This window comes from Tropicibacter naphthalenivorans (genome assembly GCF_900176475.1).
Lineage (GTDB): Bacteria > Pseudomonadota > Alphaproteobacteria > Rhodobacterales > Rhodobacteraceae > Tropicibacter > Tropicibacter naphthalenivorans.
On sequence record NZ_FWXX01000001.1, the window covers coordinates 727600 to 838513 of the forward strand.

The 110914-nt window shown below is 64.6% G+C and carries 113 protein-coding genes and 1 tRNA gene (2 of these 114 running past the window's edge); 61 read left to right on the plus strand and 53 right to left on the minus strand.

Translation table 11 applies throughout. The features are described 5' to 3' along the window. The 3 genes in view from B9A11_RS03515 to B9A11_RS03525 are tightly spaced (at most 4 nt apart) and all read right to left on the minus strand, a layout consistent with a single transcriptional unit that may run on beyond the window. Positions 1 to 1125, minus strand: the 5' portion of a protein-coding gene (locus tag B9A11_RS03515; RefSeq protein WP_186009169.1) for a polysaccharide deacetylase family protein. The gene continues 12 nt to the left of window position 1, outside the view; only the first 1125 of its 1137 coding nucleotides appear in the window; its start codon is at positions 1123 to 1125; the stop codon falls past the left edge of the window. 4 nt (positions 1126 to 1129) lie between these two features. Then, positions 1130 to 2779: a GumC family protein gene (locus B9A11_RS03520; protein WP_058245747.1), complete on the minus strand. Its 1650-nt coding sequence runs from the start codon at positions 2777 to 2779 to the stop codon at positions 1130 to 1132. Then, positions 2776 to 4095, minus strand: coding sequence for a hypothetical protein (locus B9A11_RS03525; RefSeq protein WP_058245746.1), 1320 nt, complete (start codon positions 4093 to 4095; stop codon positions 2776 to 2778). Before B9A11_RS03525 ends, B9A11_RS03520 begins: the two co-directional genes overlap by 4 nt. Before the next feature lie 189 nt (positions 4096 to 4284). Between B9A11_RS03525 and B9A11_RS03530 the strand changes: the two genes are divergently transcribed. After that, positions 4285 to 5835, plus strand: coding sequence for a lipid II flippase MurJ (locus B9A11_RS03530; protein WP_058245745.1), 1551 nt, complete (start codon positions 4285 to 4287; stop codon positions 5833 to 5835). Here the strand turns inward: B9A11_RS03530 and B9A11_RS03535 are convergent. The 3 genes from B9A11_RS03535 to oiaX form a co-directional block, all read right to left on the minus strand. Beyond that, positions 5832 to 7202, minus strand: coding sequence for a hypothetical protein (locus B9A11_RS03535; RefSeq protein WP_058245744.1), 1371 nt, complete (start codon positions 7200 to 7202; stop codon positions 5832 to 5834). The two genes, B9A11_RS03530 and B9A11_RS03535, sit on opposite strands and share 4 nt — an antisense overlap. A gap of 117 nt (positions 7203 to 7319) precedes the next feature. Further along, positions 7320 to 8951, minus strand: coding sequence for a tannase/feruloyl esterase family alpha/beta hydrolase (locus B9A11_RS03540; RefSeq protein WP_058245743.1), 1632 nt, complete (start codon positions 8949 to 8951; stop codon positions 7320 to 7322). Between the two features lie 76 nt (positions 8952 to 9027). Beyond that, positions 9028 to 10266 (minus strand): 3-oxo-isoapionate-4-phosphate decarboxylase OiaX, encoded by a 1239-nt coding sequence (oiaX, locus tag B9A11_RS03545; protein WP_058245742.1) that lies wholly within the window; start codon positions 10264 to 10266, stop codon positions 9028 to 9030. Positions 10267 to 10334: 68 nt separating this feature from the next. On the opposite strand from oiaX, the gene B9A11_RS03550 reads away from it, so the two are divergent. Genes B9A11_RS03550 through nanR form a run of 3 tightly spaced genes read left to right on the plus strand, consistent with a single transcriptional unit; the run spans position 10335 to position 13728 of the window. Continuing rightward, positions 10335 to 11342 carry a Gfo/Idh/MocA family protein gene (locus B9A11_RS03550; RefSeq protein ID WP_058245741.1) on the plus strand — a complete coding sequence of 336 codons (1008 nt, stop codon included), beginning with the start codon at positions 10335 to 10337 and terminating at the stop codon, positions 11340 to 11342. Next, on the plus strand, positions 11339 to 12994 hold the full coding sequence (locus tag B9A11_RS03555; RefSeq protein WP_058245740.1) for a hypothetical protein: 1656 nt from the start codon (positions 11339 to 11341) through the stop codon (positions 12992 to 12994). Before B9A11_RS03550 ends, B9A11_RS03555 begins: the two co-directional genes overlap by 4 nt. A 26-nt stretch (positions 12995 to 13020) precedes the next feature. Next, positions 13021 to 13728, plus strand: a complete 708-nt coding sequence (nanR, locus tag B9A11_RS03560; RefSeq protein WP_058245739.1) for a transcriptional regulator NanR — start codon at positions 13021 to 13023, stop codon at positions 13726 to 13728. On the opposite strand, the gene B9A11_RS03565 is transcribed toward nanR, so the two are convergent. Beyond that, positions 13725 to 15056: a four-carbon acid sugar kinase family protein gene (locus tag B9A11_RS03565; RefSeq protein ID WP_058245738.1), complete on the minus strand. Its 1332-nt coding sequence runs from the start codon at positions 15054 to 15056 to the stop codon at positions 13725 to 13727. The genes nanR and B9A11_RS03565 overlap by 4 nt on opposite strands. Positions 15057 to 15141: 85 nt before the next feature. On the opposite strand from B9A11_RS03565, the gene B9A11_RS03570 reads away from it, so the two are divergent. After that, complete coding sequence (locus B9A11_RS03570) at positions 15142 to 15969, plus strand: phosphogluconate dehydrogenase C-terminal domain-containing protein (RefSeq protein WP_058245737.1); 828 nt, start codon at positions 15142 to 15144, stop codon at positions 15967 to 15969. Positions 15970 to 16051: 82 nt separating this feature from the next. Then, entirely contained in the window at positions 16052 to 16696 is a 645-nt protein-coding gene (gene lepB, locus B9A11_RS03575) for a signal peptidase I (RefSeq protein ID WP_083499718.1), read from the plus strand. A gap of 72 nt (positions 16697 to 16768) precedes the next feature. On the opposite strand, the gene B9A11_RS03580 is transcribed toward lepB, so the two are convergent. Further along, positions 16769 to 16844, minus strand: a tRNA-Lys gene (locus B9A11_RS03580). Positions 16845 to 17026: 182 nt separating this feature from the next. On the opposite strand from B9A11_RS03580, the gene dapF reads away from it, so the two are divergent. The 4 genes from dapF to B9A11_RS03600 are packed head-to-tail and all read left to right on the plus strand — an operon-like array spanning position 17027 to position 20485. After that, positions 17027 to 17857: a diaminopimelate epimerase gene (gene dapF, locus B9A11_RS03585; protein ID WP_058246394.1), complete on the plus strand. Its 831-nt coding sequence runs from the start codon at positions 17027 to 17029 to the stop codon at positions 17855 to 17857. A gap of 4 nt (positions 17858 to 17861) precedes the next feature. Further along, positions 17862 to 19115 carry a tRNA (N(6)-L-threonylcarbamoyladenosine(37)-C(2))-methylthiotransferase MtaB gene (gene mtaB, locus B9A11_RS03590; protein WP_058245735.1) on the plus strand — a complete coding sequence of 418 codons (1254 nt, stop codon included), beginning with the start codon at positions 17862 to 17864 and terminating at the stop codon, positions 19113 to 19115. A gap of 22 nt (positions 19116 to 19137) precedes the next feature. Next, positions 19138 to 19743 (plus strand): FMN-binding negative transcriptional regulator, encoded by a 606-nt coding sequence (locus B9A11_RS03595; RefSeq protein ID WP_058245734.1) that lies wholly within the window; start codon positions 19138 to 19140, stop codon positions 19741 to 19743. 46 nt (positions 19744 to 19789) lie between these two features. Continuing rightward, complete coding sequence (locus tag B9A11_RS03600; RefSeq protein WP_058245733.1) at positions 19790 to 20485, plus strand: CDP-alcohol phosphatidyltransferase family protein; 696 nt, start codon at positions 19790 to 19792, stop codon at positions 20483 to 20485. Positions 20486 to 20500: 15 nt separating this feature from the next. Here B9A11_RS03600 and xylB read toward each other — a convergent pair whose 3' ends face one another. The 7 genes from xylB to B9A11_RS03635 all read right to left on the minus strand — a co-directional run bounded on the left by xylB (position 20501) and on the right by B9A11_RS03635 (position 28471). Then, positions 20501 to 21949 carry a xylulokinase gene (gene xylB / locus B9A11_RS03605; protein ID WP_058245732.1) on the minus strand — a complete coding sequence of 483 codons (1449 nt, stop codon included), beginning with the start codon at positions 21947 to 21949 and terminating at the stop codon, positions 20501 to 20503. A 114-nt stretch (positions 21950 to 22063) separates the two neighbouring features. Further along, positions 22064 to 23029 carry an ABC transporter ATP-binding protein gene (locus B9A11_RS03610; RefSeq protein ID WP_058245731.1) on the minus strand — a complete coding sequence of 322 codons (966 nt, stop codon included), beginning with the start codon at positions 23027 to 23029 and terminating at the stop codon, positions 22064 to 22066. After that, entirely contained in the window at positions 23026 to 23991 is a 966-nt protein-coding gene (locus B9A11_RS03615; RefSeq protein WP_058245730.1) for an ABC transporter ATP-binding protein, read from the minus strand. Before B9A11_RS03615 ends, B9A11_RS03610 begins: the two co-directional genes overlap by 4 nt. Next, positions 23988 to 24848, minus strand: a complete 861-nt coding sequence (locus B9A11_RS03620; protein WP_058245729.1) for an ABC transporter permease — start codon at positions 24846 to 24848, stop codon at positions 23988 to 23990. Before B9A11_RS03620 ends, B9A11_RS03615 begins: the two co-directional genes overlap by 4 nt. Continuing rightward, positions 24845 to 25819 (minus strand): ABC transporter permease, encoded by a 975-nt coding sequence (locus tag B9A11_RS03625; protein WP_058245728.1) that lies wholly within the window; start codon positions 25817 to 25819, stop codon positions 24845 to 24847. The genes B9A11_RS03620 and B9A11_RS03625 overlap by 4 nt, the downstream gene beginning before the upstream one ends. Positions 25820 to 25886: 67 nt before the next feature. After that, positions 25887 to 27431: an ABC transporter substrate-binding protein gene (locus B9A11_RS03630; protein ID WP_083499717.1), complete on the minus strand. Its 1545-nt coding sequence runs from the start codon at positions 27429 to 27431 to the stop codon at positions 25887 to 25889. Positions 27432 to 27541: 110 nt separating this feature from the next. Beyond that, positions 27542 to 28471, minus strand: a complete 930-nt coding sequence (locus tag B9A11_RS03635; protein WP_143595783.1) for a LysR substrate-binding domain-containing protein — start codon at positions 28469 to 28471, stop codon at positions 27542 to 27544. Positions 28472 to 28573: 102 nt separating this feature from the next. On the opposite strand from B9A11_RS03635, the gene B9A11_RS03640 reads away from it, so the two are divergent. Then, entirely contained in the window at positions 28574 to 30193 is a 1620-nt protein-coding gene (locus tag B9A11_RS03640; protein ID WP_058245725.1) for an amidohydrolase, read from the plus strand. After that, positions 30190 to 31035 carry a CobW family GTP-binding protein gene (locus B9A11_RS03645; RefSeq protein WP_058245724.1) on the plus strand — a complete coding sequence of 282 codons (846 nt, stop codon included), beginning with the start codon at positions 30190 to 30192 and terminating at the stop codon, positions 31033 to 31035. The genes B9A11_RS03640 and B9A11_RS03645 overlap by 4 nt, the downstream gene beginning before the upstream one ends. A 121-nt stretch (positions 31036 to 31156) precedes the next feature. On the opposite strand, the gene B9A11_RS03650 is transcribed toward B9A11_RS03645, so the two are convergent. Then, the gene (locus tag B9A11_RS03650) at positions 31157 to 31399 is read right to left on the minus strand and encodes an accessory factor UbiK family protein (RefSeq protein ID WP_058245723.1); all 243 of its coding nucleotides are present in this window, start codon (positions 31397 to 31399) and stop codon (positions 31157 to 31159) included. A gap of 109 nt (positions 31400 to 31508) precedes the next feature. On the opposite strand from B9A11_RS03650, the gene lgt reads away from it, so the two are divergent. The 5 genes from lgt to B9A11_RS03670 all read left to right on the plus strand — a co-directional run bounded on the left by lgt (position 31509) and on the right by B9A11_RS03670 (position 35544). Then, complete coding sequence (gene lgt / locus B9A11_RS03655; RefSeq protein ID WP_058245722.1) at positions 31509 to 32387, plus strand: prolipoprotein diacylglyceryl transferase; 879 nt, start codon at positions 31509 to 31511, stop codon at positions 32385 to 32387. After that, positions 32384 to 33442, plus strand: a complete 1059-nt coding sequence (locus B9A11_RS03660) for a class I SAM-dependent methyltransferase (RefSeq protein WP_058245721.1) — start codon at positions 32384 to 32386, stop codon at positions 33440 to 33442. The genes lgt and B9A11_RS03660 overlap by 4 nt, the downstream gene beginning before the upstream one ends. 8 nt (positions 33443 to 33450) lie before the next feature. Next, positions 33451 to 34203 (plus strand): peptidoglycan editing factor PgeF, encoded by a 753-nt coding sequence (gene pgeF / locus B9A11_RS03665; protein ID WP_058246393.1) that lies wholly within the window; start codon positions 33451 to 33453, stop codon positions 34201 to 34203. A 153-nt stretch (positions 34204 to 34356) separates the two neighbouring features. After that, a complete protein-coding gene (locus B9A11_RS21560) occupies positions 34357 to 34494 on the plus strand; it encodes a hypothetical protein (protein WP_186009168.1) in 138 nt (45 codons plus the stop codon). Between the two features lie 261 nt (positions 34495 to 34755). Beyond that, positions 34756 to 35544, plus strand: coding sequence for a Hint domain-containing protein (locus B9A11_RS03670; protein WP_234988718.1), 789 nt, complete (start codon positions 34756 to 34758; stop codon positions 35542 to 35544). Positions 35545 to 35612: 68 nt separating this feature from the next. On the opposite strand, the gene B9A11_RS03675 is transcribed toward B9A11_RS03670, so the two are convergent. Then, positions 35613 to 36113 carry an Lrp/AsnC family transcriptional regulator gene (locus B9A11_RS03675; RefSeq protein ID WP_058245720.1) on the minus strand — a complete coding sequence of 167 codons (501 nt, stop codon included), beginning with the start codon at positions 36111 to 36113 and terminating at the stop codon, positions 35613 to 35615. A gap of 178 nt (positions 36114 to 36291) precedes the next feature. On the opposite strand from B9A11_RS03675, the gene trxB reads away from it, so the two are divergent. The 5 genes from trxB (at position 36292) to B9A11_RS03695 (ending at position 42205) form a co-directional block, all read left to right on the plus strand. After that, positions 36292 to 37281, plus strand: coding sequence for a thioredoxin-disulfide reductase (gene trxB / locus B9A11_RS03680; RefSeq protein ID WP_058245719.1), 990 nt, complete (start codon positions 36292 to 36294; stop codon positions 37279 to 37281). Positions 37282 to 37388: 107 nt separating this feature from the next. After that, on the plus strand, positions 37389 to 38699 hold the full coding sequence (locus B9A11_RS03685; RefSeq protein WP_058245718.1) for a cytochrome P450: 1311 nt from the start codon (positions 37389 to 37391) through the stop codon (positions 38697 to 38699). Positions 38700 to 38816: 117 nt separating this feature from the next. Further along, positions 38817 to 40907, plus strand: a complete 2091-nt coding sequence (locus B9A11_RS03690) for a bifunctional sulfate adenylyltransferase/adenylylsulfate kinase (RefSeq protein WP_058245717.1) — start codon at positions 38817 to 38819, stop codon at positions 40905 to 40907. A 155-nt stretch (positions 40908 to 41062) separates the two neighbouring features. After that, the gene (locus B9A11_RS22400) at positions 41063 to 41191 is read left to right on the plus strand and encodes a hypothetical protein (RefSeq protein WP_268811219.1); all 129 of its coding nucleotides are present in this window, start codon (positions 41063 to 41065) and stop codon (positions 41189 to 41191) included. Positions 41192 to 41194: 3 nt separating this feature from the next. Further along, positions 41195 to 42205, plus strand: a complete 1011-nt coding sequence (locus B9A11_RS03695) for a Hint domain-containing protein (RefSeq protein WP_083499716.1) — start codon at positions 41195 to 41197, stop codon at positions 42203 to 42205. On the opposite strand, the gene B9A11_RS03700 is transcribed toward B9A11_RS03695, so the two are convergent. The 3 genes from B9A11_RS03700 to B9A11_RS03710 all read right to left on the minus strand — a co-directional run bounded on the left by B9A11_RS03700 (position 42111) and on the right by B9A11_RS03710 (position 43401). Beyond that, positions 42111 to 42620 (minus strand): cytochrome b, encoded by a 510-nt coding sequence (locus B9A11_RS03700; protein ID WP_058245715.1) that lies wholly within the window; start codon positions 42618 to 42620, stop codon positions 42111 to 42113. The genes B9A11_RS03695 and B9A11_RS03700 overlap by 95 nt on opposite strands. A gap of 134 nt (positions 42621 to 42754) precedes the next feature. Next, a complete protein-coding gene (locus tag B9A11_RS03705; protein WP_058245714.1) occupies positions 42755 to 42985 on the minus strand; it encodes a DUF1150 family protein in 231 nt (76 codons plus the stop codon). Between the two features lie 5 nt (positions 42986 to 42990). Further along, complete coding sequence (locus tag B9A11_RS03710; RefSeq protein WP_058246391.1) at positions 42991 to 43401, minus strand: Hsp20 family protein; 411 nt, start codon at positions 43399 to 43401, stop codon at positions 42991 to 42993. 159 nt (positions 43402 to 43560) lie between these two features. Here B9A11_RS03710 and B9A11_RS03715 point away from each other — a divergent pair, with 159 nt between their 5' ends. From B9A11_RS03715 to B9A11_RS03730, 4 genes are all read left to right on the plus strand, one after another. Further along, positions 43561 to 43785 (plus strand): YdcH family protein, encoded by a 225-nt coding sequence (locus B9A11_RS03715; RefSeq protein ID WP_058245713.1) that lies wholly within the window; start codon positions 43561 to 43563, stop codon positions 43783 to 43785. A gap of 6 nt (positions 43786 to 43791) precedes the next feature. Next, positions 43792 to 44352, plus strand: coding sequence for a GNAT family N-acetyltransferase (locus B9A11_RS03720; protein WP_058245712.1), 561 nt, complete (start codon positions 43792 to 43794; stop codon positions 44350 to 44352). Positions 44353 to 44448: 96 nt separating this feature from the next. Then, on the plus strand, positions 44449 to 44943 hold the full coding sequence (purE, locus tag B9A11_RS03725; protein ID WP_058245711.1) for a 5-(carboxyamino)imidazole ribonucleotide mutase: 495 nt from the start codon (positions 44449 to 44451) through the stop codon (positions 44941 to 44943). 63 nt (positions 44944 to 45006) lie between these two features. Beyond that, positions 45007 to 46077: a 5-(carboxyamino)imidazole ribonucleotide synthase gene (locus B9A11_RS03730; protein WP_058245710.1), complete on the plus strand. Its 1071-nt coding sequence runs from the start codon at positions 45007 to 45009 to the stop codon at positions 46075 to 46077. Positions 46078 to 46188: 111 nt separating this feature from the next. On the opposite strand, the gene B9A11_RS03735 is transcribed toward B9A11_RS03730, so the two are convergent. Then, positions 46189 to 47328 carry an alpha-D-ribose 1-methylphosphonate 5-triphosphate diphosphatase gene (locus tag B9A11_RS03735; RefSeq protein ID WP_058245709.1) on the minus strand — a complete coding sequence of 380 codons (1140 nt, stop codon included), beginning with the start codon at positions 47326 to 47328 and terminating at the stop codon, positions 46189 to 46191. Then, positions 47325 to 48074 carry an alpha/beta fold hydrolase gene (locus B9A11_RS03740; RefSeq protein ID WP_058245708.1) on the minus strand — a complete coding sequence of 250 codons (750 nt, stop codon included), beginning with the start codon at positions 48072 to 48074 and terminating at the stop codon, positions 47325 to 47327. The genes B9A11_RS03735 and B9A11_RS03740 overlap by 4 nt, the downstream gene beginning before the upstream one ends. 53 nt (positions 48075 to 48127) lie before the next feature. Between B9A11_RS03740 and B9A11_RS03745 the strand changes: the two genes are divergently transcribed. Then, entirely contained in the window at positions 48128 to 48568 is a 441-nt protein-coding gene (locus B9A11_RS03745; RefSeq protein WP_058245707.1) for an NUDIX domain-containing protein, read from the plus strand. On the opposite strand, the gene B9A11_RS03750 is transcribed toward B9A11_RS03745, so the two are convergent. From B9A11_RS03750 to B9A11_RS03760, 3 genes are all read right to left on the minus strand, one after another. Next, positions 48565 to 49407, minus strand: coding sequence for a DMT family transporter (locus B9A11_RS03750; RefSeq protein WP_058246390.1), 843 nt, complete (start codon positions 49405 to 49407; stop codon positions 48565 to 48567). The two genes, B9A11_RS03745 and B9A11_RS03750, sit on opposite strands and share 4 nt — an antisense overlap. Positions 49408 to 49485: 78 nt before the next feature. Continuing rightward, positions 49486 to 52941 carry a chromosome segregation protein SMC gene (smc, locus tag B9A11_RS03755; protein ID WP_058245706.1) on the minus strand — a complete coding sequence of 1152 codons (3456 nt, stop codon included), beginning with the start codon at positions 52939 to 52941 and terminating at the stop codon, positions 49486 to 49488. Positions 52942 to 53082: 141 nt separating this feature from the next. Then, positions 53083 to 53469: a hypothetical protein gene (locus B9A11_RS03760; RefSeq protein WP_058245705.1), complete on the minus strand. Its 387-nt coding sequence runs from the start codon at positions 53467 to 53469 to the stop codon at positions 53083 to 53085. Between the two features lie 146 nt (positions 53470 to 53615). Between B9A11_RS03760 and B9A11_RS03765 the strand changes: the two genes are divergently transcribed. Then, on the plus strand, positions 53616 to 54827 hold the full coding sequence (locus B9A11_RS03765; RefSeq protein WP_058245704.1) for a TsoY family (seleno)protein: 1212 nt from the start codon (positions 53616 to 53618) through the stop codon (positions 54825 to 54827). Between the two features lie 59 nt (positions 54828 to 54886). On the opposite strand, the gene B9A11_RS03770 is transcribed toward B9A11_RS03765, so the two are convergent. The 6 genes from B9A11_RS03770 to B9A11_RS03795 form a co-directional block, all read right to left on the minus strand. Continuing rightward, the gene (locus B9A11_RS03770; RefSeq protein WP_058245703.1) at positions 54887 to 55696 is read right to left on the minus strand and encodes a division plane positioning ATPase MipZ; all 810 of its coding nucleotides are present in this window, start codon (positions 55694 to 55696) and stop codon (positions 54887 to 54889) included. A gap of 203 nt (positions 55697 to 55899) precedes the next feature. Continuing rightward, positions 55900 to 56460 carry a F0F1 ATP synthase subunit B gene (locus B9A11_RS03775; RefSeq protein WP_058245702.1) on the minus strand — a complete coding sequence of 187 codons (561 nt, stop codon included), beginning with the start codon at positions 56458 to 56460 and terminating at the stop codon, positions 55900 to 55902. A gap of 4 nt (positions 56461 to 56464) precedes the next feature. After that, a complete protein-coding gene (locus tag B9A11_RS03780; RefSeq protein ID WP_058245701.1) occupies positions 56465 to 57016 on the minus strand; it encodes a F0F1 ATP synthase subunit B' in 552 nt (183 codons plus the stop codon). Positions 57017 to 57105: 89 nt separating this feature from the next. Next, the gene (locus B9A11_RS03785) at positions 57106 to 57330 is read right to left on the minus strand and encodes a F0F1 ATP synthase subunit C (protein ID WP_058245700.1); all 225 of its coding nucleotides are present in this window, start codon (positions 57328 to 57330) and stop codon (positions 57106 to 57108) included. 82 nt (positions 57331 to 57412) lie between these two features. Then, the gene (locus tag B9A11_RS03790) at positions 57413 to 58183 is read right to left on the minus strand and encodes a F0F1 ATP synthase subunit A (protein ID WP_058245699.1); all 771 of its coding nucleotides are present in this window, start codon (positions 58181 to 58183) and stop codon (positions 57413 to 57415) included. After that, entirely contained in the window at positions 58173 to 58517 is a 345-nt protein-coding gene (locus B9A11_RS03795; RefSeq protein ID WP_058245698.1) for an AtpZ/AtpI family protein, read from the minus strand. The genes B9A11_RS03790 and B9A11_RS03795 overlap by 11 nt, the downstream gene beginning before the upstream one ends. A gap of 450 nt (positions 58518 to 58967) precedes the next feature. Here B9A11_RS03795 and B9A11_RS03800 point away from each other — a divergent pair, with 450 nt between their 5' ends. Both B9A11_RS03800 and B9A11_RS03805 read left to right on the plus strand, forming a co-directional pair. Continuing rightward, a complete protein-coding gene (locus B9A11_RS03800; protein ID WP_058245697.1) occupies positions 58968 to 59714 on the plus strand; it encodes a hypothetical protein in 747 nt (248 codons plus the stop codon). Positions 59715 to 59744: 30 nt separating this feature from the next. Then, the gene (locus B9A11_RS03805) at positions 59745 to 60071 is read left to right on the plus strand and encodes an ArsR/SmtB family transcription factor (RefSeq protein ID WP_058245696.1); all 327 of its coding nucleotides are present in this window, start codon (positions 59745 to 59747) and stop codon (positions 60069 to 60071) included. Here the strand turns inward: B9A11_RS03805 and B9A11_RS03810 are convergent. Beyond that, positions 60068 to 60964, minus strand: a complete 897-nt coding sequence (locus B9A11_RS03810) for a DMT family transporter (RefSeq protein WP_058245695.1) — start codon at positions 60962 to 60964, stop codon at positions 60068 to 60070. The genes B9A11_RS03805 and B9A11_RS03810 overlap by 4 nt on opposite strands. Continuing rightward, positions 60961 to 61842 carry a LysR family transcriptional regulator gene (locus tag B9A11_RS03815; RefSeq protein WP_058245694.1) on the minus strand — a complete coding sequence of 294 codons (882 nt, stop codon included), beginning with the start codon at positions 61840 to 61842 and terminating at the stop codon, positions 60961 to 60963. The genes B9A11_RS03810 and B9A11_RS03815 overlap by 4 nt, the downstream gene beginning before the upstream one ends. Before the next feature lie 132 nt (positions 61843 to 61974). Here B9A11_RS03815 and B9A11_RS03820 point away from each other — a divergent pair, with 132 nt between their 5' ends. The 13 genes from B9A11_RS03820 (at position 61975) to trmD (ending at position 71791) form a co-directional block, all read left to right on the plus strand. Continuing rightward, the gene (locus tag B9A11_RS03820) at positions 61975 to 62556 is read left to right on the plus strand and encodes an FMN-dependent NADH-azoreductase (RefSeq protein ID WP_058245693.1); all 582 of its coding nucleotides are present in this window, start codon (positions 61975 to 61977) and stop codon (positions 62554 to 62556) included. Between the two features lie 69 nt (positions 62557 to 62625). Further along, positions 62626 to 63567, plus strand: a complete 942-nt coding sequence (locus tag B9A11_RS03825) for a glycerophosphodiester phosphodiesterase family protein (protein WP_058245692.1) — start codon at positions 62626 to 62628, stop codon at positions 63565 to 63567. Between the two features lie 214 nt (positions 63568 to 63781). Beyond that, on the plus strand, positions 63782 to 65296 hold the full coding sequence (gene ffh / locus B9A11_RS03830; RefSeq protein WP_058245691.1) for a signal recognition particle protein: 1515 nt from the start codon (positions 63782 to 63784) through the stop codon (positions 65294 to 65296). An 80-nt stretch (positions 65297 to 65376) separates the two neighbouring features. Further along, positions 65377 to 65910, plus strand: a complete 534-nt coding sequence (locus B9A11_RS03835) for a GNAT family N-acetyltransferase (RefSeq protein ID WP_058245690.1) — start codon at positions 65377 to 65379, stop codon at positions 65908 to 65910. Then, the gene (locus tag B9A11_RS03840) at positions 65907 to 66434 is read left to right on the plus strand and encodes a GNAT family N-acetyltransferase (RefSeq protein WP_058245689.1); all 528 of its coding nucleotides are present in this window, start codon (positions 65907 to 65909) and stop codon (positions 66432 to 66434) included. The genes B9A11_RS03835 and B9A11_RS03840 overlap by 4 nt, the downstream gene beginning before the upstream one ends. After that, a complete protein-coding gene (locus B9A11_RS03845) occupies positions 66434 to 66937 on the plus strand; it encodes a GNAT family N-acetyltransferase (protein ID WP_058245688.1) in 504 nt (167 codons plus the stop codon). The genes B9A11_RS03840 and B9A11_RS03845 overlap by 1 nt, the downstream gene beginning before the upstream one ends. Next, positions 66934 to 67536: a GNAT family N-acetyltransferase gene (locus B9A11_RS03850; RefSeq protein WP_058245687.1), complete on the plus strand. Its 603-nt coding sequence runs from the start codon at positions 66934 to 66936 to the stop codon at positions 67534 to 67536. Before B9A11_RS03845 ends, B9A11_RS03850 begins: the two co-directional genes overlap by 4 nt. Positions 67537 to 67570: 34 nt before the next feature. Continuing rightward, entirely contained in the window at positions 67571 to 68176 is a 606-nt protein-coding gene (locus B9A11_RS03855; protein ID WP_058245686.1) for a GNAT family N-acetyltransferase, read from the plus strand. After that, positions 68169 to 68471, plus strand: a complete 303-nt coding sequence (locus B9A11_RS03860; RefSeq protein WP_058245685.1) for a chorismate mutase — start codon at positions 68169 to 68171, stop codon at positions 68469 to 68471. The genes B9A11_RS03855 and B9A11_RS03860 overlap by 8 nt, the downstream gene beginning before the upstream one ends. 40 nt (positions 68472 to 68511) lie before the next feature. Continuing rightward, a complete protein-coding gene (gene rpsP / locus B9A11_RS03865) occupies positions 68512 to 68880 on the plus strand; it encodes a 30S ribosomal protein S16 (RefSeq protein WP_058245684.1) in 369 nt (122 codons plus the stop codon). Positions 68881 to 69093: 213 nt separating this feature from the next. Further along, entirely contained in the window at positions 69094 to 69600 is a 507-nt protein-coding gene (gene rimM, locus B9A11_RS03870) for a ribosome maturation factor RimM (protein ID WP_058245683.1), read from the plus strand. Between the two features lie 246 nt (positions 69601 to 69846). Continuing rightward, on the plus strand, positions 69847 to 70929 hold the full coding sequence (locus B9A11_RS03875) for a hypothetical protein (protein ID WP_143595784.1): 1083 nt from the start codon (positions 69847 to 69849) through the stop codon (positions 70927 to 70929). Between the two features lie 61 nt (positions 70930 to 70990). After that, positions 70991 to 71791, plus strand: coding sequence for a tRNA (guanosine(37)-N1)-methyltransferase TrmD (gene trmD / locus B9A11_RS03880; RefSeq protein ID WP_058245681.1), 801 nt, complete (start codon positions 70991 to 70993; stop codon positions 71789 to 71791). Here trmD and B9A11_RS03885 read toward each other — a convergent pair. Beyond that, positions 71788 to 72924 carry an MFS transporter gene (locus B9A11_RS03885; RefSeq protein ID WP_200807275.1) on the minus strand — a complete coding sequence of 379 codons (1137 nt, stop codon included), beginning with the start codon at positions 72922 to 72924 and terminating at the stop codon, positions 71788 to 71790. The two genes, trmD and B9A11_RS03885, sit on opposite strands and share 4 nt — an antisense overlap. Before the next feature lie 270 nt (positions 72925 to 73194). On the opposite strand from B9A11_RS03885, the gene rplS reads away from it, so the two are divergent. Both rplS and rpmE read left to right on the plus strand, forming a co-directional pair. Further along, on the plus strand, positions 73195 to 73575 hold the full coding sequence (gene rplS / locus B9A11_RS03890) for a 50S ribosomal protein L19 (RefSeq protein WP_058245679.1): 381 nt from the start codon (positions 73195 to 73197) through the stop codon (positions 73573 to 73575). A gap of 12 nt (positions 73576 to 73587) precedes the next feature. Next, a complete protein-coding gene (gene rpmE / locus B9A11_RS03895; RefSeq protein WP_058245678.1) occupies positions 73588 to 73809 on the plus strand; it encodes a 50S ribosomal protein L31 in 222 nt (73 codons plus the stop codon). Positions 73810 to 73910: 101 nt separating this feature from the next. Here rpmE and B9A11_RS03900 read toward each other — a convergent pair whose 3' ends face one another. Next, the gene (locus B9A11_RS03900) at positions 73911 to 75200 is read right to left on the minus strand and encodes a sensor histidine kinase (RefSeq protein WP_058245677.1); all 1290 of its coding nucleotides are present in this window, start codon (positions 75198 to 75200) and stop codon (positions 73911 to 73913) included. A gap of 581 nt (positions 75201 to 75781) precedes the next feature. On the opposite strand from B9A11_RS03900, the gene B9A11_RS03905 reads away from it, so the two are divergent. From B9A11_RS03905 to B9A11_RS03915, 3 genes are all read left to right on the plus strand, one after another. Further along, the gene (locus B9A11_RS03905; protein WP_058245676.1) at positions 75782 to 77131 is read left to right on the plus strand and encodes an aminotransferase class III-fold pyridoxal phosphate-dependent enzyme; all 1350 of its coding nucleotides are present in this window, start codon (positions 75782 to 75784) and stop codon (positions 77129 to 77131) included. A gap of 194 nt (positions 77132 to 77325) precedes the next feature. Continuing rightward, positions 77326 to 78999, plus strand: a complete 1674-nt coding sequence (locus B9A11_RS03910; protein WP_058245675.1) for a bifunctional protein tyrosine phosphatase family protein/NAD(P)/FAD-dependent oxidoreductase — start codon at positions 77326 to 77328, stop codon at positions 78997 to 78999. 159 nt (positions 79000 to 79158) lie between these two features. Next, a complete protein-coding gene (locus B9A11_RS03915) occupies positions 79159 to 80910 on the plus strand; it encodes a SulP family inorganic anion transporter (protein ID WP_058245674.1) in 1752 nt (583 codons plus the stop codon). Here the strand turns inward: B9A11_RS03915 and B9A11_RS03920 are convergent. The 6 genes from B9A11_RS03920 to paaI all read right to left on the minus strand — a co-directional run bounded on the left by B9A11_RS03920 (position 80905) and on the right by paaI (position 87253). Beyond that, positions 80905 to 81675, minus strand: a complete 771-nt coding sequence (locus tag B9A11_RS03920) for a metallophosphoesterase family protein (protein ID WP_058245673.1) — start codon at positions 81673 to 81675, stop codon at positions 80905 to 80907. The two genes, B9A11_RS03915 and B9A11_RS03920, sit on opposite strands and share 6 nt — an antisense overlap. 124 nt (positions 81676 to 81799) lie before the next feature. Then, the gene (serA, locus tag B9A11_RS03925; RefSeq protein WP_058245672.1) at positions 81800 to 83395 is read right to left on the minus strand and encodes a phosphoglycerate dehydrogenase; all 1596 of its coding nucleotides are present in this window, start codon (positions 83393 to 83395) and stop codon (positions 81800 to 81802) included. 104 nt (positions 83396 to 83499) lie between these two features. Continuing rightward, a complete protein-coding gene (locus B9A11_RS03930; protein WP_058245671.1) occupies positions 83500 to 84645 on the minus strand; it encodes a phosphoserine transaminase in 1146 nt (381 codons plus the stop codon). 169 nt (positions 84646 to 84814) lie between these two features. Continuing rightward, positions 84815 to 85387 (minus strand): TetR/AcrR family transcriptional regulator, encoded by a 573-nt coding sequence (locus B9A11_RS03935; RefSeq protein ID WP_058245670.1) that lies wholly within the window; start codon positions 85385 to 85387, stop codon positions 84815 to 84817. 103 nt (positions 85388 to 85490) lie between these two features. Further along, positions 85491 to 86795, minus strand: coding sequence for a phenylacetate--CoA ligase PaaK (gene paaK, locus B9A11_RS03940; RefSeq protein ID WP_058245669.1), 1305 nt, complete (start codon positions 86793 to 86795; stop codon positions 85491 to 85493). Between the two features lie 26 nt (positions 86796 to 86821). Then, complete coding sequence (paaI, locus tag B9A11_RS03945) at positions 86822 to 87253, minus strand: hydroxyphenylacetyl-CoA thioesterase PaaI (RefSeq protein WP_058245668.1); 432 nt, start codon at positions 87251 to 87253, stop codon at positions 86822 to 86824. 110 nt (positions 87254 to 87363) lie between these two features. Here paaI and paaZ point away from each other — a divergent pair, with 110 nt between their 5' ends. Together paaZ and B9A11_RS03955 are read left to right on the plus strand one after the other, a co-directional pair. Beyond that, entirely contained in the window at positions 87364 to 89376 is a 2013-nt protein-coding gene (gene paaZ / locus B9A11_RS03950) for a phenylacetic acid degradation bifunctional protein PaaZ (RefSeq protein ID WP_058245667.1), read from the plus strand. Positions 89377 to 89477: 101 nt separating this feature from the next. Then, positions 89478 to 89819, plus strand: a complete 342-nt coding sequence (locus B9A11_RS03955) for a DUF2794 domain-containing protein (RefSeq protein WP_058246389.1) — start codon at positions 89478 to 89480, stop codon at positions 89817 to 89819. Here B9A11_RS03955 and B9A11_RS03960 read toward each other — a convergent pair whose 3' ends face one another. The 5 genes from B9A11_RS03960 to B9A11_RS03980 are packed head-to-tail and all read right to left on the minus strand — an operon-like array spanning position 89820 to position 94364. Further along, on the minus strand, positions 89820 to 90698 hold the full coding sequence (locus B9A11_RS03960) for a hypothetical protein (RefSeq protein WP_058245666.1): 879 nt from the start codon (positions 90696 to 90698) through the stop codon (positions 89820 to 89822). Next, positions 90695 to 91645 (minus strand): agmatinase, encoded by a 951-nt coding sequence (gene speB, locus B9A11_RS03965; RefSeq protein ID WP_058245665.1) that lies wholly within the window; start codon positions 91643 to 91645, stop codon positions 90695 to 90697. Before speB ends, B9A11_RS03960 begins: the two co-directional genes overlap by 4 nt. Positions 91646 to 91697: 52 nt before the next feature. After that, a complete protein-coding gene (locus B9A11_RS03970; RefSeq protein ID WP_058245664.1) occupies positions 91698 to 92546 on the minus strand; it encodes a C40 family peptidase in 849 nt (282 codons plus the stop codon). Further along, on the minus strand, positions 92543 to 93925 hold the full coding sequence (locus tag B9A11_RS03975) for a leucyl aminopeptidase family protein (RefSeq protein WP_058245663.1): 1383 nt from the start codon (positions 93923 to 93925) through the stop codon (positions 92543 to 92545). The genes B9A11_RS03970 and B9A11_RS03975 overlap by 4 nt, the downstream gene beginning before the upstream one ends. Positions 93926 to 93983: 58 nt before the next feature. Beyond that, positions 93984 to 94364 (minus strand): hypothetical protein, encoded by a 381-nt coding sequence (locus B9A11_RS03980; RefSeq protein WP_058245662.1) that lies wholly within the window; start codon positions 94362 to 94364, stop codon positions 93984 to 93986. Positions 94365 to 94509: 145 nt separating this feature from the next. Between B9A11_RS03980 and B9A11_RS03985 the strand changes: the two genes are divergently transcribed. Beyond that, positions 94510 to 95151 carry a carbonic anhydrase gene (locus tag B9A11_RS03985; protein WP_058245661.1) on the plus strand — a complete coding sequence of 214 codons (642 nt, stop codon included), beginning with the start codon at positions 94510 to 94512 and terminating at the stop codon, positions 95149 to 95151. Between the two features lie 10 nt (positions 95152 to 95161). Here B9A11_RS03985 and B9A11_RS03990 read toward each other — a convergent pair whose 3' ends face one another. Next, positions 95162 to 95479 carry a hypothetical protein gene (locus B9A11_RS03990; RefSeq protein ID WP_058245660.1) on the minus strand — a complete coding sequence of 106 codons (318 nt, stop codon included), beginning with the start codon at positions 95477 to 95479 and terminating at the stop codon, positions 95162 to 95164. 124 nt (positions 95480 to 95603) lie between these two features. Here B9A11_RS03990 and B9A11_RS03995 point away from each other — a divergent pair, with 124 nt between their 5' ends. Beyond that, positions 95604 to 96065, plus strand: a complete 462-nt coding sequence (locus B9A11_RS03995; protein ID WP_058245659.1) for a hypothetical protein — start codon at positions 95604 to 95606, stop codon at positions 96063 to 96065. Between the two features lie 307 nt (positions 96066 to 96372). Here the strand turns inward: B9A11_RS03995 and B9A11_RS04000 are convergent, their stop codons facing one another. Next, positions 96373 to 97395 carry an aspartate-semialdehyde dehydrogenase gene (locus B9A11_RS04000; RefSeq protein WP_058245658.1) on the minus strand — a complete coding sequence of 341 codons (1023 nt, stop codon included), beginning with the start codon at positions 97393 to 97395 and terminating at the stop codon, positions 96373 to 96375. A 362-nt stretch (positions 97396 to 97757) separates the two neighbouring features. Here B9A11_RS04000 and B9A11_RS04005 point away from each other — a divergent pair, with 362 nt between their 5' ends. Next, positions 97758 to 99626: a polysaccharide biosynthesis protein gene (locus tag B9A11_RS04005; RefSeq protein WP_058245657.1), complete on the plus strand. Its 1869-nt coding sequence runs from the start codon at positions 97758 to 97760 to the stop codon at positions 99624 to 99626. A gap of 3 nt (positions 99627 to 99629) precedes the next feature. Here the strand turns inward: B9A11_RS04005 and B9A11_RS04010 are convergent, their stop codons facing one another. Next, complete coding sequence (locus B9A11_RS04010) at positions 99630 to 100472, minus strand: LOG family protein (RefSeq protein ID WP_058246388.1); 843 nt, start codon at positions 100470 to 100472, stop codon at positions 99630 to 99632. A gap of 72 nt (positions 100473 to 100544) precedes the next feature. Here B9A11_RS04010 and B9A11_RS04015 point away from each other — a divergent pair, with 72 nt between their 5' ends. The 3 genes from B9A11_RS04015 to B9A11_RS04025 all read left to right on the plus strand — a co-directional run bounded on the left by B9A11_RS04015 (position 100545) and on the right by B9A11_RS04025 (position 102773). Beyond that, positions 100545 to 101477, plus strand: coding sequence for a threonine/serine dehydratase (locus B9A11_RS04015; protein WP_058245656.1), 933 nt, complete (start codon positions 100545 to 100547; stop codon positions 101475 to 101477). An 80-nt stretch (positions 101478 to 101557) separates the two neighbouring features. Beyond that, a complete protein-coding gene (gene dapD, locus B9A11_RS04020) occupies positions 101558 to 102385 on the plus strand; it encodes a 2,3,4,5-tetrahydropyridine-2,6-dicarboxylate N-succinyltransferase (protein ID WP_058245655.1) in 828 nt (275 codons plus the stop codon). Positions 102386 to 102527: 142 nt separating this feature from the next. Then, complete coding sequence (locus B9A11_RS04025) at positions 102528 to 102773, plus strand: GlsB/YeaQ/YmgE family stress response membrane protein (protein ID WP_058245654.1); 246 nt, start codon at positions 102528 to 102530, stop codon at positions 102771 to 102773. Positions 102774 to 102775: 2 nt separating this feature from the next. Here the strand turns inward: B9A11_RS04025 and B9A11_RS04030 are convergent, their stop codons facing one another. Continuing rightward, complete coding sequence (locus B9A11_RS04030) at positions 102776 to 103816, minus strand: Hint domain-containing protein (protein WP_058245653.1); 1041 nt, start codon at positions 103814 to 103816, stop codon at positions 102776 to 102778. A gap of 162 nt (positions 103817 to 103978) precedes the next feature. Between B9A11_RS04030 and B9A11_RS04035 the strand changes: the two genes are divergently transcribed. Next, positions 103979 to 104302 (plus strand): hypothetical protein, encoded by a 324-nt coding sequence (locus B9A11_RS04035; protein WP_058246387.1) that lies wholly within the window; start codon positions 103979 to 103981, stop codon positions 104300 to 104302. A gap of 117 nt (positions 104303 to 104419) precedes the next feature. Here the strand turns inward: B9A11_RS04035 and B9A11_RS04040 are convergent, their stop codons facing one another. From B9A11_RS04040 to B9A11_RS04050, 3 genes are all read right to left on the minus strand, one after another. Beyond that, on the minus strand, positions 104420 to 105466 hold the full coding sequence (locus tag B9A11_RS04040) for a transporter substrate-binding domain-containing protein (protein WP_058245652.1): 1047 nt from the start codon (positions 105464 to 105466) through the stop codon (positions 104420 to 104422). Positions 105467 to 105622: 156 nt separating this feature from the next. Continuing rightward, complete coding sequence (locus B9A11_RS04045; RefSeq protein WP_058245651.1) at positions 105623 to 106696, minus strand: Hint domain-containing protein; 1074 nt, start codon at positions 106694 to 106696, stop codon at positions 105623 to 105625. Further along, positions 106693 to 108273, minus strand: a complete 1581-nt coding sequence (locus B9A11_RS04050; protein WP_306345498.1) for a Hint domain-containing protein — start codon at positions 108271 to 108273, stop codon at positions 106693 to 106695. The genes B9A11_RS04045 and B9A11_RS04050 overlap by 4 nt, the downstream gene beginning before the upstream one ends. Before the next feature lie 343 nt (positions 108274 to 108616). Between B9A11_RS04050 and dapE the strand changes: the two genes are divergently transcribed. The 4 genes from dapE to rnr all read left to right on the plus strand — a co-directional run. Further along, positions 108617 to 109756 (plus strand): succinyl-diaminopimelate desuccinylase, encoded by a 1140-nt coding sequence (gene dapE / locus B9A11_RS04055; RefSeq protein WP_058245649.1) that lies wholly within the window; start codon positions 108617 to 108619, stop codon positions 109754 to 109756. After that, on the plus strand, positions 109753 to 110166 hold the full coding sequence (locus tag B9A11_RS04060) for a GNAT family N-acetyltransferase (protein WP_058245648.1): 414 nt from the start codon (positions 109753 to 109755) through the stop codon (positions 110164 to 110166). Before dapE ends, B9A11_RS04060 begins: the two co-directional genes overlap by 4 nt. After that, positions 110163 to 110738 carry a TIGR04282 family arsenosugar biosynthesis glycosyltransferase gene (locus B9A11_RS04065; RefSeq protein ID WP_058245647.1) on the plus strand — a complete coding sequence of 192 codons (576 nt, stop codon included), beginning with the start codon at positions 110163 to 110165 and terminating at the stop codon, positions 110736 to 110738. The genes B9A11_RS04060 and B9A11_RS04065 overlap by 4 nt, the downstream gene beginning before the upstream one ends. Before the next feature lie 66 nt (positions 110739 to 110804). Continuing rightward, positions 110805 to 110914: the 5' portion of a ribonuclease R gene (rnr, locus tag B9A11_RS04070; RefSeq protein ID WP_058245646.1), read on the plus strand. The gene runs 2206 nt beyond the window's last position; 110 of the gene's 2316 nt are visible here — the first part of the coding sequence; the start codon lies at positions 110805 to 110807; its stop codon lies beyond the right edge, outside the window.

Sequence of the window (110914 nt, forward strand, 5' to 3'; positions counted from 1 at the left end):
GAATTTCAGATACTTGCCCGAAGAGCGGCGGCGCAGGGTGGCCATCCAGCTGACCGGGCACCACAGCAGGTTCCCGGCGGCGATTTCGACGCGGGCGCGGAACACCAGCGCTTCGATCCAGTCGGGGGTGTCGCCGGCGGCATGGTCGTGCATGTGGGTGCGCGACACCGAAACGATTGGCCGATTGCCGGGGTTGTCCGCCCGCCCGCCGGTAAAGCGGGCAAAACCCGCCGCCTGCGCATCCGCCAGCGCGGTCGGCGTCACCCGGTCAAAGGGCCAGCACAACCCGCGCACCTCACGCCCGAGCAGCTCTGACAGGGTCGCGCGCGCCTCCCCCAGATCGCGCCGTACGCGGGACGACCTCTGGGTTTCGGTTTCTTGACCGTCCTCGGTCAGCAGTCGCGCGGTCAGCACCGAATCCGAGGCCGGGATCTGCGGGAGGTCAGGCGGGTCTTGTTCGAACCAGCGGGCCTTGTTGCCGGGCATGTAGAACCACAGGTTCGCCGTCTCCAGCCCCCAGGTATGCGGGTTTCGCGGGGTCGCAGGGCCGGGCACGGGGCCAAGCGCGTGATCCTTGCCGTGGCAGCTGACCTTGAACAGCGGGTCGGCGTCGATGGCGCGCAGCTCTGCCGCGGTCATGTAGCCGACCGGGCGCGCGGGATCGCGCGGCGCCTCTGCGGGGTCGATGAAATCGGTCGACGCAAGGACGGTCGCCGGAAAGCCCAACTGCCGCAAAAGCGGCAGCGCATGAAGGGTCACATCATGGTAGGCGTCGTCGAAATGCAGCACCACTTGCCGTCGTCGCGGGTCCAGCTTGCCCGCGTACAAATCGTCGTCGCGGACCACCCGGTAACCGCACCGGCTGAGCACCTGCATGTGCCGTCGGAACACCTCTGGCCGGACAGAGATATTCGCCGACCACGGCAACCACGACGCATCCGGACTGACGGAATGGTAAACGATCACGGGAACGCTGCGCCGCCGGGACAGCAGCAAAAGCGTTCCTACGGTCAGGGCCAAAGCCGCCCACCCCAGACCGATCACTGCCAGCCACAGCGCGACGCACAGGGCAAGCCCCCCCGCCGCGAGGCGCATGTAACGGATATGTCTGCGGTCGACGCCCAACTGGTTAATCCCACAACATGAACAAAGGCTTGCGCGGAATATCATGACCCACGGTCAACAGCGTTGCAACATCCACGTCGTCCTGTTCGTTGGGGCGCATGACCACGACGACGGCACCTTGGGGCAGCGCGTCCCAATCCTTGACCGCGTAAATCGGCCCGGCGGCGGTGATCCGCAACGGCTGGTCGTTGTAGCCCCAGGCGACCGAGCGCTTAACCACTTCGCCAAGAAAGTTGCGCACTTTGACCAGCTCTTCTTGATCGACGTAGCCGGTCACAAGGATCTGCCCGCTGGCCCAGGCCTGCTCGACGCTCATACGCTGGCCAAAGACTTCGGTGAAACGCTTCATCCGGCGGGCGCGGCCAAAGCGGCGCAGGCCAAAGGCGCCCCGCCCGGTCCCCGCAAGGATCGCATCGGCGTGGGGCAGCGCGCGGTTGCCCGCCACGTTGATCAGATCGTTGGTGGTGCGGATGCGCGCGCCGAAAATGTCCTGCAAAACGGCAATCAGGAACACGAACAGCCCGCCCGCGATCAGCGCCATGACGGTGTTTACGAAAACCTTGGGCGAGGACGGGTAAACCGGCACGGCGGCGGGGGCCACGATCTGCACTTGGTTGGCGCGCACCTGCTCGCCCAGTTCAAAGGTCAGCAGCTGCTCGCGCAGCGACGTCAGATCGGCCTGCACCGCCTCGAGGTCGCTGGCGAGGTTGTCAAAGGCCGCCTCGCGCGAGGACAGCGCGGACAGCCGTTCCGACAGTTCGACAATCTGCTCTGTGCGGAAGGTGATCTGTTGGTTGAGGCTGTCCAGCTCCTCTTGGATGGTGCGGGCGGGGCCGCGGTCGCGGTTGCCGGTGGTGCCGACGATCTCGTCCAAGCGGGCCTCTTGGATGCGCTTTTGCAGCTTGTTGTCGTTCAGTTGCAGTTCGGTTTCGCGCAGGGTCAGCATCAGCAGTTCCGACTGCCGCCGCAGGTCGGAAATGTCGTACTGGCTGCGCAGATCGTCGCGCTGGGTGAACAGCGCCTGCAACTCGGCCTCACGCTCCGCGATGCGCTCGCGCACAAGGGCGGCGGCGCGCGACGTCTCGTTCTGGAATTCCGAGCTGGCGATTTCGATATAGCTTTCGGCGTGCACGTTGGCGATGCGCGCGGCCAAATCGGGGTCTTCTTGGGTGACGGTCAGGCGCAGGATGTAAGACCCTTCGACCACATCGACCTCAAGCGATTCTGTCAGTGCATTCAAGGCGGTACGCTCGGCCGACAGGGGGCGGTATTCGCCATAGTTCAGGCGGGTCCAGGTCTTCCACAGCCAGAGCTTGAAGTTGCTGACCGCGCCGGGATCGGCCTGCGCCGGGGCACCCATATCGGCGTCCAGCTTGGCCAAGGTCGCCTCTGCGATGGGGCGGCTGAGCAGGCGTTCCACGTGGGTTTGCGCGATGATCGTCGCCGGGTTGAACTGGCTGCGGCCAAGGAATTCCCGGTTAAAGGACAGCGCCTCTTCGGACGGCTGCATGTTCATCACCACGGTCGCCTTGTAGGCCGGGCTCTTTTGCAAGATCAGCAGCGACAGCGCAAAGGCCGCAATCCCCGCGGTCAACATCCCCAGCAGAATGCGCCACCGATACAAAAGCAAGAGTTCGCGGTAATGGCCAATCATTGCTGGCGGTTCCTTTTCAGTATGGGCGACAGGCCGGGTCCGGTCAGCGAAATTGCGTCCCCCCCACAGGCGTGGGGAAGCGTCGCCACAGGCACAAGCTGCGCGGTTCGGGTCTGGGCGTCAAGCACGCAGACCGCGTTTTGTGATTCATAACAGTCGGTTAGGGGGATCGCCTGGGCGTCTTGCCCAAAGGCGATGCAGATCGGGCCTTGGGTGGTTTGGATTGTGTACTGGCGGGGGCCAATCGTCTCGACCGCGCCGCCGTCCGACAAAAAGCTGGCGAGCAAGCGATAGGCGTCTACGCCAGGTTTCGGGGTCATATCGGCGGTGTACAGCGGGGTTTGGCGGTTCGAAAAGCTGGTTTTCAACCGCTCGTTCAGGCCAAACCACAGGCAAACGCGCCCCCCGGCGGCCAGAACGGCAAGGTTGCGTTCCAGCACGGCGGCAAAGTGGCGGTGACCGGTGTAGGCCTCGCCATAGTCCGTGGTCGGCCCGCCGCATTCGGACGACAGCGCGGGGCGGTTTGTACGGTCCGTCAGATAACCAAGGCGCGCGGCGTCGCGCTCTACAGGGCCATAAAGATGGGCATCCACCAGATCGAAACGCGCCTTCGTCAGGACGGTATCGAGGCGCTGAAGCGTGGCCTTTTGCCCCGGCACATCCTCTGACGTCATGGTAAACGTCCGGTCCGGGTACTCTTGGCGAATGGTAAACGTGCCCCCCTCGGCCAGCAGCGCAAGGTCGATGTTCACCGCCGCCAACCCGCCAAGGACAAAGGGCACCTCGGGGGCAGCGATCTTGGCCGCGTCATGCGTCGCGTTGAGGTAAGCGACCAAGCCCTCGTCCGTGCCAGCCCAGCCGCCCGAACGGTTGTCGGCCCGCAAAAACTCATTGCCCGCTTGCACATAGGCCACGGGGGCTTGCAGGCCCGGCATGTCGTCGAACCCGTCGCCATCGTAGCGTTCCACCACCGCGCGCACAAAGCCCGCCCACAGCGCCATGTCGCGCGGCGTGCCGTTTTTCACCTGCCCCGTGTGGTCCGCCAAGGTCCGGTGATTGGATTCAAACGTGATGAACGGCGCGATCCCCAGAGCGCCAAGCGCCCCGATCCGGTAGTCCAGCCCACTAAAATCATAAGGCGCGCGCCCGATTCGCCCCCAAGAGGCCGCAACCCGCACCACACCGATGCCCATCGCGGCAATGGCGGGATAATCCTCGGTGCGGTCATTGGGAAAGGCCAGCCCAAGGCGCGAGGACACGGGGGCGCTTTGGTGCCAAATATCCTGCGCCTCGCGCGCTTGCACGGGCGAGAACATGGTTAACCCCAAAAGCAAACCGAAAAGAAGCCCGCCAAGCGGACAGATCAAACGCACGTGAACGGCCCCCCAGACCCAATGATTGCACGCTACCCTCTGGCGTTATACGGTGCCTTCGCTTCAATCCGAAGCACATTCAAGTCATTGTCACTGTTGAAGAAACAGAAGACAGCCAACTTGGGCGATTGTATGGCAAAGCGTGACCGAAACTCCCTGATCGACGTGCTGCGGGTGCTCGCTTTGCGGGGAATCGGCATGATTTTGGGAATCGCCTCGGCGTTTATCCTTGCGGCGTTTCTGGGGGCGTCGGCACTGGTCGATGCCTATTTCTTTGCGCGGCGCACCATTGGGTCGTTCCAATCCATCGCCGAAGTGCTCATCGAAACCCTCATGGTGCCCAGCCTCGTCGCCAAGGCGCAGCGCGACGGCGGGCAAAGCCTGCGCGGCCTGTCCCGCCGGTTCGAACTCTGGAGCTTTGCGATCTGCACGGCGCTCTGCATCGCGCTGATTTTGGGCGGCGGCCACGTCGTCGATGCGCTGGCCCCCGGCCTCGCGGCGGAATCGCGCGGGCCCGCGATTGCCTATTTCGCCATCCTGTTAATCACCATTCCGATCACGGTGTTAACCTCGATCAAAAGCGCCACCCTGCTGGCGCTGCGCCATTTCTCGCGGCCTGCGCTGGCGCGCCTGTTGCCTCGGGCGATGCTGGTGGTGGCGCTTTTGCTTTTGCCCTTTGGCGTGGATCTGACCTGGGCGGTGATCGCCTTTGTGGTTGGCAACGTCCTGATGATGTTGATGTTTTTACGCCTGACCGATCGCGCCCTAACACAGGCCAGCAGCGCCCCCACGGCCAGCACCCCACAGCGCAGCCTGTCCGCGGGGCATGGCGCGGCGATCATCATCTTTGCCCTGTGCACCCTGATCGAAGTCCTCATGGACACCTATTTCGCCTCGCTCGCCGGGGTGGGCGCGCTGGCGATCTTAACCATTGGCCAGCGGATTTCGAACGTCGGCGCGTCCGAGCTGAACCGCTCGCTCTTGTCGGTCTATTATACCAACTTTGCAGAGCACGCCGCCGCCGGGGACAAAGACGCCTTTGCCCGCGAAATCACCACGGCGATCCGGTCGGGGTTGTTCTTTCTCGCACCGCTGGGCTTTTTCTTGTTCACCTTGGCAGAGCCACTGGTGGCGGTCTTGCTGGATTTCGACGCCTTCTCGCCGCAGGCCCGCGCCCTGACCGCGCAAGTCATCGCATGGGTCGCCATCGCCACGGTTTTGCGCAGCCCGGTCGCGGTCATGGAAAACGCCGTCTTGGCGGACTTCGACGCGCCCCATGCGCGCTACGCGGTGCTCTCGACGGTGCTTAGCCTCGCCGTGCGGCTGGCGCTGGTGCTGGCACTTTTGCCCACGATTGGCTTGCTCGCCGTGGTCTATTCGGCCATCGCAGGGACGCTGGTCAAGCTGGTCTTTGGCGTCGTCTGGCTGCGCACGCAAGGCGGATTTCACTTTGCGCGCAAGGACTTGGGGCAGATCACCTTGGTCACCGCCCTGGGCATCATAGCCGCGATGGGCGCGGCGGCCGGAATGCGCCTGTTCCCCGAACAGGGCTGGGGCGCGGCGGCGGGGCTGGTGATTTGCACGGTTGCGGCGCTTGGCCCCTATGGCGTGTTGGCCGCGCGGCTTGGCCTGCCCGAAGCCAGCTGGGTCGTGGGCGCAATCCGCCGCAAATTGCGCCGCTAAAGGCCCCCGGTCAGCAGGTAGAACACCGGGAACAGGACCACCGCGCACAGCAGGGTAAACACCAGATTCCACCCAAAGGTCAGGCGCGTGCCGGGAATGCCAGAGGCCCGATCCACCACCAGAACCACCGTGGCAAAGGGCGAAAAGGTCATCGACAAGGCCCAGCCGCAAGAGATGGCATAGGCGATCAAGGTCGGGTCCGCCGGCATCTGCGGCAGCGCCGCGAACAGTGAGCCAAAGAACACCGCCATCATGGTCGGCGACAGCGCCAGCAGGCTAAAGATCGCCAAGGCGGGCGGCAGCACGGACAGCAGCAGCCAGTCGGGCATCGCGGCCAGGTTCAAGGCCTCGGCCAAGGCCGGGGCAGGCACCTGCCCCGCCGCCGCGCGCCCGATAAACCCCGAACACGCAAGGGTAATCGCCACGTTGGACGACTTGGGCAGATCGTTCAGCACGGTTTGACGCAGGCGCGCGCCGGTGCCGGTCCCGCTTTGTGCCCACATCCACGCGACCACCATGATCGGACAGGACAGCAACAGCCCCAGAACGACGCTTTCGCCCGTCGCCCAGACGATCCCGCCGACGAGCGCGAAAAAGCTAAAGCACGTGGCGGCAAAATTGCGGGCGGCGGAACGCGGAAAGGCCATCACCGGGCGCTGGCCGCTAGGCCGATAGGCGCGCCAACGCAGGCGATCTTCGGCGGCGCCAAGGATCAGGATCGGCACCATGACCATCAGGCCGTAAACGATCCACATCGTGCGGTCGATCCCCGGCATCACGGCGGCCACCGCAAGGGGCGCAATGGCGGTGGGCGACCACGTGACGCTCCACGCAAAGCCGCGTAGCATGGCCGAGATCTGCCGCCGCTCGCGGATCGGGTTGAGCGGGTCGTCCCCCGCGCGGGCGATGCCTTTTTGGATGAGGGGGACCAGCAGGCTGACGATGCCGATATTGAACAACGGCCCCAGCGCGCCGGTCCCGATATTCAGCACATAGTAACGACGACCGGGGGGCTGTTTCGTCAGGTATTCGCCAAGGACCGCCATCGACGGAGAGGTCGAGGCCGCCGCGTTCAGCGCCCCCAGCAACAGGATAAAAGCCATCAAAAAGCTGGCGGAATCAAGCGCCCCGGCAAGGTCGGCCCGCGGCGTATCACTGCGCCAAAAGGTCATGATCGTCAGGATGATACTTAGCGCAATTAGGTAATGTTCCCGGAGGGTTAGCCGCGTCCAAGAGGACAGGATCACCCCGATCACACCCAGCCAAGCGGCGTGCTGCACCACCCTTATCCCCGATGCGCGCGCCGCGATTTCCAGCAGCGCGACTGCGAGGAGGCAGATCGCCAGAACGGGCAGGCGCTGAGGCATTGTCGACTTTCTATATGCTTAAAGTATGCAGTTAGTGCACGTATTCCATGCGTACTTTTTGAGTGTACTTAGTGTGTGCAAAGGCCTACATCGGGCGCAGGCCTTTGCGATGCGCCCTTATTCGCAGGCGAAACTGTCGGCGCTCGCTTCGTCCCCGCCCTTGTAGCGGGCAACGGTTGGGTAGGGGCAAAGCGGGCGCGAGATGTCGCCCAAGGCCGCCTGCCCTTCGGCGTTGCCTGCGGTCACATGGGCCGGGATTGCGCCAGGCGCCTGGCCGTTTTCGACCCAGTTCACCAAAGGCGTCAGCACGTCAAACCCGTCGGTCGACGGCCCGCCCGCGCCATGCGGCATTCCGGGCACCGGGTAGAACATGGCAAAGCCTTCGGCATCGTCACCATTGTTCTGATCAAGCTTGTCATACCATGCAGCGGTGTCCAGAACGGAAAAGACAGGGTCGGCATTTCCGTGCAAGATCAGCATCTTACCGCCCGCAGCTTGGAACTCGGCCAGCTTGGGGTTGTCCACGTTCGGCGGGGTCATAAAGGCCATCGCGCTTTCGTCGAACCCCTCGGAGGTGGCGAAAATCTGGCGCGACTCTTTGGCGATGTCAAAGTCCAGCAGGAACTGTTCCAGCTCATCGGGGCTACCGCCCACTTGGGTCGGCGGCGTGGTAAAGATTTGCGCGAGCGAGGCCGCCCCCATCACCGCGATAATCGGCTTGTTACCCCACGGCGGGATCGGGCTTTCAAGCTTCCAAAACCGCCAGTTCCCAGAGGCAATGCCCGGATCCCACGCCCAATCGCTGTAGAGCGGCGCGCCGCTATCATCCATCGGACCGGCAAAAATCCGATCCAAAGCAGTGACTTGCGCCTCGGACAGACAGCCGCTGCTTTGCTCGGCGCACATTGCACCATGGGAATCGAAGGTCGCAAGGCAGGCGGTCATGTCGCCGACCAAACCATCGCTGAGCCCGTCCAGCCCGTCACAGGCGGCCAGGATCTTATCCGCGAAAAGGGTTAAATCCTCACGCGAAAACGCGGTTTTCAGATCGCCGGAGACACTGTGAAACGCCTGCACGTCCAGCGCGTGTTGCAAGGCCGCGCGCGGCAGATTGAAGCCGGGATAGCCAACCAGCAGGCCATCAAAGGCGCCGGGCATCCGCGCGGCGGCGACCATGGCGTGACGCCCCCCGTTCGAGCCGCCAATGCCGTAGGAATAGGCGATTTCGCGGCCATAAAACTCTTCGGTCAGGGCGCTGGCGACGGGGTTCAGATCGCGCACGGCGGTATAGCCGTAGGCCGCCCGCGCCGCCGGGTCAAAGCCGAAGCGCGCCCCGCCCGACAGGCCGAAGTCCTTGAAAAGGCTACCATCATGCCCAGCGTTGGAGCTGACCACCGCATAGCCACGCGCCAGCGCCGTGTCCTCTTTGTTGCCCGAAAGCAAAGGCCCAAAGGCCGGTTTGACCTCGCCGTCGTTGCCGCCGTTGAATTGATGCACAAAGCGCCCGTTCCACTCGTCCGGCAAGCGCAGCTCGAACCCCAGCGCGTAGGCCATGCCGTCCACGCCTTCGCGGGCGTTCATCTGGCCCGTGATGCGGCAATGGGCCAGCGGGCTGTCCTCGCCCTGCGGCAGCGCCTCGGCGGCGGTCAGGGTGACCCCCTCGGGGACCGGCAGATCGGTGGTACATTCGGCCCAGACGGGCGCGGCCAGCAGCGCAAGCGCCGAGCTGCACAGGAAAGTTCGTGACATAAGATCGCTCCTCCTACTCTCTTACCTTTTGTTAGCTTTCCTTTATTCGGCGCGCTTCACAAGGACGCAGACGGCCCTAGCCCCATTTTGCCAAAGCGGCGGCCAGTTCGGGGTGGTCCTTGGCGTAAACCTCCAGCGGGATCTCTTGCGCGGCGGCCTCCCACGCCTGACGGTTGGCGCGCACGCCTGCGGCCATTCCAGCGGGGTGACCATGCACGCCGCCCCCCGCCAGATACATCAGGTCGGTACTGCGAACGGCTTGGTACGTGTCATAGGCCTGCCCGCCCCATTGCCCCGAACAGACCACCGGCAAGGGGCAATCCGAGCGGTCAAAGATCGGCTGCGCAACGTCGTGGAAGGACCGCACAAAGCTGGCGTCGCTTTCCCAATACTTGGCGCGTATCCCGTTGATTTGAAACTGATCCACCCCCAGAAGGCGCCAGATTTTCTGGTAGGCGCGGAACTCCATCCCAAGGCCCGGATGGCGGGTCAGGATGTCCCAGCCGTTGCGGTGCGCGTGCAGGCACAGGCGCGACCGTTTGCGCAGGAAACTCATCCCGCCGTAGCCGATCGAGTTGATGTTGACGACCGCCGCGGTGCCGCCCGCCTCGGCCACGAGATCGTGGTTGCGCATCATCTGGTCGGGGTCGGCGGAGGAGATGCCAAAGGCGTACATCACCCGCTTGCCGGTCCTCTGCTGGTGGGCGTCGATCACCGGCATGATGGCCTTTACGCGCGCCTCCAGCGGGGAATAGCCGGGCGACATGAGCTTTTCATCATCCTTAATGAAATCGACCCCGGCCGCGCACAATTGCCGGACAACCTCGGCGGTTTCATCGGGCAAAAGGCCCAGAGACGGCTTGATGATCGAGGCAATCATGACGCCGCTGCCCACCCCCATCAAATCGCGCGAGCCCTGGACGCCGAACTGCGGTCCGGGATGGCAAGCCCACTCGGGCGGCAGGTCGATGTCCATCACCCGCACGCCGGACAGCCCGCGCACCGCGTAGACCCCGCCGATACAGATGGTTTGCAGCGCCGCGATGTCGGTGCCGACCGCCTCGAGCGGGTAGGAAATAACCACATCGGCGCGGCTGACGGGGCCGTTTGTGCCGGGGATCGACGGCACCTCGGCGGGTTCGAGCATCGTGATATTGTCAACCACGGCGGCGCAGCGGGCGCGGACTTCTTCGGTCTCGTTCGGCAGCTCGGTGAAGGTGCCGGTGGACTGATCCGAAGCGATCTTGGCCGCCAAAGCCGGGATATCGCCATGGGTTTCAAGACGATAGGTGACGCGGATTTTGCTGCTGGACATGGGGCCTCCGAAGGATCACTGTGGACTGTAATACTCATTATACCACTTGGCAACGCAGAGGAGCCCTCATGAAAATCGCCCTGATCGGCTGCGGCTTTTTCGCCCGGAACCAGATGCACGCCTGGGCGCAGATCGACGGGGTCGAGTTGGTCGCTTTGTGCGACATGGACAGCGCCCGCCTGACCGACGCCGCGCGCGATTTCGGCGTGACGCGGACCTACACCGACGCGGCAGCGATGTTCGCCGAGGGCGGCTTTGACGTGGTCGACATCGCCACCACCGTCCACAGCCACCGCCCGCTGGTCGAGATGGCGGCGCGCGCCGGGGTGCATGTGATCTGCCAAAAGCCCTTTGCCCTGAACATGGCCGACGCCCGCGCCATGGTGCAAGCGGTCGAGGCCACGGGCAAGACCCTGATGATCCATGAGAATTTCCGTTGGCAAAGCGCCATTCGCGCGGCCATCGACGCGCTGCGCTCGGGGGCAATTGGCACGCCGTTCTTTGGCCGGGTGTCCTTTCGGTCGGGCTATGACGTGTTCGCGGGCCAGCCCTATCTGGCCGAGGGCAAGCGCTTTATCATCGAGGATCTCGGCATCCATGTGCTTGATATTGCGCGCGCTTTGTTCGGGGATGTCGATCGCATCACCGCCACCACCCGCCGCATCAATCCAAGCATCAACGGCGAGGACGTGGCGACCATGCTGCTGGCACATCAGGGCGGTGTGACGTCGGTGGTCGACTGTTCCTATGCCACGCAGCGCAGCCCCGAGACCTTTCCCGAAAGCCTGCTGGAAATCGACGGGACCGAGGGGACGTTGCGGCTGGACGCGGGGTATCGCCTGACGGTGAACGGCACCGCGCGCGACGTCAGCCCGCCGGTTCTGGACTGGGCCGAGCGGCCTTGGCACAACATTCAGGAAAGCGTTTTGCTGATCCAGCAGCACTTTGTCGATTGCCTGCGTGCGGGGCGCGAGCCGGAAACCTCGGGGCGCGATAACTTGCAGACCTTTGGTCTGGTCGAGGCGGCGTATCTGTCGGCGACCGAGGCGCGCACCGTCGCGATGGCCGAGATATGACAGAGCACCTGACCTGCGGCCCGCTGTCCTTTACGGTCGACGCCGGGGCGTTGCGGCACATCCGTTTCGGCGAGGTTGAACTGATCCGCGCGGTCAGCTTTCTGTCGCGCGACCGCGATTGGGGCACGCTGGTGCCACAGCTGCGCGAGGTTCATCGCAACGTCGGTGACACGATAGAATTGGGCTATGCGTTAAGCTTTGTGAACGGCGACGCCCGGCTAGAGGTGGACCTGCGGATCAAAGCCGATCCAAGCGGGCTGACCCTGACCGCGCACGGCCAGCCGCACGGCGCGTTCGAAACCAACCGGACAGGCTTTACCGTCTTGCACCCGGCCCACGCGGCGGGCTGCGCGGCGCGGGTGGTGCACTCGGATGACAGCGCCAAAGAGACCACCTTTCCCACGTTGATCGACCCGTGGCAGCCGATGATGGACATCACCGAATTGCGCCACGAGGATGGGCGCATCGCAGCCACCTGCACCTTTTCCGGCGATACGTTCGAGATGGAGGATCAGCGGCAATGGGGCGATGCGTCCTTTAAGACGTACAACCGCCCGCTGGCTTTGCCGTGGCCCTATGTCTTGCGCGACGCGCCGCTGCAACAGGCGGTGCGCCTGCGGTTTGAACCGCTGGCGCAGGCCGCGCCTAGGGCCGCCGTGCCTGCCGTCCCGGCCTGCGTTTTCCCGGACACGGCGCTGGTTGTGACCGCCGCCGAGGCAGAGGGTCTGACCGCCCTGCCTGCGCCGGTGCAGCGCCTTTTGTGCCACGTGGATACCGGCGGCGACACGGCCACGCAGATCGCCCATTTTGCCGCGCTTCAGCGCGCGGTGCCGGACGTCGTTTACGATCTTGAGCTGGTCTGCGCCTTTGACGCCCCGCCCGAGGCAGAGCTGCAAGAGGTTGCAAACCTTATGACGGCCCAAGGCTTTACCCCCGCAAGCACGCTTGTCTGCCCCTCGGTGGACAGGCAGTCGACGCCGCCGGGATCAGACTGGCCCGACTGCCCGCCGTTAACCGATATTCACGCAGTTGCGGCGCGGCTGTTTGCGCAGAACGGCGGCGGCATGGTCAGCTTTTTCCCCGAGCTCAACCGCAAGCGACCGCCGGTCGATATGCTGCATTTCGTCAGCCACGGGCTGTGCCCCATCTTCCATGCGGCGGACGATCTGCACGTCATGGAAACGCTGGAAACCATCCCGCATATCACCCGCTCTGCGCGGGCGATCATCGGGGACAAGGGCTATCGGATCGGGCCGTGCACCATTGCCATGCGGCAGAACCCGTATGGCCAGCGGACGATCCCCAACCCCGACGGGCAGCGCATCACCATGGCCGAGGACGACCCGCGCCACCGCCACGCCTTTGGCGCGGCCTATGCCATCGGGCTGGCCACGGCGCTGGCCCCTGCGGGCATCGAGGTGTGGACCCCTGCCGCGGTGTCTGGCCCGCGCGGGCTGCACGCCGACTGGCCGATCACCGCCGCGATTGCCACGCTTGCGGGGCTGGCGGGGCAGCCGGTACACCGGGCCGAAATCTCTGGCGGGTTTGCCCATTTGCACGTGGGCCAAACCCAGATCACCGCCAATCTGACGGGCCAGCCGCAGGGCGATTTGCCCGCCTATGGCTGGACGCAACCCCCCACAAGGCGATAAGTTGCGCGCAAAGCCGGAGCCTGCCGTTGACCAAGACTGACGAAAAGATAACCCGCCGCAAGCTGTCGGACCAAGTGCTGGACCGCCTGCGCGAGATGCTGGCCTCTGGTGAGTTGCAGCCGGGCGATGCGATGCCGTCCGAGCGGGTCTTGATGGAACGCTTTGGCGTCGGGCGACCTGCGGTGCGCGAGGCGTTGCAAGCGCTGCACAACAACGGCTTGATCACCATCAACCACGGTGAACGCAGCCGTGTGAACGCCATCGACGCGGCCACCGTCCTGACCCAGTCGGACGAGCTGGCCCGTCTGGTGCTGACCGCCGCCCCTGCGAACCTCGGCCATCTCAAGGACGCGCGGCGGATGTTCGAGCTGGGCATGGTGCGGCAGGCGGCAGAACGCGCCACGCCCGATGACGTGGACGCCTTGCGCGCGATCTTGGCCGAGCAGCGTGAGATGCTGGGCGACGCCGATGCCTTTGTCGAGGCGGACATGCGCTTTCACACGCGGATCGCGCAGATCAGCGCCAATCCGATCATCGCGTCGGTGTCGCAAGCGATGCTGGGTTGGCTGTTCGAATATCACACCACGCTGCTGCATTGGTCGGGCAATGAGGACACAACGCTGGCCGAGCACGCGCGCATCATCGAGTTGATCGCGGCCCATGACTCGGACGGCGCGGTGGCGGCCATGGCGGGGCATCTGGACCGCTCTGCCGAGGCGTTCGAGCCGCGTTAGCGCGCGCCGCCGCCGTCCCTGATCCAGCCAAAAAAGTCCTCTGACCCCATCTGCCCGCCTTTCAAAGCGATCTCCAGACTGTCGTGCGCCCCGTCCCCATAGGCGCGGTTCAGCCCCGCGCCGGGGATCGTGGGGGCGATGGCTTGCAAAGCGCTGAGCCCCAGCGCGCGCATCCCATGCCCCGAGGTATCACCGCCAGAGATCACCGCGCGGCGTATGCCCGTCGCGGTCAGGATACCGTCGAGGATCTCACCCAAGGCCTGCCCGATCATCTCGTTCGCGGCGCTCATGTCGGTGGCCACGGCGCGCACGGCGGCGACGGCGGGATCATCCGGCCCGGTGGCCGAGCAGATCAGCGGGCTGGCCCCTTGGCTGGCGGCCTCTACACCGGCTTTAACCGCGCGGGCGATTTCTTCAGCGGCGCGCTCACCTTGCAAAGCGCGGGCGGCGTCAAAGCGGATGGCCTTGAAGCCGTGCGCTTCGGCCCATGCGATCTGCTGCGCGGTGGAAGGGGACACCGACCCGGATACGGCGGCGATCTGAGCCACGCGTCCAGCGCTGCCCGGCATCGGCGCGGGGGCGATCACACCGGCCTCCAGCCAGTGGCGCACCAGCGCGTATTCCACCCCCTGCGAGCCAACGGAAAAGCCCAGCCGGTCGCGGTTGTCCCACAGCAGACGGCCTGCGGCGGCCTCGCTCACCGGCTCCATGCTGTCGATGGACAGGACGCGTGCGCCGCCCGCCAAAGCGGCATCCAAAGCCCCCTGCGGCCCGCTCCACAGCGCTTCGAGGTCGATCAACGCCGAGGGCAGATCGGTCTGATGCGCGAGGTGGCGCAGCAGGTCGGCCTCGTCCATGGGGGTCACCGGATGGCGCGCCATGATTGAGCGGTCCAGCCGAAAGACCCCGTCGAAATTGCCCGCGAAGAGATGGCCAAAGGCTTGGTAGCGGCGCATCTGCGGCGCGGCGACCACCATGGGCGCGGCCTGTGCGTCGGTGACCTTCAGGCCGACTTCGATGGCGGTGCCGATGCTGCCCGAGGTGGGCGAGGAATCAAAGGTCGAGCAGACTTTGTAATGCAGGATCGGCGCGCCGAGGCCGTGCAGAAACCCCAAGGGCGCGGGCAAATGCGCGCGCATCCAATCGGGGCCGTGGGTCCGCGCGGTGGACGCGATCCCCACCGCCTGCGCGCCCGAAAACCGCGCCATCAACGCCTCGGACGGCACGTCGGAAAACAGCACCGTTTCGATGCCCGCAAAGGCCAGCACCTCCATCGCGGCGGCGGACCCGGTGAAATCGTCTCCGAACCAAGTGATCAGGGGCGCCATGGGTGACCTCGCATTGACTCTCTGGGTTATTTATTATCTCATCATACCAGTTACACAAGCCCAAGCGGGCATCAAGGAGAAGACTATGACCAATGTGGCCCTGCTGGGCGCTGGCGGCAAAATGGGCGTGCGCCTGTCGACGAACCTCGCCAAGACCGACTATTCCGTGCGCCATGTCGAAGTGTCCGAGGCCGGGCGCGCCCGTCTGAAAGAGGCTGTGGGCGTCGATTGCGTCGATCTGGACGTGGCGCTGGACGGGGCCGAAGTGGTCGTGCTGGCAGTGCCGGACACGCTGATCGGCAAGGTCGCCAGCGGCATCATCGACAAGCTCGCCCCCGGCACCATGGTGGTGATCCTCGACGCCGCCGCGCCGCACGCGGGGCACCTGCCGGAACGCGAAGACATCACCTATTTCGTCACGCACCCCTGCCACCCGATGATCTTCCACAACGAAGAAACCGAGGCCGCGCGGCTTGATCGGTTCGGCGGCGTGGCCCATCCGCAAGGTGTGGTGAACGCGCTGATGCAAGGCCCCGAAGAGCATTACGCGCTGGGCGACGCCATCGCCAAGGCGATCTACGCCCCCGTCCGCCAGACCTATCGCGTGACCGTCACGCAGATGGCATATCTGGAGCCGGGCCTGTCGGAAACCGTCTGCGCCTCGCTCTTGGTGGTGATGAAGCAGGCCATGGACGAGGTGGTGAAAACCGGCGTCTCCGAGGAATGCGCCCGCGATTTCCTGCTGGGGCACATGAACATCCTCGGCGCGGTGATCTTTGGCGTCCAAGAGGGACAGTTCTCGGACGCCTGCAACAAGGCGATCGAATTCGGCGTGCCCGCGCTGATGAAGGACAACTGGAAGGACGTCTTTCAAGAGGACGAGATCATGGCCTCGATCAAGCGCATCACCTAAGCGCATGTTGTTCGTAACCAGTGCCGCCCCGCCCCACCTCGGCGGGGCTTTTCTTTTGCGGGCGTGGTGATAGCCTGCGGGCATGATCCGCGCTTTATTCGCCTTATTGGTGTTCACCCTGCCCTCTGCCGTCCGCGCGCAGGATTGCCTGTGCCTGACCTGCGCCTTTACGCAGTACGAAGCTTTTGTCGTCCCCGGCACCAGCATGGCGCCCCTGCTGCCCGCCGACAGCTGCATGATCGGGGATATGGACGTGGACGCGCGCAGCTTGCGCCCCGGCGATGTGATCCTGTTCCGCCATCCGCAAACCAAAGAGACCCATATCAAGCGCCTGATCGCCACGGCGGGCCAGACGGTGCAGATGGTGGACGGCGCGCTGGTGATCGACGGCACGCCGGTGCCCAGCACCCCCAGCGGCGCATATGCGCAGCTTATGCAGCCCAGCGCGGCCGGCATCATCCCACGTTGCCCCGGCCCGACACCCATGGGGCGTAGCTGCGACATCTCCAAGTTCACCGAAACGCTGGCAGGCACGCGCTATGACGTGCTGGACCTGATGCGCGGGGCGATGGACAACACCCCGCTTTACACGGTGCCAGAGGGCCATGTTTTTGTGCTGGGGGACAACCGCGACCATTCCATGGACAGCCGGACGTCCGAGGCCGCCGGGGGCATCGGATTCGTCCCCCTGTCCGAGATCACCGGTGTCCTGCACGAGATTCGCTAAGGCCCTGCGCTGAAATGAAAAAGGGGCCAGAAACGCAAAAGGCCTGCCCGAGGGCAGGCCTTTTTGAGAAAGTGGTGAGCCGTGTAGGATTCGAACCTACGACCCACTGATTAAAAGTCAGTTGCTCTACCAACTGAGCTAACGGCCCACTTTTCTGTTCCGTCCGAGGCGTCCGTTGTGTCCGTCTCGGCTGGCGTGAGCGGGTCTCTAAAGGTCGTGGCCGAAACGGTCAACCCGAAAACCCAAAAAAGTTCGATCTTTTTTTCTGCGCCGCCGCGAGGCGCGTAAACGGACCTTTCATGACGGGGCGTGCAGGCTTATATCCGCGGCATGGAACATACGCGCGAATCCGGTTTGCCCTTTATGAAGATGCACGGGCTGGGGAACGACTTTGTCGTGATCGACACCCGTGTGCATGACGTCGACGTGACCCCTGCCCTGGCGATGGCCTTGGCGGATCGGCACATGGGCGTCGGCTTTGACCAGCTTACCCTGATCGGCAAGGGGGACGGCGACGCGCATCTGACGTTTTTGAATTCGGATGGGTCCGGGTCGGCGGCGTGCGGCAACGCCACGCGCTGTATTGCGCGGCACATCATGGATGAGACCGGCAAGACAGAGCTGACCCTGACCACGGATCGCGGGGTGTTGCGGGCTGTTGACATGGGGAACCGCCTTACTTCGGTGAATATGGGCCCGCCGCAACTGCGCTGGGATGAAATCCCGCTGGCCGAGGACATGGACACGCTGGAATTGCCCATCGAAGGCGGCCCGACCGCCACCGGCATGGGCAACCCGCATTGCACGTTCTTCGTGGACAACGCCGAGGCGATCCCGCTGGAGCAATTCGGTCCCCGGTACGAGCATCACCCGCTGTACCCGCAGCGCACCAATGTGCAGGTCGCGAGCCTCATTGGGCCCGATCACCTGCGGATGCGGGTGTGGGAACGCGGCGCGGGGCTGACGCTCGCCTCTGGGTCGTCTTCTTGCGCCACTGCTGTCGCCGCCGCGCGCCGGGGCCTGACAGGGCGCAAGGTGCGGATTGATCTGGATGGCGGCACGCTGCACGTGGACTGGCGCGAGGATGGCGTCTGGATGACCGGCCCCACCGCGCATGTCTTTACCGGCGTGCTGACGCCCGACTGGCTCTCGCAGGTCTAAGCCCATGAAACCGCCCAAGTTCACCACCCTCGGCTGCCGTCTCAACGCGTATGAGACCGAAGCGATGAAGGCGCTCGCCGAAGCAGCCGGCGTCGACAATGCGGTTGTGGTGAACACCTGCGCCGTCACGAATGAGGCCGTGTCCAAGGCCCGCAAGGAAATCCGCCGCCTGCGCCGGGAAAACCCCGACGCCAAGGTGATCGTCACCGGCTGCGCGGCGCAGATCGACCCCGACAGTTTCGCGGCGATGGCAGAGGTCGACCACGTCATCGGCAACACCGAAAAGATGTCGCCGGACACGTGGGCGCAGCTTGGCCCGAACTTTATCGGCGACACAGAGGCCGTGCAGGTCAACGACATCATGTCCGTGACCGAAACGGCGGGGCACCTGATCGACGGCTTTGGCACGCGGAGCCGCGCCTATGTGCAGGTCCAGAACGGCTGCGATCACCGCTGTACGTTCTGCATCATCCCCTATGGCCGGGGGAATTCGCGGTCGGTCCCTGCGGGCGTTGTGGTCGATCAGATCAAGCGCCTCGTGCAGCAGGGCTATAACGAAGTGGTCCTGACCGGCGTTGACTTGACCTCTTGGGGGGCCGACCTGCCCGGCGCGCCGCGCCTTGGCGATCTGGTGATGCGCACCCTGCGGCTGACCGACGTGCCGCGCCTGCGGATTTCGTCGATCGACTCGATTGAGGCCGACGAGAACCTCATGCAGGCCATCGCCACCGAGCCGCGCCTGATGCCGCATCTGCACCTGTCCTTGCAGCACGGCGACGACCTGATCCTCAAACGGATGAAGCGCCGCCACCTGCGCGACGACGCGATCCGGTTCTGCGAAGAGGCGCTGCGGCTGCGCCCAGAGATGACCTTTGGTGCCGACATCATCGCGGGCTTCCCCACGGAAACCGATGCGCATTTCGAGAATTCCTTGCGCTTGGTGCAGGACTGTCAACTGACGTGGCTGCATGTGTTCCCCTATTCGGCGCGCCCCGGCACCCCGGCGGCCAAGATCCCCTCCAAGGTCGATGGCAACGTCATCAAGGACCGCGCGGCCCAGCTGCGCGCCGCAGGGGATGCCGCCGTTCAGCGCCACTTGGCCGCGCAGGCGGGGCGCACCCACGCCGTCCTGATGGAAGCGCCCGACATGGGCCGGACCGAGCAATTCGCCGAGGTCAGCTTTGCCACGCCGCAACCCGTGGGGCAGATCATTCAGACGGTGATTACCGGGCAAAAAGGCACGCAACTGACCGCCTGAGGCCCCTATCGGAGCGCGCAAAATGTATCCCACGCCGATCTTCCGCCAGACCGACACGCAAGACGCATTGGCCTTTGCCCGTGCGCGCGCCTTTGGTGTCTTGGCCGCCTCGACCGAGGGCGCGCCGATCCTGTCGCATGTGCCGTTCCTACTGGCCGAGGATGGTGCCAGCGCCGATATGCACCTGCTGCGCTCCAACCCGATCTGTACGGCCACCGGCCCCGTGACGCTGATGGTCTACGGCCCGGACGGCTACCTGTCACCCGACTGGTACGAAGTCGACGCGCAGGTGCCCACGTGGAACTATAGCGCCGTGCACCTGACCGGGCGGCTCGAACGCTTGCCCGACGACGTCCTGCCCGAGATGCTGGATCGCCAGTCGGCGTTCTTTGAGGAGCGTCTGCGCCCCAAAGCCCCGTGGACCATGGACAAGATGCCCAGCGATGCGGCGGCGCGGATGATGCGCATGATCCTGCCCTTCCGCCTGCATGTGGGCGACGTCCAGAGCGTTTTCAAGCTGAGCCAGAACAAGCCCGACGACGTGCGCCTGCGCGCTGCGGACCGCGTGGGCGAAGGCTTTGGTCTGGGTCTGGACGCCCTCGCCCCGATGATGCGCGACGCCAAGTAGGCCCCAAACATTTGCACCCCGCGTCAAAATCGGCCAAGACAGGCGGATGAAGATCCAGACCCAAGCGCTTTTCGTCCATCTGTTCACCGCCACCGGCGCGGTGTTCGCCATGCTTGCCATGCTCGAGGCCGCCAACGGCGACTGGCCGATGATGTTCCTGTGGCTGGTGATCGCCTTTGTGGTGGACGGGATCGACGGCCCCTTGGCGCGCAAATATGACGTCAAAACCAACGCGCCCCGGTTCGACGGGGTGCTGCTGGACCTGATCATCGACTACCTCACTTATGTGTTCATCCCGACCTTTGCGCTGTTCCAGAGCGGGCTGTTGCCGGGCTGGACGGGCTGGGTCGCGATCATCGTGATCACCTTTGCCAGCGCGCTGTATTTCGCCGATAACCGCATGAAAACCGCAGACAATTCGTTCAACGGCTTTCCGGGATGCTGGAACATGCTGGTGCTGGTCCTGTTCGCGATCCGCCCCGATTTCTGGGTGATCCTCGCGCTGGTGGCGCTGCTGTCGGTGGCGATGTTCCTGCCGCTCAAGTTCATTCACCCGGTGCGCACGGAACGCTGGCGCGCGGTGTCGCTGCCCATCGCCCTGGCGTGGACGTTCTTTGCCGGCTGGGCGGCGTGGGTCGAGTTCCACCCCGAAAGCTGGGCGCATTGGGGGCTGATCGCGACCTCGGTCTACTTGATCTTTGCCGGGATCGCGCAGCAGGTCATTCCCGCGCGATCCCGCTAAACTTAAAGCCCCGCGTTACAGCCCGCGCACCGCAGGATAGCTCTCGCGGTAGGCGGCGTAGGCGTCGTCATAGGCACCGCGCAGGGCCGCCACCGGTTCGATCGTTTCCGCCACAGCCGGGCGCGCCATGATGTCCTCGACACTGCCCGCACCGCTGCCGACCATCGCCAGACGGGCCGCGCCAAGCGCCGCGCCAAAGTCGCCCGCCTGAGGCAGCTCCAGCGGCAGGTCCAGCAGCGTCGCAATCGTCTGCACCCAGAACCGCGAGGCCGCGCCGCCACCAATCGCCAACAGGTTGTCGAGCTGCGCGCCAGACGCCTTCAAAGCCTCGGCACTGTCGCGCAGGGCAAAAGCGACGCCTTCCATCACCGCTTGGGTCATCGCCTTGCGGTCATGCGCCACGTCGATGTTCAGGAACGCGCCCCGGATGCGGCTATCGTTGTGCGGCGTGCGCTCGCCCGACAGATAGGGCAGGAACCGCAGGCGTTCCGGCCCGGTGATCGTGTCGCCAAGCTCGCGCGACAGATCGGCGGGCGCGGCCCCCGTCACCCGCGACAGCCAGTTCAGCGAATCCGTCGCCGCCAGGATCACCCCCATCTGGTACCACTGCCCCGGCACCGCGTGGCAGAAGGTGTGCACGGCGCTTTCCGGCAGCGGCGCATAGCCGTCCCGCCCGGTCAGCAGCACGCCCGAGGTGCCAAGGCTGACAAAGCCCGCCCCCTCGCGCATCGCCCCCACACCGCAGGCCGCCGCCGCGTTGTCGCCCGCGCCGCCCACGACGACGACGCTATCGGACATGCCCCAACGCTTGGCCAGCTCGCCGCGCAGGGTGCCGCCAACCTCAGAGCCTTCGACGAGGGTCGGCATCTGGCTCGCCTGCATCTCGCCCGCCGCCAGCAGCGTGTCGGACCACGCACGCTGCCCCACGTCCAGCCAGGACGTCCCGGCGCTGTCCGACATATCGGCAAAGAACCCGGCGGTGAGGAAAAAGTTCATGTAGGCAGCAGGCAGCAAGACCTTGGCGATCTTGGCGAAAACCTCGGGTTCGTTGCGCTTGACCCACATCAGCTTGGGCGCGGTAAAGCCGGGGAAAACGATGTTCCCCGACAGTTGGCGCACCCCGTCGATCCCGTCGAGCAAGGCCGCCTCTTCGTGGCTGCGGGTGTCGTTCCACAGGATGCAGGGGCGCAGGACCTCGCCCTTGTCGTCCAGCAGGGTCGCGCCGTGCATATGGCCCGACACACCGATGCCGCGCACCTGCGCCATGGCATCCGCGTGCTCGGCGGCGAGCTTGGTCATGACCGTGTCGACGGCGGCGACCCAATGCGCCGGGTCCTGCTCGGACCAACCGGGGTGCGGGTGGCTGACGCCATAGGCGTGCGCCTCCGAGGCGACCGGCAGGCCGGCCATATCCACCAAAAGGGCGCGCAGCCCCGACGTGCCCAGATCAAGTCCCAGAAACATAGCTAATCTCCCGCTGTTAGCGCGATCATTAATCAGCGCTAAGGCCGAGTGTCAAACTCCAAGGCGGGACGGTGGGCGGGGCGATGTTCCGCAGGGACGAGCGCCGGACAGCGTCTAGCCCGGGAAATGGCAGGCCACTTGGTGACCCGCTCCGTCCAAAGCGGGCGGCACGTCCCGGCAGACCGCTGCCGCCTTGGGGCACCGCGCGGCAAAGGCGCAGCCCGGTGGCGGCGCGCTGGGACTGGCTGGATCGCCGCGCAGGCTAAGGGGGCGCTTGAACCCACGCGACCGCCGCCGCCCAAGGCTCGGGGCCGCCGCCAACAGCGCCTGCGTATAGGGGTGCTGCGCCCGTGCGAACAGATCGCCCACCGGCGCGCGTTCGACGATCTGCCCCAGGTACATCACCGCCACCTCGTCGCAGACATGGCGCACCACGCCCAAGTCATGACTGATGAACAGATAGGCCAAGCCCAACTCGGCCTTGAGCCGCGCCAGCAGGTTCAAAATCTGCGCCTGAATCGCCACGTCCAGCGCGCTGACCGGCTCATCACACACCAGCAGCTTTGGCCCCGGAGCCAGCGCCCGTGCGATGGAAATCCGCTGCCGTTGCCCGCCAGAGAATTGATGCGGGAACAAGGCCATTTGGTCTTCGCGCAGGCCCACCTTGGCAAAGAGGTCACGCACCCGCGCGCCCCGCTCGGACACCGAGCCAACGCCCAGCAGGTCCAACGGCTCTCGCACGATGTCCCCCACCCGCGCGCGCGGGTTGAGCGAGGAATAGGGGTCTTGGAAAATCAGTTGGATATCGCGCCGCCGCGCCCGCATCTGCGCCGCATCCAAGCCCAAAAGGTCGGTCCCCTCGAACAGCACCTGCCCTGACGCGGCCTCTTGCAGCCGGATCGCTGCCATGGCGGTGGTGGTCTTGCCCGAACCGCTTTCGCCCACGATCCCAAGGGCGCGCCCCTCGGCCACGTCAAAGCTGACCCCGCGCACCGCTTGCAGAACGGGTCGGGGGGCAAAGGGCCGGGGCCGTGGCAAGGGAAATTCGACCCGCAGATCGCGCACCTGCATCAGGCTCATACCCAGCCCTCCTGCGCGCCGAAGCAGGCGACGGAATGCGCGCCGCCTTGCAACTCTGGCCGCGCCAACCGGCAACCTTCGCGCACATGCGCGCAGCGCTCGGCAAAGGCGCAGCCCGCCCCCAGCAAGTGCAACGGCGGCACCACGCCGGGGATTTCCGCGAGCGCGCCGCCATGGTCCACCGACGGGATGCAGCCGATCAGCCCACGCGTATAGGGGTGGCGCGCCGCGTCCAGCACGTCATCCGCCGCCCCGCTTTCGATCACGCGGCCTGCGTACATCACCGCCACGCGGTCGGCCATTTCCGACACCGCGCCCATGTCGTGGGTGATCAACATAATCGCCACGCCAAAATCGCGCTGCATCTCGTTGAGCAGATCAAAGATCTGCGCCTGCACCGTCACGTCGAGGGCGGTCGTCGGCTCATCGGCGATCAAGACCTTGGGGCGGCACGACACCGCCATGGCGATCATCACGCGCTGCCGCATCCCCCCCGACAGCTGGTGCGGATAGTCCTTTGCCCGCGCCGCCGCCGACGGGATGCCGACGCGGTCCAGCAGGGCCACCGCCTGTGTCCACGCCTCGCTGCGGGTCATGTCTTGGTGCAGCAGGATGGCCTCGGCGATCTGATCGCCCACGGTCAGGACGGGGTTGAGCGAGGTCATCGGCTCCTGAAAAATCATCGCGACCTCGGCCCCTCGGACCGCGCGCAGGCGGGCCTCGGAGGCGTGGGTCAGGTCTTCGCCTGCCAATCGCACAGCGCCGCCCGCGATCCGCCCCGGCGGGCTGGAGATCAGCCCCATGACCGACAGCGCGGTGATCGACTTGCCGCAGCCGCTCTCGCCCACCACGGCCAAGGTTTCCCCGGCGTTCAGGCTCAAGGACACCCCATCAAGGGCCGTCACCGCCCCGTGCCGCGTCTGAAACGTGACGCGCAACTGGTCGATCTGCAAAAGGCTCATCGCGACCTCAGTTTCGGGTTGAAGGCGTCGTTGAGGCCATCGCCGACAAGGCTCACCGACAGCACCGTCAGGAAAATCGCAAGGCCCGGAAAGGTCACCGGCCACCACGCATCGAGGATGTATTCGCGGTTCGCCCCGATCATCAGCCCCCAGGACATGACGTTCGGATCGCCGAGGCCCAGAAAGGACAAGCCCGCCTCGAACAGGATCGCCACACCCACGGTCAGCGTCGCCGAGACGATCAGCGGCGGCGCGGCGTTCGGCAGGATCACCCGCCACATGATGCGCCCGTCCTGCGCGCCGATGGCACGGGCGGCGGTGACATACTCCAACTCCTTGATGCGCAGGAACTCGGCCCGGGTCAGGCGCGCGGTCTGCGGCCAGCTGACGACGCCAATGGCCAGGGCAATGGTCCAGAGCGAGGGCGAAAACAGCGTCACCAAGACCATGGCAAACAGCAGCGCCGGGAGGACTTGAAAGAACTCGGTGACCCGCATGAGCAGCGTATCGACCCAGCCGCCGAAATACCCCGCCAAAGCGCCCAAGGCGATGCCGATCCCCATGGTGATCAGCGCCGCCACAGCCCCCACGGCCAAGGTCGGCCCGCCCCCCGCCAGCAAGCCCGCGACGATGTTGCGGCCAAGGTAATCGGTGCCCAAGGGGAACTCTGGCGTCACACCGGGCGGCTCATGCGGGGCCCAGACGATCTCGAACGGATCGCCTTGGTAGACCAGCGCGCCCCAAAGGACCGCCGCGACGATCCCGGTCAGGATGACCAGCCCCATGAGCGCCGGGATGTTGCGGCGGAACATGCGCCACGCCTCGCGCGTGGGGGTTTCAGGGGCGGCTTGGGTCATGCGCCCCCCCGCAGGCGTGGGTCGGCCAGCCGATAGCTGAGGTCCGTCAGGATATTGGCGACAACCACCATGGCCGAGGCAAAGAACAGCACGCCCATAATGGTCGGATAATCGCGCCGCAGGATGGAATCAAAGGCAAGCCGCCCCATCCCCGGCCAGTTGAACACCGTTTCCACCAGCAAAGCCCCCGAGATCAGGTTGCCAAACTGCAAGCCCGCCACCGTCAGGATCGGCAGCGCGGCATTGCGCAGGGCGTGGTGGAACAGCACGGTGCGCTCAGGCGTGCCCTTGGCCCGCGCGGTGCGGATGTAATCGGCGCCCAGCACCTCCATCATCGAAGCGCGCGACAGCCGCGCGTATTGCGCCAGATAGATGATCGCGAGGGTAAAGGCGGGCAGCACAAGGTGATGGGCGATGTCGGCGGCGCGGATGATCCACGGCGCATCGCGCAACTTGATCGAGGCCATGCCTTCGACCGGGAAAACCGGCAGCACACTGGCAAAGAGGATGATCAGCATGATCCCGGTCCAGAACACCGGAACGGCGTAGCCGATGGTAGCAAAGACAGAGACCAGACCGCTCAGCAGCCCCGACGGCTTGCGCGCCGCCAACACGCCCAAAGCGGTGCCGATCACGATCGACAGCACCTGCGCCGAGAGCACCAAAAGGATCGTCGGCCCGATGCGCTGCGCGATCAGGCTGACCACCGACTGGTTAAAGAAAAAGCTCTGCCCCAGATCGCCGCGCAGCACGTTGCCAAGGTAAATGCCAAGCTGCACGATCAAAGGCTCGGTCAGGCCATAGTCCTGGCGGATGGCTGCGAGCATCTCTTCACTCGCGCCGCCCATTTCCCCGGCGATCACCACCGCGGGATCGCCCGGCGCCATCCGGATGAGCAGGAAATTCAGCACGACCACGCCCAGCATCAACAGCGCGCCATAGACCAGCCTTCGGATCAGAAAACTGGTCATGCGTCACGCACCCAAATTCCTTGCAAGGAATTTGCAAAAGTCTTGAAAGACTTTTGGCCGCGCGCCGTCATTCGCCCCAAGACACCATATCCATCGGGTGCAACGTTCCCCAGATGCCGTTTGGCACGTTTTGCAGACGTTTGTCATAGGCCGTGTGATAGGGCAGCGCGTTGATCCAGTAGACCGGCACATCCGTCGCCACGATCTGCTGGAACTCGGCATAAAGCTCGGCGCGCTTGGCCTCATCCATCTCGACCGCCGCCGCGTTCAGCAGCTCATCCACCCGCGCGTTGCTATAACTTTGTGTGTTCGACCAGATCACGCCTTGGCGGATGTTGTCCGACAGGTACGTCCTGTGCACCCCGATCACCGGATCGCCCCAGTTGAACACAACATCCATCGTCAGCTCAAAGTCATGGCCGCCCACGCGCCCCGCCCACGTGGGAAAATCCGGGGCGGCGCGCACCGTCACCTCGATCCCGATCTTTTTCAACTGCGACTTGAGGTATTCCGCCACGGTCTGCTGCTGCTCTTTGGGGCCGGGGATGTAATCCACCGTCAGCTCCATCCCGTCCGCAAAGCCCGCCTCGGCCATCAGCGCGCGCGCCTTGTCCAGATCGACCTTATACTCGGGGATCGTCTCGTCGAAGAAGGGCGAGCTTTCGATGATCGGCCCGCGCTGCGGTTTGGACACCCCGCGGTGCAGCGCCTTGGTGATGAACCCGCGGTCCACCGCGTAGGCAATCGCCTGACGCACCCGCACATCCGACAGCTTGGGCGAGGCGGTGTTAAACGCCAGCCAGTTGATCGGCCCGATGCCCGCGTAGCCCTCTGACGTGATTGCCAGATGGTCGACCTTTTCCAGACGGCGGATTTCCTGACTGCCCGCCATGAAGGGGTACATATCAGCCTCGCCATTCTCCATCGCGATCAACAGGGCCGAGCTGTCCTTGATGATGCGGACGATGATCTCGTCCAGCTTGGGGCGGCCTTCCATAAAGAAATTCGGGTTCTTTTTCAGGACGATGGCTTCGCCCGGCGTGAATTCGTCGAGCATGAAGGGACCAGAGCCGACAGGGGCCGAATTCGCCGGGTGGGACTTGGGGTCCTGGCCGTCGCCGAACACATGTTTCGGCAGCACCGGGGCCAGCGCGGGCGACAGCGCCAGCAGCAACGCCGGGTGCGGCTGGCTGAGGTGGATCACGACCGTTTGCGCGTCGGGGGTATCGATCGTCTCGACCGGGGCGAACATCGACTTGAACGGGTGGTGGTCCCGCGTGTTCATGATCGAAAAGGCCACATCTTCAGAGGTGATCGGCTGGCCATCGTGAAAGGTCGCCCCCTCGACAAGGTTCAGCGTCACGCTCAAGCCATCCTCGGAGGTCTCCCAGCTTTCCGCGAGATAGGGTTGCGGCTCCCAGGTCTCATCGTAGCGCAGCGGCGAGGCAAAGATCTGCGTCGACGGCAGGCCCGTCGCCAGCCCCGACTGCACCGATCCATTCAAATGCCGAGGCACCTGCGTCGAGGCAATCACCAGCGTTCCGCCGTCGGCATGGGCTATCGGCGCTGTCAACGCCGTTGCGCAAAGCACAGCCGCTTTTACTGCACGCATAAAGTAACTCATTGGTCGTTCCCCTCACCTTGCACGTTAGGGAAAGCGTACCCGTGACACCCGCCTCAAGAAACCATGTTTTCTAAGGCAGGGTGGAATATTTTTGTAGGCTACGCCTGATCTTGCGTCACAAGCGGCTGCAACGTCCCGCTTTCGACCACATCGCGGCAGGTCGACAGCACCGACTGCACCAGCGCCGAGCGTTCCGCCGTCAGGCTGTAGGCCACCCCGAACAGCGGCGAATCCAGCTTGCCGCAGATCGGCCGGGCGATATAGCCCCCCGCCCCGTCACGATCATGCACGCCGCAGATGTTCAGGATCGAAAAGCCAAAGTCAGCCGCCACCAGACCGCGCAGGACAAAGCTGGATTTCGTGGAGTGGGCAATGTCCAGATCCAGGCCGTTGTCCTCGAACAGCTTGCGGAAATAGGCGTTGGTGCCGGGCAAATCCAGCAGCACCATAGGCAGCTCGGCCAGCTCTGCGAGGGTGACGCAGTCCTGCTCGGCCAGCTTGGACGGATAGGGCAGCAGCGCCCAGGGCGGTGCGCGAAACAGCGGCTCAAAGGGCAAACGGTCAGAGGTCTGGCGGCGATAGGTCAGGGCCACATCGACTTCGCCGTCGGTCAGCATATCGTTGATCCGTTGCATGTCGCCTTCGCGCAGGTCGATGCGGATGTCGGGATAATCGGCGCGCAGCGCCTTGAGGATCGTCGGCAGAACATGCGGCGCGGCGGGGGCGTAACAGCCGATTCGCAACAAGCCGCCGGGCCGCCCGGTCAGACCGCGTAGGTCCGAATCCAAAACCCGCGCTTCGTCCAGAAATTTTTCCAGCCGTTCGCCCACGGTGCGGCCAAACTCTGTTGCCAGCAGCCCCTTGGCGGGGATTCGTCGGAACATCGGCTGGCCCAGATCGGCTTCGGCTTGGTCAATGGCTGAAACAACAGAACTTTGCGAGATGTTCAAAGCCTTGGCAGCTTTGGCGATACTGCCCTTTTGCAGGACGGTGGTGATGTATCGCATTTGCTTTAGTGTGAGATTCAAGGGTATTCACTATATTATATGTTCTTTTCACACATAGTAAAAAACATTTATTCAATGATCAAGATATGTCTTGAATTTGCGCACAGCTTAAGGCGTTCAAATATGTCACAAATCACCGTCTTTTCCGCTCGCAAGATCGTCACTTTGGACAGCACCTGCCCCGAGGCCACCCATATCGCCGTGCGCGATGGGCGCATTTTGGCGGTGGGCGGGGCAGACTGTGGCGACGCTTGGGGCGCGGTCACACAGGACGACCGGCTGGCCGACAGCGTGGTGATGCCCGGCTTCGTCGAAGGGCACGCGCATATGATGGCCGGGGCCATGTGGCAGTATGTCTATGCCGGGTTTCACGACCGCACCGATCCAGACGGCATGCTCTGGCCCGGACTGACGTCCCTGGACGCGGTGATCGACCGCCTCAAGACCCAAGAGGCCAAGCTGCCCGACGGTGCGCCCTTGGTGGCTTGGGGGCTGGACCCGATCTTTTTGCCGGGAGAGCGGCTGTCGCGCGCCCATCTGGATCGGGTCAGCACCACGCGCCCGGTGATGGTGATGTTCTCGAACCTGCACCTGCTGTGCGCCAACTCCGTCGCGCTCGAGATGGTCGGCTATGGCCCGCACACGCAGGCCGAAGGCGTGGTCAAAGGCCCAGACGGCACCCCCACCGGCGAGCTTCAGGAAATGGCGGCGATGTTCCCGGTGATGCGGCGGCTGAACGTCGATTTTCGCAACCTCAGCCTGACCGACCACGCGGTGCGCAGCTATGGCGCGGTGTGCCAGCGGGTGGGGGTGACCACCGCGACCGACCTGTATTCCACCATGGAAGAGGCGGATGTGGCGCGGATGATCACCTTGACCGACGCACAGGATTTCCCGCTTCGGCTGGTGCCCGCGCTGGGGGCGTCCGGCGCGCCGGAAACCATGTCCGAGCGGGGTTTGGCCCTGCGCGCGCGCTCGACCGACAAGCTGCGCATGGGCGCGATCAAGATCATGACCGACGGATCGATCCAAGGCTGGACGGCCCGCGTGTTGTGGCCCGGCTATATCGGCGGGCAGCCCAACGGCATCTGGAACACCGCGCCTGAGCAGATCCAAGCCCTCTGTCTGGAAATGCAGCGCGCCGGGCTGCCCATGCACATCCACGTCAACGGCGACGAGGCCTCCAAGGTGACTCTCGACGCGCTGGCCGCTGCCAAGGCCGCCCACCCGCGCCCCGGCCTGCGCCACACCTTGCAACACGCCCAGATGATGGACGCGGCGCAGATGGCCCGCGCCGCCGAGCTGGGGGTCTGCGTCAACCTTTTCGCCAACCACCTGTGGTTCTTTGGCGACCAGCACGCGGCGCTGACCATCGGCCCCGAGCGCGCCGCGCGGATGGATGCCTGCCGCAGCGCCTTGGACGCCGGTGTGCCGCTGGCGATCCACTCCGACGCGCCGGTCACGCCGCTGGCGCCGCTGTTCAGCGCGTGGTGCGCCGAGGCGCGGACCACCATGTCGGGGCAAGTCTTGGGCGCCGCGCAGCATCTGACGCGGGTCGAGGCCTTGCACGCCATCACCCTTGGCCCCGCCTTTTCGCTGGGTCTGGACGCCGAGATCGGCTCGCTCTCCCCCGGCAAGCGCGCCGATTTCGCGGTGCTGGACCAGTGCCCGCTAAGCGCGCCGGACCTGCGCGACATCACCGTGCGCGGCACGGTCTTTGGCGGCGTGCCGCACCTGCTATGACGCGCCTGCCCTCGAACCGCCTGCCTCTGACGGTGATCGGAGGCTACCTCGGTGCGGGCAAGACGACGCTGCTGAACCGCCTTCTGGCCGAAGATCATGGCCTGCGGCTGATGGTGATGGTCAACGACTTTGGCGCGATCAACATCGACGCGCAGCTCTTGCGCGCGCAGAGCAAGGACACGATCGAGCTGACCAATGGCTGCGTGTGCTGCACCATGGGCGCGGACCTGTTCATGGCCATCGGCGATGTGCTGGACCGCACCCCCCGCCCCGACCACCTGCTGATCGAAGCCTCGGGCGTCGCCGATCCCGCCCGCATCGCGCAGGCCGCCCTGACAGAGCCGGACCTCGCCTATGGCGGCACCGCGACGCTGATCGACGGTGTCACGTGGGGCACGCTGTCCCAAGACCCGCAGATCGGCCCGCAACTGCGCGCGCAGACTGACGTCGCGGACCTGCGCCTGACGACCAAGGTGCCGGCGGCTTTGCCGGGGACGCTGGCCCTCGAAGCCTTGGAAACCCTCGCGCCGCTGCTGCTGGGGCTGCGCCCGGTCGGCACGCCCACGCCCAGCGCGCCCCACCCCGCCTACAAAAACTGGCAAGCGGTCCAAGGGCCAACCCTCCCCGCCGACGCCCTCCGCACCCTGCTGGCGAACCGCCCCAAAGGTCTCTTTCGCGTCAAAGGCTGGCTTCCCCGGCCAGACGGCGGCACATGGGAAATCCACTGCGTCGGCCCCACCATCGACCTGCGCCCAGCGCCACCAACACAGACACACCTCATCGGCATCGGCCTCGCAGATGCCCTCACAGAGGCCGCCCTCACCGCTTGGTGGCCCGCCTGAAACGACAAAAGCCCGAGGCCCCCCTCAGGCTCTGCCAAACATAAAGTCACGCGAGATGCGGGACGGTGGGCGGGGCGTGTTGCGCAGCAAGAGCGCCGTCCCGCCGTCCGCCCAAACCAAGTCAGTCCTTGGCCTCAAGCGCATCCAACCGCGCCTTCAGCGCCGCATTCTCCTCACGCGCCTTCTGCGCCATGGCGCGCACCGCGTCGAACTCTTCGCGGGTGACAAAGTCGCGATCCGCCAGCCAGCGGTCCAGCATCGACTTCATCGCCGTCTCGGCTTCGGTCTTGGCACCCTGGGCGACACCCATGGCGTTGGTCATCAGTTGCGAGATATCCTCGAAAACCTTGTTGCGCGTTTGCATGGGGTCTCTCCCGGTTGAGCATTCGTGTTGCAAGTCTGTCCCCTATATGGGCACCTTCGCGCCGACGCTCAAGGTTGACTTCCCCAACGATCCAGAGGCAACAGGACGCATGGTCGCCGCAATCCCCTTTCCGAACCTCTCGCCAGAGATTTTCTCCATCGCCCTCTTTGGCATGGAATTCGCCCTGCGCTGGTACGCGCTGGCCTATATCGTCGGCATCCTGATCGGCTGGCGCATCGCGCTGAGCGTCATCGCCCGCCCCGCCCTATGGCCCGCGCACACCCCGCCCATGAGCAAACCCCAGGTCGAAGACCTCCTGACTTGGGTCATCCTAGGCGTGATCCTTGGCGGGCGTCTGGGCTATGTACTGTTCTACCAGCCCGGCTATTACCTACATAATCCGGCGGAAATCCTGCTGCTCTGGCAAGGCGGCATGTCCTTTCACGGTGGCCTGCTCGGCGTGGTGATCGCCGCGTGGATCTGGACCGCCCGCCAAGGCGCACCCAAGCTGTCGACCGCCGACATGATGGCGCTGGCCACGCCGCCGGGGCTGCTGTTGGGCCGCCTCGCGAACTTCATCAATGCCGAGCTGTGGGGCCGCCCCACCGACGCGCCTTGGGGGGTGATTTTCCCCGGCGCGCGCGCGCAGGACTGCGGCCAAGCGGTATCGGACCTCTGCGCCCGCCACCCCAGCCAGCTCTACGAAGCCACGCTCGAAGGGCTGGTCCTCGGGCTGATCCTGCTTGTCCTCGTCCGCCGGGGGGCCTTGCAGCATCCGGGCCGCATCGCCGGCACCTTTATCGCGGGCTATGGCACCGCGCGCTTTATCGTCGAATTCTTCCGCCAGCCCGACGCGCAATTCGTCACCGAAGGCAACCCGCTCGGCCTCGCGCTGCACCTCGGCGGTTACGGCCTGACCCAAGGCCAACTGCTGTCGCTGCCGATGATCCTCATCGGTCTGATCCTGATCGCGCGGTCCCGCCGATGACCCAACTGGCCGACCTGATCCGCGCGCAGATCAGCGCCACCGGGCCGATCCCGCTGGCCGAGTATATGACGCTCTGCCTGTCGCATCCGCAGCACGGCTATTACATCACCCGCGACCCGCTTGGCGCTGCCGGGGATTTCACCACCGCGCCGGAAATCAGCCAGATGTTCGGCGAGCTGATCGGCCTTGCGCTGGCGCAGACGTGGCTGGACCAAGGCGCCCCCGTGCCCTTTACGCTGGCAGAGCTTGGCCCCGGTCGCGGCACGCTCATGGCCGACATCCTGCGGGCCACGGCGCGGGTTCCGGGCTTTGCGGATGCCGCGCAGGTCCACTTGGTGGAAACCTCGCCCGCCTTGCGCGCCGAACAAGCCCAGCGCGTCCCCCACGCCACATGGCACGACCGCGTGGAAACCCTGCCCGAGCAGCCGCTGTTCCTCATCGCGAACGAGTTCTTTGACGCCCTGCCCATCCGCCAGTTCCAGCGCGACGGCGACGAATGGCGCGAGCGGATGGTCGGGGTGCAGGATGGCAAGCTGGTCATGGGCCTGTCCGCCCCTGCCCCGCAAGCCGCGCTGACCCACCGCCTGAGCGACACGCAAAACGGCGATCTGGTGGAAACCTGCGCCCCCGCGCAGGCCATCACCGCCAGCATCGCCGCGCGCATCGCCCAGCACGGCGGCGCGGCGATCGTGATCGACTATGGCGACTGGCGCAGCCTTGGCGACACCTTTCAGGCGCTGGAAGCCCACGCCCCCGTCGACCCGCTGGCCCACCCCGGCCACGCCGACCTGACCGCCCATGTGGATTTCGAAGCGCTCGCGCAGGCCGCCTCGCCCGCCCGTCACAGCAAACTCACCCCCCAAGGGGTCTTTCTGGAACGTCTCGGGATCACGCCGCGGGCGCAAGCGCTTGCCGCCCATTTGCACGGCGCGGCGCTGAACTCGCATATCGCCGCACATCGACGGTTGACGCACCCCGCGGAAATGGGTTCGCTGTTCAAAACACTGGCGCTGTTCCCCGAAGGACAGCAACCGCCCCCCGGATTCAAAGTATGAGCCCTGCGATGACCCTGGAAATCATCACCTCTGACAGCCTGTCCCCCTTTCGTCACGGGTTCTTTACCCGGCGCGGCGGGGCGTCTTCGGGCATCTTTGCCGGGCTGAACTGCGGCGCGGGGTCTTCTGACCAGTCCGAGATCATCCAGATCAACCGGGGCCGCGTCGCCGACGCGATGGAGGTCACCCGCGAGGCTCTGATCGGCGTGCATCAGGTGCATTCCGCCGATGTGGTCACCGTCACCGCGCCCCATGACACCGCGCCCAAGGCCGACGCCTTGGTCACCGCCACGCCGGGGCTGGCGCTGGCGATCCTCACGGCGGACTGCCAACCGGTGCTGTTTGCCGACGCCGAGGCTGGCGTTGTCGGCGCGGCGCACGCGGGCTGGCGCGGGGCGATTGATGGCGTGCTAGAGGCCACGGTTGACGCCATGATCGACCTTGGCGCGACGCGCGAAAACATCCACGCGGTCATCGGCCCGACCATTTCCCAACGCGCCTACGAGGTCGGCCCCGAGTTCTTTGACAATTTCCTTGCCGAAGATCAGGGCAACGCCCGCTTTTTCGCCCAAGGCGAGGGCGACCGGATGCTGTTTGACCTGCCCGCCTTTGGCCTTGCGCGGCTGCGCGCCGCCGGGGTTCAGGCGGAATGGACACGCCATTGCACCTATTCCGACCCGGACCGGTTCTATTCCTACCGCCGCGCGACCCATAACAAAGAGGCGGACTATGGCCGGCTGATTGCCGCCATTCGGGCTTGAGTCTTTGCCCCAACTCGCGCCAAAGCTGTACCAAGAAACAATCCCGGTATCGGCGCGATATTATCCCATTGATGTCACAAGTCTGCCCCAATTGGCCGTCAGTTTGATCCTCAGACAACAAGGCACCACAGCCGAGCAGAGGAAGACACCGCCATGAAAACCCGTTTCATCAAATCCATCGTCGCCACCGCCAAAACCACCGAGACCCGCCTGCCGTGGGAACGGGGTGCCCCGCGTGCCGCGATGATCGCCCGCCGCACAGAACAGCAGGACCAGCGCAAGAGCGCCTAAGCGATTTCCACCCGCGCAACAGTGCCCGCGATTCGGACACGCAACGCGTGAATGTGGCAAAGACGTATCCAGATGCTTAACAATGCCTCGCAAATGCGGGGCATTTTTTATGGAACAGACTGTTAATCCGCACAGGCTTTGACCCGGACGGACGGCTCAGGCAAATTGTTCACAGCAGGAAGTTGCGACAAACTCAAACGTCCTTCTGTCGTTGTTGGTGGGGGCCAGCACGGATGCGACCTTTCTTTGAAGGGTGCCTTTATGACCAGTCTCCGCCACGGCATTGCTGCCGAACATGCTCTCTCTTTGCCTATCGCGCCGCGTAGCGATCTCTCTGTCGATGGGCAAGTCCAGCGCACCGCCTCGGTGATGCGCAAATACGATGTCTCGGCCCTGCTGCCTGACCTCACCGTGTCCTTTCGCCAGATCGTCGCGCCCGCGACCCCCTTGTTCGAGGAATGCGCCTCTGCCTTTGCGCGCGGGACGCTGATCCAGACGGTGAACGGCCCCGTCGCCGTCGAAGACCTGATGCCCGGCGATTACATCGAAACCGCCAGCGGCTCGGTGCCGGTGACCTGGATCGGCTCGACCACCTATGTGCCGGGGCACTCCGAGGGGCAGACCACGCTCAAGGCGCTGACGCGGATCACCGGCGAAGGCTTTGGCTATGGCGCGCCGGGGATGGACGTGCTGTGCGGCCCGGCGGCGCGGATGATCGTCCGCCACGACAAGCTGCGCAAGCTGCTGGGCCAAGACGCGGTGCTGGCCCCGGTGCAGGATTACGTGGACGGCGACCGCTACCTAGAGGTGACGCCGGGCGGGACGGTGCAGCTGTACCACCTGATGGTGAACGGCCACACCACGATCAAGGTCGGCGGCGTCGAGTTTGAAACCTACCACCCCGGCAAAGCCGCCGGTCAGGCGCTTGGCCCGAACCTGCGCGCGCTGTTCCTGTCGATGTTCCCCAACGTGACCGATCTGGACGATTTCGGGCAGGTCAGCATGACCCGCACCCAGCGTGAAGTGATCGAGTCGCTGCTGGACACCTAAGACTTTGTGACAGCGCATAAAAAAGGGCGGGGACTTCCCCGCCTTCTTTTTTGGACGCTGATTTTCGCTTAGGCTGACCGGCTCAGCCGCTCTTCGAGCACGTCGAACGGCACGCCCGGTTCGTCCTTGGCGCCGCGGATCACCAGCGAGGTCTTGACGCTCGCCACATTGGGCGCGGTCAGCAGATCGCCGGTCAGAAAGCTCTGGAAGGTCGACAGGTCCGGCGCGACACATTTGAGGATAAAATCCACCTCGCCGTTCAGCATGTGACACTCGCGCACGAGGGGCCAGTCGCGGCAGCGGGCCTCAAACGCGCTCAGGTCCGACTCGGCCTGGCTTTGCAGACCAACCATCACGAACACCTGCACCTCAAAGCCCAGCTCGCGCGAATCGACGTCGGCGTGGTAGCCCTTGATAAAGCCCTGCTCTTCCAACACACGCACCCGGCGCAGGCAGGGCGGCGCGGAAATGCCCACACGCTTGGCCAGCTCGACGTTGGTCATCCGGCCATCCGCCTGCAACTCGGCCAGAATCTTGCGATCAATCGGATCAAGCCGGTGCGTCGGCATGTGGCACTCTCCCCTCGGATAATTCGCGATTGTTATACCATTTGGCGAGGCGCGCGCAATAATCTTTCGCACTCGCGCAATAATCTTAACACTTCATTGGCGCGTGAAGCGTCATTGCACCCGCGCCGCGCATCGCTATATCCATAGGGTCAAAATCAGACAAGCAGGAGCGGAACCCATGTCCGACACGCGTCACACCAAGGTCCTCATCATCGGCTCTGGCCCCGCCGGCTACACCGCTGGCGTCTACGCGTCGCGCGCCATGCTCGAGCCGATCCTCGTGCAGGGTCTGGAACCCGGCGGCCAGCTGACAACCACCACCGAGGTGGAAAACTGGCCCGGCGAGAGCGAAATCCAAGGCCCCGAGCTGATGGTCAAGATGGAGGCGCACGCGCGCGCCATGGGCACCGAGATCATCGGCGACATCATCACCAAGATCGACTTTGACGTGCGTCCCTTTGTGGCGCATGGCGACAGCGGCACCACCTACACCGCCGATGCGATCATCCTTGCCACCGGCGCGCGCGCCAAATGGCTGGGTCTGCCGTCCGAAGAGGCGTTCAAGGGCTTTGGCGTGTCCGCTTGCGCCACCTGCGACGGGTTCTTCTACCGTGGCAAGGAGATCGTCGTAATCGGCGGCGGCAATACGGCGGTCGAAGAGGCGCTGTTCCTGACCAACTTCGCTTCCAAGGTGACGCTGATCCACCGCCGCGACGAGCTGCGCTCGGAGAAGATCCTTCAGGACCGTCTGTTCAAGAACCCCAAGATCGAGCCGCTGTGGTTCCACCAGCTGGACGAAGTCGTCGGCACCGACATGCCCAAGGGCGTCACCGGCGTGAAGGTCAAGAACGTGCAAACCGGCGAGATCAGCGAAATCCCCTGCGAAGGCGTGTTCGTGGCGATCGGCCACGCGCCTGCGAACGAGCTGGTCAAGGACGTGCTGGAAACCCACAATGGCGGCTACGTGAAAACGCAACCCGACAGCACCGCGACCTCGATCCCCGGCATCTTTGCCGCCGGTGACCTGACCGACCACAAGTACCGTCAGGCGGTGACGAGCGCCGGCATGGGCTGCATGGCCGCGCTGGAGGCCGAGCGTTGGCTGGCAGAGCAGGACGCCGCGGGCGAGCCGGCCACCGACGTGGCGAACGAGCCCGAGAGCGCCTGATCGCGCTTAGCGTGTGAGCCACGTCACAACCTAGGGCGGGTTTCGCCCACGGTTGAACAAAACTCGTGTAGGCTCTTGGGACATCATCGGTTCCAAGAGCCTTTTTCATGTCCTCTGCACTGGCCCATATCCCCGCCCCAAAGACCCATCCGCTGTTCGGCAACACGCTGGACCTGCTGCGCGACAGCTATGCTTTGCACCGGCATTGCTCGGATACGCTGGGCGAGGTGTACCGCGTGCATGTGATGGGGCGCTGGCGGGTGGCCTTTGCCTCTGCCGATGCGATGGAGTTTATCCTAACCGATCCCGAACGGCTGTTTTCCAACCAAAAGGGCTGGGAGTCGCTGCAAGCGCTGTTCCCCGGCGGGCTGATGCTGCGCGATTTCGACGATCACCGGGCGCATCGTCGGATCATGCAGGCGGCGTTCAAGAAACCCGCCATGGACAACTATCTGGCGATGATGGCCCCGGCGATGGCGCGGATCATGGCCGATTGGCCGCGCGGAAAACCCTTTGATTTCTACGCCGCGGTCAAGGTGCTGACGCTGCGGCTGGGGGCCAATGTCTTTATGGGGCTGGCGACCGACAATATGGCCACGGGCCGCATGAACGAAGCCTTCATGGACGAGGTTGCCGCCACGGTGACGCTGATCCAAAAGCCCCTGCCCTTTACCCGCCGCCGACGGGGTTTGGACGCGCGCATCACCCTGACGGACTATTTCCGCCAGTTGATCGCCCAGCGGCGTGGCAAGGGCGGGACGGATTTCTTTAGCCAGATGTGCGAGGCCACCGACGACGAAGGCCGCCATTGGACCGATCAAGAGATCGTCGACCACTTCAATTTCCTGATGATGGCGGCGCATGACACGACGGCTTCGGCGCTGACCACGCTGGCCGAGGCGCTGGCGCTGAACCCCGACTGGCAGGATCGTCTGGCGCGCGAGGCGCAGGCGCTTGGCCCCCTGACCCCGGACACGCTGGGGCAGATGACCGCGACTGACCGCGCCTTTCGCGAGGCGCTGCGGCTGATGCCGCCGGTGCAGATCATCCCGCGCTACGCGCTGCGCGATTTCGAGTGGCAAGGGGTCCGTGTCCCCGCTGGTACGCCGGTGTCGGTGCAGACCGCTTTGGTGCATCGCAACCCCGACTACTGGACCAACCCGGACGTGTTTGACCCCGACCGGTTCTCGGAAAACCGCGCCGAGGATCGCGCGCATAGGTACGCCTGGGCCCCCTTTGGCGGCGGCGCGCATAAATGTATCGGGATGCATTTTTCGACCATGCAGGCCAAGGCCTTTGTCCACGCGCTGCTGCCGCATGTGCGCATCACCGCGCCCAAGGGGGGCGCAAAGCGTTGGAAACGCATGCCAATTCCGCAACCCAAAGGCGGGCTGACCGTGCAACTGACCGCCCGCTAGGCGCAAAATCCTACCGCAGCTTTTACGCAACAAATCGCCCCCGATGAATTTCGGGGGTTTTCTGCGCGCGCAAAGGGTGACATGTGTTCATGCGTGAACACACATTGAGTCACCGGAATGCGTAAAAGCCCAGACACCACGCCTGCCAAGGCCGCCAAGCCAGAGGACGACCAGCTGTTTTTGCTGCTGCGTCAGCTGGAAAAGGCCCCCGAGGCAAGCCAGCGCACCATCGCCGAGGCGGTGGGCGTGTCGCTTGGGCGTCTGAACGCACAGCTGCGCGCCGCCACAGACGCGGGGCTTATCACCGTCACCGACCGACAAGGGCCTGACCGCCGCCAACGCTTTGCCTATGCGCTGACAGATCAGGGCCACGCCATGATGCAAGGGCTGATCCAGCCCTTTCTTTCCCGCAAATTCGCCGAATACGCGGCGCTGCACGCAGAGCTGACCGGCTCTGTGGGCGACCTTATGCCTTTGAAATACAGGAGCACCCTGATGCAATCCAACCTCGCCCCCATTCCGGAGCTGTATGTTTCCTACGACAGCGCCCAAAAACTGAAAGTCGAAGCGGCTGAGCTGACCTCGCACGATCTGACGCCGCGCCAGATCTGCGATCTGGAACTGCTGATGAACGGCGGCTTCAACCCGCTCAAGGGCTTCCTCGGCGAAGAAGACTACAACAGCGTCGTGGAAAACATGCGTCTGGCCGACGGCACCCTGTGGCCGATGCCGATCACGCTGGACGTGTCCGAAGAGTTCGCCGCCTCCATCGAGGACGGTCAGGACATCGCGCTGCGTGACCAAGAGGGCGTGATCCTCGGCACCATGACCGTCACCGACAAGTGGGTCCCGAACAAGTCGCGCGAGGCCGAAAAGGTCTTTGGTGCCGATGACGACGCGCACCCGGCGGTGAACTACCTGCACAACGTGGCGGGCAAGGTCTATCTGGGCGGTCCCGTGACCGGCATCCAGCAGCCCGTGCACTATGACTTCCGCGGTCGCCGCGATACCCCGAACGAGCTGCGCGCCTACTTCCGCAAGCTGGGCTGGCGCAAAGTTGTGGCGTTCCAGACCCGCAACCCGCTGCACCGCGCCCACCAGGAACTGACCTTCCGCGCCGCGAAAGAAGCGCAGGCCAACCTGCTGATCCACCCGGTTGTCGGCATGACCAAGCCGGGCGACGTCGACCACTTTACCCGCGTGCGCTGCTACGAAGCGGTTCTGGACAAGTACCCGCAGTCCACCACCACCATGTCGCTGCTGAACCTTGCCATGCGGATGGCTGGCCCGCGCGAAGCGGTGTGGCACGGCCTGATCCGCGCCAACCACGGCTGCACCCACTTTATCGTTGGCCGCGACCACGCTGGCCCCGGCAAGAACTCTGCCGGTGAGGATTTCTACGGTCCGTATGACGCGCAAGAGCTGTACCGCGCGCACCAGTCGGAAATTGGCTGTGAAATGGTCGACTTCAAGCACATGGTCTACGTGCAGGAACGCGCCCAGTACGAGCCGGCCGATGAGATCGCCGACAAGGATGACGTGACCATCCTGAACATCTCGGGCACCGAACTGCGCCGCCGCCTGCAAGAGGGTCTGGAAATCCCCGAGTGGTTCTCCTTCCCCGAGGTGGTCAAGGAACTGCGCAAGACCAAGCCGCCGCGCTCGCAGCAGGGCTTTACCGTGTTTTTCACCGGCTTCTCCGGGTCGGGCAAGTCCACCATTGCGAACGCTTTGATGGTCAAGCTGATGGAGATGGGTGGCCGCCCGGTGACGCTGCTCGATGGGGACATCGTGCGTAAGAACCTGTCGTCCGAGCTGGGCTTTAGCAAAGAGCACCGCGACCTGAACATCCGCCGCATCGGTTATGTCGCGTCTGAAATCACCAAGAACGGCGGCATCGCGATCTGCGCGCCCATCGCGCCCTATGCGACCACCCGCCGCGCGGTGCGCGAGGATGTCGAGCAGTTCGGCGCCTTTGTCGAAGTGCACGTTGCGACCAGCCTCGAGGAATGCGAACGCCGCGACCGCAAGGGTCTGTACAAGCTGGCGCGTGAGGGCAAAATCAAGGAATTCACCGGGATTTCCGACCCTTACGACGTGCCGCAGAACCCCGAGCTGTCGGTTGAAACCGAGAACGTCGAGGTGGACAACTGCGCCCACCAGGTGATCCTCAAGCTGGAAAGCATGGGTCTGATCGCCGCGCAATAAGCGCTAAGGCAAAAGAAGAGGCCGGGGCATGTCCCCGGCCTTTTTGTTTGGCGCGCGTCGGCGCGGCGCTGAGCGTTCTAAAACTGGTTAGAACTTTACCTGATAAGCTTGTGTTCATGGATTTGCGGTCTTCTGCCCGAAACGGAGATGGCCGTATGCCCGACGTGCGCACATGGGGGTGGTATCAGCCGGGCCTGTTACCGGGCTGGAACCTCAGCGATCAGAACAATCTGGATGGCGCTTTGAACGGCACCGTCCTGTCGGTTGCCGACTACCGCGAATAACTGATGCGCGACGACAACGGCGACGGCATCATCTACGACACGGACAGCGACGACGGCAGCGCGCCCAGCCCCGCGACCGAAGGGCTGGTGGTCTCTGGCGTCCTGTACAACGCCCATGAAATCGGTGTGTATGACAATTCGACCATCACGGTGGATGGGGTCGACTATACCGTGCGGCTGGTTGTTACGGTTTTGGACAATGGCGCGTGGGGCGTGCACATTCTGGACGTCGACATTCAGCCCGGATGGTACCCGGCGGACATCACCGCCGCCAGGCTCGGCACCTGGAACGGCGTTGAATACTCTGGCACGAACACGTCCTCTGTGGATCAGATGCTGTGCTTTGCCGCCGAAACGCCGATCCGCACCCCGACGGGCTGGCGGGCCGCGGGCGCTTTGGCAGAGGGGGACGCCGTGGTCACCCTATCGGGGACAGAGCCTTTGGTTTGGGTGGGGCGGCAGACCGTGGCGGGCCTGCGCGGCGCGTCTGCGCCCATCACCATCGCGCCCGGCAGTTTGGGCGCACATGGGCTGATCCGGCTGTCACCGCTGCACAGGGTCTTGATCTCCAGCCCCAATGCGGCCCTGCTTTTCGGGCATCCGCGTATCTTGATCGCGGCAAAGGACCTTTTGCCCCTGCCCGGGGTCTCACAAATACCGGTGGACAAGGTGACCTATATCCACCTCATGACCCGTCGGCACTCTGTCCTGCGCAGCGCGGGGCTGTGGTGTGAAAGCTTTCAGGCAGGGACTTGGGCGCGCCGCCGCCTGCCCTTGCCCGATCAGGCGAAGCTGGCGCAGCTTTTACCCAACCCAAGGGGCTACGGTCGGCGTTTCCGGTGGTCACGGCCACGACGCGCGGCTTTTGGTGCATGTGATGCAGCACTCTGCTGTCCGCCAACCGCCGCGACAGCAGTGGTCAAACCACGTCTGACCGGCGCTTGTCCGGGCCGGGGCGCATCCGCAGCATCAACCCGTCCTTCAGAACAAACTGGTGAAACAGCGCGGCAATGACGTGCAGACCCACCAGCCAGATGGTCAGGCCAACGACAACCTCGTGCACTTCGCCCGCCGCGCGGATGCCCACGCCCCAGGCGGCCATGCCCGACACCGGGATCAGCACCAGCAAGACGTACAGCGCCCAGTGCACCGCGTGCGCGACCTTATCCATCAGGGGGTTATTGTTCTGGGGCAGCGCGGGCGCGCCCATGCGCTGCCGCACCACCACCCGGATCAGGGTCAAAACCAGCAGCGCGATCCCCACCGGCGGGTGCAACAGGGCCACCAAACCTTCTGGCTCTGCCCCGGACAGCTTGGCCCGCAAAGCCTGCCCCATCCCATCCGAGACGATAAAGTTAAAGGCGAAAAGCACGGCAATCAGCCAGTGCAAGGCGATCTGAACGGGGGCGTAGCGTGCGGGTTGGGTCATCTGGTCCTCTGGGGTCGGCGCGTTTGCCCAAGTGATACGGCCCCGCCCCCGCCTTCCGTCGCGCCAAAACGAAAAAAGGCCGCCCGGATCGGACGGCCCTATTCTTCGGCCCTGTTCATCGCCTTGTGGGAAACTTAGTGCACCGTCACCGGCGCAAGGTCGTTCTGCCGCGCAAGGACAAAGGCCATGGACCGATCCTTGACCAGCGCCAGCTGCTCTCCGTCGTCGCCGCGGCAGACCGCGTACAGCGCCTCTCGGTCGCCCACCTGTTCGCGCACATCGTCAGGCAGGTCAGCGGCCAGCACACGTTTGACATAGACCACACGGCCCTGATCGCGCTTTTCCCAATCGTATTTCGTGTGCATTGCCCTTACCCCTTTCTAATGCTGATCGTTTGCACCACCGTCTCGGGACGGCTGATGGTCAGATCCACGTGCAGCAGACCGTTTTCCATGACGGCCTCGCCCACCTCGACCCCATCGGCCAGCACAAAGCTGCGCTGGAACTGGCGCGAGGCAATCCCGCGATGCAGGAAGATCCGCTCGGACCCGTCGTCGCGCTGCCGACCCCGGATGACCAACTGGCGGTCCTCGACGGTGATCGACAGATCGTTTTCGGAAAAGCCCGCCACGGCAAGCGTGATCCGATAGGCATCATCCGAGCGCTGTTCGATATTGAAAGGCGGATAGCCTTCGCTCGATTTCGCCGTGCGTTCCAGCAGCCGCTCCAGCTGCTCAAAGCCCAGCATATGGGGATAGGACCCCAAGGTCATTTTCGTCATCGACACGTCCTGTTCATAAGCGACCGTCATGCGATGGGCCCCGTTCCGGCGACCCCCGCGTGATAAATATGGGAAGCTTACCATCTTGGCGCAAGGGGCTTTGCGAAACGTCAAGATTTGGGTATGTTACAAGCCTATGCGGTAAAAGGGGATTCCGCCATGAATGCGCCCACGGACCTCTCGATGAAAAGCGACGAGGTGCTGCGAATCGAACTCGAAGTCTTTCGCCGAGAGCATCGCGACCTGGATGAGTCGATCCGCGCCCTGCAAGAGACCGGGACCGCCGACCAGATCACCTTGCAACGGCTGAAAAAGAAAAAGCTGGCGCTCAAGGATCGGATCGCGCTGATCGAAGATCGGCTGACGCCCGATATCATCGCCTAAAGCCAGATGCGGATTGTTGGGGAGGAACAACCGCAGGACGGCCCGCCGCCCTTGACCGACGGGGTCGTGACCCTGCGCCGCCCGCGCGCCGGGGACGCAGAGCAACGCTTTGCGCTGGGGCAAGACCCGCAGATCATGCGCATGTTCGGTGCCGATCCGACCGCCGCGCCGCCCTGGACGCGCGAGCGCGCGACGCAATGGGTGATGCAGGTGATGCACGACGAGCTGGGCTGGATCGTCGAGGTCGACGGGCGGCTTCTGGGGTCGTGCCGCTTGCACACGGTGAATGTTTCGGACGGCAACGCAATGCTCGCGATTGGCCTGATTGACCCCGCGCGCCTGTCGCAGGGCTTTGGCCGCCGGGTGATCAAGCTGATTCTGGACCATGCGTTCCACGAGATGAAGCTGCACCGCGTCGCCCTGCGCACGATCGAGTTCAACACCCGCGCCATCCGCTGCTACGAGCGTTGCGGGTTCCGCCGCGAGGGCGTGCTCCGAGAGGCCGCGCGCATCGGCAATACGTGGTACGACGACGTGCTGATGGCGAAACTCGCCCGCGATCACTGACCGCAACGCCACACCCTGCGGCGCTGTCTTTTCGCCCGATTGCCCCCTGCCCGCTTTTCGCTATAGTCCGCGCTTCTTGAAACCCCGGAGGGACAGATGGCAGAGATCAAGGTCGGCATCATCATGGGCAGCCAGTCGGACTGGCCGACGATGAAAGAAGCAGCGGACGTTCTGGACGAGTTGGGCGTGCCCTACGAGACCAAGATCGTCTCGGCGCATCGCACCCCCGACCGTCTGTGGGACTACGGCAAGACCGCCGTGGCGCGCGGGTTGCAAGTGATCATCGCCGGCGCTGGCGGCGCAGCGCACCTGCCGGGCATGATGGCGTCGAAAACCCGCGTGCCGGTGATCGGCATCCCGGTGCAGACGCGAGCGTTGTCCGGTGTCGATTCGCTGTACTCGATCCTGCAAATGCCGCGCGGTTTTCCCGTGGCGACCATGGCCATCGGCGCGGCCGGGGCCAAGAACGGCGGTCTGATGGCGGCAGGCATCCTCGCCCTGCAAGACCCCGATCTGGCCGCCCGCCTGGATCAATGGCGCAGCGATCTGTCCGCATCCATCGCCGATGAGCCCGATCGCGACGCGGTCTAGGCAATTCCCCCCTTGCCCGTGCCTTCGGGGCGCGGCAAACAGGCCAAAACAGGAGAGCGCCCCATGACCCAGCCCCTCGCCACCGGCAGCACCATCGGTATCCTCGGCGGAGGCCAGCTTGGCCGGATGCTCTCTGTTGCGGCCAGCCGCCTTGGCTTCAAGACCTGCATCTTTGAACCGGGCGGCGATTGCCCCGCCTCGCATGTGGCCAACTTTCACCTGCAAGCCGAGTACACCGACGAAGAGGCGCTGCGCCGCTTTGCCGAGTCGGTCGATGTCATCACCTACGAGTTCGAGAATATCCCGACCTCGGCGCTGGACATCCTCGAAAAGCTGCGCCCGATCCACCCCAACCGCGAAGCCCTGCGCGTCTCGCAGGATCGCCTGACGGAAAAGACGTGGCTGACCGATCTGGGCCTCAAGGTCGCGCCCTTTGCCGATGTCACCGACGCCGAGACGATGGCCGCTGCGGTCCAACACATCGGCACGCCCTCGATCCTGAAAACCCGCCGCTTCGGCTATGACGGCAAGGGGCAGGCCCGCCTGAAATCCCCCGAAGACGCAGCCCAAGCGTTAGCCGACATGAACGGCGCCCCCGCCGTGCTTGAAGGTTTCGTCGACTTCACCGCCGAAATCTCGGTCATCGCGGCGCGGTCCCAGGACGGGCAGGTCACCGCCTTTGACCCCGGCGAGAACGTTCACAAAAGCGGCATCCTCGACACGACGACTGTCCCGGCGAAACTGCCCGCGCGCTTCCAGACCGACGCGGTGCTGATGGCGGGCCGTATCCTGAACGCGCTCGATTATGTCGGCGTGCTGGGGGTCGAGTTCTTTGTCACCCCGCAAGAGCTGATCATCAACGAAATCGCCCCGCGCGTGCACAACTCCGGCCACTGGACACAGAACGGCTGCGCCATCGACCAGTTCGAACAGCACATCCGCGCGGTGGCAGGCTGGCCGCTGGGCGACGGGCAGCGGCACTCTGACGTGGTGATGGAAAACCTGATCGGCGACGACATGGACCGCGTCCCCGAGCTGGCCGCCGACCCCAACTGCGCCCTGCACCTCTATGGCAAGGCCGAAGCCAAACCGGGCCGCAAGATGGGCCACGTCAACCGCATCATCCGCGGCTAAGACAGCCCTCTCGGGCAACGCCGGGGTTCCAAGGGGCCTGCCCCTTGGCGCGCGCGCCGCGCAGGCGCAAACCAACCTGTGCGCGACAGCGCTCCGGTGGATCAGGCCAACTCAGGCCAAAAACCGCCCGGCGACAGCGCCCGACATCCACGCCACTTGCCCGCCCGCAATCGTCGCCACGATGCGGCGGGTCTGGGGCTCCATCACCACCAGATCGGCGCGCAGCCCCTCGGCAATCCGGCCCCGGTCGCTGAGGCCCAGCACCCGCGCAGGCCCGGACGACACCAAGCCCCAGGCCGCAGCCTCATCCAGCAAACCCAGCTCGACACAGCGCCACGCCGCCCGCGCCGGCGACGGGTAGTGGTAATCCGAGGCCAAGGCATCACACAGCCCCGCCTCGACCAACTCAAGGGCCGAGACATTGCCCGCATGGCTCGCCCCGCGCACCACGTTCGGCGCGCCGAGGACCACCGGATCGCCCGCCTCGCGCGCCGCCTGCGCCGCCTCTACCGTCTCGGGGAACTCGGAGACATCGACGCCGCGTCCGCGCCACTCGGCCCGGCCTTCGGCCGTACGGTCATCATGGCTGCCCATGCGCACGCCCCGCTCTGCCAGCTGCCCGCACAGCCCGTCCAAGGCCGCTGGCACCTGATCCGACGCCGCGTGCAGCCCCTGCATCAAGGCCAAATGCGCCTCGGGGTTACGCCCGGATTTCAAGGCTTGCCCGACCAAGCGCTGCGGCTTGCGCCCTTCGGCCAGACGCTTGTGCGGCAGGTGATCGTTGAACACCACATAGCCGATGCCCCAGCGATCCACCGCCTCCAAGGCGCGGTCAAAACTCTCAAGGTAGTGCGTCTCCAGCCGCAGTTGCAGCCGCAGGTCAACCGGCACGGTGCCGCGCACCAAGGACACGCTCTCAAACACCTCTTCGGCGAACTCCGGCCCACGCATCCCGCCTTCCCACGACCAGAACTGCGCCAGCACCGCCGTCGTGATCCCGCAGGCCGCAAGCTCGGACGTCACCGCCCACATGCCCGCGTCCCGCTCGCGCAGCGCGCCCCTTCGCGGGGCCATGTGCCGCTCGAACCCGTCGCCATGCACGTCCACGATCCCCGGCAGCAGGTCAAAGCCGCTCAGGTCCACATCACGCGCGGGCGCATCGCTCAAGTGACCGCCCGCCACCGTCACCGGCGCGTCGCTCCACCCGCTGTCGCGCAAAACCCGCGCGCCCACCAGCCGCCGCTCGATCATTCGCAGCCTCCCAAAAGGCAGTCCAACTCCATCCCCTTCAGCATGTCCTGCCAGCGCATCTCGCGGTCAAAGCGCCCCTCTTCGATGAACAGGATCGCCTGCGCAATCACGCTGGGGGCCTGCATCATAAAGGTATGCGTCACCGGCAAGACGATATGCCCGCTCATGCCATCAACCCGCGTAGAGGCGACGGACACCTTGCCGTCATCCACACCGGGAATGAGGTGCGAATACAGGGGGTTCAGCGTCTGCGACCCCGCGATCACCCCCAAGGGAAAATCCACCACCGGCAGGCTCTTGGGCAGATCCTCGGGGCCCGTCCCCAGCTGACCGCCCGCAGGCCCGTTCACCCAAGCGAACACTTCCCAGCCGCCCAGCTCATCCACCAGCTCGCTGCCTTGGTTCGGCGGCCCCAGCATGACCACACGCCCCAAGCGCTCGGGCCGATGATCCGCCAGCCAAAAGCGCAACAGGATGCCGCCCATGGAATGCGTGACGAAATGCACCGATCTGTCACCGCAGGCCTGCACCGAGGCGGGCAAAATCTCTGCCGCCAGCGTCTCGACCCGCTTTTCCGTCGACGGATAGCCCGCCAGCACCGTCTGATGCCCGCGCGCCTCAAAGGCCGCCGCCATCAGCGTCATGGAATGCTCGGTCCGCGCCAGCCCATGCAGGAAAATCACGCAATCAGAGGCCCGCGCAGGCAGCGCCGCCAATAGCAAAACTAGGGTCAGGATATATCTCATAGGCTTGGCATAGCGCCCCGCCCGCCCCTATGAAAGGGGGAAAGGAGCCGCCGATGACCAGCCCTCGCCTCGCCGCCCGTGCCGTAATCGTGCATCAGGACCGCCTGCTGCTGGTCAACGCTTGGCCGGGCGGGCAAAGCCCGCTCTGGTGCGCCCCCGGCGGCGGCGTCAATCGCGGCACATCCCTGCCCGAGAACCTCAGGCGCGAAGTCCATGAGGAAACCGGCCTGACCATCGCCGTCGGCGCGCCCTGCCTGATCAACGAATTCCACGACCCGCAGGGCAGCTTTCATCAGGTCGAGGTGTTCTTTCGCTGCACCATCACGGAGGGTCAATTGTCAGACAATTGGCAAGACCCCGAAGGCATCGTCACCACCCGCCGCTTCTTTACCGAACCGCAGGTGCGCGCCCTGCCCCTCAAACCGTCCAGCCTGCCCGATGTCGCCTTTGGCACGGGCCTCAGCTACGATCCGCTGGAACCCATCGTCCGCTAGCGCCGCAAAACCGACAACCCGACGCCGCCCAAAACCACCGCCGCCGCCACCGCGAACTCCGCCGTCAACGGCTCGGCCAGGACCAGCATCCCGCCCGCCATGGCAATCACCGGCACGGTCAACTGCGCCACGGCGGCCACGCTGCCCTTGAGCTGCGGCAAGACCGCGTACCACAAAGCGTACCCTAGCCCCGATGTGACCGCCCCAGACACCACGGCCAAAGCCAAACCCCTGCCTGTCACCGCAACGCCGCTGGTCGGCACCCCCGGCAGCCAGCCGATCACCAAGCCAAACGGCGCCGCCAAAACGAAATTCGCCGCCGTGGAAATCAACGCATCCTCCGCCTTGCGCCCCGCCAACGAATAGACACCCCAGCCAAAGCCCGCGACCACCATCGCCGCCCCCGCGCCAAGCACAATCGACACCCCGGCCCCCGGCCACAACAGCCAAGCCAAACCGCCAAACGCCACAGCAGCGCCCAGCCAGCGCAAAACCGGCGGCCGCTCGCCGCCGATCAGGCTCCCGACAAACATGGTGATCTGCACGGTGCCAAACAGGATCAGCGCCCCTAGGCCTGCGTCCAAATCGCTATAGGCCAAGGAAAACCCGTAGATATACAGCACCAAGCCCGCGACCCCGGCCAGCCGCACCGGCCCCAGCAACGGCGTCCGCCGCCGCAGCCCATAGGCCAAGGCCAAGAGCACAACGGCCCCGGCCCACAGCCGCACCGTCCCGAACCCCAGCGGATCAATCCAGCCGCCGCCAACCGCCGCCCGGTTCAGCACAGAGTTCGCCGCAAAGGCCACCATCACCACCACAACCAAGGCAAAAGTCTTCACGCCGCGCCCCCGCTTCTTCTCTTCAAAAATATCCCGGGGGAGCGCGCAGCGCGGGGGCAGCGCCCCCAATTGCACCCCTCAAGCGACCAGCGTCTCGGCCCGCTTGAGATCCACCGACACCAGCTGCGACACGCCCTGCTCCTGCATGGTCACGCCAAACAACCGGTCCATCCGCGCCATGGTCACCGCATGGTGCGTGATGATCAAGAACCGCGTCTCGGTCCGGCGGCACATTTCGTCCAGCATATCGCAGAAACGCGTCACATTCGCGTCATCCAAGGGCGCGTCCACCTCGTCCAGCACGCAGATCGGCGACGGGTTGGCCAAGAACACCGCGAAAATCAGCGCCAGCGCGGTCAAGGTCTGCTCGCCCCCAGACAGCAACGACAGCGTCGACAGCTTCTTGCCCGGTGGTTGGCACATGATCTCCAGCCCCGCATCCAGCGGATCGTCGGATTCCACCATCACGAGGTTCGCCTCACCGCCACCAAACAAATGCTTGAACAGCATGGTGAAATTCGCGTTCACCTGCTCGAACGCCGTCAGCAGACGCTCGCGCCCTTCCTTGTTCAGGGACGCAATCCCGCCGCGCAAGGTCTTGATCGCCTCTTCCAGGTCGGCCTTCTCGGCGACCAGCTCGTCGTGTTCTTGCTGGACCTCCTTGGCGTCTTCCTCGGCGCGCAGGTTCACCGCGCCCAAGGCGTCGCGCTGCCGTTTCAAGCGGCTCACGTCCTGCTCAATCTGCTCCGAGGCGGGCATGTCCTCGGCGGACATCCCCAGCTTGGCCAGCAGGTCTTGCGGCGCGCAGTCCAGTTCCTCGGCGATGCGCTCGGCAGCGGATTTGACGGTCTCGCGGGTGGCCTCGGTGCGGGCTTGGGCGGCGGCGCGGATCTCGCGGGCTTCGCCGGCGATGCGCTCTGCGTCGCGTTCCTCGGTGATGGCATCGCGCAGGGCGATCTCTGCCATGGCCAAGGCGTCGGAGGCCGCCGACTTTCGGTCGGTCGCCACCTCGATCGCCTCGCCCAGCTCTTCGCGTTTAGCGGCCAGTTCCTCGGGGACCAGCGCCGCATCCTCAAGCTCTTCCTGCGTCGCCTCGCGCCGCTCTGCCAGCTCTGACGCGCGCCGTTCCGCGGTTTCCAAGCGGTGCCGCCAGCCGGACAAGTCCTTGGTCACCTGCTGCGACCGGCCCTTGCGGGCCTCGCCCTCGCGGCGCAATTCGTCATGGGCCGAGCGTTTGGCCATCATGGTCATCCGCGCCGCTTCCACCGTCATCTTGACGTCTTCGGCCTGTGCGCGCGCGTCGTCCAGATCGTCCAGATCGGCAACGGCGCTCTCGGCCTCGCGCAGCTGCGCGCGGGCGGTCCCGGCCTCTTCCTCGTAGCGGCGCACCGACAGTTTCGCCGCGTCCAAGCGGCTGTCCGCCATGTCGCGATCCGCCTCGGCGCGGTTCAGCGTGCGGCTCGCAGCGGTCAACGCCTGATCCGCCTCGCGCCGCGCCTCGCGCGCTTGTTTGTCGGCGCGGGTCAGATCGGCCAGACGCGCAACCAAGGCGTCATGCGCGGCCTTGGTGCCCTCCAGATGCGCCGAGGCCGCGGCCATTTCCTGCTTCAAAGCCTCAAGGCGGTTCAACTGCTCCAGACGCATCGCCGCCGCCGAGGGCTGATCCTCGGCCCAGGCGCGATAACCGTCCCAGCGCCACAGATCGCCGTCCAGAGACACCAGCCGCTGACCGGGCAGCAAGAGCGTCTGCAAGCGCGGGCCATCGTCGGCGTCACACAGCCCGATCTGAGACATGCGCCGCGACAGCACCTCGGGGACGGACACGTGCTGTGTCAGCGCGGTGACCCCCGGCGGCAAGGGCTGATCAGCGTCATACTCGGGCAGCACCAGCCAGCCCGTCGGGCCGTCGCCATCCACCTCGGGCGCGCGCAGATCGTCGGCCAAAGCCGCCCCCAGTGCCTTTTCAAAGCCCTGCTCCACCTGCAAACGGTCCAGGATCTGCCCGCCCTCAGCGGCATCCCGATCCAAGAGCCGCGCCAGCGCCGTCACCTCGGCGCGCAAGGCGTTCATCTCACCCTCGGCCTCAGAGCGTTCGCCGCGCGCTTCGGCTTCGCGCGTCTGGGTCTCGGCGCGGGCGGCTTCGGCCTCGGCCAGCACACGCTCGGCGCGGTCGACCATCATCTGCGCCGCGTCCTGTTCGGTCAGCGCGGTGCGGGCGGCGGCCTTGCTGTTTTCCAACGCATCACGCGCCGCCTTGACGGTGTCGCGGGCCTTGGTCGCCTCGGCCTCGTTGCGGTCCATCTGGCGGCGGCAATCGGCAAGGTAACGCTGCGCTGACTGGTGACGGGCGGCAAGGCGCGCCACGTCCTCGGTGTGCTGGGCCAGATCGGCCTCGCGCTCGTGCAGGATCGCGGCGGCCTCGCGGGCGGCGGCGGCGGCCTCTTCGAGGCGGTCGTCATGGCCCTCGGCGGCGTCTTGCAGCGCCTTGGCTTCCCATTCCAGACGCTCGATCGTCTCGCCCGCGTCGCGGTTCAGGCCCGCCTCGCGGTCCATGTCGTGGGTCAGCTGTTCGATGCGCTTGGCCAGCGTCGCGATGCGGTCCTGCGCCTGACGTTCCTGATCGGCCAGCGTGTCGCGCTGCACGGTCAAGCGTTGGAAGACAGCGGCCGAGATCGCCTCTTCCTCGCGCAGCGGCGGCAGTTCGGCCTCGCGGTCAGCGCGCAGGGCAGCGGCGGCGCGGGCGGTAGCCTCGGCCTTGGCGGCGCCGGTCACCAGCTCACGCAGGGCGTTCTCGGCCATGATCCGCGCGGTATCGGCTTCGTTCCAGCGGCGGAACAACAGCATCCCTTCGGAGCGGCGGAGGTCTTCGGCGATGGCGCGGTAACGGGCGGCCTGACGGGCCTGCCGCGCGAGTTGCCCCAGTTGGCTGGCAAGCTGCTCGATCACGTCATCGACGCGCAGCAGGTTCGCCTCGGTGCTCTTGAGTTTCAACTCGGCCTCATGGCGGCGCGCATAAAGCCCGCCAATCCCGGCGGCATCCTCCAGCACCTTGCGGCGGTTCTTGGGCTTGGCAGAGATCAGCTCCATGATCTGTCCCTGCCGCACAAGCGCGGGCGAGGTCGCGCCCGTGGCCGCATCGGCAAACAGCATCTGCACGTCGCGGGCGCGTGTATCCTTGGCGTTCACCTTATAGGCGCTGCCCACGTCGCGGGTGATGCGGCGGGTGATTTCCAGCTGGTCGCTGTCGTTGAACCCGGCGGGCGCAAGACGATCCGCGTTGTCGATGGTCAGCGCGACCTCGGCAAAGTTGCGCGCCGGACGGGTGGCGGCCCCGGCAAAGATCACATCCTCCATCCCGCCGCCGCGCATCGCCTTGGCGCGGGTTTCACCCATGACCCAGCGCAGCGCCTCGAGCAGGTTGGACTTGCCACAACCGTTCGGCCCGACCACGCCCGTCAAGCCATTGGCAATGACAAGGTCCGTCGGGTCGACAAAGCTTTTGAAGCCCGTCAGTCTGAGTTTGGTAAAGCGCAAGAGCCTGTCCCGATTCCGAGAATGGCCCTCAAACTGGCCTCTGGGCGGGCGCAGAGTCAAGCAGCGGCGCGGCGCATCTGGCGGGGTTCCGCCAGTTGTCCACAAGATATTGGGGATAATGTCGGGTTAAATGCGTCTCAATTACCCCTTTTGACACTCCAACGCGCCACCGCGCGCGGTGATGCCGTACAGATCGCAATAGAACACCCGCGATTTGCGAGGTTTGCGGGGGGCTTTGCGGCCATCGCAGCTCAGGCCGATGGTCATCATCGACGGATCGCCCACCACCCATTTCGCTATACAGCCCGTTTCCAGTTGCGCGGCGATGCCCGCCTTGCGCGCGACAGGCTGAAAGCGGGGCATCATCTCTGGGTTGGTTCGAATCGCCTCAACGACATCGCCCTGACGGCGCAGCGTAAAGCGGCTGCCTTCGACTTCGCGGACGGTCTTGTCGACCCCGCGGAAACCGGGCCCCGCCGCGTCACACGCAGCGAGGCCAAGCATGAGGAAAACGTAGGTAAATCGCATGAGTTAGCTTTGCCTCAGCTTGGTTACCAAGAGGTAAACGCACAAGCGATTGACGCGGAAAAGCCCGGACTCGATTCCCCTTTACATTCCAACTTTGCGATGTACATTACATTCTAACTTCGGAATGTTTAGAAAAGGAGGCCGCCATGGCTACCCCACAAACCCGGCCCGCTGACCAATACTCGCCGCTCTACTTCCTCGCCTCGCTCGGCGCGGGCGGTCTGTCTGTGACGTTTTTCATGTTCCTCATGTTCTGGGTCCCGCACAAAGGCCAGCCCGTCCCGGTGTTCGAAGACATTATGGCCGCATGGGCCGCAGGCAACCCGGCGCTGCAAGCCGCCATTGTCATCGCCATGGCGGGGATCGCTTTCTTTACGGTCCTGAACATCAAATCGTTGCTCTGGAACCTGTCGGCCTATTCGGCCTTCAAGCAGACGGACGCCTATGAAAAGCTGCGCAACTCCAACGCCGAAAGCACCCTGCTGGCGATGCCGCTGGCGCTGGCCATGACCGTGAACGCGCTGTTCATCGTGGGCCTCGTCTTTGTCCCGCAGCTCTGGACCATCGTCGAGTTCATGTTCCCCGCCGCCATGGTCGCCTTTGGCCTGATCGCGGTACTGGCCTTTCGGCTGATCGGGGATTTCCTTGGGCGTGTGCTGTCCAAGGGTGGCGTGTTCGACGTGACCGCGCATAACTCCTTTGCGCAACTGCTGCCCGCCTTTGCCGTTGCCATGATCGCCGTTGGCTTTTCCGCCCCTGCCGCCATGAGCACAAACCCCACGACCGTCGCCGCCGCGCTGATCATCTCGACCGTGCTGGGGGTGATCGCGATCCTCTACACGATCCTCGCCGCGACCACCGCTGTGTCGTCCATGCTGCAACACGGCACCGCCCGCGAAGCTGGCCCGACCCTGATGATCATCGTGCCGATCGTCACCGTGCTGGGCATCATGTTCATCCGCCAAGACCACGGGTTGCACACCACCTTTGACGGCCACAGCACCGCCGCCGATACGCTGACCTTCCTGACGCGGATGATCTCGATCCAGATCGCCTTCCTTGGGCTGGGTGCCGTGGTTCTCAAGGCGCAGGGCTACTTCAACGACTTCGTGCTGGGGTCCAAGACGTCGCCCGGCTCTTACGCCCTGGTCTGCCCGTTTGTTGCCTTCTCGGTGATGACGCACTTCTTCGTCAACAAGGGTCTGGTCGCTGCGGGGGCCGTGGCCAAGTACGGCACCGCCTACTGGAGCTTTACCGCCATCGCCATCATCGCCCAGATCATTGCCATCGCGCTGGTCCTGCGGCTGAACAAACAGCACTTTGCCAAGCGTGACGTGGTCGCTGTTCCGGCAGAGTAAACGCCCTAAACACACGCAAAGGCCCGGTCAGCGCGACCGGGCCTTTTTACGTTCAAAGCTTAGAACTTGACGTCCACGTCGGGCAGCTTGAGCGCCTTGATCAGATCGCGCAGCTCTTGTCGGGCGGCAACGTTCGAGATGTTCAGCTGCTTGACGCCCATATCCTTGAGGTCCAGCAGCGTCAGCCCGCGCGGGAACAGCTCGCGGAAGATCACGCGCTCGGAAAAGCCGGGGGCAACGCGGAAGCCGATGCGCTTGGACAGGCGGTCAATCGCCTTTTCCATCTTGGCCTTGTTGACCATCTGCTGGGCGCCCATGCGGTTGCGCAAGACAACCCAGTCGATGGGCGCCAGACCCGCCTGCGCGCGCAGCTGACGCGCCGACCAGACCATTTCGGAATACACCGAGGGGCCAAGGATTTTCTCGCCGTCGCTGTCGACGCGGGCCAGCAGGTCAAAGTCGACAAAGCTGTCGTTCAGCGGCGTCACCAGCGTGTCGGCCAGCGAATGGGCCACCTGCGCCAGCCGGGTGTGCGAACCGGGGCAGTCGATCACGATGAAATCAGAGGTTTTTTCCAGCTCGGCCACCGCGCGCGACAGACGGTGGTCGTTGACGTTCTCGCCGGGGGCCAATTCGGACTGATCGACCTCGGGCAGGTCCATGTAGCTGGGAGACGGCAGATCGACGCCGTTCTTTTCCAGATAGGCTTTGCGGTTGTCCAGATAGCGCCCAAGGCTTTTCTGGCGCACGTCCAGATCCAGCGTCCCGACGCGGTGCCCCATGCGCGCAAGCGCGGTGGCGATGTGCATGGACATGGTGGACTTGCCCGCCCCGCCCTTTTCGTTGCCGACGACGATGATATGAGCCACGACTTTACCCCTTTGACCGTCCCACATGTTTGGCTGTGGTTCGCTGGCATACACAGTATCTGCCAGCCACCGTCAAGAAAAGATCACCCGGCGCGACGCTTTGTGTTCCGTGTCTGTCCTGCCGCAAAAAGCGGCCCAAAAATGGAAAAGGCCCGAACCGCGCGATGCGGTCGGGCCTGCCCCAATTCGGGATGCCGATAGGCTTAGTGCAGCTTGGCACCGACCGTTGCGATGGCGTCGTCGATCAGTTTGCCCTGATCGGCAGCGGTCATCTGGTCGGCGATCACGTCACGCGCAGCGACGATAGCCACGGATGCGGCGGTGTCGCGCACTTCGCGTACGGCGGACGCTTCGGCAGAGGCGATCTGCGATTCAGCGGCAGCCAGACGGCGGGCGATGGTGCTTTGCATGTCGGCTTTGGCCTGCTCGGCGGCCAGTTCGGCCTCTTGCTTGGCGTGGGCCACGATGCGGTCCGCCTGTTCCTGCACTTCGCGCTGCTTGCGCTCATACGAGGCCAGCAGGGTCTGGGCTTCTTCACGCAGGGCGCGGGCTTCGTCCAGATCGGACTGGATGCCAGCGGCGCGCTTGTCCAGCAGGCCACCCAGCATACCGGGCACCTTGAAGTAGAACAGAACCGCAAGGAAGATCAGGAAACCCAGCAGGACAACAAAGTCCGTGTTGCGCAGCGAAAAGAACGGGCCGCTGGCAGCAAAGGCGGGGTTGGCCACGACTGCCGCAAGGGCGATAGCGAAAAGCTTGCGCATGGCCTTATCCTTTCATCCGGTTCGACACGGCTGCGGCGATCTTGGCGTCATCCGCCTTGCCACCCAGCGCCGCCACGATGGCAGCTGCCGTATCCTTGGCAACGATTTCGACGTTTTCCATGGCAGAGTTGCGGATCTCGGCGATGGCCGCTTCCGATTCAGCCGCCTTGGCAGAGATGTCTGCGTCGGCTTTTGCCATGGCCGCATCGAGATCGGCCTTAATGTCGTCGCGCGTTTTCTGCGCAATCGCCTGGGCTTCGGTCCGGGCGTCGGTCAGGGCTTGCTGGTAAGCAGCCTCTGCCTCTTCGGACTTGCGCTTCAGCTCTTCGGCTGCGGCGATGTCATTGGTGATCGTCCCCTGACGCTCTGCCAGAACGGATGCGATCCGCGGCAGCGCGATTTTGGACAGGATCAGGAAAATCACCACCAGAGTGATAATCAACCAGAAGACCTGGTTGCCAATCCAGTCACCGCAAAGTTGCGGCATCCCAACGGCAGAGCCATGGGAATCCACACAGGCGCTAAGTGCCTCGGCTCCGTGAGTTTCGGTCGCCATGTTTTCCTCCGTCGGAACGTTTGTCTTTCGTTCGGGCGGTCTGGACCAAGCCGGACCGCCCGTGCGTAAGGATCGTTAAGTTCCGTGGATTAGACGGCGAACATCAGCAGCAGAGCGATCAGGAACGAGAAGATGCCCAGAGCTTCTGCGAATGCGATGCCGATGAAGAGGGTTGCAGTCTGCGAAGCAGCTGCGGAGGGGTTGCGCAGAGCGCCGGCCAGGAAGTTGGCTGCGACGTTACCAACACCCAGTGCTGCGATACCGGTACCCAGACCTGCGATGCCTGCGCCGATGTGTGCGAGTTGACCTTCCATTGGGTATCTCCTTACGATTGGAAGTTACTGTATTCGGGTTTGTTTCGGGGGAAGAGGCGGGCGCTGCGGCCCACCGCTGCCTTTAGTGATGCGGATGCAGCGCGTCTTTCAGGTAGACGCAGGTCAGGATCGTGAACACGTAGGCCTGAATGAAGGCCACGAGGATTTCCAGACCGTACATGGCGGTGATCGCCAGGATCGACACGGGCGACACGGCGGCGATGGCGGCAAAGCCTGCGAACACCTTGATCACCGCGTGGCCTGCCATGACGTTGCCAGCAAGACGAATGGAGTGGCTGACCGGACGCACAAAGTAGGACACCAGTTCGATGATCGCGAGGATCGGGCGCAGCGCCAGCGGGGCGGACGACACCCAGAACATCGACAGGAACGACACGCCATTCTTGACAAAGCCAAGGATCGTGACGGTCAGGAACACGGCCAGCGCCAGCACCACGGTCACGGCAAAGTGCGAGGTGGTGGTGAACGACTTGGGGAGCAGGCCCAGGAAGTTCGCGGTCACGATGAACATGAACAGCGTCATGATATAGGGGAAGTACTTGAGGCCATCCTTGCCGGTGACGTCTTCGACCATCTTGTGGATAAAGCCATAGGCGAGTTCGGCAATCGACTGCGAGCGCGACGGCACGATGGCGCGGCGCGAGGTGCCCAGAACCATCAGAACAAAGATCACGAGGATCGACAGCGCCAGCCACAGGGTGACGTTGGTGATGGTCAACATGCCCACTTCACCGTGGCCGAACAGAGGCTTGACGATGAACTGATCCATCGGGTGGAAAACCAGGCCGGTGCCCTCTGCTGCTGCGTCTGCGCCGTGCGTTTCAGTCGCCATCTTTTGTCCCCTCGTCCCCGCCCGTCTTTGGCGGCGTTTGCGTATCCTGGAGCTCTTTCGCGGTGCGCAACATGACGTTGATCCCCGCGGCGGTCCCCACCAATGTAAACAGCACCATCATCCACGGAGAGGTGCCCAGCACCTCATCAAGCGCGTATCCGATGCCAAAGCCGATCCCCAGACCGGCCACCATCTCTGTCACCATCCGCCACGCGTGCTGCGCTTGGGAATAGTGCTCCTCTTGGTGGGCCTTGTCGCTGGTTTGTGCGGCCTTGTAGGCCTCCAGCTTGGCGCTCAGCTCATCCATCTGCCGTTTATGGTCAGGATCGCTCACGTCATGGCCCCCGTTGGAGTTCGCCGCTTTGCTAAGCCGAGGGGCGTCCTGAGTCAACACGCTGTTAAGAATCCGCAAAGGCGGGCTAAGCAGCTGATTTATAGTCATTTTAGGCACGCACGCACAACTCGTGCGATTCCGTCGCAGGCGGTGTTAGCGCGCGCAGCGCCCTGTCGCGTTATTCAACCGATCAGTTGATGTTTAAAATCGGCGCGAAAATGCACCTTTTTGCCCCACAGCTTTCACGGGCCTTTCACGCCCTTGGGGTACTTGTCGCAAAGCCGCCGCGAAAGCTCCCCTTGGTGGTCAAACCTGCGCCCGATTCAACCTGCAAGCACAGCTTTAGACTTTGTTAACCATTTGAAAGCCCATGCCAGTGCCCCGCCTTACGGAACAAAAGACCTCGCGCGCAGTTAGCGTTAAACTCGCCCCGCTCTGGGACTGCATTTGATGACGCGCGCCTTTTCTTCTCCGATGACTTGGGTCTGGCTGATGGCCGGATCGCTGGCGATGGCGGGCTTTGCGGCGTTCAATCCCATCCAGCCCGCAGGGCTTAGCGGCGTTCTGCCTGTGGCGCTGGCCTTGATGCTGATCCATTCGGCGCATGGGCTGGGCCGCGCGCTGGGGGTCCGGCACGGCTGGGCCGCGGGTCTTGCGCTGGCCGCCACCGTCACTGCCCTGCCCGCCATGTCCCTGCGCCCCGAAGCCTACGCCGAGGCCGCCACCTATCAGTCCGGCGACACCGCTTGGCCCGCGCTGCGCCCCGTGGGCCATATCGCGCTGCTCGCCCCCTGCCCCGACCTGTGCGCCAAGGAAAACCGCGCATTGCTGAACGCCGGGGCCTATTCCATCTTTATCCCGTGGGATGTGCCGCAAACGTCCGAGGGGCTTGACCCCTTTCTAACCGGCTATGTCCTGCGCGACTGCGGCGTAAAATGCCAAAAGCAAAGCTATGGCGACCTGACAATGCCCGATCTGGCCTATTGGACCGGCGATATCCCCACGCCCGAGGCGCGCTTTGTCACCCATCTGACACGCCACGTGCTGCTCCGCCAGTCCGAAGGCGAGTGGGTCGAGATCGCCCGCGACACCACCGTGCATTTCCGCACCCCCGGCCTGTGGCCCGGCACCGACACCCTGCCCGGCACGCAGACCGGCCTGACCGACCATGCAAGGGCGTTTGATCTGCGGCCTTGACGGCGCAGGCGCACTGGCGAACAAGGGGGCATGTCCGACCGTCTCGACAGTGTCTTTGCCGCCCTAGGCGACCCGACCCGGCGCCGCATCCTGACGATGCTGCTCGAAGACGATATGGCCGTGACCGACGTGGCCGACCCGTTCGAAATGTCCCTCGCCGCGATTTCCAAGCATCTGGGCATCCTCGCCGCCGCGGGCCTGATCAGTCAGGAAAAGCGCGGGCGGGTGAAGTGGTGCAAGCTCGAACCCGACGCCCTGCGCGAGGCGTCGGTCTGGATGCAGGGCTTTGGCCAGTTCGAGCCGGTGAACCTCGATGCGTTTGAGCGGTTTCTCGCCAGCGAGCTGGGCGAAGATTAGGCAACCGCGCCCGCCTCTTCATCCTTGAGCAACAGCAGCAAGGACACCGCCGTCAGCACCACGCCCGGCAGGATCAGCGCCGAAGGCACGCCGTGGCCAAAGGCGACTTCCCACAGGATTACCCAGGACGGCACGATGTAGGTATAGGCCATGACCTTGGCCGAGGGCAGCCGCAGCGTCGCGTAGCGCAGGCACATAAAGGTGACCGAAGTCGCCAGCACCGCCACATATAGAATGGTGATCCAGACGATGGCGGGCAGCGACGCCCAGTCCACCGACAGCACGCGCGGCCCCGCCAGCACCAGCAGGATCAGCGCCCCCGCCGTCAGCACCCCCGCGTTGAACGCCAGCGCAGGCTCGCCGCGCGACAGTTTGCGCAGCATGGGCGAATACAAGGCGTGCGCAATGCAGCCCCAGAAATAGATCGCCTCGCCCCGGCCGATCTCGAACCGGAGCAGCGCCGAAATGTCGGCCTTGAAGATCACCCAAAGCGCGCCGATGCCCCCGATCACGATCGCCAAAGCCATCCGCGCCGTCGTGATCTGCCGCAGCAGAAAGTAGCCGAACACCGCCGTAAGCGCCGGGTTTAGCGTGAAAACAGCCGCCATGCTGACGGGTTCAGCGGTCTTGAGGCCTTCGAACATGGTGACGAAATAGATGGCGAACAGCCCCGCCAGCACCAGATAGCGCCACGGCGCGTGGAACACGTCGCGCGTCACGCCCCCGGTCGCCAAGGCCATGGTCCACAGCAGCACCGCCCCAAGGATGAACCGCACCGCGTTCAGCGACACCGGGTCGATGAACGGCGAGGCCAGCGCCCCCAGCGAAAACGACCCCGCCACCAGCGAGGCAAACAGCATCATCGCCAGATGGCCCTTGAGGTGTTCGCTCATGCCCCGTCCTCCTCGGCGGCAAAGGCTTTGAGATGTTTGATGAACGCCTGCACCTTGGCGGTGCGGTGCAGATCGACATGCGTGACCAGCCACAGCGGCGACAGCCACTCGTCGCGCGGCGGCATGACCTGCACCAGATCGGGGTGCATGGCCGCTTCGCGCGTGCTGAAAAAGCCGATGCCCGCGCCCGCCAGAACGGCGGCCTCCATCACCCGCGTGTCGGGCGAGCGGAACACGATCCGGCTGGCGTCCACATGGCCGTGCAGCCAGCGCAGGAAGGGCGCGCGGGTGTCCATATCGTCGTGGCTGACGAAATCATGAGCGCGCAGGGCGTCGATATCCTCGGGCATCCCGCGCCGCTCGATGTAGCCGCGCGTCGCGTACAGCGCGATCTGCTGGCTGGCAAAGGGTTGCACCACGTTGTCGGGTTCCTGCGGGGCCGCGCCTGCGCGCAAGGCCACATGCGCTTCGCCATATTCCAGCCGGAACACCCGGTCGCCGGTCAGGAAACGCACGATCACATCGGGGTACTTTTCGCGGAAAGAGGTCAGCGCCGCGACCATCAAGGGCGCAAAGGCCACCAGCGAGGTCACCACCAGATCGCCCGACACATCGGCGCCGCGCCCCTTGATGCGACCTTCGAGCTGGGCGAACTGGTCTTCGGTGGTCTGCGCCACCCGCAACAGATCCTGACCCGCCTCGGTCGCCGTGTAGCCGCGCGCGTGCCGCTGGAACAGCTTGACGCCCAAGCGACCTTCGAGCGCGTCGATATGGCGGATCACCGTGGCGTGGTGCACCCCCAAACGGTCAGCCGCGCCGCTGACGGTGCCCATGCGCGCCACTTGGTAAGCGGTACGAATCTCATCCCAGTTGTCCATGACGTCCCTCTTTGCGCCAAAGCGTGTGTTCTTCTGTGCGCCTGTCCACAGTCACTGTCCGTTTTCTGCAATTGCGTTCAGACGCGCAAGTCACAAACTAGCGAAGGGAGGACAAACAACAGGGGATTCCCTATGACCAACACCGTTTTGCGCATCGACGCTTCCGCCCGCACCGAAGGCTCTGTTTCCCGCCAACTGGCCGACGAGATCATCGCCAAGCTCGCCCCGGCCAAGACCATCACCCGCGATCTGGCCGCTGGCCTGCCCTTGATGGACGCCGCATGGATCGGCGCGAACTTCACCCCCGACGAGGACAAGACCGATCTGGACCGCCAGACCCTGGCCCTGTCGGACGCGCTGGTGGCCGAGCTGAAAGCCGCCGACACCGTGCTGATCGCCCTGCCGATCTATAACTTTGGCGTGCCAACCTCGCTCAAGGCTTGGGTCGATCTGGTGGCCCGCGCCCGCGTGACCTTTCGCTACACCGAGGACGGCCCCGAAGGCCTGCTGACCGGCAAGCGCGCCATTCTGGCGATCGCCTCTGGCGGCACAGAGGTGGACGGCCCCATCGACTACGCCACGCCCTACCTGCGGCACATCCTGAACTTTATGGGAATCACCGACATTCAGGTGGTGCGTTCGGACCGCATGGCCGTTGACCCGCAGGCGTCGAGCGAACGCGCCCACGAGGACATCGCGCAGATCGCCGCCTAAGGCGCGAGCGCGGCTTGTCACATCCATAGGAAAAGGCCACCCTGCCCGACGTAAACGGTTGGGGTGGTCATGCGTAAACCTGTCACGATCCTTTTGGGCGCCATGGCCGCGCTGTGGCTGGGCAACACCAGCCTGTGGACCGCGCCCAGCGACACTCCGCCCCGGCTGATCGCCCATCGCGGCGTTCATCAACTGTCTCTAGCCGAGCGCACGAACGACAGCTGCCGCGCGCAGCACGTCGCCCCAATCACCCATGACTTTGTCGAGAACACCCTGCCGTCGATCCGCGAGGCGACGCGGCTGGGGGCTGACATGGTCGAAGTCGATGTCCATCTGACCCCGGACGGCACCTTTGCCCTGTTCCACGATTGGCGGCTGGAGTGTCAGACAAACGGCACCGGCGTCACCGAGCAGCAGGATTTTGCCACGCTGCAAGCGCTGGACCTTGGCTATAACATCACCGCCGACGGGCTGACTTTCCCCTTTCGCGGCAAGGGCTTGATCATGCCCTCCCTGACCGGGGCACTGGCCGCCCCAAGCGCCCCGCTGCTGATCAACTACAAAAGCCGCCGTCCCGAAGAGGGCACTGCCATTGCCCCCTTGCACGCCGCCTTTCCGGGCCGGATCGCTGCGATCTACGGCGGCGCACCCCCGTCCGAGGCCGCCCACGCCGCCACCGGCCTGCCCTACTACACCAAGGACAGCACCAAGTCGTGCCTGATGCGCTACGCCCTGCTCGGCTGGACCGGCCACGTGCCGGACGCCTGCCAGACGGGGCTGGTCGCCGTGCCGCTGAATGTCGGGCCTTGGCTCTGGGGCTGGCCGCACCGCCTGACCGCCCGGATGCACGCCGCAGGCAGCGAGGTCATCTTGCTGGGCGACTACGACGGCTCTGGCTTTTCCTCGGGGATCGACGACGAAGGCCTTTTGGCGCGTGTCCCAAAGGGCTGGTCTGGCTACCTGTGGACCAACCGCATCGAATGGCTCGGCCCGCGGGTCAAAACGCGCTAAAACCCCGCCATCCTTGACTCGCACGTCATTTTCCCCTATCGCCACCCCAAACATCCGGAAGCAGCAGCCTTCCGGTCCCATGGCCATTGGCCGGGATCGCCCCCCGTCAGCGAGGATTCGCCCACGGGGGCCGCATCGCATTGGGATTTGTGAACACCGTCGCGCGCCCCTATCTATCGGGGCAACCGGAACAGCTAGGAAAGGGGCCCTCCCCATGTTCGAGAATCTGTCAGAACGCCTCGGCGGCGTCTTCGACCGGCTGACCAAGCAGGGCGCGCTCTCTGAGGATGACGTCAAAACCGCCCTGCGCGAGGTGCGCGTCGCCCTGCTCGAGGCTGACGTGTCGCTGCCCGTGGCGCGCCAGTTCATCAAGGCGGTCGAAAAGAAAGCCACCGGCGCAGCGGTCACCAAGTCGATCACCCCCGGCCAACAGGTCGTCAAGATCGTCCACGACGAGCTGATCGCCACCCTGACCGGCGAGGGCGAACCCGGCGCGCTGAAAATCGACAGCCCCCCCGCCCCGATCCTGATGGTCGGCCTTCAGGGCGGCGGTAAAACCACCACCACCGCCAAGCTGGCCAAACGGCTCAAGGAACGCGACGGCAAAAAGGTCCTGATGGCCTCGCTGGACGTCAACCGCCCGGCGGCGATGGAACAGCTGGAAATCCTCGGCAAGCAGATCGGCGTCGACACCCTGCCGATCATCAAGGGCGAAGACCCCGTCGCCATCGCCAAACGCGCCAAAACGCAGGCCAGCCTCGGCGGCTACGACGTCTACATGCTCGACACCGCGGGCCGCCTGTCCATCGACGAAGAGCTTATGGCCCAGGTCGAAGCGGTCCGCGACGTGGCCAACCCGCGTGAGACGATCCTCGTGGTCGACGGCCTGACCGGTCAGGACGCCGTGCACACCGCGCAGAACTTCGACGACCGCATCGGCATATCGGGCGTGGTCCTCACCCGGATGGACGGCGACGGGCGCGGCGGCGCGGCCCTGTCCATGCGCGCCATCACCGGCAAACCCATCAAGTTCGTCGGCCTCGGCGAAAAGATGGACGCGCTGGAAACCTTTGAACCCGACCGCATCGCGGGCCGCATCCTCGGCATGGGCGACATCGTCGCGCTGGTCGAAAAGGCGCAGCAAACGCTCGAGGCCGAACAGGCCGAACGCATGATGAAGCGCTTCTCCAAGGGTCAGTTCAACATGAACGACCTCAAGATGCAGCTTGAACAGATGATCAAAATGGGCGGCATGGAAGGCATGATGCAAATGATGCCCGGCATGGCCAAAGCCGCCAAGCAAATGGGCGACGCGGGCATCGACGACAAGATCCTGCGCCAGCAGATCGCGCTGATCCAGTCCATGACCAAAAAGGAACGCGCCAACCCCGCCCTCCTGCAAGCCTCGCGCAAGAAGCGCATCGCGGCGGGCGCAGGGATGGAAGTCTCTGACCTCAACAAACTGCTGAAAATGCAGCGCCAGATGTCCGACATGATGAAGAAAATGGGCAAGATGGGCAAAGGCGGCATGCTGAAACAAGCCATGAAAGGCATGTTCGGCAAAGGCGGGATGCCCGGCATGGAAGGCATCGACCCCAGCCAGATGGACCCCAAGGCGATGGAAGCCGCCGCCAAGCAACTGGGCGCCAAACTGCCCGGCGGTCTGGGCGGCATGGGTGGCGGCATGGGCCTGCCCGGCGGCCTTTCGGGCTTTGGCAAAAAGAAATAACCCCCCGCTTCTTCTCTTTGAAAATATCCCCGCCGGAGGCTCCCGGCCCCACAACCCGCAAAGGCCCCTGACCCGACACGATGCCCGCCCCGACGCTCCATAGCCCGCGCCTGACGCTGCGCCCCCACGTGATGGAGGACCTCGAACAGCTATGTGACCTGTTCGAGACCGACCGCGCGCGGCACATGGGCGGGCCGATCCCGCGCAAGGCGGCATGGCGCTGGATCGCCTCCGAGGTTGGCATGTGGGATCTGATGGGCCACGGCGCTTGGGGGATCGAGACCAAGGACGGCACCTTCCTCGGCCAGATCGGCATCTTTCAGCCCCCGCATTTCCCCGAACGCGAAATCGGCTGGACCCTGCTGGACCACGCCGAGGGCAAGGGCTACGCCACCGAGGCCGCGACCCTCGCGCTGCATTGGGCGTGGGATCAGGGCTTTGAGACCCTCGTGTCGTACATCGCGCCGGACAACGACCGCTCCATCGCGCTGGCCACCCGCCTTGGCGCTGCACGCGATGACGCCGCCCCGCTGCCTGCGGGCGAAACCACTGCCGACACGGTGGTCTACCGCCATGCGCCCGACACCGACGGCGCGCCGGAGGCCTACGCATGAGCCTCACCAACGCGCCCACCCTGGAAACCGACCGCCTGATCCTGCGCGGCCCCCGCCGCGAAGACGCCGAAGCCATGATCGCTTTCCTGCGCGATCCGGCCCGGTCTCAAGGCTTTGGCTACATCCCGCAACGCGGCGACGCATGGCGCTGGTTCACCCTGAACGTGGGCCACTGGCACTGGCACGGCTACGGCTATTTCGTGATCGAAGACCGCGCCACCGGCAAACCCGCCGGGATCAGCGGCATCTGGAACCCCGAAACATGGCCCGAGCCCGAAGTCGGCTACGTGGTCTTTGACGGCTTCGAAGGCAAAGGCATCGCCTATGAGGCCGCCTGCCGCGCCCGCCGCTGGGCCTACGAAGACCTCGGCTTTACCACGCTGACCTCGAATATCGTGCCGTCCAACACCCGGTCCAAGGCGCTCGCCGCCCGCATGGGGGCCGTCTATGAACGGACCTATGAAAACGAGAACATGGGTCTCGATGAGCTGTGGCGTCACCCCGCCCCTGCGGAGGTGCTGTGATGCTGCCGCAAATCACCCTGACCACCGCGCGCCTGACCCTGCGCACCCCCATTGAGGCCGATTTCGAAGCCGCGCAGACATTTATGTCGGGGCCGCGCTCTGTCTTTGTGGGTGGTCCGCACACCGATGCCTTTACCGCGTGGCGCGGGTTCCTGGCCGCTGCGGGCACTTGGGCGCTTAAGGGCTTTGGCTATTTCACCGTCCTGCACGGGGACAGCATCGTTGGCCGCGTCGGTCTGGGCGAGAACCCCGGCTGGGACGAGCCCGAACTGGGCTGGCACCTGTACGACGGGTGCGAAGGGCACGGCTACGCCACCGAAGCGGCGCTTGCCGCCCGCGATTGGGCCTACAACGCCCGCGGCCTTGGCCCGCTCATCAGCTATATCGCGCCGGGGAACGCCTCGTCGCGCGCTGTGGCGCAGCGCCTCGGCGCGCATCTCGAACGCACCCGCGAGTTGATGGGCAAACCGGCGCAGGTCTGGCGTCACGGGGTGCCCGCATGAACGCCCCGTCCAAGGATCCGGTGCTCAAGGCGCCCTGCGAAAACCACCGCCCCGGCCCCGGTGCCCGTGCGGCGGCGCGCCTTGGCGGGCGCATTCCGCAGATCGATACCCGCCGTCTGCAACTGCGCGGGCCGCGGATCTACGACTTTGACGCCTATGCCGAGATCATGACCAGCGACCGCGCCGCCTTTATGGGTGGGCCGTTCACGCGCGAACAGGCGTGGGGTGAATTCACCCAGTATACCGCGCAATGGCTGCTGCACGGCCACGGTCTGTGGACCATCGACGCGCAGACGCGCCCCTCGGCGGGCTTTGTCACGCTGGGCTTTGAATATACCGACGCCGAGGCCGAGCTGGGCATTTTCCTGTGTGCACAGGCCGAAGGCCAGGGCATCGCCGAAGAAGCGATCACGGCCGCGCGGGACTATGCCTTTGACACGCTCGACTGGTCGTCGGTCGTGTCCTACATCGCGCGCGACAACGACCGCGCGCGCAAGCTGATGCGCAAACTTGGCGTCAAACGCGACCGCGCCGCCGAGGAAGCGCTCGACGACGCAGGGGCCACCTGCGTCTACCGTCATGTGAGGGAGGACGCATGACCGGTTCCATCCACCCCAAAACGGAGCGCGTCTGATGGCCCATCAAGACATTCCCGTCCTCACCACCGACCGTCTGATCCTGCGCGGCCCCGCACCCGAGGATTACCCGGACTTCAAGGCGACCTTTGCGTCGTACCGCTCGCGCTTTATGGGCGGGCCGCTGAACGCCTACGAGGCGTGGATGCTCTACGCCGCCGAAATCGGCCACTGGAAGATCCGTGGCTATGGCATGTGGATGATCCACCTCGCCGAAACCGACGAGACCGTGGGCATGGCCGGCGGCTGGATGCCCGCGAAATGGCCCGAGCGTGAAATCGCCTGGATCATCTGGCCGGACCGCGCGGGCAAGGGCTATGCCCTTGAGGCGACCAACGCCGTGCGCAACTACTTCTACGACGAGCAGGGCTGGGAAACGGCGGTGTCCTACATCGACCCCAAGAACCTCGACTCGATCCGTCTGGCCGAACGGCTTGGCTGCACCAAAGACCACGACGCCCCGTCCATCGACGGCAGCGACGCGGTGTACCGCCACCCCTCGCCGGACGCGCTGCACCAGTCGCAGATCGCCCATGGCATCGCCATGGAAATCGCGCACTACTGCGACCCCCTCTTTAAACCGAAAGGCTGGGCCATTGACTGAAGACAACGCCATCTCCCGCGCCGCGACCCTGCTGAAAGGGCACCGCGAAAGCATCGACCGGCTGGACGCGATCCTTGTCTTTACGCTGGCCGAACGGTTCAAGCACACGCAGGCCGTGGGCGTCCTCAAGGCGCAGCACGACCTTCCCCCATCCGACCCCGCGCGCGAAGAAAAACAGATCGCGCGGCTCCAGGATTTGGCACTTCAGGCCGACCTCGACCCGGAATTCGCCAAGAAATTCCTGAATTTCGTCATTCAGGAAGTCATCCAGCACCACAAACAACACCAATCCTGACGGGGTTTCCCGTCGCACGCCATCTATAGGAGAAACACTCATGGCTATCAAAATTCGTCTCGCCCGTGGCGGTTCCAAAAAGCGCCCCTTCTACCGCATCGTTGCTGCTGACTCGCGTATGCCGCGCGACGGCCGCTTCATCGAAAAGCTGGGCACCTACAACCCGCTGCTGCCGAAGGATTCCGAAGAGCGCGTGAAAATGGACGTCGAGCGCGTTCAGTACTGGCTGGGCCAGGGTGCTCAGACCACCGACCGCGTTGCACGTTTCCTCGAAGCGGCTGGCGTCAAGGAAAAGACCGAGCGCAACAACCCCAAGAAGGGCACCCCGGGCAAGAAAGCTCAGGAGCGCGCAGAAGAGAAAGCAGCCAAGGCAGCAGACGCCGCCGAAGCCGCAGCAGACGCGGAATAATCCGATCTGCACGGTCCCGGCGGGTAGCCCACCTGCCTGCCGGGGCATCTTTCGTTTTTGAGTAAGAGATGTTTCGCCTCATTCGCCTTGTTGTCCTGATTGCCGTCGCCTTTCTGGTGGGCGTCTTCTTTGAACGTGGACAACAGCGCGAATCATGCGAAAACGCTGGTGGCACTTGGCAAAGGGCGGGCTATTGCGCCCGTTAGGGACGGTATGAGCGATCTGATCTGTGTGGGCGCCATCGCGGGCGCGTTTGGCGTGCAGGGCGAGGTTCGCCTGAAAAGCTTTACCGCCGATCCGCTGGCGATTGCCGATTACGCGCCCCTGACCACCGAGGACGGCAGCCGCAGCTTTGATCTGGTCATCAGCCGCGAGATCAAGAACGGCTTTGCCGCGCGCATGACCGGGATCGTCACCAAAGAGGACGCCGACGCGCTGAAAGGCACCCGCCTCTTCGCGCCGCGTGACTGTTTGCCCAGCTTGCCCGACGATGAATTCTACCACGCCGATCTGATCGGTCTGGAGGTTTTCGACACCGGCGGCGCGCCCATGGGCAAGGTCAAGGCGGTGCACAATCACGGCGCCTCGGACCTGCTGGAGCTGATGATCCCCGGCCAGAGCAAGACCGTCCTGCTGCCCTTTACCCTCGACGCGGTGCCGACCGTCGATCTGGCCTCTGGGCGAATCGTGGCGGACCCGCCCGAAGGTTTGCTGGACTAACCCCTCTTGGACGGAGGCCACAATCGCGCGCCAGCGCAGCGGGATTGACGCGTTCTGGCGAACAATTTCCAGCCAACCTGGCGACTGTCGCGGAAATCCCTAAAATTCCGTTAAAATCCGGCCCCTATAGCCATCACATCGCCACAATCTTCGTCCAATTTACGCCTTAATTGCTTTAGTTTTGCGTGAGTTTGTACGGATATGCCCCATCGCGCCCTGTTAGGTGGTCTTGCTGTTGCGCCAGCCTTGGCGACCATTGTCCTGCCGCTGCCGACCTTGGCCGTGGCCGTCGGGGTCGCGATCAGCGGGGCCAGCAGCATCTATGCGATGGTTGCCTCTGTGAACGTCGACGCCGAACTGCAAGCCGCCGACCGGGCGGGTCTTCCTCTCTTGGCAAAGTCCGTGCGTATCTCTCCGCCGGACGACTTGCCGTCGTTTGCTCAGATGCGCGAAAGCCTCGCCGCCGCGCTGATCCCCGCCACCCGCGACATGGAGCGTGGCTTTCCCATGGACCGCAGCACCGCCATCGCGCAGGCGCACCGCCAGATCATGCAGGCGTGGGGGGTGGACACCCCCGAAGCGCTGTCGCGGGACGAAACCCTTGATCTGTACCTGCTGGACCAGCTCTTGCGCGCCACCGCGCCCGAAGCAGGCCGCATCGCCCAGATGTTCCACCAGCCCGGCGTCGTGCTGGACATCCGCGCCGAGGTGGACCGCATCGCCGAGCATCGCGCGCTGTTCGACCGCGACCACGCGGCATTCCTGTCGACTCAACTGCTGTGGGGGCGGACCTTGCGCGATCACGCGCCGTCCAGCCTGTTGACCGCTCTGCAAGCGCTCCGAGTGCCCGACATCGACCTGTGGCACCGCATCGTGCTGGAACACGACCCGCGCGATCCCGATCAGCGCGCCGCTGCCCTGTGGTGCCTGCGCCAGCGGTCCTGCGACCGCGCGACCGTGGCCGCCTTTCTGGCGTTTCTCGCCGCCGAGGATGGCTTGCGTGCGGCGGCCTTGCGCGGGGATCAAGTCTTTCTCGATACGGTGCAGGACATTATCGAGGCGTGGAACGCCGGGAAATACCGCACGCAGGAGCTGGCGCTGGAGCCTTCGGACGCCATCGCCCAGGACGCCCCGCGGATGACCGCCGCTTTGGACGAGCTCGCGCAGATCACCGGACACCGCCGCTGGGCCGATCCGCATGGCGCATTTGTGGACTACACCGGGCGCACCCCGGCGCAGCGCGCCTTTTGGGACATCCGCGCAGGGCGGCTGATCGCCGCTCCGAACCTCGGCGCGTTCGTCGATCTGCCCGAGCACCTGCCGGTCTAAAGCCCCCTTGCCGCCCGCCCCCTTGCCGCGCTACCACCGCGCCAACCAAAGGACGGGCCCCATGTCAGACACCCCTTCGCGGTCCCATGGCCGCAAATCCATTCGCCCCACGTTGAAACCGCGCTCTTTGATGGACACCCCCGAAGAGCTGGTGAACGCATGGCAGGCGCAGGTCATCACCCTGTTCCCCGAGGCCTTCCCCGGCATTCTGGGCCACTCGCTGACCGGCAAGGCGCTGCAAGAGGGCAAGTGGCAGCTGACCCCGATCCCCTTGCGCGAATTCGGCGAAGGCAAGCATCGCAACGTCGACGACACTCCCGCGGGGGGCGGCGCGGGCATGGTCTTGCGCCCCGATGTGATGGGCCGCGCCATCGACGTCGCCGCGCAAAGCGCCCGTCCCGGTGCGCCGCTGATCTACCTGTCGCCGCGCGGGCGGCCCTTTACGCAGGAAATGGCGCAGGATCTGGCGCAGCGCCCCGGCGTGACGCTGATCTGCGGGCGGTTCGAGGGGCTGGACCAGCGGGTGATCGACCACTACCAGATCGCCGAAGTCTCGCTTGGGGATTTTGTCCTGACCGGCGGCGAGATCGCCGCGCAAGCGCTGCTGGATGCCACCGTTCGGCTGCTGCCGGGGGTTCTGGGCAATGCCGCCTCGACCGAAGAGGAATCCTTTTCCGACGGTCTGCTGGAACATCCGCAGTACACCCGCCCCGCCGAATGGGAAGGCCGCGGGATCCCCGAGGTGCTGACCTCTGGCAACCACGGCAAGATCGCAGACTGGCGCCGCGCCATGTCCGAAGAGATCACCAAGGCCCGCCGCCCCGACCTTTGGGAAGCGTATCAGGCCCGCCTCAAGGGCTAAGTGCGGGTGGCGGCCCGCGCGGCCAGCGGGATCACCGCCACCAAAACCGCCAGCGCCGCAAAGGCCAGCGGCAAGCTGCTGGCGTCGGCGACAAAGCCCATGAGCGCGGGCCCCAGCAGCACGCCCGCGTAGCCCGTGATCGTGACCGACGCGATAGCCAGCCCCGGCGGCATCACCCGCTGCCGCCCTGCGGCGCTGAACAGCACCGGCACCACGTTCGCAGCCCCAAGGCCAATCAGGGCGAACCCCACCAGCGCAACCATCGCCCAAGGCGCGGCCAGCACAAGCGCCAGCCCCGCGATGGTCAACCCGCCGCCCCAGATCAGCACCGCCCGCGCGCCCAGCCGCGCCACGGTCTGATCCCCGGTCAGCCGCGCGACCACCATGGCGATGGAGAACACCATATAGCCGACGCCCGCGCTTTGCGCCGTGGCGAGGTTCCGATCGATCAGCAGCAGCGCCCCCCAGTCGAGCATCGCGCCTTCGACCAGAAAGGCGATCCCGGTCAGCACCGCCAGCAAGACAACCACGCCGCGCGGCCAGGCGAACGGCTCTGGCGCGCTGCCCTTGGCGCGGCGCAACAGCCGCCCCGCAGCCACCGCCACCGCGAGCAGGCACAAGACCGCCGCGATCCCCGCCGACAGGCGCGGCCCGACGCCCAAGGACAGCGCTGCGGTCATCAGGGCAGAGCCGGCAAAGGTGCCCACGCTGAACAGCGCATGAAAGCCTGACATCAGCGGCCGCGCCTCGCGGGCTTCGACCTCGGCGGCGTGGACGTTCATGGACACATCCAAAGTGCCCAATGCCGCGCCGAACACGAACAGCGCCGCCGCCAGCGCCCAGACCGACGGGGCAAAGGCCAGCAAGGGCAGCACGGCGCCCATACCGATCCCCCCCGCCAGGATCATGGGCCGCGCCCCGGACCGCGCCGCCGTCACACCGGTGATCGGCATCGCCACCAGCGAGCCCAAGCCGACGCAAAGCAGCAGCACCCCAAAGGTGGCCTCGTCCGCGCCCACGTTTGCCTTGGCAAAGGGGATCAGCGGCGCCCAGGCCGCCATGGCAAAGCCCGAGGCAAAGAACACCAACCGCGTGGCAAGCCGCGCCGGCGCGGTGATCGTCAAATCTGTCATCGGCTCCCCCATTTATCGCTAACACTGCACAAAGCGCGCACTCCCCGCAAGCACCCGCAAAGCCCTTGCTTTATTGGGGCCGCCGGCGTATCAGACGCCATCCAAAGGCATCGGGGCGACTCGGTGCCTTGTGATATTTGGACGCGCCTTGTGGACGTCCGACCCGAACAAAGAACAGCTGGTGCATCTTTTCCTTTTGGGATCAAGGGGATCAAAGCTCTGGCCAGACATCCCCGCGGGCAAACCGCGAAGATCATAAGGAGAGATCAGATGGACCTGATCGCACAGCTCGAGGCGGAACAAATCGCCCAGCTCGGGAAATCGATTCCCGATTTCAAAGCCGGCGACACCATTCGCGTTGGCTACAAAGTGACCGAAGGTACCCGTACCCGTGTCCAGAACTACGAGGGCGTCTGCATCAGCCGCAAGAACGGCAAGGGCATTGCCGGTTCCTTCACCGTTCGCAAGATTTCCTTCGGCGAAGGCGTCGAGCGCGTTTTCCCGCTGTACTCGACCAACATCGAATCGATCGAAGTTGTCCGCCGTGGCCGCGTCCGCCGCGCCAAGCTGTACTACCTGCGCTCGCGTCGCGGTAAGTCGGCGCGTATCGCCGAGGACACCACCTACAAGCCGCTGAAATCCAAAGCATAAGGACCCGTTGAGATGAAAAAGGACCTGCATCCCGACTACCACCTCATCACCGTCAAAATGACCGACGGGACCGAGTTCCAGACCCGCACCACCTGGGGCAAGGAAGGCGACACCATGCAGCTGGACATCGATCCGACTGTGCACCCGGCATGGACCGGCGGCACGGGCCGTATCCTTGACCAAGGCGGCCGCGTCTCCAAGTTCAAGAAAAAGTACGAAGGCCTGGGCTTCTAAGAAGACCGCCATCGTGGCTATGCGAAACGCCGTCCTTCGGGGCGGCGTTTTTGCGTTTGCGGGGGGAGTAACAAGCGCCGCGGCGACTGGGCCGAAGGGGCTTAGGCGCAGGGCAAATAGACGGTGACACGGGCGCCGCTGTCACAGTTGCCGATTTCCAGCCCGCCCTTGGAATCACGGGCAAAGCCCAGCACCATCGACAGCCCCAACCCCGTTCCCTTGCCCACCGGCTTGGTGGTGTAGAACGGCTCGATCACCTTGGACAGTTGCGCCTCGGGGATGCCGGGACCGCTGTCGGTGATGGTCAGGGCAGCATAGCGCCCCGGCGCGAGCATCCCGCCATCGGCCATGCTGCGCGGCGTTTCGACCGTCTCGGTGCGGGTTTCCACGCGCAAGGTGCCTTGGTCGTTCATGGCGTCGACCGCGTTGCGCACCAGGTTGATCACCGCCGTGGTCAGCTGCACCTCGTCCACACGCACCTGCGCCGACGGGCCGGGCAAGTCCCAATGCTGCGCCACCGCCGCCGGGGTGCTGCGCTCTGCCAGCAGGCGAATGCCCGCCAAGGCTTCGTTCAGGTCCAGCAGGCGGCGGTTCACCGGGGCTTTGCGCGCGTAGATCAGCAGGTGGCTGACCACCGCTTCGGCACGCTTGGCCGAGGCGTGCGCCTCTTGAATGACGGTCTCGCGCTCGTCGTCGGGGACCACGGCGTAGAGTTCGAGGTTACCGATGATCGCCGTCAGGATGTTGTTGAAGTCATGCGCCACGCCGCCCGCCAGCTGGCCAATCGCAGCCATCTTTTGCTCTTGCGCCATGCGCACGGCGGCGTCCTCTGCCAGCAGGCGCGAGCGGCGTGTGATCAGGATCGCCTGGAACATGTACAGCACCACCGCGACGCAGACGATCACGCAGGCCAGCAGCGCCAGCCGCCCCTGGATCTGTTCGAACACCGGGATCACCGCCACCCCAAGCGCGACCGCCAGAGTGACGCTTTCGGCGACCACCATCCACATCATCGTGTCGGCGCGGCGGATCATATAGGCCAGCGTCGTGGCGATCAGCGTGCTGCCGATAAAGGTCAAGGACACGTCGCCCACTTGGGTCATATAGGCTGGCATCCAGATAAACGCGATCAGCACCGCGATGAACAGCCCCCCGGCGATGTGACAGTCACGGCGCGCATGTTCCGACGATTTGCGCTGGAGATAGATGAAATGCAGCGCGTGCAGCGCCAGATAGCCCCCCGACCACACCCAAGCCAGCATCCAGCCCGAGTAGATGTACAGCATCACGCTGCCCAAAAAGACCCCGGCCAGACGGAAAACCACCTCGGGCCAGTCATGGTACTCGACATCGTAGAGACGCGCGAATTCCTGTCTGTAGTCGATTTTCATCACCCGTCCGAGACCACCGTGCTGTGCGACGTTTGCCGCGAGAAAGACCCCGGGAAACACGACTTTTGGGAAACGGGCGCGCCGCGAGGCGCTAAAACAGTCCGGGACGTAACGTCACAGACGTCTGTAGACCCCGTGTGCGCGGGCCGCAATTCCCGAGTTTCCATTGAAATACAACTCTTTAGGTTGTAATAGTTTATCTGATTATACTTCAGCAGATATAGTTACCCGATTATTAAGCCGTGATCGCCCCCGGGTTGAAAAATCGCGCCAGTTTCGGCGGTTGGCGGCCTTTTGCCCGCATCGACATGGGCAAGGTTTCGCGCACCGCGCGCAGGCAAAGCGATCAAACCTTAGGCAGATGGCGGGATCGTCATGCAGGCCACGCAAGCTATGCCTGCATCATCGGTGTCACCAGCCATCTGCGCGCCCTCATGCGGCGAAATCCATGCACGACCCTAGCAGCTCTGCGCAATCGGCGATCTAAGACTTTAGTGAGCGGCCAATTCCTGCTCAGAGCGCTGGACACGGCCCCGCCGCGCTGCCAATTTGATCAAAAGTTTCGCCCATGGAGTCGGATCATGAAGGACGAGAATTTCCTCAAGGAAAATAACGCGCGGCAGCTGTGGCACCCGATGGGCCACCCCGGCGAGGCGCAGGCCAACCCGCCCAAGATCATCACGGGCGCGCAGGGTGTGAACATCACCGACATCGACGGCCATCAGGTGGTCGACGCGGTGGGCGGCCTGTGGTGCGTGAACCTTGGCTATTCCAACGACGTGGTCAAACAGGCCATCGCCGACCAACTCCAAGAGCTGCCCTATTACTCGGCCTTCGCGGGCAGCACCAACCCCACCGCGATCGAGGCGGCCTTTGCCGTGCATGAGTTCTTTGCCGAGGATGGCATCGGGCGGGTGTTCTTTACCTCTGGCGGCTCGGACTCGGTCGAGACCTGCCTGCGCATGGCCCGTCAGTATCACCGTCTGCGCGGCCAGCCGACCCGGACCAAGTTCATTTCCCTGAAAAAGGGCTACCACGGCACCCATTTCGGCGGCGCGTCGGTCAACGGCAACAACCGCTTTCGGACCAAGTATGAACCGCTGCTGCCGGGCTGTTTCCACCTGCCCGCGCCCTACCCCTACCGCAATCCGTATAACGAGACGGACCCCGCCAAGCTGGCGCAACTGATCGCGCAGGCCTTTGAGGATGAGATCGCCTTTCAGGGGGCCGACACCATCGCCGCGCTGATCATGGAGCCGATCCTTGGCGCGGGCGGCGTGATCGTGCCGGATAGCAGCTTTATGCCGCTGATGCGCGAGATCTGCGACCGCCACGGAATTTTGCTGATCTCGGACGAGGTCATCACCGGCTTTGGCCGCAGCGGAGACTGGTCCGGCGCGCGGCATTGGGGTGTCAAGCCCGACATGATGAGCACCGCCAAGGGCATCACCAGCGGCTATTTCCCGGTGGGCGCGGCGCTGATTTCCGAATCCGTCGCCGAAGTGTTCGAGAAGTCCGACGCCGAGGGCGCGATTTACCACGGTTACACCTATTCGGCGCACCCGGTGGGGGCCGCTGCTGTAACCGCTTGCCTCGCGGAAACCCTGCGTCTGGACACCAAGACCAATGCCGCCGCGCGCGGCACCCAGCTGTTCGAGGGCGTGCAAAAGCTGGCCGAGAAACACGACTGCATCGGTGATGTGCGCGGCGGGCATGGCTTGATGACCGGGATCGAGATTGTCTCGGACAAGGCCGCCAAGACCCCCATGGACGACGCCACCATGAAACGCATCCACCAGACGGCGTATGAGGCGGGCGCGATGGTCCGTCTGGGCGCGCACAACATCCTGATGTCCCCGCCGCTGACGATTTCCGAAACCGAGGTGAACACAATCCTAAGCGCCTTGGACAAGGGCTTTGCTGCCGTCTAAGCGACTGACTTTATTAAAATTCGCTAAGCCCCGCCGTCCCTTGGTGGGGCTTTTTTAATGTCCTGCTCCTATCCCCGTCTCGACTTTCGAGCAAAGTCTGGTGGTCTGCGACGGCTTGCCCCTTTTAAATTCACAATTGCGAATGTATGTATTCGTATACTTTTAATGATTCCCACGGCGGAGGAGTGCGCGCGATGGAATTCAAGAAAATCAATGACGACATCACGGTCTCGCCGCAGATCACCGCAGAGCATATCGCAGAAATCAAGGCGGCGGGCTTTCGCTCGATCATCTGCAACCGTCCCGACGGCGAAGGCGCCGATCAACCCACCTTCGAGGAAATCCACGCCGCAGCAAAGGCTGCGGGCCTCGATGCGCGCTATCAACCGGTAGTGGGCGGCAAGGTGTCCGACGCGGACGCAGACGCCTTTGGCGCGATGCTGCGCGAGCTGCCCGGCCCGGTGTTCGCCTATTGCCGCACCGGCACCCGCTCGGCCACGCTGTGGTCGCTGAGCCAGGCCAAGGACAAGTCCCCCGCAGAAATCCTCGAGGCAACCAAGGCCGCAGGCTATGACATGGCGGGCGTCGTGCGCCGCATCGTCAACGGCGGCAAGACCCCCACGGACGAGGGCGACGCCAAGTTCGACATCGTGATCGTCGGCGGCGGCGCGGCGGGCATCTCGGTCGCGTCCTCCTTGATGACGCGCAAGGCGGGCCTGAACATCGCCATCCTCGACCCCGCCGACATCCACTATTACCAGCCCGGCTGGACCATGGTTGGCGGCGGCGTCTTTGAGGCGGAAACCACCGCGCGCACCATGGCGTCGCTGATCCCCAAGGGCGTGCATTGGATCAAATCCGCCGTCGCCGCGTTCGAGCCGCAGAACAACGCGGTGATCCTCGACGGCTGCCGCGTGGTCAAATACGACCGCCTGATCGTCTGCCCGGGTCTGAAACTGAACTGGGGCGCGGTGGATGGCCTCGTCGAGACGCTGGGCAAGAACGGCGTGACCTCGAACTACCGCTTTGATTTGGCCCCCTACACCTGGGAGCTGGTCAGCAAGATGACGCAGGGCAAGGCGATCTTTACCCAGCCGCCGATGCCGATCAAATGCGCCGGTGCGCCGCAAAAGGCGATGTACCTGTCCGGCGACCATTGGTACCGCGAAGGGGTGCTGAAAAACATCGACATCCAGTTCATGAACGCCGGTGGCGTGCTCTTCGGGGTCAAGGATTACGTCCCCGCGCTGGAGAAATACGTCGAGAAATATGACGCCAGCCTCAACTTCTTCCACAACCTGATTGCGGTGGATGGTCCGGCGAAGAAGGCGACCTTCAAAGTGGCCAAGCCCGACACCGAGGCGACCGAAATCACCGTCGATTTCGACATGATGCACGTCTGCCCGCCGCAGACCGCGCCCGATTTCATCCGCGTCTCGCCGCTGGCTGACGCTGCGGGCTGGATCGACGTCGACCAAAGCACCCTGCGCCACAAGACCTACGACAACGTCTGGTCGTTGGGCGACGTGATGAACGCGCCGAACGCGAAAACCGCCGCGGCGGCTCGGATGCAGGCGCCGGTCGTGGCCGAGAACGTCGTGGCCGACATCAACGGCGGTGCGCCGGTGGCAGTGTACAACGGCTATGGCTCCTGCCCGCTGACGGTGGAACGCGGCAAGATCGTGCTGGCCGAGTTCGGCTATGGCGGCACGCTGCTGCCATCCTTCCCAAAGTGGTTCATCGACGGCACCAAACCGACCCGCGCCGCTTGGCTGCTCAAGGAACAGATCCTGCCGCCGATCTACTGGAAAGCCATGCTGCGCGGCCGTGAATGGATGGCCACGCCGGAAAAGGTCTCGGCTGAGTAAGCCATATACGAAATCGAAAGGCCGGGCGGATAGAAAAGCCCGGCCTTTTCCATTCGGCGCGACACTCTGCCCTTTTCAAATTCCAAACACTGAATATATAAGGCGCAGAATGTGCGAATCCGGTGAAGCTTCTCACCGCCGAGATGTCAGGACACACCCATGAAAAGCCCTCGTCTGACGGCTGCCAGTCTAAAGCAGTATTTCCCCATCCTTGACTGGATGAAAACCTATGACCGCGACACCGCCACGTCGGATATCGTGGCCGCCGTGATCGTGACGATCATGCTGATCCCGCAATCGCTGGCCTATGCCTTGCTCGCCGGGTTGCCCGCCGAGATGGGGCTTTATGCCTCGATCGCGCCGCTGATGATGTACGCGATCTTTGGCACCTCGCGGGCGCTGGCCGTTGGCCCGGTGGCCGTGGTGTCGCTGATGACCGCCGCTGCCATTGGCAACCTTGGCCTGACCGACCCGATGCAGATCGCGCTGGCCGCCGGGACGCTGGCCTTTATTTCCGGCGCGATGCTGACCGTCATGGGCGTGTTCAAGCTGGGTTTTCTGGCGAACTTTCTGTCTCACCCGGTGATCGCAGGCTTTATCACCGCGTCGGGCGTGCTGATCGCCATGTCGCAACTGAAGCATATCTTTGGGATCGAGGCGGGCGGCCACACCATCATCCACCTGATCGAATCGCTGCTGGAGCATCAAGAGCAGACCAACATCATCACGATGTTCATCGGCTTTAGCGCCGTTGGCTTCCTGTTCTGGGTGCGCAAGGGCCTGAAACCGCTGCTCATGAGCTTTGGCCTCAGCCCGCGGATGGCCGACATCGGCGCCAAGGCCGGCCCGGTGGCCGCCGTTGTGGTCACCGTTCTGGCGACCTGGATCTTTGGTCTGAACGACAAGGGCGTCAAGATCGTCGGCGAAGTGCCCATGGGCCTGCCCCCGATCACCATGCCCAGCCTGTCGCCCGACCTGTGGTCCGAGCTGTTCATGTCGGCGCTGCTGATCTCTATCATCGGCTTTGTGGAGTCGGTTTCCGTCGCGCAAACCTTGGCCGCCAAACGCCGCCAGCGCATCTCGCCCGACCAGGAATTGATCGGCCTGGGCATGTCGAACGTCGGCTCTTCGCTGTCTGGGGGCTTTCCGGTGACGGGCGGGTTCTCGCGCTCGGTGGTCAACTTTGACGCGGGCGCGGTGACCCCGGCTGCGGGCGCCTTTACCGCCGTGGGCATCCTGATCGCGACGCTGCTGCTGACGCCGCTGCTGTACTTTCTCCCCAAGGCGACGCTAGCCGCGACCATCATCGTCGCCGTCCTCAGCCTTGTGGATTTCTCGATCCTGACCAAGGCGTGGGGCTATTCCAAGGTGGACTTTGCCGCCGTCGCCGCGACCATTTTCCTGACGCTGGGCTTTGGCGTCGAGGTAGGCGTGTCCGCCGGGGTGCTGCTGTCGATTGGCCTGCACCTGTACCACACCTCGCGCCCGCACGTGGCAGAGGTCGGTTTGGTCCCCGGCACGCAGCACTTTCGCAACATCCATCGCCACAAGGTGGAAACCCACCCCGAGCTGGTGACCCTGCGTGTGGACGAGGCGCTGTATTTCGCCAACGCCCGCTTTCTTGAGGATTACGTGCTGAACCGCGTGACCTGCGATGAGCCGCTGAAACACGTCGTCCTGATGTGCCCCGCGGTGAACGAAATCGACATGAGCGCGCTGGAGGCCTTGGAAGAGCTGAACCGCCGCCTCGAGGAAATGGGCATCACCCTGCACATGTCCGAGGTCAAAGGCCCGGTGATGGACCGCCTGCAACGCTCGCACTTTTTGCACGAGCTGACCGGCGAGGTGTTCCTGTCGCAGTATGACGCTTGGGCGAAACTCACCCAAGCCGACCTGCGGGCCGCCTCATAGGGCCACGCGCCCCTCGGGGCTGAGGGTAAAGGTCTCGCCCCCTTCGAAAACCGCAACGGTGGCGGGCCGTCCATAGCCCGCCCCGCTGTCCAGATTGATCCGGTTGATCGTGCGCTCGGGCGCGTCCAGCGCCGTGTGACCGTGGACGATCATCGCGCCGTAACTGCGGGTATCACTCAGGAAGGGCTCACGGATCCACATCAGGTCTTCGGGGTCTTGCATCCCCAGGGGCACGCCGGGGCGGATGCCTGCGTGCACCAGGATATACCCATCCTCTTCGTGGTACAGTTTGGCCTGCCCCAGAAAATCCTTGTGGCGCTGCGGGATCGCCTCCTGCGCGGCGGCGACCAAGGCCTGCAAAACCGCTTCCGGCGCAGGTTCCATCCCGTAATCGGTCATCTTGCCGCCACCCAGCGACGCCAAAAGCCCGTCCGCATCAAAGTAGGACCCCAATGTATCCGGCCCGCCCAGCCGCTCGTGCAACCACAGCTTGCCCGACAGGATATGCGCGTCCGACGTCTCGCCATCTTCAAGAAACCGCTCGAACATCCGGTCGTGGTTGCCTTTGAGGAAAACCCAGTCGCGCCCCGCGTCCAAACCTTGCAAAAACCGCTCGATCACCCCGCGCGAGTCCGGCCCGCGATCAACATAATCCCCGAGGAACACGACGCGCGCCTCGGCGCCCCTGTCCGCCTCGATCAAGTCCAGCACCCGGTCAAGCTGGGTCAAATGGCCGTGGATGTCGCCGACTGCGTAAAATGTCATGGGGGCTCTCCTGTTCGCTGCTCTCTGGCTAGCCCATGCCGCAGCGCCGCGAAACCCCCGCGCAAAAGAAACGCGCCGCCCTGTTCCCAAGGCGACGCGCAAAAATTTCCGATAGACGAACGGCTTAGACGTCGAAGGCCAGCGGCTTGATCTGCTTGAACAGGCCCGACGCCTTGAGATCGTCCAGCGCCGCCGCCGGGATCACGTCATCGACATACAGCAGCGCGATGGCCTCGCCCTTGGCTTCCTTGCGACCGAGGGTAAAGTTCGCGATGTTCACCCCGTGCTTGCCCATGGTCTGGCCAAGCGTACCGATGATGCCCGGCACGTCTTCGTTGGTGGTGTAGACCATGTGTGCGCCGACCTCGGCGTCGATGTTGATGCCCTTGATCTGGATAAAGCGCGGCTTGCCATCCGAGAACACGGTGCCGGCAATCGAGCGCTCGCGCGTCGGGGTCTTGACGGTGACCTTGACGTAGCCTTCGAACGCGCCGGACTGCGCCTGATTGGTGGTCGATATCTTGATGCCGCGCTCTTTGGCGATCAGCGGCGCGGACACCATGTTCACGTCGGGGTTGATCGACTTCATGATACCAGCGATGAGCGAGCAGTTCAGCGCCTCAAGGTTCATGGTCGACGCTTCGCCGTCGTACAGGATGTTGATCGCGTTGATCGGCTCATCGTCGGTCATCTGGCCGATGAAGTTGCCCAGATGCTCGGACAGCTTGATCCACGGGCCCATGACCTTGGCCTCTTCGGCGGTCACGGACGGCATGTTCAGCGCGTTTTCCACGGCGCCGGTCAGCAGGTAGTTCGACATCTGGTCGGCCACCTGCAACGCGACGTTTTCCTGCGCTTCGGTGGTCGACGCGCCCAGGTGCGGGGTGCAGACAACGTTGGGCAGGTTGAACAGCGGGTTTTCGGTCGCCGGTTCCTCGGCGAAAACGTCGAAGGCCGCGCCAGCCACGTGGCCGGATTTCAGCAGCTCGGCCAGCGCCTCTTCGTCCACCAGACCGCCGCGGGCACAGTTGATGATGCGCACGCCTTTCTTGGTCTTTTCAAGGTTCTCCTTGGACAGGATGTTGCGGGTGCCATCGGTCAGCGGCACGTGCAGGGTGATGAAATCGGCGCGGGTCAGCAGCTCATCCAGCTCGACCTTTTCCACCTTCATCTTCTCGGCCTTCTCTTCCGACAGGAAGGGATCGTAGGCCACAACCTTCATCTTGAGACCAAGCGCGCGGTCGCAGACGATGCCGCCAATGTTGCCCGCGCCGATGACGCCAAGCGTCTTGCCGGTCAGCTCGACGCCCATGAACTTGGACTTTTCCCACTTGCCCGCGTGGGTCGACGCCGACGCCTCGGGGATCTGGCGCGCCACGGCGAACATCATCGCGATGGCGTGCTCGGCGGTGGTGATCATGTTGCCAAAGGGCGTGTTCATCACGATCACGCCTTTCTTGGACGAGGCTTCCTTGTCGACGTTGTCGGTGCCGATGCCCGCGCGGCCCACAACCTTGAGGTTGGTGGCGTGCTCCAGCAGGGACGGCGTGACCTTGGTCGCGGAACGGATCGCCAGACCGTCATACTTGCCGATCACCTCGGCGAGCTTTTCCTTGTCCTTGCCCAGCTCGGGCATGAAATCGACGTCGATGCCGCGATCGCGAAAGATCTGAACGGCGGTTTCGGAGAGTTTGTCAGAGACGAGAACTTTGGGGGCCATCTGTCTGGTCCTTATGCAAAAGAGGGGGGTGGAGCGGGCCAAAAGGCCCACCCTGCAACAGTTCTATGGGGAGTGTCAGCGGGCGCGCGGCCCGCCGCAAAAGCTTAGGCTTGCTCGGCGATGCAGGCTTCGAACGCCCACTTGAGCCACAGCGTCAACGCTTCGACATCAGCGGCCTCGATGGTGGCACCGCACCAGATGCGCAGGCCCGCCGGGGCGTCGCGATAGGCACCGATGTCATAGGCGGCGTTGTAGTCTTCGAGCTTTTTAGCCACGGCCTTGGCAAAGGCAGCGCCGTCCTTGATGCGCTCGTCGGTGAACTTGAGGCACACCGAGGTGTTCGAGCGCGTCGCCGGGTCAACCGCGAGGTTGTCGATCCAATCATGACGCTCGCAGAAGTCCCAGATCACCTTGGCGTTGGTGTCGGCACGCTTCATCAGGCCAGCCAGACCGCCGACGCTGCGCGCCCAGTCCAGAGCCACGAGGTAATCCTCGACCGCCAGCATGGACGGGGTGTTGATGGTCGCGCCGGTAAAGATGCCGTCGATCAGCTTGCCACCCTTGGTCAGGCGGAAGATTTTCGGCATCGGCCAGGCAGGGGTATAGCTTTCAAGGCGCTCGACCGCGCGCGGCGACAGGATGATCATCCCGTGCGCCGCTTCGCCGCCCATGACCTTCTGCCAAGAGAAGGTGGTCACGTCGAGCTTGTCCCACGGCAGGTCCTGCGCAAAGGCCGCCGAGGTGGCGTCACAGATGGTCAGGCCTTCGCGGTCCGCGGGGATCACGTCGCCGGTGGGGACGCGCACGCCAGAGGTGGTGCCGTTCCAGGTGAACACCACGTCGGTGTCGTAATCCAGCGCCGCCATGTCGACGATCTCGCCGTAACCGGCTTCCTTGACGTCGGCGTCGATTTTCAGCTGTTTGACGACATCGCTGACCCAGCCCGCGCCAAAGGATTCCCAAGCGACCATGGTCGCCTTGCGAGCGCCCAGCAGCGACCACATGGCCATTTCAACCGCGCCGGTGTCGGACGCGGGAACGATGCCAATCTTGTAGTCTGCGGGGATGCCCAGAACTTCGCGTGTGCCTTCGATGGCCGCTTTCAGCTTGTCCTTGCCGACCTTCGCACGGTGCGAGCGGCCAAGCGCTGCGTCAGACAGCAAGCCAAGTTCGAATGTGGGGATTTTGGCGCACGGGCCCGAGGAAAAACGCGGGTTTGCCGGCCGCGCGGCCGGATGATTCGTCGTCATATCTGCTAACCTTCCAGATAGATGCCCTTCGTTGGGGAAGGGTGTCCCGTGGATGCAGATATGCGACTCGCCGCCCCGCAGCAAGTCGGAAAATTGGCCAGATGGGTCGCTTTTGCATTTTGCGACGCGCCAAATGGAGCAGATCGGAAACCTCGCCTTACAGGTGGGCCTAGAGGTTGGCCAAACCGCCGCGCACAAACTGCGTGGCCAGCTCTGCGTAGGCCTCACGCGACAGACCGCGCCCGGGCCGGTGCCACATGTAAAACCAGTTGAGAATGCCGTAGACGCTCATGGTGGCGGCGCGCAGGCGGTCCCCTTCAAGCGCGGGTTGCTCGGCCCGCACCGCCTCGGCCATCAGGTGGACCAAACGGCGTTGCGTGGCGATCAGGGGTGTCTGCATCTCGGGCGGCAGGGCGCTGCGCAGCGCCTCGAGTTGCAGCTTGTGCTCGGCGTCGGCGTCCTCGTACTCCTCAAGGATGACCGAGATCAGAGCGCCCAAGCCCGCAGGCGCGGCCTCTTCGACCACCGCAAGCAGCGACGACAGATGCCCGTCGAGAATGTCGAACAGCAGCGCCTCTTTGCTGTCATGGTAGTGGTACAGCAACGCCTTGGAGACGCCGCACTCCTTCGCCGCCCCCGTCATAGAGGCGCGGTCAAACCCGTTGCGCGCGAAATAAGACGCCGCGCCCTTGCGCAGCGCCTGCCGCTTTTCGTCGTGATCCTTGGCGACCCCTCGTGCCATACGCGTTCCCTCCTCCACAGGCGTTGCGGGACGGTGGGTGGGGCGATGCTCGTCAGAGCGAGCGTCCGGCCGTCAGGCCGGCCCACACACCGCCCGCCATAGATCACTCTTTGGGGCGATTGTCGACGATGCGCACCGCCTTGCCCTGTGACCGCGCCACCCCGCCGGGCAGCTCCACATCCACCTTGACCGTCACGCCGACCACCTGCTTGACCTTCGCCGCCAACTCACGCCCAGCGCTCTCGGACGCGGACACCATCTCGGGCAAAGGCTCCACCTTTACTCGCATCTCGTCCTTGTGGCCGACGCGGTTCAGCTCCAGCTGGAAATGCGGGGCCAGCGCGGGCACCGCCATCAGCTGCTCTTCGATCTGCGTCGGAAAGACGTTCACCCCGCGCAGGATGATCATATCGTCCGACCGCCCCGTCACCTTTTCCATCCGCCGCATCGACCGCGCCGTCCCCGGCAGCAACCGCGTCAGATCGCGCGTGCGGTAGCGGATGATCGGAAACGCCTCCTTGGTCAGCGAGGTAAAGACCAGCTCCCCCAATTCGCCATCGGGCAAGACCTCCCCCGTTTCCGGGTCGATGATCTCGGGGTAAAAGTGATCCTCCCAGATGTGCAGGCCATCCTTGGTCTCGACACACTCGTTCGCCACCCCCGGCCCCATCACCTCGGACAGACCGTAAATATCCACCGCGTGCATATCAAAGGCGTCCTCGATCTCGCGCCGCATGGCGTTGGTCCAAGGCTCGGCGCCAAAAATCCCCACCTTCAGCGGGCTTTTGCGCGGGTCCAATCCCTGCTCGGCGTATTCGTCGATGATCGACAGCGCATAGGACGGCGTCACCGTGATCCCGGTCGCGCCGAAATCCTCGATCAAGCGGACCTGCCGCTGGGTCATCCCGCCGGAAATCGGCACCGTCGACAGCCCCAGCTTGTCCGCGCCAAGGTGGATCCCCAGCCCGCCGGTAAACAGCCCATAGCCATAGGCGTTGTGCAGCACATCGCCCTCGCGCAGGCCCGCCGCCCGCAAAGACCGCGCCACCACGCTGGCCCATGTGTCCAGATCGCGCGCGGTATAGCCCACCACCGTCGGCTGCCCCGTCGTCCCCGAAGAGGCGTGGATCCGCTTCACCTGCGCCCGCGGCACCGCAAACATCCCAAAGGGGTAGTTGTCCCGCAGGTCGGTCTTGACCGTGAACGGGAACTTGGCCAGATCCGCCAGGCTGTGCAGATCGTCCGGGTGCACCCCGGCGGCGTCAAAGCTGGCCTGATAGTGGGGCACATTGTCATAGGCATGACGCAGCGACCATTTCATGTGCTCCAGCTGCACGGCGGCGATCTCATCGCGCGAGGCGATCTCGATCGGGTCAAGGCTCTCTCGGCGCGGGGTCAAATCTTCCATGGTCGTCCTCCCTCAGGCATCTTTCCTTAGGCGTCTTCGTCGAACAAGGTGCCGCGCACGGTCCGCGACAGCCCCCGCATAAGGGCCACTTGGCGCCCGTCTTCGCCCGTCACGGTCACGTCATAGGTGCCCGAGCGCCCCGCCTTGGCGGTTTCGACGCAGGTCGCGACCAGACGCTCCCCCGGCTGACCGGGGGCCAGAAAGGTGATCTGATTCTGCTGCGCCACCGTCGACTGGTTGTAGGAATTACACGCAAAGGCAAAGGCCGAATCCGCCAGCGTAAAGATGAACCCGCCGTGGCAAATCCGATGCCCGTTCAGCATCCACTCGGCCACCTCCATCGACAGCACCGCGCGCCCCGGCGCGATCTCGTCGATCCGCATCCCCATATGCGCGCTGGCCGCATCGCCCTGCCATAGCGCCTTTGCCGATGCCTCGGCCCGCTGTTGTGGTGTCATCTGCTTATCCTCCCTTGGCGCTCAAACTGCACAAACCCGACCGCTCGGTCAAGTCTGTTGATTTCCGGTTTCGCATGCGCCATGGTGCCGCCGAACAGGGAGGAACCCAAATGCTGAACCCACATTCCTACGCTTGCGGTCAATGGATCGCCCCCGGCGCCGATGCCCGCGACGTCTTTGGCCCGGTCGATGGCGCGCTTGTCGCCAAGGCCGGTGCGCCGCTGGATTACGCCGCCATGCGCGCCTATGCGCTGACCAAGGGCGGGCCTGCCTTGCGCGAAATGACCTTTCACCAGCGCGCCAAGATGCTCAAAGCGCTCGCGGCCTACATCGCCGAGCACAAGGAACAGCTCTATGCCATCAACCCGCTGACCGGGGCGACCCGCGCCGACGGGGCCGTCGACATCGAAGGCGGCATCATCACCATGTCCGTCATCGCCAGCAAAGGCCGCCGCGAAATGCCCGACGGTCATGTCTATGTCGACGGCGGCGTCGAGCAACTCTCGCGCAAGGGGACCTTTCTGGGCCAGCACATCGCCACGCCGCTGCAAGGCGTCGCGGTGCACATCAACGCCTTCAACTTCCCGGTCTGGGGGATGCTGGAAAAGCTCGCCGCGACGCTGCTGGCGGGGGTGCCTGCCATCGTCAAACCGGCGACGCAGACCTGCTACCTGACCGAAGCGTGCTTCCGTCTGATGATTGACTCCGGCCTGCTGCCCGACGGCGCGGTGCAGCTGATCATCGGCGGCACGGGCGATCTGCTGGACCAGCTTGGCCCGCAGGACGTGGTCAGCTTTACCGGCTCGGCGGACACCGCCCTGATGCTGCGCGGTGCCCCCCACCTGATGCGCAACTCGGTGCGCTTCATGTCGGAACAGGACAGCCTCAACGCCTCGATCCTCGGCCCCGACGTGACCCCCGATAGCGAAGAATTCGCGCTGTTCATCAAGCAGGCCGCCACGGAACTGACCGTCAAGGCGGGTCAGAAATGCACCGCCATCCGCCGCATCATCGTGCCGGACACGCAGATCAACGCGGTGGCCGAAGCGCTGTCAGACCGCCTGCGCAAGACCACCATCGGCGATCCCTCGGGCGATGCCCGCATGGGCGCGCTGGCCTCGGCGGGGCAGCGTCAGGACGTGGCCGAAAAGGCCGCCATCATCGGGCAAGAAGCGCGGCAGATCCTTGGCGCCGACGCCTTTGACATCCCCGACGGCCCCGGTTTCTTCGCGCCGATGCTGTTCCAGTGTGACGACCCTGACGCGGCGCGCGAAGTTCACGCGACCGAAGCCTTTGGCCCCGTCTCGACCCTGCTGCCTTACCGCGATCTTGGCCACGCGACCGAGCTGGCGAACCGCGGCGAAGGCTCTCTGGTGGCGTCCCTCGTCACCGCCGATCCGGAGGTGGCGCGCCGCGTCGCCATCGACTCGGCCGCTTGGCACGGGCGTCTGTACATCACCGACCGCAGCTCGATGAAAGAGGCGACGGGCCACGGTGCCCCCCTGCCCCATCTGGTCCACGGCGGTCCGGGCCGGGCGGGCGGCGGCGAAGAGCTGGGCGGCGTGCGCGGCGTTCTACACTATATGCAGCGCACCGCGATCCAGGGCAGCCCCGACGTGCTGACCGCGATCACCGGCCAATGGGTGCCCGGCAGCGCCGAAATCACCGGCCCGCAGCACCCGTTCCAGCGCACCTATCGCGAGATCGAGATCGGCGAGACCCTGACCACCGACCCGCGCGAGGTCACGCTGGCCGATATCGAGCATTTCGCAGAGTTCACCGGCGACACCTTCTATGCGCATATGGATCAAGAGGCCGCCGAGGCGAACCCCTTCTTCCCCGGTCGCGTGGCGCATGGCTACCTGCTGTTGTCCTTTGCGGCGGGCCTGTTCGTACAGCCCGATCCCGGCCCGGTTCTGGCCAACACCGGCCTGAACAGCCTGAGCTTTCAAAAGCCGGTCAGCCCCGGTGACAAGGTGCACGTCCGCCTGACCGCCAAGCGCAAGACCCAGCGCACCGACACCTACGGCGAGGTTGCCTGGCACGTGACGCTGTACAATCAGGACGGCGATCAGGTGGCCGACTACGAGCTGCTGACCATGGTGTCTTACGAGCGCGATTAAGCCCAAGGGGGCGGCGTCCAGACGAATGCCGCCCCTCCTGCCGTGACAAGGTTTACGGCAAATCCCTTGATTTGCTGCGCAATCGGCGCAACTCTGATGGTATGAACAGCTTCACGCCCTTTCCGGGACAGCCCAGCACCCAAGAGGTTGTCGCCTTTCACCGCACGGAGCTTTCCGTGATCATGTCGCTGTACGGCCGGATGGTCGCCGCCGGGGAATGGCGCGACTATGGCATTTCGACCCTGCGCGACGTGGCGGTTTTCTCGGTGTTCAAACGCACCGCCGAAAACCCGCTGTACCGCATCGAAAAGCGCCCCAAGCTGCGCAACAAACAGGGCGAATACGCGCTGTTCGGCGTGGATGGGCAAGTGCTGAAACGGGGCAGCGATCTGCGCACGGTGCTGCGCATTCTGGAACGCAAGCTGATCCGCGCGGTGGACTGACTAGGGCTCTGGCCGCCAGCCGATCAAACGCGCCTCTGCGTCCGCTTGCTTGACCGTTTGCTTCACAGGATGCGCACGCAGCCAGCGATTTTCTTGGGCAAGGCACCACGCCGCAACGCGGCGGTCGATGCGCTCACATCTGTGCTGCTCTGGCACATGCGCGCCGGTTTCCAGATCAAAGGCTTGGGTCCGGGCCTCTGGCGCGGCGGCCTCGACCCTTTGCGCCAGCGTCTTTAACGTCTGGCGCACAACGTCATCCTCGGTCGGAAAAGACGCCCACAGCGCGAATTGATCGCCATAGGGGCCGTCCTCAAAAAGCGTCTCAATGGGCTGGCCCAGTCTTCGCGCCACCGGATGCGGCGGCTTGTTTTCATGGGTCAAACGCCGGTCCGGGTGGACCAAAGGCCGATAGAACAGCGTCACCGTGACCCCCGGCAAGGGCAGCGCCATCGGCATGGCGGGGGCCACATCAAGCACGATCTCGGCCAAGAGTTCCTGCGCGGTTTGCTCTGACAGCCAGACGCTCTGCCGGAAAAAGGTCGTCGCGCCGGACAGGTCCAGATCGCGGTCGTCATCGCCCTTGGGCGGCACCGCGTTGTTCACCAGCGTTTCGGTCAGGGTGCAGAACTGGTGCATCGACAAATCGCCATCCAGCGGCGGACCAAGCGGCACATCACACAGCAGCCGCCCGCGCATCACGTCGTCGCCGGGGCCATAGGCCTCACGGACGCGCAACTGCCCACCCCGATAGCGCACGTAGACATCACGCCCGTCGCGCGTTTTGCCGTAAAACTGCGCCGGGCAAGAGCCGCCGCCGTCGAGGCTGACCAGATCGAGCCACAGCGGCTCGGGTCGCGGAGGCGTGTGGAAATGGCTCATGCCAGCATCGCGCAGAGCATCTCGAACATGATCGACACGCCAAGGAAAGCGGTGGCCCCGCTGGCGTCGAAGGGCGGCGAGACCTCGACTAGATCGGCGCCGACGATGTTCACGCCATAAAGCTCGCGGCAGACTTGCAGCGCCTGAAAGCTATTGGGGCCGCCCACTTCGGGCGTGCCGGTGCCGGGGGCAAAGGTCGGGTCGACAAAGTCGATGTCGTAGCTGACGTAGGTGTCCTGATCGCCGACAATCTCGCGGGCTTCGGCCATGACGTCCTTGATACCTCGGGCAAAGAACTCTTCAATCGTGACGATGCGGATGCCCACGGCCTCGGCAAAGTCGCGGTCCTCGCTGTCGTACATGGTGCCGCGAATGCCGATCTGGATGACGCGCTTGGGGTCGAGCAGGTTTTCTTCGACGGCGCGGCGAAAGGGGGTGCCGTGGGTGTACATCGTCCCACCGAAATAGCTGTGGAACAGGTCGGTGTGGCTGTCAAAGTGGATCATCCCGAGCGGCTGCGTGGCCAGCGCGCGCAGGACCGGCAGAGAGGTCAGGTGATCGCCGCCCGCCGTCAGGGGCCGGATATTGTTGGCCTTGAGCGTTTGGTAAAAGGCGGTGATCCGCGCCATGCTGTCCTGAATATCCGCCGGGTTGGGGCCGACGTCCCCCAGATCGGCGCAATTGGCGGTCTCGAACGGGCGCATCCCGTTGGTCGCGTGCTGGGCGCGGATCATCGTCGAGGCGTCGCGCAATTGGCGCGGGCCGTGGCGGGGGCCGGGGCGGTTGGTGGTGCCGCTGTCCCAAGGCACGCCGACGAGGCCGATGTCGACCTTGGCGAACTGCGCGTGGTCGGGCGTGACGTGCGGCAGGCGCATGAACGTCGGCACGCCGGCAAAACGCGGCAGGTCAAAGCCCGAGACCGGGTGAAAGAAGCTGTCGGAGGGCATGGGCTTTCCTTGTGGTAGGGCGTTTGGGGAGGGGGCGGATTTTTGGATATTTTTAAAGAGAAGGAGCAGGGCGGGCGTGTTTTGTCACCGGGCCGTCGCCTTGGGATTGGATGCGGGTGATGGCGTCTTGGATCGCTTCATACGCGGTGGCCATATGGTGGGCGTTGGCGTGAATGAGCGTTTCGGGGTCCGCGACCATGGCGACGTGGCCTTTCCAGAACAGCAGGTCGCCGCGTTGGTGCTCCGGCGTTTGGGCGGCGGGGAAGTAGGCCTGTTGCAGGTCGCTGTCGGCGGGACAGGCAATGTGACAGGCGGCAAGGGCCGCTTGGACGAGGCCGGAGCAGTCGATCCCAAAGGCGGAGTTGCCGCCCCAAAGGTAGGGGGTGCCAAGGTACAGTTCCGCTGTGGCGACCGGGTCTTTTGTCTGCGTTTGCAGGTGGATTGAGGGAACCCAGCCCAGTTCGGTCTGGGTGAAGCGGCCTTCGGTCGATTGCGTTTTGAGCGTGGCGAGGTGGGGGAGCGCCAGCGTTTCGCGGGTTTTGAAGTTTGGCTCCGGGTAGGCGTGGGTGGCGCGGGCGGTGACGCGGGCGAGATTGCCTTGCCGGGCGGTTTCGGGGGCGAGCGCGGCGGCATCCACCCAGCCGACGCAATTGGCGATCTGGGCGGTGCCAAAGGCGAAACCGTCGCGGAGTTCGAGCACATCAAAGACCTCGCCGTAGCGCAGCTGCCGCTCGCGCGCGCCGCCCGGCTGGGCAGTCAGGTCCAGCACTGGTGTCGTCACGGAGTGGGCCTGCGGGTCGACCGGCGTGAGGTTCGGAAACCGCGCCGACAGCCAGCGCGCCGCGACACGGTCATTGGCCTGAAGACAGCGCGGATCGTCCGATTGGCCGGGAAAACTCATAGGCCGAGCGCCCCCGGCAACGCCCCGAGGATGGCGCGCGGCCCTTGCCAGAGGCCGCCTTTGGCGCGGCCCGGTGCGGCGGCCGGTTGGAAGGCGTAGATGTCAAAATGGGCGTAGCGCGTCTGACCCGCGAAACGGCGCAGGAACAGCGCGGCGGTGATCGAGCCGGCGAACCCGCCCGAAGGCGCGTTGTCGAGGTCAGCGATGCCCGGCTCGATCATGGTCTCGTAGGGCTCCCAAAACGGCATCCGCCAGACGGGGTCGGCGTGGGTGGTGCCTTGGGCCGACAGGTCGGCGGCCAGTGCGTCATCGTCGGTGTAGAACGGCGCGAGGTCGGTGCCGACCGCCACCCGCGCGGCCCCGGTGAGGGTCGCCATGGAGATCATCAGGTCGGGGGTTTCCTCGGCCCCATAGGTCAGAGCGTCGGCCAGCACGAGGCGACCTTCGGCGTCGGTGTTGTTGATCTCGACCGTCAGGCCCGCGCGCGAGGTCAGGATATCGCCGGGGCGAAAGCTGTTGCCCGCCACCGAATTTTCCACCGCCGGGATCAGCAGGCGCAGCTGCACCGGCAGGCCCAGCGCCATGATCGCGCGCGCCAGACCCAGGGTGTTGGCCGCGCCGCCCATGTCTTTTTTCATCGCGCCCATGGAGGCGCCGGGTTTCAGGTTCAACCCACCGGTGTCAAAGCACACGCCCTTGCCCACCAGCGTCAGTTTCGGCCCGGTGTCGCCCCAGCGCAGGTCGATCAGGCGCGGCTCTTGCGCGGCGGCGCGGCCTACCGCGTGGATCATCGGGAAGTTCTGGTCCAGCAGCGCATCGCCCTTGATCACCGTGACCTTGCCGCCAAGGCGATAGGCCACATCGCGCACCGCCTTTTCCAAGGCGTCCGGCCCCATGTCTGCGGCAGGCGTGTTGATCAGATCGCGTGACAGCGCTTCGGAGGTGGCTAGGATTTCCAGCCGCGCGGCGTCGACGCCCTCGGGGGCAATCAAGGCCTTGGCTTTGACCGGCGCAGCCTTGTAGCGGCCAAACGCATAGCCCGACAGCAACCAGCCGAGCGCCTCGGTCGCGGCGTCCTGTTGCGGCAGGCCGCTGGCGATGTGATATGTCCCCTCTGCCAAGGCAGGCATCGCGGCGCAAAGCGCAAAGCGGACCCGCGCACGCTGGGCGGCGGTGCCATAGCCCGCAAGCGCGCCGATCGGTCCGCCATCCGGCCCCGGCAGCATCAACCCCGCACCAATCCCCCCGGCAAAGCCGTTCGCCTCGACCCAGGCACGGGTCGCGGGCGACTGCCCCTCTAGCCAAGAGGAAACAGCATCCGGTTCAAGGACATACAGCGGAAGAGAAGGTGCGTCGGCGGCAGCGAAAGTCAGGGTCATGGGGCATTCCTATCTGGAGTGCCGCAAGCCTAACTGTCGCGCTGCCGCCCGCAAGGGGTCAAAGGGAAAACTCGTTCAATTCCCACATTTCGGTCAAGGACCGTTCCCCCATACGCGCCAAACGGGCAAGCGTCGCCGCCTCGGCCACCCGGTCCCCCAGCTCGATGCAAATCATCACGTCATGCGCCACGCCCGAAAGCGAACGCATCCCGATCTGCTCGGCAATCGCGGCCAGCGCGCGCAGCCCCTTGTGCAGGTCCTCGCGTGGGCCTTTCAATGCCTGCTCTTGAAGCTGACACAACCGGTGGGCCAGCTCCTCCATCGCGCGACAAACGACATCCTCGGCCGCGTATGGACCCAAGTCGGTGCAGAGCGTTTCAATCTGCTCCGGGTCCATCTGCGGCCGTTCGTTCGGCGCGAGGTACGTTACCTCATTCACAATCTCACCCCATTCCTTTCGCCCCCACGGCCTGCACAATGTGACAAAGGACGGTTCCCAAAAGGTTATGCGCAAACAGTCTTTTCCCTCGAATTTCACTCGAATACAGACTACCTGAGACAAAATGCACCGTTCGGAGGATCAGATGGACCACGCGAAACCCCTGCCCGCCTATCTTGTTCAGCGCTATCATGGCTGGAAAGCCACCCAATACGCGGAAAACAGCGCGTGGTATCAGCGCCTGGCCACCGAAGGGCAGCGCCCCCGTGCCATGGTGATTTCCTGCTGCGACAGCCGGGTGCACGTGACGTCGATCTTTGGCGCCGATCAGGGCGAGTTCTTTATTCACCGCAACATTGCGAATCTGGTGCCCCCGTACGAGCCCGATGGCAACCAGCACGGCACCTCGGCGGCGGTGGAATACGCCGTGACCGCGCTGAAGGTGGCGCATGTGATCGTGCTGGGCCACAGCCAGTGCGGCGGCGTTCAGGGCTGTCTGGACATGTGCGAAGGTCGCGCGCCCGAGCTGGAAGAAAGTTCAAGCTTTGTGGGCCGTTGGATGGATATCCTGCGCCCCGGCTACGAAGAGGTCAAGGACGACCCCAACATGCCGACGGCGCTGGAACGCGAAGCGGTGATCGTGTCGCTGCGCAACCTGATGACCTTCCCCTTTGTCGAAGAGGCGGTCAAGGCAGGCAAGCTGAGCCTGCACGGTCTGTGGACCGACATCGGCGAAGGCGGTCTGGAATGCTACGACCCCAAGACCAAGGCGTTCTCGCCGATCTAAGCGCCTGATTTCAGGCCAAAGACCCAGAATGCCCGCCCCGATCAGCCTTGATGCAGGGGCGGCCAATCCGCTGGGAAATCTGCGCCAGCGGAACCCCCAGCCCCGAGCCGGTGCATACGACCTGACCTGCGGTGGTCAGGATCACCATGTGCCCGTCGCGGAACCCCAGACGATACCCCTTGGCGGCCAGACCGCTGGAAATATCGTTCCAATTGTTCGCAGTTTCCAAGATCGGCGCGAGGAACAGGCGCAGCAGCGAGCGCGTCTCGCTGTCCAGCGCGGGTTGGGTGGTGGGCCAAGCGGCCTGTGTATCGGAATAATGTCGCATGACGGTGCTCCTTACCTGTGCTGAAAGCGTCGCCGAGAAGTTGGGCGAAAGTGCGGCCTATGCGTCTCAGCTTTTAAGCGAAAGCGTAACCGAGCCTTAACCACCCGTGCGCCAAGCTGCCGCCATGGATGAAGTTGTTGTCACAGTCAGACTGCCGCGCGCCCTTTGGGACGCGAGTCGGCGTCTTGCGGATCACCGGGGCGAATCGGTCGACGCGGTGATGCAGCGCGCGCTGGAACTTGTACTGCACGCCCCCACGGCGGTGCCGCCCGCGCTGTCCTCCGAGTTCGAGAGCGCCCGCAGTTGGCAGGAATTGCAGGGCCGGTTGATGGTCAAGGGCTTCGTTCTGCGCGACGACGCCGGGACGCTGGTCTTACTGTCCCATCCTGAAAAGCTGCCGCTGTGCGATCTGGCCGCCCTGGGGCAGGATGATCGCGCGTTGACCCAGCGCTTTGGCTTGTTTCCGGGGCGCGCGCATCGGCAGTTGGCCGAGCGGCTGATGGCGAAACGCGTGGACCGCGCGGCGCGCCTGGCCGAATGGGACGTGCTTCCATCACGGCCGCGCGCCAGCGATCAGGCGGGCTAGGCCCCGAACTGCCGCGGTCCACCGGAGATATGAGAGAGATGAGAGAGAGATCCGGCGGGCCGCAGCACTAACGGCTGTGAGCAAAGATCAGAGTGGCGGAGCGGCCCTTCCAAGGCCTGTCGGTGTAAACCGTTCTGGCGTCAACGCCGATCTGATAGGAACAATTTAACAGAAAATGCGCCCCGGCCCTAGCGCGCCGCCGCATAGACCAAGCCCCCGAAAGCGCAGCCCACCTATCCGAAAGCATAGAAAAAGGCCGGTGGCAGTCCCCTGCGCACCGGCCTTTTCGACTCTCAAAGGCGAAGAATCAGCCCTTTTGCAGGCACTTCTGCCCCAGAACCTCGGCAATCTGCACGGCGTTCAGGGCCGCGCCCTTGCGCAGGTTGTCGGACACGCACCACAGGTTCAGGCCATTCTCGATGGTCGAATCCTGACGGATGCGGCTGATGAAGGTGGCGAAATCGCCGACGCATTCCTTGGGGGTGACGTAGCCGCCGTCCTCGCGCTTGTCGATCACCATCAGGCCCGGTGCCTCGCGCAGGATGTCGCGCGCCTCGTCTTCGTCAAGGAACTCTTCGAACTCGATGTTGATCGCTTCGGAGTGGCCCACGAACACCGGCACGCGCACACAGGTCGCGGTCAGCTTGATCGACGGGTCGACGATCTTCTTGGTTTCGGCGACCATCTTCCACTCTTCCTTGGTGGAACCGTCGTCGAGGAAGACGTCGATGTGCGGGATCACGTTGAACGCGATGTCCTTGGGGTAGACCTTGCGCTGGTAGTCGTCGGTCGGGTTGTAATGGGCCTTGGTCTGGTCCCACAGCTCGTCGATCGCGTCCTTGCCCGAGCCGGACACCGACTGGTAGGTCGACACCACAACGCGCTTGATGCGGGCGCGGTCATGCAGCGGCTTGAGCGCCACAACCATCTGCGCGGTCGAGCAGTTGGGGTTCGCGATGATGTTCTTTTTCGTGTAGCCCACGATGGCGTCGGCGTTCACTTCGGGAACGATCAGCGGCACGTCCGGGTCGTAGCGGTACAGCGAAGAGTTGTCGATCACGACGCAGCCCTGCGAGGCGGCCTTGGGGGCGTACTCTTTGGTCGCCTCGGAACCGACAGCAAACAGCGCCATGTCCCAGCCGGTGAAATCGAACGTGGCCAGATCCTGGGTTTTCAATGTCTTGTCGCCAAAGCTGACCTCTGTTCCCAGAGACCGGCGCGATGCCAGTGCAGCAATCTCGTCTACGGGGAATGCCCGCTCTGCGAGGATGTTCAGCATTTCGCGGCCCACGTTGCCCGTGGCGCCTACGACGACGACCTTGTAGCCCATTTGGCCCTCCTATCGGTTCGCAAAACCGGACAGACCCCTGCCTGCCCGATAGGCGCGCTGCATACCGCAGCATGGCGGCATTAGAAAGGGCGATTCTCGTGGACAAATGCACAAGCGCCCCTGCGAAACGCGCCTCACAGCACAAGTTTCGCCCGTATCGGCGGCATTTGGCGCGAGAAACCGCCAGATACCCGCATTGCGTGAAAACCTCCTTGCCTGTTAACGATCCGTTAAGGAAAATAAAGTCTGTCTGGTTTAGGGCCGGACTGGCCTGACCGGCGCGCCTTGGGGGCGCTGCTGGCACACTCAAAAGACCCGGCACGCGCGAGGGGCTATCCCGCCGTGTCAAAGAAAGAAAACGCATGTTCTACAAGTTGGTGACCGTCCTCAGCCGGTCACAAAAACAAGCGATTTTTACTCTGATCGATATGGCGATGATCCCGCTGGCGATGCTTATGGCCATTGCGCTGCGGGCGGAATTGACCGCCGATCAGGCGACCGTCACAGCTTTCCTTCCGGTGATTGGCATCCTTGCGGTCTGTGGCGCCGTGCTGGGCTGGCGGCTGGGTCTGACGCGCAGTCGCCTGAACGGCTACGAGATGCAGGGCGTGGTACGCACCGCCATTTACGCCGCGGCGCTGGGGGGGATCGGGCTGACCGCCGACCGGCTGCTGGGGCTGGGCCGTCCGGTCGGGCTTTATGTGCTGTTCGGCTCTATGCTGTCGGTGGTGTCGGTCAGCTGGCGGCTGGCCCTGCGCGAAGTGATCGCCCACATCTACCGCAGCGGCAGCGACCGGGTGCGCGTGATGATCTACGGCGCGGGCCTGACCGGGCAACAGCTGGCCGCCGCGCTGCGCCATGGCAACGGCATCCAGCCGGTCGCCTTTGTCGACGACAACCCCACCCTGCACGGGCTGAACATCTCTGGCCTGCGGGTCTATGCCGCCTCGCAGCTCCAGACCCTCGTCGAGGAGAAAAAGATCGACCGCGTGGTGCTGGCCATGCCGTCGATCAGCCGCCCCGCCTTGGCGCGGATCGCCTATCGGCTGCGCGGTCTGGGGTGCGAGGTGCACTCGCTGCCCTCTTTCGCGCAACTGGTCGGACAGGGCGAGCTGCGCCAACAGGTGACGCCTGTTTCGATCCAGGATCTGCTGGGCCGCACCCAGCTGGAAAAGGAACTGCCGGGCGTGACCGACGCCTACGCCGGGCGGCGCATTCTGGTCAGCGGCGCGGGCGGCTCGATCGGGTCGGAACTGTGCCGCCAGCTGATCGCCTGCGCGCCCGAAACCGTGGTGCTGGTCGATCACTCGGAACTGGCGCTGTACAACATCGACAAGGAACTGCGCGATCTGGGCGCGGATATGCCGGTGATCCCGGTGCTGGGCTCGGTGATGGATGACCGCCTGATGCGGTCCGTCATGACCGAGAACCGCATCGACGTGGTGCTGCACGCCGCCGCCTACAAGCATCTGCCGATGGTCGAGGCGAACGCTCTGGCGGGCCTGTCGAACAACGTCCTTGGCACCAAACTGCTGGCCGAAGCGGCGCGCGATGCCGGGGTCGAGCGCTTTATCCTTGTGTCGACGGACAAGGCCGTGCGCCCCACCAACGTCATGGGCGCGTCCAAGCGTCTTGCCGAACTGGTGGTTCAGGACCTCGCGGCGCGCTCGACCGGCACCCGCTATTCCATGGTCCGCTTTGGCAATGTGCTGGGCTCCAGCGGCTCGGTCATTCCGCTGTTCGAGGAACAGATTGCCCGCGGCGGCCCGGTCACCCTGACCGATCCCAACGTCACGCGCTACTTTATGACCATCTCCGAGGCGGCACGGCTGGTGCTGCTGGCGGGGTCGTTTGCGCGCGGCGGGGACGTGTTCGTGCTGGACATGGGCGAGCCTGTGCCCATCGCCAAGCTCGCCCGCCAGATGATCGAAGGCGCGGGATTCAGCGTCCGGGACGAGGAAAACCCCGAGGGCGACATCGAAATTCAGGTGACCGGCCTGCGCCCCGGCGAAAAGCTGCACGAAGAGCTGCTGATCTCTTCCGACATGCTGACCACGCCGCACCAGAAAATCCTGCGCGCGCAGGAAAAGGCGCTGTCCGAGTTTGAAATCGCCACCGCGATCAAGGACTTGCGCGCCGCCATCGAAAGCCGCGACGAAGCCGCCGCCCGCGCGGTCATCTCGCGCTGGGTCGAGGGCGCTCAGGCGACCGAAGCCGCCCGAGGCCAGTAACGCTTAGCGCCCCGGAATGTCGCTGCGCGCCGGGGCGGGTTCCCAGTTCTCGACGATCTCGGCGGCCTCTGCGGCGGTTTCCACGAAACGGAACAGGTTCAGGTCTTCGGGGCTGATGGTGCCCGCGTCTTGCAGCACGTCCCAGTTGATGATGCCCTCCCAGAACTTGCGTCCAAACAGGATCACCGGCACCCGCGCCATGCGGCCCGTCTGGATCAGGGTCAGCGCCTCGAACAACTCATCGAGCGTGCCAAAGCCGCCGGGGAACACGCAGATCGCCCGCGCGCGCATCAAGAAGTGCATCTTGCGGATCGCGAAATAGTGGAAGTTGAACGCCAGATGCGGCGTCACATAGGGGTTCGGCGCTTGCTCATGCGGCAGCACGATGTTCAGACCAATGCTGACGCCGCCTTCTTCTTGCGCGCCAAGGTTGCCTGCCTCCATCACACCGGGGCCGCCGCCGGTCACGACGACATACTCTTTGTTTTTGGCTTCCAGCGCCTTGCGGGTCATCAACCGGGAAAACAGCCGCGCCTCTTCGTAGAAATGCGACAGATCGGCCAGCGACTGGGTGCGGGCCTTGTCCTTGTTTTCCGGCGAGGGGATGCGCGCGCCGCCGAACAGCACGATGGTGGACTCGATCCCCTGCTCGTTCAGCAGCATGTCGACCTTGAGCAGCTCCAGCTGCAAGCGCACCGGGCGCAGCGCGTCCTGGCACAGGAACGCCTCGTCGGCAAAGGCCAGCCGGTAGGTGGGGGATCGCGTCTGCGGCGTGTCCGGCACATGGGACGCGGTGTCGATGTCCAGATGGGCATCACGAAGGGGATTGCGGCGATCTTCGGTCACGGACCACTCCTTGTTGGTGTTGCCCAAGACCTATAGCGTCCGCTGGGAAACCACCAGCGGACAGGGCAAGACATGGATTGGAAAGCTGAAATTGACAGGGCCGCGCGCCGGATTGATGGGCATACGGTCGTCACGCCGGTGATGCGCACGGGCGCGCTGTGGGACGCCGAGGTCGAGCTAAAGCTGGAGCACATGCAGCACACCGCCAGTTTCAAGGCGCGCGGGGCGTTCAACACGTTGATCGCGTCCGACGTGCCCGAAGGCGGCGTTGTCGCGGCCTCGGGGGGCAATCACGGCGCGGCGGTGGCCTATGCTGCGCGGACCTTGGGCCACAAGGCGCAAATCTTTGTCCCCGAGATCGCGGGCCCGTCCAAGATCGCGCTGATCGAACGCACCGGGGCGGACCTGACCGTGGTGCCGGGCGAATACGCCGACGCCTTGGCCATGGCAGAGCGGTACGAGGCAGAGCGCGGCGCGATGCAGGTCCACGCCTATGACGCGCCGCTGACCGTCGCGGGCCAAGGCACCTGCCTGCGCGAATGGGAAACCCAAGGGCTAGAGGCGGACACCGTCCTGATCGCCGTGGGCGGCGGCGGGCTGATCGGGGGCGCGCTCGCGTGGGCGCAAGCCACGGGCAGCGCGCGCAAAATCGTCGCGGTGGAACCCATGACCTGCAACGCGCTGCGCAGCGCCTTGGACAAGGGCGGGCCGGTCGACGTGCCAGTGTCGGGGGTCGCGGCCAACGCTTTGGGCGCGCGCAAGATCGGGCAGATTTGCTACGATCTGGCCTCTGCGCAGGGCATTCCATCTGTCGAAGTCCCTGACGGCGCGATCATCGAGGCGCAAAAGGCGCTTTGGCAGGCGCATCGCATCCTCGTGGAACCCGCCGGGGCCTGCGCGCTCGCGGCCTTGCAATGGGGCGCTTACAAACCCGAACCGGGCGAGAAAGTCGCCGTTCTGATTTGCGGCGCAAACCCCGCGCCCGATCCTTTGGCCGGTTCCTGACAATAAACATCCGTTTTCTGCGATTGTCGCACGGGCCTCTTGGCGCTATGACAGCAAAAATCATTCCGAGGGAGACAACCATGTCCAACGCTCAGCTCGAAGCAGCCATCGAATCCGCGTGGGAAGCCCGCGACACCATCACCCCGACCACCGGCGGTGAAACCCGCGAAGCCATCGAAGACACGCTGAACGCGCTCGACAGCGGCAAGCTGCGCGTGGCCGAAAAGCTGGAAAGCGGCGAGTGGCACGTGAACCAGTGGGCGAAAAAGGCCGTTCTGCTGGGCTTCCGCATCAAGGACATGGAAGTGCACGACAATGGTCCGCAGGGCGCAGGCTGGTGGGACAAGGTCGACTCCAAGTTCAAGGGCTGGGGCGAAAGCGAATGGAAATCCGCAGGCTTCCGCGCCGTGCCGAACTGCGTTGTGCGCAAATCGGCCTACATCGCGCCCGGCGTCGTCCTGATGCCGTCCTTTGTGAACCTCGGCGCCTATGTCGACGAAGGCACGATGGTTGACACCTGGGCGACCGTTGGCTCTTGCGCGCAGATCGGCAAGAACGTGCACCTGTCCGGCGGCGTCGGCATCGGCGGCGTTCTGGAACCCATGCAGGCTGGCCCGACCATCATCGAGGACAACTGCTTTATCGGCGCGCGCTCTGAAGTCGTCGAAGGCTGCATCGTCCGCGAAGGGTCCGTCCTTGGCATGGGCGTGTTCATCGGCCAGTCGACCAAGATCGTCGACCGCGAGACCGGCGAAGTCATGTACGGCGAAGTGCCGCCCTACTCGGTTGTGGTCGCAGGCTCCATGCCGTCCAAGAACGGCATCAACCTGTACTGCGCCGTGATCGTCAAGCGCGTCGACGAAAAGACCCGCTCCAAGACCGGCATCAACGAGCTGCTGCGCGACTAACATCCCGCCCTTCTCGGTCTTAGCACTTCTGAGAAAGCTCGGATTAAACCCGGATCAAGCCTTGGCTTGGTTCGGGTTTTTTCTTGTCGGTGCGGGAACCTGCGCGACGGGCGGGCGTTAACCTTTGCAAACGGAGGGAACCATGGGACTGGGATTTTTCGCGTCGATCATCGTGGGCGGTTTGGCCGGGTGGATCGCGTCCAAGATCATGAAGGCCGACACCGGCCTTTTGACCAACATTATCCTGGGCATCGTCGGGGCCGTGGTGCTGAACTTTCTGCTGGGCCGCGCCGGGATTTACGCGCAGGACGCGTGGTTGCCGCAGTTCGTCGTCGGCACCGCCGGGGCCAGCCTGCTGATCTGGGTCTACCGCCAGCTCAAGGGCTGACCCTATTGCGCCAACCGCAGGCGCGGCGGCCTCGGCTCTGGCCACGCGCGCGTGACGCCTAATGACACCTGCACGGCCCAGGCATCGACCATTTTGCGCGTGTCCTGCGTGCTCAGAATGCGCCCGCACGGCCTCGCCGCCCCATGCCGCGACAGCTCTGGCACCGAACAGCGCAAGGCATTGGCCAGCCGCTGCACCTTGGTCCGGGGCAGGTTCATCAGGCTGTGATCGGCGAGCAGCATCGACTCCGCCGGGACGCCTTCGGCCCGCAACAATACATGCCGCTCGGTCACAAGGTGGTGATAGGTCACCGGCTGGGGCTTTTGGCGCTGACGCACCCTTTTGAGCTTGGTAAACGCCTTGGCTGGCCCCAGCAGCGCCTCGCCCGAGGACGGGTCCGTCCCCGGCAGGCACAAACGGTGCTGCGGCGACACCTTGAGCCGCCGTTTCGGCAGCCCATCACCAAAGGCCCCCGCCTCGATCACGATGGGCGCCCAATCCGGCGGCGGGGTGTCGAAATGCGTCTCGGTGGCGGCCTCGATGACCACGGGATTGCCGCTGTAATCCAGAACCACGTCGCCCTTTTCCAGCTTTTCCACCGGCACTTCGCCCTTTGGGGTGGCGATCCGCGTGCCTTTGCAGAAACACACCGGCGCGGCGGTGTTCATGTTGTAGCCGACCTCGTCGATGGTCAGCACCAGCGCAATCGCCGACAGAATGTTCGGCGGCGAGTCGGGATAAGACAGGATCAGCTCGCCCGTATCCAGATCGCGCATATAGACCACGTCCACCGCCGTGCCCGTCGGCACCACCAAGGACAGGATCTGTATGCCCGGCTGCGCGGTCCCCGACCCGAGGATCTCGACGTTGCGGCCATCCATCACCATCTGCTCGCCCACATACAGCAGGCCGGTGTCGTCGGTCAGAGTGCTCAGGGCACTGACGGGATCGAGGGAGGAGAAAAACAGGTTGTAGTCCGCCGACAGCAAGGTGTCCGGGATCAGAGCCGCATTCAGCGTCTGATATTGTACCGGAAAATCCATCGTCGACCCTGACTCACCTGCAAAACCTACGCTACGTAAGCTCTTACCGATGCGGAGGGGCGGCAGTATGGCAGCTTTGGGGCTTTACTAACCTTTATGAACCGAGCGCTCCGTGGTCTTGCCACAATTGACATTTGCCGCGCCGCGCTGCATTGCGCTGACATGACAAAAAAGACGCGCACACAGCAGGTTTTCACCCTTTTGGTCGAGGTCGGCCGCAAGTCCGGCGATGGCCTGCCCAAGAACGCAACGGGCGCGGCCCTGATGTGCTATGCCTCCGGCGTAGACGAGGCCGAAGCCGTGCGCGAGACCGTCGCGATCCTCAAGCAGGCCGACATGGCGCCGCTGGACGTGACCGGCTATGGCACGCTGGACGAACGGCTGGCCCAAGGCCACGAGATCGAAGACGACGAACGCGAGCTGATGGCCCGCGCGCTCGAGGAAAACTCGGTGATCGTGGCGCAGGTGACGCCGTTCCACGACTAAGCGCCACGCTGGCGGGACACGTCGCCTCTCGGCTTTGGGAATAAAAGCGCGCGGTAGCGCTCCTTTGGATCACGCCCCCTTTGGATACACAGGAACGCGGATCAGCAGGGGCGCGGATCAATCGCCAAACCAGTTCGTCACCAGCGCCGCGTAGCTGCCATTCTCGCGCAGGGTCAGCAGCGCTTGGTTCAGCGGCTCACGCAGCGCGCTCCCCGAGGGCAGGGCGATGCCATAGTCTTCGGCGCGGAACACCGTCTCGACCAGGTAGGCGTCGGACGCCGGCTCGTGCGACAGGTAATACCGCAGGATCGGCGCGTCAAAGACCACAGCATTGATCATCCCCGTTTCAAACGCCTCCAGCAGGTCCGACAGGCCCGCGTAGGTGTGATGCTCGACCGAGCGCGCGCTCAGAAACGCCGAGGCGGTCGATCCCGCCACCGTGCCAACGCGGCGCGTGTCCAGATCGTTCAGGCCCGTCACCGACGAGGTCAGCGCATTCACCGTCATTGCCGCCGTGATCTGCGCCACGAACAGCGAGACCACGAACAAACTGCCAAAGACCATCCCCGTCGCCATGATCCGCCCCGGCACAGAGCGCGGCTGACGCTCTTCAAAGCCGCCGTTGACGATCAGGTTCAGCGCCCACCAAAAGGCCGGAAAGACAGCCTCGCGCGCGGGGCGGTCAAAATAGGGCTGCTTGCGGCGTTCGAACACCCACATCAGCATCCCGATCCCCCACAGCGCCACCAGCGCCAGCGCCAGGTAGGCCGCGACTTGCCACGTCAGGATTTGCCGCCACAGCGGCAGGCGATCCCCGCCATCCACCATGATTTGCAGCCCGCTTTCAAAGACCGGCAGGGTAAAGTCCATGACTGCTTCGCGCGCCGCCGTGATCGAGATATTGGCAATGGCGCCATCCACCGCGCCGCTTTCGACCTGCCCCAGCATCTCGCCAAAGCTGTCCACGGTCACAAAGCGCACCTCGCGCCCCAGTTGGTCGGACACCGCACGCATCAGGTCGATGCTAAAGCCGGTCTGGTCCTCGCGCCCCATGGAAAACGGCGGCCGCTCGACCGTGGCAAAGGTCAGCGCTTGGGCCATGGCCTGTCCGCCGGCCGTCAGCAACGCCAGCACCAGTGTCAAATACAGCCATACCTGCTTCATTCCGCGCCCCGCCTGCTTTTCGCCGTTTCAGGGTTTGCCTCTGACACAGAACATAGGTCAAGAATAGCCCTTTGGGGGGCGTCCTATCCTTTAGGATTATATATTAACCATAAGAGGATAACTCCCCTTGCGTCACCCGCAGGCCGCGTGTGTCCGTCAGGCGGCGCGCGCCTCGGCCAGGGTGATCGCCTCGAAGGGCCGCAAGACCTTGAGCCCCGCCCGCGCGTGTTCCGGCATGAGGTTGCGCGGCACAGCCCCCAGCAGCGTCTTGGCCAGCTCGTCCCTGCGGCGGCGCAACCGGCCCACGTAGAGGCTCTCCAACTCGGACGAGGCAGAAATCAGCGGCTCATGCCCCGGCAGCACCAGCTGGTGATAGCGCACCATGCGCACGCCTTCCTCGTAGACCGCGGCGAACCCGTTGACCAAACTCAGCGCCGGGATCAACACCTCTTCGCGGCCAAAGATATACTCGACCTCGGACCCGCCGATCACCAGCCGCTGGTGCGGCGCGACCACCAGATCGTGGCGCAGGCCAAAGTACGGCGCACGCAGCCGCACCGGCTGGAAAGAGCCCAGCGCCGGCACCCGCCGTTCCACGCGCGCCAGCACCGGCACCACGCCGCTTTCGCGGGTCATCACCGTGTCGCCGCATTTCAGATCGCTCACAGGGCGGTAGCCGCGCGGCGTCAGCACCGGAACCTGGGTTACCAGCGACGGCATCGGCCCCACCGGCTCGATCTCGTCGGACACGGCAAAGAACACCACGTCGTCGTCCATCTCGCACAGTTGCGGGCGGCGCGTCAGGGTATAGATGTCCTCCAGCAGCATCGGCGGCGGCGCGGGCGTGTCCTGCATCACCACCGTATCGCTTTCGGGGCGCTCCACCGCGATCCGGCCAAAGCGCGCCTCGCTGTCCCACGAAAAGGTCACGCGCAGCACGTCTGTCCGCGCGTCATGCGCGTGCTGCAAGACGGTGTGAAACACGTCCTCGCCCTGACTCATCACCAGCACAATCCCGCCCCCCGGCACGGCGCGGAACGAAATCGAGCCCTTCCACGGGTGCGAGCGTTCATACGACAGCAGCGTCTGCGGGCGACCATCCGGCGACAGCCGCGTTTCGATCAGGATCGACCCGCGCGGCATCAGGACATCCCTCTGCGCCGCCGTGGCGCCAAAGGTTTCGGGGCAGACCCACGCCCGCCCTTGCCCGGAAATCGCAATCCAGCTCATGCCACCTGACCTCTGCGCAAGACGGCTGCTTCGTGTTTTTTCAATATTCGCCGCGCAGGAGGACCGTAGCCGCTGCCGGTCTCTGGGTCCAGTTGCGGGAACAGCTGGGTGATTTCCGCCACCGTCTGTTGCTCAAAGACCGAACTCGTCTGCGGCCCGGGCAGAAAGCTCTCGGACAAGAGGCCATTGGCGCGGATGATCTCGTGTTGGTCGAACAGCAGGTGGACATATTCGACCTGCCCGCCTTCGACCACGCGGATAGACTGGCCGTTGACCAGATACTTGGCGCAGGCCAGCACCTCGGGTTCCTCGAACATCAGATGCGCCATGATGTCCTGCACCAGCACGCGATGCTGCGGCGAGACCATGATCGTGCGGTGATCGCCCAGCGCGCCGCCCGCGATGCGCACCGGGGCCATGTCGCCCTTGGCTTCAACCACCCGAGAGCCAATCCAGCGCACCGGCTGCGGGCCGTTGTCGCGCGTCAGCACCAGATCGCCGGGCTCCAGCATGTGCACGGGGCACGTGCCTTCGGGCGTGTCGATCATCGTCCCCGCCACGAAACACGGCACCGAGTTCACCGTCACCACGCCCACGTCGGTCTGTCCGGTGCTGCTCTGGACCGTGTAGGTGTAGTTGATCGTCTCTTCGTCGCCGTCGCCCAGCACGCTCATGGTGCCATCGGGGTTCAGCGTAATCACCTGCCCGGTCGTCAGCGTCACCGTATCGCCCGCCACCACCGGCACATCGTTGATATGGGTGATGGTCAGCACGCCGCCGGTGTCGTTCAGATCGTTCGCCAGCGCGTCAAAGGTCCGCGCGCCGACGGGGTTCACGCTGATCTCGTCCTGCATGGCGACAATCGTGGTCTGCACCGTGTTCGCGCCGATCAGCAGGTTCGAGTCGTAGTTGGCGTCCAGCACATCCGCGATGCCGATCCGGATAGAGTTCACCTGATCGGCCACCACCGGGATCGTCAGCGTCATGGTGACGGTAAAGCCGTCCATCTCGGTGTTGTACTGGTCGGCGGTGTTGTCGACGTAGAGGTTCTCGTTCGCGCCTTCGTTGAGGTTGCCGGGATCCACGTCGCCATCGCCAAAGCCCACGTCCACCTGCACGCCGTTCACCCAGACGCCGACAAAGTCCTGATACAGCGAGGTCGTGTACTCGGGGTATTCCTCCGAGGCGAACACGAACTGCATGGTCATCACGTCGCCCGTGGGGATGAAATCCACGTCGATGAACGAGGCGTCAAAGGTGTCCGCCCCCGCCGCCTGATCGAAATCCGCCAAGCCATCGGGGCCAGAGGTGTTGGTCGAGGTGTTGGTCTGCTGGTTCGAGTTGGTCGAATTCTGGTTCTGCCACCAGCCCCACCAGCCGCCGCCGCCCCCGCCGCCCGTGCCTGCGCTGTTGGTAAAGTCCTGCACCTGCCCCGTCGACAGGATCACCCCGCTGTCCGCAGGGGTCACCCCAGGCGAGGTGCTGTAGCCGCCGCTGTAGATCCCCGAAGACTGGGCCGCCCCGGTGTAGCTGGCGCTGACCACCGTCACGCCATCGCCGAAAATCGCTTCGGCCATCTGTACCGCAGACGCACTGGTATTGATTGCCAACTCTGAAGGAGCGACCATGCTATGCCTCAATGCTCGCGCGGGGCATGACAACGCTCAAAGGGCCAGACGCTTTGCGCGCTCTTGGCCTTTGGGAAATCTGTGACTGGATACGCTCGCCTGCCTCGGCATTTTTATTTATTGACCAAGCGGTAACACACGCGTGAGGGGAACGTTAAGGCTTTATTAATGCTTGACCCTAGGGAACGCCCTATTTTCGCCCTAACCGTGATGCAATCACGTCACATTTGCCAAAACTCGCATGTCAGGATAGCCCTAGGCCAACCGCGCCACAGGACCAAAGAGGACAGCCATGATCGACGCCGTAGATTTGACCGCCAAGCTGGTGAAATGCCCTTCGGTGACGCCCGAAGAAGGCGGCGCGCTGGTGCTGCTGGAACAGCTTTTGTCGGACGCGGGCTTTGCCTGCACCCGCGTGGATCGCGGCGGGATTTCAAACCTTTACGCCCGCTGGGGTGACAAGGGGCACGCGCGCACCTTTGGCTTTAACGGCCATACGGACGTGGTGCCGATCGGCCGGATTGAGGATTGGCAGCACGATCCGTTCGGGGCCGAGATCGAAGACGGCTTTATGTACGGGCGCGGCACCACCGACATGAAATCCGGCGTGGCCGCCTTTGCCGCCGCCGCCATCGACTTTGTCACCCAGACCCCACCCGACGGCGCCGTGGTGCTGGCGATCACCGGCGACGAAGAGGCCGACGCGCTGGACGGCACGGTCGCTTTGCTCGACTGGATGCAATCGGAGGGCGAGCAGATGTCAGTGTGTTTGGTGGGCGAGCCGACCTCGCCCGACCACATGGGCCAGATGATGAAGATCGGGCGGCGCGGGTCGCTGTCCGCTTGGTTCACTGTGGGCGGCCAGCAGGGCCACGCCGCCTACCCGCACCGCGCGCTCAACCCGTTGCCCGCCATCGCGCGGCTGATGGACCGCCTTGCCTCGCACGAGCTGGACAGCGGGACCGAGCATTTCGACGCTTCGACGCTGGCAGTTGTGACCATCGACACCGGCAACCCCGCGACCAACGTGATCCCGGCCAAGACCTCTGGCACGGTAAACATCCGCTTTAACGACGCGCACACCGGGGCCGATCTGTCGGACTGGCTGCGCGCCGAGGCCGCCAAGATCGACGCCGAGTTCGGCACCACGACCGATGTGCAGATCAAGATCTCGGGCGAGAGCTTTCTGACCCCGCCCGGCGCGCTGTCTGACCTGATCGCCGGCGCGGTCAAGGCCGAGACGGGCATCGCCCCCGAACTGTCCACCACGGGGGGCACCTCGGACGCGCGGTTCGTCAAGGATCACTGCCCGGTCGTGGAATTCGGCCTTGTGGGCAAGACGATGCACGCCGTGGACGAGCGCGTCGAAGTGGCCCAGATCAGCCAGCTCAAAGCCATCTACAGCCGCATCCTGTCGGACTACTTCGCATGACGGTCAGCGTGGCGACGGACCCGGCAGAATGCTTTGCCCTGCGGCGGACCGTGTTCATCGAAGAGCAAGGCTTTACCGAGGCAGACGAGTGGGATGACCTCGACGCTTCTGCGGTGCATCTGGTCAAGCACGTCAAAGACCAGCCCGTCGCCACCGCCCGCCTGATCCCCCAAGGGGACGCAGGCCGGATTGGCCGGATTTGCGTGCTGAAAACCGCGCGGGGCCTCGGCCTCGGGGCGGAACTGGTGCGCTACGGGATCGAGTATTTCGCAAGCAAAGGGGCCAAGCGCGTGGTCCTTGGCGCACAGGTCCGCGCGCAGGGTTTCTACGCCAAGCTGGGCTTTACCCCCATCGGCGCGGTCTACGACGACGGCGGCGTGCCGCATCAGGAAATGGAACGCGCCCTGTGACGCGCACCCTGATCGTCATGGTCAAGGAACCGCGTCCGGGCCGGGTGAAAACCCGCCTTGGCCGCGACATAGGCCAGGTGGCGGCGGCGTGGTGGTTCCGCCATGCGGTCACCTCGCTGTTGAGGCGCATCCAAGACCCGCGCTGGCAAGTCGTTCTGGCCGTCGCCCCTGATACCGCCGTCACCAGCCGCGTCTGGCCTGCGCTGCCGCGCATCCCTCAGGGCAGTGGCGACCTCGGCCAGCGGATGGCCCGCGCTATGCGCGCCGCCCCTCCCGGCCCGGTCTGCGTGATCGGCGCGGACATTCCCGGCGTCACCCGCGCGGCGATTTGGCGGGCGTTCCGGGCGCTGGGGAACCACGACGCAGTGTTCGGCCCCGCGCCTGACGGCGGCTACTGGCTGGTGGGCACACGCAACACCCCGCCCAAGACCCTGTTCCACAACGTCCGCTGGTCCACGGAACACGCGCTGGTCGACACGCAAAACAGCATCAAAGGCGCTCGCATTGCCCAGATCGACACCCTGCAAGACGTGGACACTGCCGCCGATCTGATCGCCTTGCGCGGGAAATAACGCCCAAGGTCGCTTTGCCATCGAATGTCACATGACGCGCCCCTGTGGCCGTGCTACGTGGCAAGTATGAACAGATTGCCCACCAAGCCCGAAATCCTCGAATGGATCTCTGAAAACCCGACGCTGACCTCCAAGCGTGACATTGCCAAGGCCTTTGGCATCAAGGGTGCCGCGCG

Bases quoted from the DNA above. Each gene is read 5' to 3' on its own strand.
- B9A11_RS04015 (WP_058245656.1), top strand. From the start codon at position 100,545: ATGGATTGGAAAGCTGAAATTGACAGGGCCGCGCGCCGGATTGATGGG.
- B9A11_RS03640 (WP_058245725.1), top strand. From the start codon at position 28,574: ATGTCACAAATCACCGTCTTTTCCGCTCGCAAGATCGTCACTTTGGAC.
- B9A11_RS03900 (WP_058245677.1), bottom strand. From the start codon at position 75,200: ATGAAAATCGACTACAGACAGGAATTCGCGCGTCTCTACGATGTCGAG.
- B9A11_RS03540 (WP_058245743.1), bottom strand. From the start codon at position 8,951: ATGTCACGAACTTTCCTGTGCAGCTCGGCGCTTGCGCTGCTGGCCGCG.
- B9A11_RS03990 (WP_058245660.1), bottom strand. From the start codon at position 95,479: ATGCGACATTATTCCGATACACAGGCCGCTTGGCCCACCACCCAACCC.
- B9A11_RS03975 (WP_058245663.1), bottom strand. From the start codon at position 93,925: ATGACCCTGACTTTCGCTGCCGCCGACGCACCTTCTCTTCCGCTGTAT.
- B9A11_RS03855 (WP_058245686.1), top strand. From the start codon at position 67,571: ATGGCCCATCAAGACATTCCCGTCCTCACCACCGACCGTCTGATCCTG.
- B9A11_RS03820 (WP_058245693.1), top strand. From the start codon at position 61,975: ATGACCAACACCGTTTTGCGCATCGACGCTTCCGCCCGCACCGAAGGC.
- pgeF (WP_058246393.1), top strand. From the start codon at position 33,451: ATGACCCTGGAAATCATCACCTCTGACAGCCTGTCCCCCTTTCGTCAC.
- speB (WP_058245665.1), bottom strand. From the start codon at position 91,645: ATGCCCTCCGACAGCTTCTTTCACCCGGTCTCGGGCTTTGACCTGCCG.
- dapE (WP_058245649.1), top strand. From the start codon at position 108,617: ATGATCGACGCCGTAGATTTGACCGCCAAGCTGGTGAAATGCCCTTCG.
- B9A11_RS03740 (WP_058245708.1), bottom strand. From the start codon at position 48,074: ATGAGATATATCCTGACCCTAGTTTTGCTATTGGCGGCGCTGCCTGCG.
- B9A11_RS03705 (WP_058245714.1), bottom strand. From the start codon at position 42,985: ATGCACACGAAATACGATTGGGAAAAGCGCGATCAGGGCCGTGTGGTC.
- B9A11_RS03520 (WP_058245747.1), bottom strand. From the start codon at position 2,779: ATGATTGGCCATTACCGCGAACTCTTGCTTTTGTATCGGTGGCGCATT.
- xylB (WP_058245732.1), bottom strand. From the start codon at position 21,949: ATGTTTCTGGGACTTGATCTGGGCACGTCGGGGCTGCGCGCCCTTTTG.
- B9A11_RS03985 (WP_058245661.1), top strand. From the start codon at position 94,510: ATGGACCACGCGAAACCCCTGCCCGCCTATCTTGTTCAGCGCTATCAT.
- B9A11_RS03970 (WP_058245664.1), bottom strand. From the start codon at position 92,546: ATGAGTTTTCCCGGCCAATCGGACGATCCGCGCTGTCTTCAGGCCAAT.
- B9A11_RS03935 (WP_058245670.1), bottom strand. From the start codon at position 85,387: ATGGCACGAGGGGTCGCCAAGGATCACGACGAAAAGCGGCAGGCGCTG.
- B9A11_RS04045 (WP_058245651.1), bottom strand. From the start codon at position 106,696: ATGAGCTGGATTGCGATTTCCGGGCAAGGGCGGGCGTGGGTCTGCCCC.
- B9A11_RS03695 (WP_083499716.1), top strand. From the start codon at position 41,195: ATGCGCGACGACAACGGCGACGGCATCATCTACGACACGGACAGCGAC.
- paaZ (WP_058245667.1), top strand. From the start codon at position 87,364: ATGCTGAACCCACATTCCTACGCTTGCGGTCAATGGATCGCCCCCGGC.
- B9A11_RS03920 (WP_058245673.1), bottom strand. From the start codon at position 81,675: ATGACATTTTACGCAGTCGGCGACATCCACGGCCATTTGACCCAGCTT.
- B9A11_RS04035 (WP_058246387.1), top strand. From the start codon at position 103,979: ATGACAAAAAAGACGCGCACACAGCAGGTTTTCACCCTTTTGGTCGAG.
- B9A11_RS03780 (WP_058245701.1), bottom strand. From the start codon at position 57,016: ATGGCGACCGAAACTCACGGAGCCGAGGCACTTAGCGCCTGTGTGGAT.
- rpmE (WP_058245678.1), top strand. From the start codon at position 73,588: ATGAAAAAGGACCTGCATCCCGACTACCACCTCATCACCGTCAAAATG.
- B9A11_RS03660 (WP_058245721.1), top strand. From the start codon at position 32,384: ATGACCCAACTGGCCGACCTGATCCGCGCGCAGATCAGCGCCACCGGG.
- B9A11_RS03960 (WP_058245666.1), bottom strand. From the start codon at position 90,698: ATGAGCCATTTCCACACGCCTCCGCGACCCGAGCCGCTGTGGCTCGAT.
- paaI (WP_058245668.1), bottom strand. From the start codon at position 87,253: ATGACACCACAACAGCGGGCCGAGGCATCGGCAAAGGCGCTATGGCAG.
- B9A11_RS21560 (WP_186009168.1), top strand. From the start codon at position 34,357: ATGAAAACCCGTTTCATCAAATCCATCGTCGCCACCGCCAAAACCACC.
- B9A11_RS03825 (WP_058245692.1), top strand. From the start codon at position 62,626: ATGCGTAAACCTGTCACGATCCTTTTGGGCGCCATGGCCGCGCTGTGG.
- B9A11_RS03555 (WP_058245740.1), top strand. From the start codon at position 11,339: ATGACAGAGCACCTGACCTGCGGCCCGCTGTCCTTTACGGTCGACGCC.
- B9A11_RS03610 (WP_058245731.1), bottom strand. From the start codon at position 23,029: ATGAGCCTGATGCAGGTGCGCGATCTGCGGGTCGAATTTCCCTTGCCA.
- B9A11_RS03530 (WP_058245745.1), top strand. From the start codon at position 4,285: ATGGCAAAGCGTGACCGAAACTCCCTGATCGACGTGCTGCGGGTGCTC.
- B9A11_RS03910 (WP_058245675.1), top strand. From the start codon at position 77,326: ATGGAATTCAAGAAAATCAATGACGACATCACGGTCTCGCCGCAGATC.
- B9A11_RS03850 (WP_058245687.1), top strand. From the start codon at position 66,934: ATGAACGCCCCGTCCAAGGATCCGGTGCTCAAGGCGCCCTGCGAAAAC.
- B9A11_RS03735 (WP_058245709.1), bottom strand. From the start codon at position 47,328: ATGATCGAGCGGCGGCTGGTGGGCGCGCGGGTTTTGCGCGACAGCGGG.
- B9A11_RS03690 (WP_058245717.1), top strand. From the start codon at position 38,817: ATGCGTAAAAGCCCAGACACCACGCCTGCCAAGGCCGCCAAGCCAGAG.
- B9A11_RS03700 (WP_058245715.1), bottom strand. From the start codon at position 42,620: ATGACCCAACCCGCACGCTACGCCCCCGTTCAGATCGCCTTGCACTGG.
- B9A11_RS22400 (WP_268811219.1), top strand. From the start codon at position 41,063: ATGCCCGACGTGCGCACATGGGGGTGGTATCAGCCGGGCCTGTTACCG.
- B9A11_RS03775 (WP_058245702.1), bottom strand. From the start codon at position 56,460: ATGCGCAAGCTTTTCGCTATCGCCCTTGCGGCAGTCGTGGCCAACCCC.
- lgt (WP_058245722.1), top strand. From the start codon at position 31,509: ATGGTCGCCGCAATCCCCTTTCCGAACCTCTCGCCAGAGATTTTCTCC.
- B9A11_RS03600 (WP_058245733.1), top strand. From the start codon at position 19,790: ATGAAGATCCAGACCCAAGCGCTTTTCGTCCATCTGTTCACCGCCACC.
- B9A11_RS03645 (WP_058245724.1), top strand. From the start codon at position 30,190: ATGACGCGCCTGCCCTCGAACCGCCTGCCTCTGACGGTGATCGGAGGC.
- B9A11_RS03570 (WP_058245737.1), top strand. From the start codon at position 15,142: ATGACCAATGTGGCCCTGCTGGGCGCTGGCGGCAAAATGGGCGTGCGC.
- rpsP (WP_058245684.1), top strand. From the start codon at position 68,512: ATGGCTATCAAAATTCGTCTCGCCCGTGGCGGTTCCAAAAAGCGCCCC.
- B9A11_RS03710 (WP_058246391.1), bottom strand. From the start codon at position 43,401: ATGACGAAAATGACCTTGGGGTCCTATCCCCATATGCTGGGCTTTGAG.
- dapD (WP_058245655.1), top strand. From the start codon at position 101,558: ATGTCCAACGCTCAGCTCGAAGCAGCCATCGAATCCGCGTGGGAAGCC.
- B9A11_RS03525 (WP_058245746.1), bottom strand. From the start codon at position 4,095: ATGTTCTCGCCCGTGCAAGCGCGCGAGGCGCAGGATATTTGGCACCAA.
- B9A11_RS04000 (WP_058245658.1), bottom strand. From the start codon at position 97,395: ATGGGCTACAAGGTCGTCGTCGTAGGCGCCACGGGCAACGTGGGCCGC.
- B9A11_RS03715 (WP_058245713.1), top strand. From the start codon at position 43,561: ATGAATGCGCCCACGGACCTCTCGATGAAAAGCGACGAGGTGCTGCGA.
- paaK (WP_058245669.1), bottom strand. From the start codon at position 86,795: ATGGAAGATTTGACCCCGCGCCGAGAGAGCCTTGACCCGATCGAGATC.
- B9A11_RS03720 (WP_058245712.1), top strand. From the start codon at position 43,792: ATGCGGATTGTTGGGGAGGAACAACCGCAGGACGGCCCGCCGCCCTTG.
- B9A11_RS04005 (WP_058245657.1), top strand. From the start codon at position 97,758: ATGTTCTACAAGTTGGTGACCGTCCTCAGCCGGTCACAAAAACAAGCG.
- B9A11_RS03675 (WP_058245720.1), bottom strand. From the start codon at position 36,113: ATGCCGACGCACCGGCTTGATCCGATTGATCGCAAGATTCTGGCCGAG.
- B9A11_RS04025 (WP_058245654.1), top strand. From the start codon at position 102,528: ATGGGACTGGGATTTTTCGCGTCGATCATCGTGGGCGGTTTGGCCGGG.
- rplS (WP_058245679.1), top strand. From the start codon at position 73,195: ATGGACCTGATCGCACAGCTCGAGGCGGAACAAATCGCCCAGCTCGGG.
- B9A11_RS03930 (WP_058245671.1), bottom strand. From the start codon at position 84,645: ATGACGACGAATCATCCGGCCGCGCGGCCGGCAAACCCGCGTTTTTCC.
- B9A11_RS03565 (WP_058245738.1), bottom strand. From the start codon at position 15,056: ATGGCGCCCCTGATCACTTGGTTCGGAGACGATTTCACCGGGTCCGCC.
- B9A11_RS03535 (WP_058245744.1), bottom strand. From the start codon at position 7,202: ATGCCTCAGCGCCTGCCCGTTCTGGCGATCTGCCTCCTCGCAGTCGCG.
- B9A11_RS03765 (WP_058245704.1), top strand. From the start codon at position 53,616: ATGGCTACCCCACAAACCCGGCCCGCTGACCAATACTCGCCGCTCTAC.
- serA (WP_058245672.1), bottom strand. From the start codon at position 83,395: ATGGCCCCCAAAGTTCTCGTCTCTGACAAACTCTCCGAAACCGCCGTT.
- B9A11_RS03630 (WP_083499717.1), bottom strand. From the start codon at position 27,431: ATGCGTGCAGTAAAAGCGGCTGTGCTTTGCGCAACGGCGTTGACAGCG.
- B9A11_RS03805 (WP_058245696.1), top strand. From the start codon at position 59,745: ATGTCCGACCGTCTCGACAGTGTCTTTGCCGCCCTAGGCGACCCGACC.
- dapF (WP_058246394.1), top strand. From the start codon at position 17,027: ATGGAACATACGCGCGAATCCGGTTTGCCCTTTATGAAGATGCACGGG.
- B9A11_RS03730 (WP_058245710.1), top strand. From the start codon at position 45,007: ATGACCCAGCCCCTCGCCACCGGCAGCACCATCGGTATCCTCGGCGGA.
- B9A11_RS03785 (WP_058245700.1), bottom strand. From the start codon at position 57,330: ATGGAAGGTCAACTCGCACACATCGGCGCAGGCATCGCAGGTCTGGGT.
- B9A11_RS03840 (WP_058245689.1), top strand. From the start codon at position 65,907: ATGAGCCTCACCAACGCGCCCACCCTGGAAACCGACCGCCTGATCCTG.
- trmD (WP_058245681.1), top strand. From the start codon at position 70,991: ATGTCAGACACCCCTTCGCGGTCCCATGGCCGCAAATCCATTCGCCCC.
- B9A11_RS04050 (WP_306345498.1), bottom strand. From the start codon at position 108,273: ATGGCCGAAGCGATTTTCGGCGATGGCGTGACGGTGGTCAGCGCCAGC.
- B9A11_RS03790 (WP_058245699.1), bottom strand. From the start codon at position 58,183: ATGGCGACTGAAACGCACGGCGCAGACGCAGCAGCAGAGGGCACCGGC.
- B9A11_RS03905 (WP_058245676.1), top strand. From the start codon at position 75,782: ATGAAGGACGAGAATTTCCTCAAGGAAAATAACGCGCGGCAGCTGTGG.
- B9A11_RS03955 (WP_058246389.1), top strand. From the start codon at position 89,478: ATGAACAGCTTCACGCCCTTTCCGGGACAGCCCAGCACCCAAGAGGTT.
- B9A11_RS03815 (WP_058245694.1), bottom strand. From the start codon at position 61,842: ATGGACAACTGGGATGAGATTCGTACCGCTTACCAAGTGGCGCGCATG.
- B9A11_RS04030 (WP_058245653.1), bottom strand. From the start codon at position 103,816: ATGGATTTTCCGGTACAATATCAGACGCTGAATGCGGCTCTGATCCCG.
- B9A11_RS03550 (WP_058245741.1), top strand. From the start codon at position 10,335: ATGAAAATCGCCCTGATCGGCTGCGGCTTTTTCGCCCGGAACCAGATG.
- B9A11_RS03615 (WP_058245730.1), bottom strand. From the start codon at position 23,991: ATGAGCCTTTTGCAGATCGACCAGTTGCGCGTCACGTTTCAGACGCGG.
- mtaB (WP_058245735.1), top strand. From the start codon at position 17,862: ATGAAACCGCCCAAGTTCACCACCCTCGGCTGCCGTCTCAACGCGTAT.
- rimM (WP_058245683.1), top strand. From the start codon at position 69,094: ATGAGCGATCTGATCTGTGTGGGCGCCATCGCGGGCGCGTTTGGCGTG.
- B9A11_RS03760 (WP_058245705.1), bottom strand. From the start codon at position 53,469: ATGCGATTTACCTACGTTTTCCTCATGCTTGGCCTCGCTGCGTGTGAC.
- trxB (WP_058245719.1), top strand. From the start codon at position 36,292: ATGTCCGACACGCGTCACACCAAGGTCCTCATCATCGGCTCTGGCCCC.
- B9A11_RS03685 (WP_058245718.1), top strand. From the start codon at position 37,389: ATGTCCTCTGCACTGGCCCATATCCCCGCCCCAAAGACCCATCCGCTG.
- B9A11_RS03915 (WP_058245674.1), top strand. From the start codon at position 79,159: ATGAAAAGCCCTCGTCTGACGGCTGCCAGTCTAAAGCAGTATTTCCCC.
- B9A11_RS03810 (WP_058245695.1), bottom strand. From the start codon at position 60,964: ATGAGCGAACACCTCAAGGGCCATCTGGCGATGATGCTGTTTGCCTCG.
- B9A11_RS03995 (WP_058245659.1), top strand. From the start codon at position 95,604: ATGGATGAAGTTGTTGTCACAGTCAGACTGCCGCGCGCCCTTTGGGAC.
- B9A11_RS03800 (WP_058245697.1), top strand. From the start codon at position 58,968: ATGACGCGCGCCTTTTCTTCTCCGATGACTTGGGTCTGGCTGATGGCC.
- B9A11_RS03620 (WP_058245729.1), bottom strand. From the start codon at position 24,848: ATGACCCAAGCCGCCCCTGAAACCCCCACGCGCGAGGCGTGGCGCATG.
- B9A11_RS04040 (WP_058245652.1), bottom strand. From the start codon at position 105,466: ATGAAGCAGGTATGGCTGTATTTGACACTGGTGCTGGCGTTGCTGACG.
- oiaX (WP_058245742.1), bottom strand. From the start codon at position 10,266: ATGTCCAGCAGCAAAATCCGCGTCACCTATCGTCTTGAAACCCATGGC.
- B9A11_RS04060 (WP_058245648.1), top strand. From the start codon at position 109,753: ATGACGGTCAGCGTGGCGACGGACCCGGCAGAATGCTTTGCCCTGCGG.
- B9A11_RS03745 (WP_058245707.1), top strand. From the start codon at position 48,128: ATGACCAGCCCTCGCCTCGCCGCCCGTGCCGTAATCGTGCATCAGGAC.
- B9A11_RS03885 (WP_200807275.1), bottom strand. From the start codon at position 72,924: ATGACAGATTTGACGATCACCGCGCCGGCGCGGCTTGCCACGCGGTTG.
- B9A11_RS03845 (WP_058245688.1), top strand. From the start codon at position 66,434: ATGCTGCCGCAAATCACCCTGACCACCGCGCGCCTGACCCTGCGCACC.
- B9A11_RS03650 (WP_058245723.1), bottom strand. From the start codon at position 31,399: ATGCAAACGCGCAACAAGGTTTTCGAGGATATCTCGCAACTGATGACC.
- purE (WP_058245711.1), top strand. From the start codon at position 44,449: ATGGCAGAGATCAAGGTCGGCATCATCATGGGCAGCCAGTCGGACTGG.
- lepB (WP_083499718.1), top strand. From the start codon at position 16,052: ATGATCCGCGCTTTATTCGCCTTATTGGTGTTCACCCTGCCCTCTGCC.
- B9A11_RS03670 (WP_234988718.1), top strand. From the start codon at position 34,756: ATGACCAGTCTCCGCCACGGCATTGCTGCCGAACATGCTCTCTCTTTG.
- B9A11_RS03835 (WP_058245690.1), top strand. From the start codon at position 65,377: ATGCCCGCCCCGACGCTCCATAGCCCGCGCCTGACGCTGCGCCCCCAC.
- ffh (WP_058245691.1), top strand. From the start codon at position 63,782: ATGTTCGAGAATCTGTCAGAACGCCTCGGCGGCGTCTTCGACCGGCTG.
- B9A11_RS03595 (WP_058245734.1), top strand. From the start codon at position 19,138: ATGTATCCCACGCCGATCTTCCGCCAGACCGACACGCAAGACGCATTG.
- B9A11_RS03625 (WP_058245728.1), bottom strand. From the start codon at position 25,819: ATGACCAGTTTTCTGATCCGAAGGCTGGTCTATGGCGCGCTGTTGATG.